Below are 115,343 nucleotides of genomic sequence, written 5' to 3'. Positions count from 1 at the left end.
CCTGGTCTTGCGCTTTTATCTGATAAAGCGTACACCTCTGATGTGAAATGGGATGTCTATGACCTGAAAGCCGATATTCATCAGGATGGCAACATGGTCGTCGATGTTACCGGTACGCTTAAAGGCGATTATGCCGATTCGGCGGTTGTTGTGTTCCAACTGATGGACGGCAAAGAGCACGCATGGGTATCGACGGCGGTACCGGTTCAGACCGGCAGCTTCGATATCTCGCAAATCTATAACGTAGAGGCTAGCAAATACAAGGTGAACGTCTACCTTGTGAATGAGTTTAACGGGAATATTTACGAATCGCCGCTGTGGCTGGCCGATCCAATCGTGCAGCAATCCGAGCCGGGATCTCTTCCTGATCCGGAAGGCCCGGTCGTTGATGATCCGCTGCCGGAGCAGATTCCATTGCCGGATCCTAAACCGGAGGAGCCGGAAGAACCGGAAGTGCCGGAGGTACCGCAAGAACCGGGTAACGAATTGACCGTTCAATTCGAAGGCCGTTCAGAGATGACATCTGAGATGCATCCGGATGGAAAAGCAGGCCTGCAGACGGAAGCGGGCAACGGCGGAACGGTTGTTGCTCATACTTTTAACGGCGCATGGCTGGCCTATGATGTAAACTTTGGTTCAAAAGGGTTTAACAACGTAACGGTTCAATATGACGCGCCTACGGATAAAGTGCCTGCTGGCTCCAAGCTGGAGTTTAGGCTGGGCAGCGAGACCGGGGAACTTGTCGGTACGGTAAATCTAGACGACAAGAATGCCGGCTGGGGCAGCTACATCACAACAAGCGCGAAGCTGACCAAAACGCTGACCGGCATTCAGAAGTTGTATGTCGTCATGGTAGCGGGAACGCCAAATCCAAACAATCTGCCGTATATCGGCAACTTCGACTGGTTCAAGTTCGATAAGATCAGATCGGACTATGCGAGCCTCGAGCTGGAGACGTACGACGATTGGACTACGGAACTGAACCCTGGCAACAGCCAGCCGCTCGGAACCGAGCCGGGCAAAGGCAATGTAGGTCTGCAAGTGAAAAATACGTTTAACGGCGCGTGGCTGGCCTACAAACGGATGGACTTTGGCAGCGAGGGCGCAGATCAGTTCTCGATCGAGTACTCGGGCAACTCTACGAACACTTTCAACAACTCTGCCGTAGAGGTTCATCTCGGAAGCCCGACAGGTACGCTTGTTGGAACGTTAGCTACACCGCCAACAGCGGCTGCATGGGGAACGTATGACACGGTAATCGGCAGCTTGACTCAGAAGTTGACGGGCATCCAGGATATCTACCTGGTTCTTACCGGATCAGCAGCTGAAGGTGAGACAGGCAAGAGGTATATCGGCAACTTTGATCGTGCAGCCTTCTCCTTGAAGGTAGAAGAGCCTGAACAGCCGGAGCAGGAGCAATTGACCGTTCAATTCGAGGACAAGACGGAATGGAATACCGCACTTAACACGTTTAACAAGCAAGCCATGAAGATCGAGAACAATAATGGCGGCAAGACGGTTGGAAATACGTTTACCGGCGCATGGCTGGGCTTCAAGGATGTGGATTTTGGCAGCACGAAAGGGAAAAACAAGCTGTCGATCGTGTACGATTCACCAGACAATAGAGCTCCTGCGGATGTAAAAGCAGAGATTAGGTTAGGTAGCGCTGATGGAACAGTAGTCGGAACCATCTCGCTTCCTAATACAGGTAGCGCATGGGGACAATACAAAACAGCGACAGCGGATCTGAATACGACGGTCAAAGGCAAGCAGGATTTGTACATTGTCATGACGGGCAGTACGACTTCAAGCCTGCTGTACGTCGGCAACTTCGACAGCATGACCTTCGGTTACGAGCCGGTACGAAGCGATTACGCGAAGCTGGAGCTGGAATCGTACGATGCGTGGACAACGGCATTAAATCCAGCGAACAGTGATCCGCTTGGTACGGAAGCAGGCAAAGGCGGAGTTGGCAAGCAAGTAAAAAATACGTTTAATGGCGCATGGCTAGCCTACAAACGTATGGACTTCGGAACGGCTGGGGTGAATAACTTCTCCGTGGAGTATTCGGGTAATTCGTCCAACTGCTTTGCTAACTCTGCAATTGAAGTTCGTCTCGGCAGCCCAACAGGCACCTTGGTCGGAACAATCGCGACACCGCCAACGGCAGGCAGCTGGGGAACCTATAAAGTCGCTAGCGGCGACTTAACGCAGAAGCTGACAGGCATTCAAGATGTGTACCTGGTGCTAACAGGCTCTGCAGCAACTGGTGAAACCGGCAAGAAATACGTCGGCAACCTCGATAACGCGGCTTTTTCGTTAAAAGCATAGTGAAATTAGCAAGAGAAGCCCGCATCCTTGGAAGGATGCGGGCTTCTCTCTTTGTTGCTTATACTAGAAAAAACCGCTGTTTAAGACGGAACTTTACGAAGCCCGGCTTGATCAGCGGTTTTTATTAATTAACCATTCATTTGCGCTTCGCGTTGGCGGAGCTCGATCCGGCGGATTTTGCCGGAGTTGGTTTTGGGCAGCTCGCCGATGAATTCGATTTTGCGAGGATATTTGTATGGCGCCGTTACGGATTTAACGTGATCCTGCAGCTCTTTGACCAGCTCGGGTGAGCCGGTAACGCCGTCCTTCAGCACAATAAACGCCTTTACGATATGCCCGCGGATCTCATCCGGACTAGCAACGGCTGCACATTCCTTGACGGACGGATGGCGGAGCAACGCTTCTTCGACCTCGAACGGTCCAATCGTATAACCCGAGCTGATAATAATATCGTCGCCGCGGCCTTCGAACCACAGATAACCGTCCTCGTCCTTGCTTGCCCGGTCGCCGGTAATGAAGTAGGAGCCCACGATGCTGGCGCCTTTGCGGTCGGGATCTTTGTAATATGCTTTGAACAAGGCCGGCATATCGGTATGAACGGCGATGTTGCCCACTTCTCCCATCGGCTGAGGTCGGCCTTCTTCATCAATAACCTCAACGATCCCGGGAACGATGGATTTGCCCATGGCACCAATCTTGATTGGAGAATCCTTCAGATTGCCGATCAGGAGCGTATTTTCCGTCTGGCCGTAGCCGTCGCGGATGATAAAGCCGAATAGTTCCTCGAACTTCTTAATGACCGCTTGGTTCAGCGGCTCTCCGGCCGATACCGCGCTGCGGATCGACGACAAATCGTATTGCGCCAGACTATCGGTCTTCGCCATAATGCGGAATTCCGTCGGCGTGCAGCAGATCACCGCAATCTGGTTCTCCTGAATGAGCTGCAAATAACGCTCTGCGCTAAACGAACCGTTATAGATAAAGCCAGTAGCGCCGTTGCCAAGAACGGATAGGAATGGCGTCCAGATCCACTTCTGCCAGCCTGGCGCGGCTGTTGCCCAGACCAGATCAGAGCTTTCGATGCCAAGCCAAGCTGCCGTCATTCGCAGATGCGCGTATCCCCAGCCATGGCTATGAACGACGCCTTTTGGATTGCCGGTTGTCCCCGACGTATAGGAGAGCATCGCCATATCATCCCGGTGTGTTGGCTCGGCTTCGCGTTCTTCCGGCTGCCCTTCCATTAAGGAACGTAGGGGGACCCAGCCTGCGGCTTGTCCATTCTTGGCATCAATCCGGAACTGAAGCGCAGGTAGTTCTTCCGTAATACGGTCAACCTCAGCAGTACCTTCCGCCCATGCGATCACGGCACGAGCTTCGGAATGCTGGAGACGGTAGGACAAATCTTTGGCGCGAAGCATTTCGGAGGAAGGAATTATAACAAGTCCAAGCTTCAAGCAGGCTACGTAAATGATATAAGCTTCTATGGCTCTAGGAACCATGACGAGAACGCGGTCGCCTTTGGTTAGACCAAGCTCGCTTAAGCCGCCGGCTAGCTGATTCACTTTTTTCAGCAGCTCGCTATATGTAATTTGTGTCGTGTTGCCTTGATCGTCCAATAGGCGCAATGCGGGTTTTTCCGAGTTGTGGCTTTCTATCTCAGAGCTAATGTTGTATTGTTCCGGTGCGATCCATGGGTTGAAATTCATCGAGGCCTGCTCCTTTGTCGATTGCGATAATATAGAGTAATTAGCGACAGTATAGCACAGGTCGTGAACATGAAAAAGATGACTTCTGACCAAGCAGAAGTCATCTTTCGCTGCTACCTTAAGCTTCTTCGTCGTCGAGTTCTTCTTCGAACTCGGCTACGCTTTCTCTGCGGCGCTCGTTTTTCGCTTCGAGCTCGTTTTGCTGCGTGCCGCCCATCTCCGTGCTGAACTCATTCAAATACTGTTCAGTCTCTTGGATATTCTGCTGCGTATTCGCAACATGCTCCTGCAGATGTTCTGCGTTATCCGACCGATTGTCCGGCTTTGCCATACGGATACTTCCCCCTTATTCGCGTTGGTAGTCGGGCACCGGCTTAGCACCCAGAAGCTATTGTGGCCCAAGGGCTTACGATTTTATACCACTAAAATTTCGCGTCATCCGACTAAATTCGGTGTAAGGATGAGTATAAAAAACTTTTTGTCAGACGAATCCGGTTGGGACGGTTTAACGTACATGAAAACTATAAATAATGTTAGATATGGGGGGATGAACAATGTCTGTTATTGTGGAATGTCCGAACTGCGGACAAAAAAACGAAGTAGAAGCGGATAAGCTAAAGCTGGCCAAATGCGGGACATGTCACGAAAGTTTGGTCGGAGAGGACGTTATTCCGGCTACCATGTCGGACAGTGAGATTGCAACCAGCATAGAGTCGGCACCACCGGATAAGGTGGAGGAAGTGGACACCGATGCTTGGGCCGCCAAAATTGGCGATCACGAGGAGCAATTGAAATACGTCAACCAAGGCTTCTGGTCCAAGGTTAGAAAATATGCGGGCAAGGTGCCATTTTCGCATGAAGCAGTGTCTATGTACTATTGCGCGATGGACCCGAATACGCCAACCAAAGTAAAAGCGACGGCGATTGGCGCGCTTGCCTATTGGATTTTGCCGATTGATCTCGTCCCGGATATTTTCCCGGTGATCGGATACGGTGATGATGCTACGGCGATCTTTGTAGCCTATAAGGCTATCAGCTCCCATATTACGGATGAGCATCGCGACAAAGCCGAAGCTTTTTTTGCACGTTGACCGGCCTTTACCTGCAGGTATATGCTGACCATAGAGGAAGTCGGCTGCAAAGGCGGGGATAACGTGAGCGCGAATAGTTTCTATGATGCGAAGTGGCGAGAGTCCGGCGAATTCCGGCCGAAGATCGTCGCGTATTACTATAAGCAGTGGGAAGATTTCCACATGGGATTCCATCAGCATGACTGGGCGGAATTCATGTACGTGATCTCAGGCAATTGCACCGTGGAGACGGATAAAGATATCGTGGCGATGCGCAAAGGCGACTTGATCATGCTGGATGCTGGCGTACCGCATAGGCTCATCGTTGAGAGCGGCAGTCCGTGCCGGATGCTGAACGTGGAGTTTGGTTTCCAGCCCTGTGATGGTATCTATCCTTCGATGAGCCAGCTGGCCAATCATAATCCGATGTTTGCGAAGCTGCTGGAGCAGCGGCTCGATACGATTGTGCTGAGGGACTATGAGGATATTCAAGTGAATTTGAGAAATCTGGTCTTCGAGCTGGATCTGAATAGAGAAAGTGCCGAGCGAGGACGCGAGATGATGACCAATCTTCTCATGTCGCAGCTGCTGGTCCGCGTTGCGAGGCTTGTTGCCGTTGAGGCGAAAAATAGCGCGGAGCGCCAAATCCACCACTATGTGCGTCAAGCTACCGAATATATCCACCAGTATTACGATACTGCTATTCTGGCCAAAGATATTGCGGCTGCTGTGAATCTGCATCCCGTCTATCTTCAGCGGATCTTCAAATCGAATATGAACAAGACGATTAATGAATATTTGGTAGAGTTGCGGATCGAAAAAGCGAAGATGCTGCTCGCCCGGACGGATGTGCCGATTATTGAAGTGGCCGATCATATTGGGCTGAACAGCCGCCAGTATTTCAGCATGTTGTTCAAGAAAATGACGGGCATAACCCCTGCGGAATACCGCAATTCCAAGAAGACCATTACAAGCTGGAACGATTATGAAGTTGAAATAGTTGACAATAACTGACGCAAGCCGTTGCGAATGTGGAAACGCCTTCTTTTTCCGCCTGCTAGAATGAGGGTAATGAACGACAAAACCCCGATAGGCGAAGAGGAGGCGTTATTTGTGAGTTTTAAAGTGGCTTTCGTAGGAGCGGGAAGTATTGGATTTACACGCGGTTTGATGAGAGACTTGCTTGCGGTGCCGGAGTTCAAGGATATCCAGGTTGCTTTTACAGACATTAATGAACATAACCTCGACATGGTGACGCAGCTTGTGCAAAGAGACATAAACGAGAATGGCTTGTCTATCGAAATCCAAGCTACAACGAATCGCAGAGAGGCGCTAAAGGATGCGCTTTATGTCTTCTGCGTGGTGCGGATCGGCGGGCTTGAAGCGTTCCAATACGATATCGACATCCCGCTGAAATACGGTATAGACCAATGTGTTGGCGATACGCTTTGCGCAGGCGGCATTATGTACGGTCAACGCGGCATTGCCGAGATGCTCAACATCTGCAAGGACATCCGCGAGGTGGCGGAATCAAACGTGCTGCTCCTTAACTATGCGAACCCAATGGCGATGCTCACTTGGGCATGCAACAAATACGGCGGCGTTCGTACAATTGGCTTGTGCCATGGCGTACAAGGCGGGCATCACCAAATCGCGCGTGCGCTGGGTCGGGAGAAGAAGGAAGTCGACATCATCTGCGCGGGTATCAACCATCAGACTTGGTATATCTCCGTGAAGACGGATGGCGTAGATCGTACAGGTGATCTGTTGGAGGCGTTCGAATCGGTGCCGGAATTTGCTCAGACCGAAAAAGTCCGCATCGACATGTTGCGCCGCTTCGGCTACTATTCAACAGAGTCGAACGGACACCTTAGCGAATACGTGCCTTGGTACCGCAAACGCGCCGATGAGATCAAGGATTGGATCGATCTTGGCTCCTGGATCAACGGCGAGACCGGCGGCTACCTGCGCGTCTGTACTGAAGGCCGCAACTGGTTCGAGACGGACTTCCCGAACTGGATGAAGGCAGAGCCGTTCCAATATACGGCTGACAAGCGCGGCGAAGAGCATGGCTCTTACATTATTGAAGGCCTAGAGACAGGCCGTGTCTACCGCGGTCACTTCAATGTCGTGAACAACGGCATTATTACTAACCTGCCGGATGATGCGATCATCGAAGCGCCAGGTTATGTCGACCGCAACGGCATCAACATGCCGGTTGTTGGCGATCTGCCGCTTGGCCCTGCAGCCGTCTGCAACGTCAGCATCTCTGTCCAACGCATGGCCGTAGAAGCCGCCGTCCACGGCGACGACAAGCTGCTCCGCCAAGCGATGATGATGGATCCGCTCACCGGTGCGGTGTGCAACCCGAAAGAAATCTGGCAGATGGCTGACGAGATGCTTGTCGCGCAAGCGAAGTGGCTGCCGCAGTATACGGAAGCTATCGCTGCAGCGGAGGGGCGGTTGGCAAAAGGCGACTTGTTGCCAACGCGCGAGAACTATCAAGGCGCTGCGCGCCTGAAGACGAAGTCGGTCGAGGAGCTGAGCCAGGATCGCGAGGCGGCGACTCGCAACGCGATCGAGTCGGATAAGGCGAAGGAGCGGCCGGCTGCGGAGGTTTAACAATAATTTAGGGCTCGAGTAGAACAAATACTCGAGTCCTTTTTTGCTTGAAGTCAGACGTTTGACGCTCCCGCAAGCTCTACGTTAAGATAATCAAGCAATGCTGGAATTATAGTTCAATAGGAGTAGGAGGCACATGATGACTCAGGACCAACAAGAATTAGATCCGTATTCCAAACAATATGCCCGGAAGCTTGATGAACAAGATGAGTTGGCAGGCTACCGTGACGAATTTTACATTAATCCAAACGCCATTTATATGGACGGTAACTCGCTAGGCCTGCTCTCGAAACGTGCCGAACAATCCTTGCTCGACGTGCTTGGAGCATGGCGAACATTGGGCATCGATGGCTGGATGCAAGGTCAACATCCGTGGTACTACCTCGCGGAAAAGCTTGCAGCCATGAGCGCGCCGCTTGTTGGAGCTTCTGCCGATGAAGTAATTGTTACCGGTTCCACAACCGTGAACCTGCATCAGCTGGTGACGACATTCTACAAGCCTCAAGGTACTCGTACCAAGATTCTCGCCGACGAGTTGAATTTCCCTTCAGATATCTATGCGTTGCAAAGTCAGTTGAAGCTGCATGGCTACGATCCGGATGAGCATCTCATTCGAGTGGCCAGCCGAGATGGACGATTCCTGCAAGAAGAAGACATTATCGCCGCGATGACGGACGAGGTTGCGCTGATCGTGCTTCCGTCTGTGCTGTACCGGAGCGGTCAGCTACTGGATATGAAACGTCTGACGGCGGAGGCGCATGCGCGCGGCATTCTGATTGGCTTTGATGGATGCCATTCGGTTGGGTCCATTCCGCATTCGTTCAGCGAGTGGGATGTCGACTTTGCCTTCTGGTGCAATTATAAATATTTGAATAACGGACCGGGAGGGACAGCTAGCCTGTACGTCAATCGCAAGCATCACGGCACAACGCCTGGCTTAGCGGGATGGTTCGGTTCGCGTAAAGATAAACAGTTCGATATGGAGCATCAATTCCACCAAGCGGATACGGCTGGAGCGTTCCAGATCGGAACGCCGAATATTCTCAGCATGGCGCCGCTTATTGGATCGCTTGAATTGTTTGCCGAAGCAACGCTCGAGAAGCTTCGCCAGAAGTCGCTGCATATCACGCGTTATATGATGGAATTAATAGAGCATGAGCTGAGTGATATGGGCTTCACACTGGGCAATCCTACCGAGGATGAGCGTAGAGGCGGGCATGTGAGCCTTGAACATCAGGATGCGGCAAGAATCTGCAAAGCGCTCAAGGAGCTGCAACATATTGTGCCTGATTTCCGCGCACCGAATATTATTCGACTCGCGCCAGTTCCACTGTATTCGACTTACGGCGATGTATGGGAAACCGTGCAAAGGCTAAAGATCACTATGGTGGACAAACAATACGAGAAATTCGCCAATATGCGGGATGTCGTTGCATAAGATGGAGAAAGGAGCACCTCAATGACCTTGATCGATATTTCTCGCCCTCTAGATCAGAGGACGCCGACTTGGCCGGGAGACACGCCTTTTTCCTACGAAGTAAGCTGGTCCAAGGAGCAGAGCGGATCGGTGAACGTTGGCAAGCTGACGATGAGCATTCACACGGGGACGCATATCGATTCTCCGTTTCACTTCGACAATGATGGCCGCAAGGTGATGGATTTGGATCTGGAGTTATATGTCGGGCCGGCACGGTTGATCGATGTATCCGGCCTCTCGAGTATCGGTGCGGAAGATCTTGCCGCGTATGAGCTCGAAGGTGTGACTCGTCTGCTGCTTCGCACAAGCTCTTGGACGAATCCAGATGAGTTCCCTTCGGAGATACCTTTTTTAAGAGCGGATCTGGCTCCTTACCTGCATGCTCGAGGCATTCGGCTGATCGGAGTGGATGTTCCTTCCGTAGATCCGCTGGACAGCAAAGAACTTGCAGCACATCACGGCCTGCATGCCCACGACATTCATATTCTCGAAGGGCTCGCCCTTGATCACGTCGCTCCGGGAGATTACGAATTAATCGCGTTGCCGCTCCCGCTTGCAGAAGCGGATGGCAGCCCTGTACGAGCGGTGCTTCGACCATTTACATCATAGATAAGGAGCTTGTGAACACATGGCCGACACGCCGCAAAACAAAGAAGATCTCGTTTCTGATTTCTCGAAATCGATGTCCTACGGGGACTATCTTCATTTAGATCAGATTTTGACCAGTCAGCACAGACTATCCGACCACCACGATGAAATGTTGTTCATCATCATTCATCAAGCCAGCGAGTTATGGATGAAGCTGATCCTCCATGAGCTGAGAGCTGCTCGTGCTTCGATTCAGCAGAACAATTTGGAGCCTGCATTCAAAATGCTCGCGCGCGTCTCGGGCATTCAGAAACAGCTCATTCAATCTTGGGACGTCTTGTCTACGCTGACGCCAGCGGAATATATGCAATTCCGGCATAAGCTCGGCAATTCCTCCGGCTTCCAGTCGTATCAGAACCGGCAGATCGAATTCATGCTGGGCTTGAAAAATCCTAGAGTGCTTGCCGTTTACGAGCATCAGCCTGAATTACTCAAGCTCATGAGTGAAGCAATGAGTGAGCCGAGCATCTACGATGCGGCGATTGGCGCGCTTGCCGCTCGCGGTCTGACCATTGATCCAGAGTGCTTGCAGCGCGACTGGTCGCAGCCTTATGTAGAGAACGAAAGTGTCACGGAAGCTTGGCTAACGGTGTATCGCGACGTCGACCAATATTGGGATCTGTACGAGCTCGCCGAGAAACTCGTCGATATCGACAGCCGCCAGCAACAGTGGCGCTTCAACCATATGGGAACCGTGGAGCGGGTTATAGGCTTCAAGCGCGGTACCGGCGGTTCTTCAGGCGTGGATTATTTGAAGCATGTCGTCAGCCAGCGGTATTTTCCGGAGCTGTGGAGTTTGAGGACTGTGTTGTAGGGATTGAATAAGATAAGAAACCCGCCTTTGTGCAAAGGCGGGTTTTCGCGCGGGTATTGTAAAATTGCACAATAAAAAAAGGGCTGCCACATGGCGAGCCCTTTAAAATTTTTCAGACATTTTTTTCGCAAATTGCAGTGTTTTGTTATAAACAAATCTTTCCCATCTTGCTAGAACACTATTTCCATTCTCGCCGTTCGCAATTTGAGCGGCGTGACGTTTATGAAACTCTGCAACTCGCTCATTATGCTTGTTATGAGCTGTGTTGAGACGTTGATGGTGAAGGTGTGGTTTGGCGTTCATTGCTTATCCCTTCTTCCATTTTTGGTTATTGTAGCATGGACAGGTTACTGCAACAAGATAGTTTATCAAGCTAAAGTCAACTTCCACCTTCGTCATACTTTCACCCTGTTTGATTGTATGCAGCTAAGCGATAATAAGACTAACAAGCACATGAATGAGATAGGAGCTGAAAAGAATATGGCTTTTCAAACGATCGAAGGTGTTCGAGTCTGGGGTAATCCAGTTAGCGGGGCGCTGGCTCAAGCCAAAACTTGCGCAGAATATGGCAATGTCGTGCAAACGCTTCTGATGGCTGATCATCATAAAGGCTACAGTCAGCCTATTGGAGGAGTTGTTGTCTATGACGGTCAAATCTCTCCTTCAGGCGTTGGTTACGATATTGCGTGCGGGAATAAAGCCGTGCGAACTAACTTATTAGCTGCAGACATAAAGCCTAGGCTAACGAAAATTATGGATGAAATCGCACGTAAAATTTCGTTCGGAGTAGGCCGAGTCAATAACGTAAAGGTAGATCATGATCTCTTTGACGATCCGGACTGGGCTGCATTCCAAGCGGTTGGTAAACAGGAACATGATAAGCTCAAAGCATTGGCGCAAAGTCAGCTAGGTACAGTAGGAAGTGGCAACCACTATGTCGACTTATTTGAAGAGGAAAGAACGGGGCAATTGTGGATCGCTAATCATTTTGGTAGCCGTGGTTTTGGCCATAAGACGGCAAGCGGATTTATTAATCTGGCTGCAGGAAGAGACTTCTTCGGGAAAGCGCCTGGCGAGAAAATGGATCAGCCACCCGTGCTGCTTGACCTTAGCAGTGAACTTGGCGATATGTATTACAGAGCGATGAAGCTGGCTGGCCGTTATGCTTATGCAGGTAGGGATTATGTCATCGAACAAGTGCTTGCCATTCTTGGGGCTGAAGCCGACCTCGAAGTGCATAACCATCATAACTATGCTTGGAAAGAGACGCATGACGGGAAGGAAGTGGTTGTTGTCCGCAAAGGAGCAACCCCGTCCGCACCTGGGCAAGTTGGTTTCATCGGCGGTAGTATGGGAGATATATCGGTTATCGTCAAAGGGAAGGACAGCGGAGAGAACAAGGACTCCTATTACAGCACCGTTCATGGAGCGGGACGAACTATGAGCCGTACGCAAGCGGCCGGGAAAATGAACTGGAAAACCCGTACTCGCAGCGGCGGTCAAATTACCTCTGAACAAATGATGGCTGCGGTTAGGGAGTTTGGCGTTGAACTGCGCGGCGCCGGTACCGATGAAAGTCCGTTTGTTTACCGGAAGCTTCAAGAAGTGTTGGATGCGCATGCGGATACGATTGAGATTATGAATGTGTTGAAACCGATTGGCGTCTGCATGGCGGGAGCGGATGAGTATGATCCTTATAAGGATTGATGTAAGAAAGCCAGTGATGTTCTAGACGGAGGCTGGATAACTGTTGTCAATAAGGTGTTTGTATAAAAATAAGGAGTTTTTGTATTTACCGTCCAAAAAGCAGGGATTAGTTAATTAGACCTAGAAATTGTTTGAGACAAAATTAGACGAGGTGCTGACATACATGACAGAAAGATTGATTTGATTGAGCGTATGGATTATCCGGAGGATATAGGCTTAATGTAAAAGGTTTCAGTTTTAATAAACAAATATAGCTTCAGAATGCTTCTGTGATATTAACTTTAATATTGTTCGAGGTGCCTCGTTATGAGAGTAGAGGAATTACTAGAAAAGTTAACATGGTTTCAAGATGCATATCCAAAGAAACATCGAATAAAACTTTCCTTTGCCCAACGAACAATTGAGAAGTCTTTAGGGCAGTCACTTCCTTCTGAGTTAATATTAGATTTTCTAAAAGCTCTGAGGTATAAGCATGTAGATGTTGATGTTGAGCGATTTGTGTCGCCAGTCGCTACAATGTCCAAAGAAAAAGAATCTGATGAATTTACAAAACGAAACTCGACTCAATCAGATGATTGGGATGACATTGATGCTTTACTAAATAGAGAATTGGTTCCTAATATTGGAGGAGCTGTTGAACAAGCAAATAGCAATGATTATCATGATAACCGTCGATTGTTAGAAGAGTATAAGCGGACGAATCATCCAGCATTACTTCAACAGTTAGTAGAATCTAACATGAGGCTTGTTTATAATGTAGCTCTTAAATGTAAGAAATATATGGTTCATGATTTAACAGAAGAGGATTTATGTCATGAAGGTGTTTTTGGACTGATTGAAGCAATTGACAGATATGATCCTACTTTTAATGGATCCTTATCTACATATGCAGTTCTATGGATTAGGCAGAAAATTTTAAGAGCAATATGTAATACTGGCACAACGGTCCGAATACCTGTTCATATGTTGGAACGGATTAAATTAATTAAAAAGACAAGGATAAAGCTGATAATTAAACAGAACTATGAAAATGTAACCATGCAAGACATTTGTGATGAACTAGGGATTTCAGAAGACCAATATTGCGATGCAATGAAAGCTGAGCATCGTTTTCTAGGGTTTATTTCAATCAATCAGCCAATAAATGAGGTGGATGGTGATTTAGAGCTTGGAGATTTTGTTCCAAATGATAGATTAGAAGTTTTCTGTACCCATCCTGAAGAGTTTGAAGATCCGGCAATTCTTGCTGAAAAAAAAGAAATTCAGAGAGCTGTTCACTCACTAATGATGAATCTTACAGAACGCGAAAGTGAAGTTCTTTCCTATAGATATGGGTTTAAGGATGGGACTCCACGCACACTAGAAGAAGTTGGACGTGTGTTTGGACTAACAAGGGAGCGTATACGCCAAATAGAATCAAAAGCGCTTGGAAGACTTCAGTATATTAATCGGAAACAAAAAATACTATGAAAAAGGATGGTCCTCATGGATTTCATCAATATATTGACTGACCATATTACAAATCTCAATAAAACAACTCGCAATCCATTACTGGTTGTTTTTGAAGGTTTTAAATTGTCAGAATTAGCGGATATTATAGAAAATAAATTATTTAAAGAGTCTTTGGAGATTAGTGTTGAGTCTTTAATTAACAAAAAAGCAGAATTGATACCTCAACTTTTTCAGCAAGCTAACTCTCATAAATGGGTTTGGTGTACAAGAGAAGAGGAACTTGCAGTGGGGTCGGAGCTTCTCCCGCTGTATTATGAGGTAAAGTATTTTCATAACAATCTCTATCATCTTACATATCCAGCGTTATATCCATTTCAAACTGATGAATCGAATATCGAATTAGAATTTAATGAAGAGAGCGAACATGAACTTGCTTTACTTAGCAAAGTTTATGGGAATATCCGGAGAATTGAAAATAATTGGTTTGTAACATATGCTGAGCAAAACGAAGAGTCGATTCCCTTTTATACATTTAAATTGCTTAAGGAGATTCCGATTGTTGAATTAGAAAATAATGCGGATGTAACACTAGAGCTAAACGATTCAGAAGATGAGTTTTTAAAGCTAGAAAATAGACTGCTGCTCGGAAAGCATCCCGATCATACGGTCAGAATTGTTTTTAGTAGTGAGCCAGCAGAAGCCCCTTATAAATATTATAATCGTTTAAAATTGATACAAAAGTTAGCACCAAGCTATCGAATTGAGATTGTTCAAAAAGAAATGGACCGTACTCCTGAACGGGATATATCACCTTATCAAAAAATTCTCAGCAGATATTGGGGGCATAAAAGTTTTAGAAATCTAAAAATGTATCGGAATATTCAAAGTCGTGGACGTGAGAAAACTACTGTAGAAATCCCTCAAAGTCAAATCATCGACGACATAGTACAGGAAGCGAAAAAGGCTAGTGCGGGGGTACCGTATAAAGATATTTTTGTAACTTCACCAACGGGTGCCGGTAAATCCGTGATGTTTCAAATCCCAGCAATATATTTAGCTGAACAATACAATTTACTTACTATCGTCATCTCTCCACTTATTGGTCTTATGACAGACCAGGTGCAAGGACTGGTATCACGTAATGTTGAAATAAGTGCAACAATAAATTCCAATATTACACCAGTTGAGCGTATTGAGATTCAAGAGAAAATTCGAAACGGCCAGGTATCTATTCTGTATATTTCACCAGAAACTTTACTTAGTAGATCCGATATCGCTCAACTTATTGGTGAACGGAAGGTCGGTTTGTTCGTCATTGACGAAGCACATATTGTAACAACCTGGGGCAAAGCTTTTCGTTCAGACTACTGGTACTTAGGAACCTACTTATCAAAACTAAGACAAAAAATGAACTTCCCAATTGCAACCTTTACAGCTACAGCTATTTATGGTGGCTTAGAGGATATGTACGAAGAGACACGTAACAGTCTTAATATGATAACGCCAATAAGTTACTTTGGTTATGTAAAAAGAGATAATCTAGAGATAAGAATCAAGAAGAAAGTTGATGAGACTAAGAAATTTAATGAATATCTTACGGATAAAAATAAAATCTTATTAGGGAGATTAGAGGGGTATGCATCGAGAGGTCAAAAAACACTAGTGTATTTCCCAACAGTTAAATCAATCCATGATTTTAAGCAATTCTGCAGTATATATGGGAGTTTGGTGCTTCGCCAATCACTTTCTGTTTATTTTGGATCATTAGAAAAAGAAGCGAAGCAGGAAAATTATTTGCGTTATAAAAATGGCGATTCAAAAGTGATGTTAGCGACCAAAGCATTTGGAATGGGGATTGATATTCCAGATATTCTAAATGTTTATCATTACGCACCAACTGGTAACGTATGTGATTTCGTTCAAGAAATCGGTCGTGCAGCACGTGACCTGCCGACCGGTTATGCCTATTTTGACTACCTTGCTAAAGATTTTGTTCATGTGCAAAGGCTCCATGGCATATCTACAATCAGAAAAGGGCAATTAATTGAGGTTATTAGAAAAATACTGATGATTATAGAACAGAATCGCGGAGAAAATGTCCGTAATTTATTAGTGAGTGCAGATGAGTTTCGTCATATCTTTGAGGATGGAAGCGGACGAGATCAACAAGATGATATAGATAATAAAATTAAAACAGCACTCTTAATTATTGAGAAGGATTTTCTAGCTAAACTGAGCTACTCCCCGATTGTTGCACGACCAAGAAGTATGTTTGCCCAAGAATACGTAATGGCTTCAAATTCAGATATGAAGTTGATCTATCCGCATTACTCGGAATATTTTAGAGTCATTAGTAAATTCGGAAGCGGACTGTCAGAACGAGTTATATTGACATGTGATTTAAAAGCGATTTGGCAAGATAAATATTCGAACCTTTCATTTCCTGAATTTAAGTACTTTTACTACATTGAGGATAGCAAAGTGAAGTTACCGTTTAAAGGTAAGTTAACTCCTGTGTTAAAACTAGAGCTGACGCTTAAACAAAATAATCATAAAGCATTTATTATGGAAACTAACCAATGGGTAGAACACATTGGCTCTGTATTCTCGGAATTTGCAAGAAGCCGCAAATATTTTTCAGTTTCAGAGGTTGCTTTGAATATTAAGCAGAAAACGGGCCTGACCTCGAAATACCAAGTCGATATGCTGGCAGAGGTCATTCTCAACTCGATGTATGCATACGACCGGTTAATAAAAAAAACTAGTAATTTCTATAATAGGTTTATGAAGTTCGATGAATCCAGACAGGCGTATCATTTTCTTAATACAGGATATGCTGGTTTCCTTGACTGGATAAATAATGAGACAAAGAATCTGTTAGACAGTGATTTAGCTAATTCAATAGCTTCTAATAAGTATGAAATTTTTGAACCAAAAGTGTTCGGATCCGCTCAAGAAAAAAGGTATTTGTATTTAGGCTTGATGGAAGCAATGGGTCTGCTTATCTATCGAATTAATGGGGGTGAAAGCCCGGAAATTTATATTCGTGTGAACTCTCGATCTCAGTTGGAACGAACTGTTAATCAAGCTTCAGTATATCAAAATGTAATACTAGCTAATGTTCGACTTCGTCATCAAATGTCTGTTGAAATGCTAAGGTATTTATTCGACAATGAAGTTCGAACTGATGAATTCTGGGAGCTAATTGAAGATTATTTCTTAGGAAGAATACCTGAGGAAGTTGAACGAAGATTAGCGTTACAAAATAACTCTAGTAGGTAAAATTAACACGTACGTCCCAGAAGGCGAGGAAAAGTTACCTGGATGACTCGGGGCACCTAAGGGTGCTCTTTTGTTTAGTTACGTAAATGTCCATACTGGTTGAAGGAACTTGTGGTCATTATAGCGAAATATGAATAGTACTTAAGACATACTTCGCTCTGGTTCTATGCGGAGAGGGCTAAGTGTAACTTATCAGTACATAAGGAGGAGAAGAGTGGAGTCTAACTTTATATTCTTAGAGAGCAACTTTCCTGTACTTGCTCAAATAGGCGCAACCGCTGAAGAATATCTTTATTCGGACCCTAATTCATGCTTAATTAAGTTAGGATTACTGGGCGAAACGATCGTCAATCTCATGATGCAGTTTGATGGCATTCAACCTCCAAGTTACGACAACACGCATGCCAATCGCATAAAGCTATTGAAGGGTCAAGGACTGCTGCCACGAGAGATTGACGATATCTTATACAGCTTACGTATGGCTCGGAATAAAGCTGTGCATGCGAACTACGATTCACTTGATCAATGCAAAATCTTGATAGGCATGACCCATGAGTTGAGCATTTGGTTCATGCAAACGTACGGAGACTGGCAGTATAGTCCTGAACGATTTGTGTTACCTCTTGAAAAGTCACAAGATAAGGTCGATTACGAAGCTATCCTTCGAGAGAAAGAATCTAGGATTGAAGAGCTAACGAAGCTTGCTGAAAAAGCTAAGGTAGCCCAATCGATGACGATTGAGGAACGTACCTCAAGAGGAAGTCGCGCAGCCCAGCAGCTTCAGCTTTCCGAAGCGCAGACGAGGTATATTATCGACGAGCAGTTACGTAAGGTCGGATGGGAGGCAGATTCGGTTCACTTGCGATATTCGAAGGGCACTAGACCTCAAAAAGGTCGTAATCTTGCGATTGCTGAATGGCCGACTCGTAATTCCAGTGGAAAATCTGGATATGCCGATTACGCTTTATTCGTTGGGCTTCAAATAATTGGCATTATTGAAGCAAAGCGTCAATATACCGATATTCCATCCGTAATCGATAACCAGTGTAAGGAATATGCACAATCCGTAAGTGAAGAACATGCTGCTTATCAAGTGGGTAATTGGAGTAAGTATAAAGTACCTTTTGTATTTGCAACGAATGGCCGGAAGTACTTGAAGCAACTTGAGACAAAATCGGGGATCTGGTTCCTCGATGTGCGTAAACAATCGAATATCTCCAAAGCCCTCCAAGGCTGGATGAGTCCAGATGGCATTATGGAGTTGCTCAGCAAAGATACGGATACAGCCGATCAAGCCCTAGGTGCAACACCTTATGATTTGCTGCGTGACCCAGATGGCCTCAACCTTCGCGAATACCAGATTGAAGCGATTATAGCCGCTGAACAAGCCATTATTAATGGACAGGACAAAGTACTTCTATCGATGGCTACGGGAACAGGTAAGACGCGAACGATATTGGGCATGTTGTATCGTTTCTTGAAATCTAGCCGTTTTCAGCGCATCTTGTTCCTTGTTGACCGTACTTCGCTTGGTGAACAGGCGCAGGATGTGTTTAAGGAAGTCAAAATTGAAGATCTATGGACACTAGATAACATCTACAACATCAAGGAGCTTAGCGACAAAGACATTGATAGAGAGACCAAGGTTCATGTCGCCACGGTACAAAGCTTGGTCAAGCGTGTACTCTACAATGAGGGAGAAACCATCCCTGCTGTTTCCGACTATGACCTTATTATTGTAGATGAAGCGCACCGTGGTTATATTTTAGACAAGGACATGAGCGACGACGAGCTGTTATATCGTAATCAGGAAGATTACATGAGCAAATATAGCGCTGTCATCGAATACTTTAATGCGGTCAAAATTGGCTTAACGGCTACTCCTGCTATTCAAACGACACAGATTTTTGGTCAGCCCGTATTCAATTACACCTATCGTCGCGCTGTAGTTGAAGGCTACCTTGTCGATCATGATGCGCCGCATACGATTGTTACCAAGCTAAGCAAAGAAGGAATCGCCTATCAGAAAGGTGAAGTAGTCCCGATTTACGATCCTGTAACGGGAGAAATTACAAATAGTGGCGAGCTGGATGATGAGTTAAAATTCGATGTGGAGAAGTTTAACCGTCAGGTCATCACGGAGAACTTCAATCGAACCGTATTGTCCGAGATTGCCCAGGACATCAATCCAGAGGGCGACGCGAAGACGCTGATCTTTGCCGTTGATGATAGCCATGCCGATGTCATTGTGAAGTTGCTCAAAGAAATTTACGAGCCATTCGGTGTAGACAACGATGCGGTCATGAAGATCACAGGCAGCATCGGCGGTGGGAATCCAAAGAAAGTCATGGAAGCGATCAAACGCTTCAAGAATGAACGCTATCCCAATATCGTCGTTACGGTTGATCTATTAACGACTGGCATTGATGTACCTAAGATTACTACTCTTGCTTTCATGCGTAGGGTCAAGTCACGTATCCTCTTTGAACAGATGATGGGACGAGCTACCCGTCTCTGTCCTGAGATCGGCAAGACGCATTTTGAGATCTACGATCCAGTTGGCGTATATGAGTCGCTTGATGACGTTAATACAATGAAACAGGTCGTGATTCAGCCTTCTACATCTTTTGATGATTTGCTGGATGGACTTTATGCTCTACCGGCCGAGAAGCAGCTGCAAAATCAAATTGATCTTATTGTTGCCAAGCTACAGCGCAAGAAACGGAACATGACGAAAGATGTTATGGCCCATTTCCGTGACATTGCACAAGGTGATACGCCTGACCAGTTCATCGAGAAAGTCAAAAATATGCCAGTTGAGCAAGCTAAAGCCTATGTACTTGAACATCGGAAAGTCTTTGATATCATGAATGAAAGCGGCAAAGGTAAGCCAAGAGCTGTAGTGATTTCAGATAAAGAGGATGAGCTTGTCTCTCATGACCGTGGTTATGGCAAAGGCTTAAAGCCGAAAGATTACTTGGATGAGTTCAAAGCATTCATTACAAACAACATGAACAAGATCGCTGCTCTCCAAGTGGTTTGTACTAGGCCAAGCGATCTTACGCGTGAAAGTTTAAAGAGTCTACGATTGGAACTGGATCGCGAAGGGTTTTCAGAACAGCAGTTGAACTCTGCCTGGAAGCAGCTGTCTAATGATGACATTACAGCAGACATCATCAGCTTTATTCGCAAGGAAGCGCTTGGATCTGCACTCGTCAGCCGAGCAGAACGCACAAAACTTGCAATTACCAAACTGAAGCGGAATCACTCCTTCAGTAAGATGGAGTTGGATTGGCTAGGACGAATTGAAACAGTATTGTTGCACGAGCCGTTATTAGATCGTGATCTATTAAACACTGGTGCATTCAAGAATCAAGGCGGTTATAGTCGTATGAATAAGATTTTCCGCGATCAACTTGATACCATTATTACAGAATTGAATCAGTACTTATTTGAAGATGGGGGACAAACAGCGTGAACAACCAAGAGATCGTATCTAAACTATGGAACTTATGTAACGTTCTCCGAGATGACGGCATCACGTATCATCAGTATGTAACGGAGCTTACCTATATCTTGTTCTTGAAAATGGCAAAAGAAACCGAGACGGAAAAGGAAATCCCTGAGCAGTATCGTTGGGATCAACTGCTTAAGCCCAAGGGAATTGAGCTAAAGAAATTCTATAAGGAACTACTCAACCACTTAGGCGAGGATATCAAAGGTCGAGTACGTGAGATTTATGCAGGTGCTTCCTCGAATATCGATGAGCCCAAGAATCTGGAAAAGCTCATTATATCGATAGACGCACTTGATTGGTATTCGGCTAAGGAAGAAGGGCTAGGCAACCTGTACGAGGGCTTGCTTGAGAAAAATGCAAATGAGAAGAAGTCAGGTGCTGGCCAGTACTTCACCCCTCGTGTCTTGATCGACGTGATGACGAAGCTTGTTGATCCGCGCCCAGGCGAACGATGCAATGACCCTGCCTGCGGTACATTCGGTTTTATGATCGCTGCGGATCGCTATGTGAAGGATCAGACAGATGATTTGTTTGCTCTATCCCCCGAGTTACAGGAATTCCAGCGAAAACATGCATTCTCAGGATCTGAGCTTGTACATGAAACCCATCGTTTGGCCTTGATGAATGCAATGTTGCATGATCTAGAAGGACCAATCAAGCTAGGTGATACATTGTCTAATCAAGGAAAGATAATGAAGGACTTTGATGTAGTGCTCACGAATCCACCGTTCGGAACGAAGAAAGGCGGCGAGCGTGCAACTCGCGATGACTTCACTTATCCTACTTCGAATAAGCAGTTGAACTTTTTGCAGCATATTTACCGCAGCTTGAAAGCAAACAACGAAGCACGTGCGGCTGTCGTCCTTCCAGATAACGTACTCTTTGCTGAAGGTGATGGTGCGTCTATCCGAAATGACTTGATGGACAAGTGTAATTTACATACGATCTTAAGACTGCCGACAGGGATTTTCTATGCTCAAGGCGTTAAGACGAATGTCCTCTTCTTTACGCGTGGTAATTCCGATAAGAACAATACGAAAGAAGTATGGTTCTATGATTTGCGCACCAACATGACTTCATTTGGTAAAACGAAACCTCTTAAGGCTGAGCATTTTGATGCGTTTGTTTCGTCCTACACTGCGGAGGATCGTCAAAAGGTGCAGGATGAGCGATGGAATGTATTCACTCGTGAACAAATCCGAGAAAAGAGCAATAGCCTCGATCTAGGTCTTATTCGTGATGATAGCGTGCTTAACTATGACGACCTTCCAGATCCGATTGAAAGTGGAGAAGAAGTCGTAGCGCAGCTTGAAGAAGCCGTTGATTTGATTATGAGCGTTGTAAAGGAATTGAAGTCATTGGAGGTTAGTCGCTAATGGCTAAAGGGAAGAAGCAGAATTTATCAGCTGAAGAATTATTAGAACAGGCGATATTGGCAGATGATGAGCAACCGTATGAAGTTCCTACGAATTGGATTTGGACGAAATTAGATAATTTTATCGATACATTAAGCGGGTTTCCATTTGACTCAAGCTTGTTCTCCAACAAACCCGCGGATGGATTTCCATTAATTCGTATTCGAGATATTGTTCGAGGATTTACTGAGACGTATACATCGCAGGAATGCTCTGAGTTATATCACGTTAATACTGGTGATTTATTAATTGGTATGGATGGTGACTTTAATATTGCTTCATGGAAGAGTGAAGTAAGTTTACTAAACCAACGTGTTTGTAAGATTAAATCGGTAAATGACAAAGCATTACTAGATAAGTATATGTTTTACTATTTGCCACGGCAGTTGAAAGAAATACAAGATGCTACATCGAGTGTTACAGTAAAGCATCTATCTGTTAAGAAGATCGAAGCTATTGCATTACCTCTACCACCAATCACTGAACAACAACGAATTATTGACCGTATTGAAAGCCTGTTTGCTAAGCTTGATCAGGCGAAAGAACTGGCACAAGATGCATTAGATAGCTTTGACACACGTAAAGCCGCTATCCTACACAAAGCTTTTACAGGGGAGCTCACTGCGAAGTGGCGTGAAACGCATGGCGTGGGTATGGATAGTTGGGAAGTCAATGAATTAGGTGATGTATGTTCATCGTTACAGTACGGTACATCAAAGAAGTCTTCCGATGAAGGTAAAGTGGTAGTTATTCGTATGGGGAATTTACAGGATGGAGAGATTGATTGGAATAATCTCGCCTATTCAGACGATGAAGAAGATATAGGTAAGTATATACTTCAGCCTGGAGATGTGCTTTTTAACAGAACGAACAGTCCAGAGCTAGTTGGGAAAACATCGATCTATAGAGGGGAGTACCCTGCAATATTTGCTGGTTACCTAATACGGTTAAAATACGATAACCAGATGAATGGAGATTATCTGAACTATGTTATGAACTCAGTTCGAGCAAAAGAATATTGTAATGCTGTGAAAAGCGATGGTGTAAACCAGTCCAATATTAATGCAAAAAAAATAGCTGCTTTTACTTTGCCTGTCCCATCACTTGAAGAGCAACAAGAAATAGTACGAATATTGAACAGGCTATTTGACAGTGAAAAGAACGCTAATGGAATAACAGATGTTATCGATAAAATTGAACAAATGAAGAAAGCAATCCTAGCTCGTGCATTCCGTGGTGAGCTAGGTACAAACGATCCAAGCGAAGAAAGTGCTTTAGAATTGCTAAATGAAGTAGTATTAACTCAATAATGAGACGAATGTTTCAGCGCCAAGACGGTGATTTGTGATCACATCAATGATCATGAACCCTGGATTATCATCGGAAATCCAAGGATATAGCAAAGCAGACCGAAGTCCGAAAATCCGCACTACAGCATGTTTTCGGACACATCGATTCATTGTAGGACACCGCGAATACCACACTGGCAGCGTGGAGGTCAAAAATAATAACAAACTAATGAAATGAATAAGTAAATTACAAATTGCAAACAAAGGAGTCACTATAGAAGTGGCTTCTTTGTTTGCGTATCTATATTAAAAACTATTGTTAGTGTGTAAGTGATTCAGATCACAGTAATTATTATGTCTATATCCTACCCCTAACAACAACCAAAGCCTTACTCTTCAACTCCCCAATCTCTCCACTCAACAACCGTACCTTATCTTCATACTGCTGCTTCATCTCTTGGTCCTTAAGCGAACCCAGATTAATCTCAATCGTCAACAGAGCAGACTGCGCTGCGGCTTCGAATAAAATGGCTCCTATACCTAAATCGGAAATCACATTCTTGTTGGACGTTTCCGCAATGCTATACGTGCTGGACATCCCTGTTCGGCATATTTCCATAAGACGAAGGGGCACTTCAATTGCTCGAATTGCAGCCTTTTGGATAGCCTCGCTGCGCAGAAGCTTTTCTTCATCGGTTCTCTTCGGAAGTTTCAACGCATCCATATACTGATTAAACGACCGGATATCGGCATGGAGCAACTCCTCGCATTGCTCGGTCAAATGGTTCATCGTCCTTATAACTCCAGCAACCTGTTGCTGGATAGAGGCAAACTTCTCACCTTTGGTCAGATTGCCGACCATGGAAGTCATTGACGCACCGAGTGCAGCAATAAGGGCGGCGACACTTCCGCCTCCAGGCGTAGGATTCGAGCTGCCAGCCTGCTGCAGGAACAGGTGGATCGAGCTATCCCATGAAACGGGACCGGAATCCTTCTCACTGTCCAATTCTTTGCACTGGAGATCTATAGCTTTCAATAGATTCTCATACAGAATCGCAGTGGTTAAGGTGCCGACGCCACCCGGAACAGGAGATATCCCTGCAACATGGGAACTGACTTCCGCCGATACGTCCCCAACTATCTTCCCGCCCTCAACCTCATTAATACCCGCATCAATGATGACCAGACCTTCATGCACCATGTCGGGAGTAACCACATTAGGACGTCCAACCGCTACAAAAGCAATCTCCGCATGCTGGAGATGTTTGGCGATATCGGGAGTGCGTGAATGACATACGGTAACGGTAGCATTTTCGCGCTGCAACAGATGAAATAAGGGCAGACCAACGGTTTGGCCTCTTCCTACTAGGGTGACATTTTTACCTGCCAGTGTATGCCCGAAATGTTTGGCAAGTCGAATACAGGCTTGAGGCGTTGCGGGATAAAGACCTTCAGCTCCGGTAACGGTAGCTAGTTTGTTGTCCGGCGTCACGCCGTCTACGTCTTTGAGCGGGGAGATCGCCTTCTCAATCGTGCTTGCTGACAGGTGCTTGGGTAAAGGCAGCTCGAGCATAATGCCGTGGACGGACGAATCTTTATTCAAGCGCGAGATCAGCTCAAGAATCTCTTTCTCCTCGACGTTGGGTTCAAAGGAATGGAGGCTAAAAGCTACTCCGAGCTTATCGGCAATTCGTTGCTTTGCTTGTGCATAATACGCAGATGCAGGATCTCCTTCGACTAGAATAGTCGCCATACTCGGCGCAAGACCATTCATCCTCAGTTCTTCTACTCTCGCTCTAATGGAAGCGTAGACCTGATCGGCTGCTTCTTTGGCTTTCATAATGGTTGTCATCCCGTTGTCCTCCGTTTCATTCTTTCAAGATAAACGAAAAAAAGTATCCGCGGATGCTCGTAGCAATACGAGTCAATCGCAGATACTTTTCCCAGGCGAACGGAACGATCCAGCTGTATGCTTCCTCGTGGTTAATTCCACTTTTTCTCGCCAGTCACATACAGGTTTATTGGTTTCATTCTAGCAAAGTATCCATGGGATGAAAAGCTTTCTACCGGCATCCTAAATCCAAGGGGGATAACCCTTTAATTTATTCCTTATTTTGAAAGCGTTTTCTCTCTATAATCTTGTTCAGAAGGAGGTGGAAGCCGGAGCGTAGCAGAGAAGGCCAGTCACAATAACGATCGACTTCAACCAGAATCAGCTCGCATAATTGATTCGCTTAAGTTGCAGGTGAAAGTTGTTGACAAGCTATAACAATTCCAGGAGGTAGATTATGTTCAAGTTGAAAAAGAAGGTTATGACAGCAGTACTGGCAGCTTCCATGAGTATCGGTTTATTCGCGGCAACGGCTAATGCGGCAACAGACTACTGGCAGAACTGGACGGATGGCGGCGGAACGGTGAACGCGGTTAACGGTTCTGGCGGCAATTATAGCGTGACTTGGTCGAATACCGGCAACTTCGTCGTAGGTAAAGGCTGGAATACAGGCTCAGCTTCCCGTGTTATCAACTACAACGCAGGCGTATGGGCGCCAAACGGTAACGGTTATCTGACTCTCTACGGCTGGACAAGAAATTCCTTAATCGAATATTACGTAGTCGACAGCTGGGGCACTTACAGACCTACGGGTACGTACAAAGGCACTGTAAGCAGCGACGGCGGAACCTACGATATTTATACAGCGCAACGCGTTAACGCCCCTTCCATCGACGGAACGGCTACTTTCACGCAATATTGGAGCGTTCGCCAATCGAAGCGTGCAACCGGCAGCAACGTCGCCATTACTTTCGCCAACCACGTTAACGCTTGGAAAAGCAAAGGCATGAACCTCGGCAGCAGCTGGTCCTACCAAGTCCTCGCGACTGAGGGTTACCAAAGCAGCGGCAGCTCGAACGTAACGGTGTGGTAATCTGATTTTAAAAAAAGAGATTGGCCGGCCGGTCTTCCTGACGTCGGCCTTCTCTATTTCCATCGCTCAAAGGAGATACACCGATGAGAAAGCTCATAACTTGTTCTTTATTAGCCGCAATGGTCTTGCTCAGCGCTTGCTCGGAGGAGCAGCAGCCGCCCAAGAAAGCGCAGACTGACCCTGCCAATGCAGCCGCCGTACAATCTCCCAAGTCTGTTAGCCCTGTTGATGGCTTTGTGCTGGTCAAAGGCGGAGCTTTTGCCAATACGAAATCCAGTTACTACGGCAAAGAGATCACGTTTCCGGATTTCTATATCGGGAAATACGAGGTGACCCAGGACGAGTGGGTTAACGTGATGGGAAGCAATCCTTCCCAGTTCAAGGGCGGCAGACTTCCCGTCGAGATGGTAAGCTGGTATGACGTCATTCAGTATTGCAATGCGAGAAGCGTGAAGGAAGGTCTCAAGCCTTATTACAACCTGGACAAGAACACGAAGGACCCGAATAACAAAAGCGAAAACGATCAGCTCAAATGGACGGTAACGATTAGCGAAGGCGCGAATGGCTACCGGCTTCCAACAGACGCGGAATGGGAATATGCCGCAGGCGGCGGGCAGCAGAGCAAGAGCTTCAAATACAGCGGAAGCGATAAAATCAACGAAGTAGCATGGTATTGGAGAAATGCCGGGGATAAGTATCTAATGGGAGACTGGACCTGGCCTGCGATAGAGAACAATCATGATTCAACAAAAACCATTGGGATGAAGAAGCCTAACGAATTAGGCTTGTACGATATGACGGGCAATGTTCGCGAGTGGTGCTTTGACTGGTACGTAGGGCAAGATGTGCCAAACGGCGCCATGCGGGTAGTGAAAGGCGGCGGTTGGATTGGCGATATCGGCAGCGCCGAGTCGGCTTTCCGGGGCAAGTTCGAGCCAAACGGCTTTGGCCCAGATCAGGGCTTTCGATTGGTGCGTGGTGCGTGAACCGTGGACGCAAATATCTTTTTACCAAAAAGCACATCGCATCAGGAGCGCTGTTCGTGTAGAACACGCGGCTGATGTGGTGTGCTTTGTTATTTGTTACACTATAAGGAGTGATAAAAGGAGATGGATCTTCGATGCCGGTCTATAATAAGCTTGTTCGGGATTTGATTCCCCAGGTGATAGAATCTAATGGAAAAGAGTATCGTACTCGTATTCTGGAGGACGATGAGTACACTTATGAGTTAAGAAATAAATTCAAGGAAGAGGCAGAGGAATATTTTTCCGCACAGAGTTCGGAGGAATCGCTTGAAGAGCTGGCTGATCTGCTTGAGGTTATTCGGGCACTGGCAGCAACGCATGGATTCTCATGGGAACAACTTGAAGAGATCAGACAGAAGAAGGCGGCGACGCGCGGCGGCTTCCAAGAAAAAATCTTTCTTATTGACGTCAGCGAAGTCTAAGAGGAGGTTAACTAATGACGGAGACTACGTTTGTGTATACCATTTACATAGCCACGACACCGGAAAAGTTATGGGAAGCTTTAACGAGCAGCGCATACACCGCGAAATATTTTTTCGGCAGCAGCATTCAATCCGATTGGAAGGAAGGATCGAGCATTTCGTATTCGAGGAATGAAGAGGTAACGGATTACGGGGTTATCCTCAAATCTGAGCCGTATCGAACGCTTTCTTTTACCTGGACTTATGCAGCTGACAAAACGGTTCGAGATGAGCCGCAGAAGGTTACTTTTGAATTAACGCCTCTGGATTCTACGATGAAGCTGAAGCTTAAACATGAAGGTCTTGCCCCGGCAGACCTCGTAGAGAAGGAAGATACCTTTGAAGGAATCAACAATGGCTGGCCGGCCATTCTGAGTAATTTAAAAAGCTTGCTAGAGACAGGAACAACGCTGCGTGCCATTACGATATAATCTAAACAAATAATTATTTCGCAGGAACGATGGTGACTATGAAACTCCAGTTAGACAATCATACGATAGACATTAATGTCCTCTATAGCGTGAGGAAGAAGCTGTATCTCCAGATGGATGCCATGGGTCGCATCACGGTGAAAGCTCCAAACGGTACCAGCGATGAAGTGATTCAGCAGGCTGTGAAGCAGCATGAGCAAGAAATCGTAAAGCGGCTGCAGGCGATTGCCAAAGCACAGCAGGCTGCGCCAAAGGTTAGGGAATATGAAGATGAAGGGAAGTTCCTTCATCTTGGCAAGTATTATCCGCTCCAAGAATTAATAGAGACGGAAGGTTTGTCTGAAGAGGAGCTCAGGCTCAATCTCCGAAAGTTCTATTTTGCAAGCTGTAAGAAGGTTGTTGCGGAGCGGATCAAGCCGTATCAGGAGAAGCTGAAGGTGAAGCCCAAGCAGATTGATATTGTCGAGTCGGCGACCAAATGGGGGAGCTGCAGCTCTAGCAAAAAGCTCACCTTCAACTACCGCCTCGCCATGGCGCCGGTTGAAGTGATCGATTATGTCATCATCCATGAGCTTTGCCATCTTACGCATATGAATCATGACCGTTCCTTCTGGCGGCTTATTGGAAGCATCATGCCCGACTACAAGGAGAAGGAAGCGTATTTGGCCCGGTACGGGCAGGCGATGACGCTGTAGATGCCAACTTTTACTAATAGACATGAATGTGAAGATATAACAGTATAATAATGGAGCGATCTGTTTAAAAAAGAGAGAGGAACCAAACGGCTCCCACAGCCTAACAACTGTAGGGTCCAGGTTGAATCTCTCTTTTTTCTTATGTCGAATTTAGCAGAAATCTTGATTCTTAAGTGCTATAGTAAATCTATTGACATCATATGAGAGTAATGGAGCAAGGAGGTTTGAGACCCTTGAATAACACGCGCATTTCCTGCGACTGGTCTTATAGCGAGATTGTTAATTATGGCACGCAGCAGAATCATGTACCGGTCGTTAGAAATATGGAGATACATAATGGTGCGGAAGAAGATCTTCTTAACTTTACGGTCCGGATAACGTCCGAGCCGGAATTTGCTTATGATTGGAGCAAAAGCTTCAGCTTGCTGCCTGCCGGCCAATCGCTTAATCTCGGCACGGTTAACTTGCAGCTGTCGGCTTCTTATTTGGCTAATTTGTCCGAACGGATGACGGGTATTCTTACTCTGCAGGTGCTGCAAGGGGATGCGGAAATTTACCTTGAGCGCGGGACGATATCCGTATTGGCGTTTGACGAATGGAGCGGGCTCGCCGTATTGCCGGAGCTGACGGCAGCATTTGTGATGCCGAACCATCACCATATTGCGCAGGTCGTCCGGGAAGCTGCGGATATATTGGCCAAATGGACCGGAAGCTCTTCGTTCACCGCTTATCAGAGCAAGGATCCGAACAAGGTGCGGACGCAAGCGGCTGCGATCTATGCGGCGATGCAGAACCGGAAGATTGCTTATAACGTGGCGCCTCCAAGCTTTGAGGTGATCGGCCAGCGCGTCCGGCTGCCGGAGACGATTTTTACGCACAGAATGGGCAATTGTTTGGATCTTTCTCTACTATATACCGCTTGTTTGGAGGCGATTGGGCTGCATCCGCTGCTTGTCTTCACGAAAGGGCATGCGTTCTCCGGCTTATGGCTGGAGGAGGAGACCTTCGCGGAGAGCGTGCAGGATGACATCTCCGTCTTAACGAAGCGGATCGCCACCGGAATGAACCAAATCTGCGTGGTGGAAGCAACGGCTTTTGTGGAAGGAGAGACGGTTAGCTTTGATCAAGCGGTTGCCTTGGCGGAAAAGCATCTTCATGATCCCGATCAATTCGACTGCGTGCTGGATATTCGGAGAGCCCGGGCTGCCGCGGTACGACCGCTTCCGGTCCGGACGGCTACGCCGGAAGGCTGGATTGTGGAGCCGCAAGCGGTGACGTCTGGCGAGTCAGATGCGGCGGCGCCTCTGCTTGTTGATGTGTTTGATAAACCGCTTGAAGTCGACGCATTGCCGCAGTCTCCGCGCCAGAAGTTATGGGAACGCAGGCTGCTCGATCTGACGCTACGGAATTCGCTGCTGAACTTCCGTTTGTCCAAATCGAGCATTCCGATCATTACGGCTCAATTAGGCGACCTGGAGGATGCGCTGGCCGACGGCGAGGAATTCCAACTGCTCGCGAAGCCTAGCGATTGGCAGAACAATGGACGGAATGCCGACTTGTACCAGAGCATTAATAATGATCATCCGCTTGCACAGCTTCTGAGAGAAGAGTTCAACCGGAAACGTCTGCGCGTTGATCTGGATGCCGTGGAGCTGGAGAAGCGGATGGTGAATCTGTACCGTTCCGCCCGAGTCTCTCTGGAGGAAAACGGGGCCAATACCCTTTACTTGGCGTTTGGCTTGCTCAAATGGTACGAGACGCCGGTCAGCGAACTGCCTCGTTATGCGCCAATTGCCTTAATCCCGGTCGATATTATCCGGAAGTCTTCGCGGCAAGGTTATGTCATCCGGGCCAGAGACGAAGAGCCGCAGATGAACATTACGTTGCTGGAAATGCTGAAGCAGGATTACGGCATCGGCATTGATGGGCTCGACCCTCTGCCTAGAGACGAGAAGGGGATTGCCTTGAAGCAGATCTTCCATGTGTTCCGCCATGCGCTTATTCAGGTGCCAAGGTGGGATGTGGAGGAGACGGCGCATCTTGGCTTGTTTTCTTTTGGCCAATTTGTGATGTGGAATGATCTTCGCACGCATGCCGATAAGCTTGCCCGCAACAAAATCGTAGCCAGCCTGATGGAAAGCCGGTTGACATGGGAGGAGCAGCCGGAGGAGAATACGCCGCTTGATCAGGATCATCCGACAAGGTTATCCGTTCCGATCAGCGCGGACTCCTCGCAATTGACGGCAGTTCGCGCGGCGGCGGGCGGCCAGAGCTTTGTGCTTCACGGTCCGCCGGGAACCGGCAAATCCCAGACGATTACGAACATGATTGCAGGTGCGCTAGCCCAAGGGAAGCGGGTCTTGTTCGTCGCGGAAAAGATGGCGGCCTTATCCGTCGTGCAACGTCGGCTCGAGCAGATTGGACTAGGTCCGTTTTGCCTCGAATTGCATTCGAATAAAAGCACGAAAAAATCCGTGCTCGATCAATTAGCCGCTGCGATCGAGGCGAAAAAGATTCAACCGCCTGAAGCCTGGAGCAGTGAAGCGGACCGGCTGTTCCGGCTCAGGAACGAGCTGAACGGGTATGTATCCGCTCTTCATCATAAGCATGCTTTCGGCATGACTTTATTTGAAGCGATAGCCGGGTACGAGCAGGCGGGGGCTGCTCCTTCCGTTGTGCATTTTGATGATGCATCCATAGACGCCTTAACGCCTGCCAAGTTGACCCTCTGGAAAGATCTTGTGGCAAGGCTGCAAATCGCGGGCGCGGATTGCGGAGAGCCGCATCTTCATCCGCTTGTCGAAGCAGAGCTAACCACCTATTCGCAAGCAATCAAATCCGAGGCGGATCAGGTGCTGAAAAGGTATATTCCGCTGCTGGCTCAGATTCGCGAAGGTATAAGCCAGGCTGCAGATCGTCTCCAATTGGAGAAGGGAGGTCTCAGCTATGAGCGTTTGCAGGTGCTGATCCAACTCTGCGAACTGGCGAGCCGAACTCCCGAGATGAAGCCGGCTTTCCTGCAGGCTGCCGATTTGGAAGAAGCGCTAGCTGGAGTAAGGGCAACGGCCGAGCAAGGCAAGCGCAGAGATCAACTGCGTGCGAAGGTGTTAGCGAGATTTACAACGGAAGTAACGCGGATCGATGCGAGATCGATTGCGGCGGAATGGGATCGGGCTGACATGCAATGGTTCCTGCCGAAGTGGTCGGGACAAAAGCGTATTTATAAGAAGCTGAAGGGTCTGGCTGTTCATGCCTCTTCCTTCACTAAAGATCAGGTCAAACCGGCCCTCGTGGAATTAACCGGCTGGCAGGAGGAAGAGCAGAAGCTGAAGGCGATGAAGACGGCTGCTGCGCCGTATCTCGGCCAGGCTTGGGCGGATTCGGAGGATGGCAAGTGGGAAGAGCTGCTTGTTTCCTGCGATTGGATAGATCAGCTTCAAGGGTTGCTCCTTACATGGACCGGCAGCCGGACTGCTGCCCATACGTTGAGACAGCAAATAACGGATGTGCTGCTCGATGGCCGTCATGATCAAGCTCAGATAACACTCCTGCAAAGAGTAGGAAGTCTAGTTGAGCGGATCAAGGGAGAAGAGCAGGAACTCGGTAGGCTTCTGAGTATTCCGTTCGATAAGCTGCAACAGTCACAAGCAGAAGGCGAGTGGCTTCCATTTATCAAGGGTAAAGCGAAGTTATGGTCAGCACATATCGAGCGGCTACGCGAATGGAGCACATGGCGTAGAGTCCGCGGGGAAGCGGTGGAAGCTGGATTGTTGCCTCTTCTTGCTCCATACGAGGCTGGCCGGATTTCTAATTCTCAGCTGATTGCCGCGTTTGAGAGAGGGCTGTACAAGTCGCTTGCCAACTACATGATCGCAAGGGATGCTAGCCTCCAATCATTCTCGGGCAAATTGTTCGAAGACACGATCGAGCGCTTCAGAGCTGCGGATCAGCGGTATTTGAGCTTAACGCAACAGGAGATTGCGGCGCGGTTATCAACCAAAATCCCGCAAATGACGGTGGAAGCGGCGCAAAGCTCCGAGGCAGGGATTTTGCAGCGGGCAATCCGAAGCGGGGGACGTAATCTGTCCATTCGCAAGTTGTTTGAGACGATTCCGAATTTGTTGCCTAGGCTGACGCCTTGCATGCTGATGAGCCCGATTTCCGTTGCGCAATATTTGGATCCGAATGGCGCCAAGTTTGATTTGGTTATTTTTGACGAAGCGTCTCAGGTTCCGACCGCACAGGCGGTTGGCGCGCTTGCGAGAGGACATCAAGCCGTTATCGTAGGCGATCCGAAGCAGCTGCCGCCAACAAGCTTTTTCTCGAAGAACGCAAACGATGCGGATGAGGAAGAAGCGCTGCAGGATATGGAGAGCATTCTGGACGACTGTCTGGCGCTAGGCATGCCGGAGCGGCATCTCACCTGGCACTACCGGAGCCGTCACGAGAGTCTGATCGCGTTCAGCAATGCCCATTATTACGAGAACAAGCTGATGACCTTCCCGTCTCCGGATGAGCCGGTCTCCAGCGTAACTCTCATTCCGATCGAAGGTTATTATGACCGCGGACGTTCGAAGCAGAACCGGGCGGAAGGCGAGGCTGTTGTTGCCGAGATCATACGCAGGGCGAAAGATCCGGTCTTGCGCCAGCGCAGCATCGGGGTAGTGACGTTCAGCTCCGTTCAGCAGACCTTAATTGAGGATTTGCTGGAAGAAGCGATGAAGCAGGATCAGGAGCTGGATCTGTTAATGGCGAAGTTGCCGGAGCCGATCTTTGTGAAAAACCTCGAGAATGTGCAGGGTGATGAGCGGGATGTCATCCTGTTCTCCGTTGGTTACGGTCCGGATGCGTCCGGCAAGGTCAACCTGAACTTTGGACCGCTGAACCGTCAAGGCGGCTGGCGCCGTCTGAACGTTGCCGTATCCCGCGCTAGATACGAGATGTTGGTCTACTCGACTTTGATGTCCCATCATCTGAACGCAAGCCGAATTAGCGCCCAAGGCGTTCTTGGTCTCAAAGCTTTCCTGGATTACGCGGAAAAAGGCCAGCGTGCGCTGCCGGCAAGCGCGGGCACCGAACAGCAGATCTCGTTGGTGTCCAATCTTCACCACAGCTTGGCCGATGAGCTGAAAGCACTTGGTTATGAAACGGGTTTGCATGTCGGCACTTCAGGCTACCGCATTGATATCGGAGTGCTGGATCCGAAGAATAACGGGAAATATTTGCTTGGCATCGTGCTGGACGGACCGATGTACCGGGATGCGGAGGCCGCTCGCGACCGGGATTTATTGCGCGAGCAGGTGCTGGAGCAACTTGGCTGGAAGCTCGTTCGCGTATGGAGTCCGGAATGGTGGGAGAACAAAGGGAACGTCATTCGGCAGATTGTTGAAGCGATTGAGCAAGCGAAGAAGAGAACATTGGAAGCACAGCGGCATGCTCCTTCCGAACCTCTGGTGATGATTCATTCGGAGACGCCGGCTCCTGCGGACAGCGCAGAAGAGAAGGATGAACCTGTTGCAGCAGTAATTGACTCGCCAGTGAAAGTGACGGATCCGTTAGCGTATGCCGCTTGCCAGCTTGAACCGGTATCTCTCGGGACTGACCTATTCTATTCTCCGTCTTCCACGGAGCTAATCCTGGGACAGATCCGGCGGGTCATTGCCGAAGAAGGGCCCATCAGCCGCAGTCTGCTTGCGAAGCGAGTACTGCAGGCTTGGGGGATCACCCGTCTTGGCGCAAAGCTGGATCAGCGCCTTGCTGATCTGATTATCCGGCTTAAGCCGGTGGAGACGGTCTCGGACGGAGCCGTATTCTATTGGCCGGAAGGTGCCGAACCGTCTAGCTACGACCGTTATCGCGTTGCAACCGAGGAAGCAAGACGGTCGGCAGAGGAGCTGCCGATTGAAGAAGTTGCCGCGGCGGTGAAGGCGGTTCTAGCTTCGCAGATCAGTCTGCCGGAAGAGGATCTGATCAAGCAGGTCGTTAGGCTGCTCGGTTATGCAAGATCCGGCAATGCGCTGGACCGGGTTATCCGGATGGGCATTCAAAAGGCCATTGAGCTGGAATATGTGCAAGCTGATGAGCAGGAACGGGTTGTCTTGAAATAAGCTTGTTATGAAATGACCGCATACATCGCGTATGCGGTTTTTTCTTTTTTTCCAAAGGTTATGTTAAGCCTAAATGTTGATATTTGACGCTTAATCAAAATCCCGCCGCCGACCGCTTACCGTTACGTTGCACGAAATGCAACAAGCCTTTCCAAAAAATACTTGAACCTTTATATTCATTATGTCATATTGATATTATCAAAACGATAATATGGGATGCAGGGAGGTCCAGCACTCTTGAATCTGAACGAGAATGAACAAAACTATTCGGCCAGCAACTATCGTACGCCGGACGGCGCGCCTACGGATATTGTTATATTCACTATCGCCTCGCGGGAGAAAGAGACCGGAAAGAAGGCGCTGCCGAACCGGGAGCTGCAGGTATTGCTGATCCGCCGAAAAGCATGGCCTTTCCAAGGTCAGTGGGCGCTGCCGGGCGGTTTTACCCGCGAGACGGAGACGGTGGAGGAATGCGCGATTCGGGAACTCGAAGAAGAAGCGGGCGTGAAGCAGGTGCATATGGAGTTTCTTAACGTATACAGCAAGCCGGGGCGGGATCCGCGGGGCTGGATGATTAGCCATGCGTTTTGCGCTTTGGTGAATGAGCGCTTCCTACTCTACAGGCGGGCGTCTGACGATGCGGAAGAGGTGCAGCTGTTCCCGCTAAGCGAAGCGCTTGGGATGGAACTGGCTTTTGACCATCGTGACATTATCCGTGATGCGTACGGATGTATTCAGCGATTGATGATCACGCAGCCGATTGCAAAAGAGTTTCTAGCGGAGGAGTTTACGATCGGGGAGCTATATCAGATCATTCAGACGGTTGTTCCAACGTTTGAGGAGAGGAATTTTATCCGCAAAATAACCGCGACGCAAAGCCGCAAAGGCCTGATTGAAGAAGTCCGCCATGCGGACGGAAGCTTGAAGCAATCCAATCAGTATTCGCAACGTGCAGCGCAATTGTACCGTTTTACCGGCTTTGTGCCGGAGCTTTCGATTTATAGCTAGGGAATACCGATGAGCACCATGAACGGCTGAGGCTTTGCCTTTTTAGGTGGTCATTCATATAGGAGGAATCATTAATATGAAACAAAATTTATCGATGCTGGGTCTGTTCGTTGCTATCCTGGCGGTCGCTTATTATACGTCGTCGAGTGCGATCGAGATCGCGGCAACAACAACGGGGCTTGCGGCCGTATGGCTGACGGCGAAGGAGAAGTTGTGGACTTGGCCGATTAGTCTGGTCAATGTGGCCTGCTTCTTCTATATGTTCCTGGACGTGAAGCTGTATGCGGATATGACGCTGCAGGTGTTTTTCTTCGTGCTTAGCATTTACGGCTGGGTGGTCTGGATGACGAGGCGCGAAGGGGCGGCCGTACGTCCAACAAGATCGTGGACGCCGCGGATGGCGGTGTTGCTTCTTGGTTTTCTGGTTGTGTTTACTGCGGCGTGGGGGTATCTGCTTGAGCGCCATACGGACGCGTCCATTCCGTATTTGGATGCTTTTATCGCGACGTTAAGTCTTGTGGCCCAATTCCTGCTCTCGTATAAAATTCTGCAAAGCTGGTATTTCTGGATCGTGGTTGACGTCTTGTCGATCGGCATGTATTTCTACAAGGAGCTGTACGCGACATCGTTCTTGTATGTGATTTTCCTCGGTATCGCAATTTTGGGACTTGTCGAATGGAAGCGGGAGTATATGCGTCGGGCGTCGGCTTTGCGAGAGCAGCAGGATGAGGTGAATACGTATGCCGGATAAAAAAGTAGGGTTAACGCTTGGCAAATTCGCCCCGTTCCACCGCGGGCACCAGCATGTGGTAGAGACGGCGCTTCTTGAAGTGGACCATCTCATTGTGGTCATCTATGACAGTCCCGAGGTGACGAGAGTGCCGTTATCCGTGCGGGCGCGCTGGATCCGTAATCTATATCCGGCTGTTGAAGTGTTGGAAGCTTGGGATGGTCCAGCTGACAGCGGGGATACGCCGGAGATCAAATGGATTCAGGAGAATTACATTCTGGGGCTGCTTGGCGGCCGGAAGGTTACGCATTTCTATTCCAGCGAGTTTTACGGCGAGCATATGAGCGAAGCTCTTGGTGCGCTTAATCGGCAGGTCGATCCGCTCCGGGAGACGTTTCCGGTATCCGGTACAAAGGTTCGAGAGGCAACGTACGACAATAGAGGGTTGGTAGATCCGCTGGTCTATCGGGACCTCATGACGAATGTTGTATTTCTCGGTGCGCCTTCAACGGGAAAAACAACCCTTGCCGCTCGTATGGCGGAAGAGCTGCAATCCGTCTGGATGCCCGAATATGGCCGGGAATATTGGGAGGAGCATCAGATCGAACGTCGCTTAACGCTTGAACAATTGGTAGAGATCGCGGAAGGTCATCTCGAGCGCGAGGAACGAATGTTGCTAGAGGCGAGGAATGTACTCTTTGTAGATACAAACGCGATTACGACGTATATGTTCTCTCTTTATTATCATGGGGAGGCGCATCCTAAGCTACAGGAGTTAGCTAACCGATGCGCTTCGCGCTATGACCTCGTCTTCTTATGCGAGGACGATATTCCGTATGACGATACGCCGGATCGGTCGGGAGAAGTGAACCGGGCCATATTCCAAAAGCAGATTGTAGCCGATCTCATCGAACGCAAAATTCCGTATATTCCGCTCCGTGGCAGCCTTGAGGATCGGGTGCGGCAGGTCAAAGCGATTCTCGGACGCCATGAGAAATACAGCAATCCATATGAATGGATGGGAGAGCCGAGATCGTGAGAAACTCGAGAACTTAGTTCTGAAAAGATAGCAGGCGGGAAAAGGCCTTAACGATGCATGGCATCGTTAAGGCCTTTCAGTTTGGTCAGTAACTAGACTAATCTGATGCGAAGCTGGCACAATGGGCAGGTTTCCGCGAGCTTAACGATGCACCGCATCGATAAGGCTTCAGCAAAGTAACATTCTACCTTCTTTAACATTGCCGCACATCGTTAAGGAGTTAAGCTAGTCGGGGAAACGAGCAAAATTGAGTGGTTTCCCCGATCTTAACGATGCGCGGCATCGTTAAGGCCCCAACAAAGTAACACTCTACCCTCCTTAACGATGTGCCACATCGTTAAGGAGCAAGCTTAGTCGGCTTAAGTCGGCTATTGAAGGCGGTGCGTCAGCTATGAAAGCCCGACTTCCCTCGGCCGCACAACTTACTTCGTCTTCTTCCAATACACGCCGGTAATATCGATAACAACAAGCGGGTCAGTGATGTTATGAATGGCGCGGAAGTCGTGCACGGCAGCGGCGCAATAGCCGATGGAGTAGTCGTCGATGATGACGTAGCCGCCGACGGACACTTTTGGATACAGGTTAGTCAGCGCATCCATCGTTGAGGAATACATGTCGCCGTCGAGGCGAGCAATGGCGATTTTGTCCGTTGGCGCCGTAGGCAACGTATCTTTGAACCAGCCTTTCAGGAAGACGACGTTATCGTCCAATAGATCATATTTCTTGAAGTTGCCCTGAACCTCAGGCAAGGAAACGCGCAAAAAGTCCTGCTCGTGGAATTTGGAGGTAGCATCGATCGGATATTGCGGATCCGGCTTAGGCAGGCCTTCAAAGGAATCGGCGACCAGCACCTTCCGGTTCCTTACGTTATGGGCTTTCAGGAAGCCGGCCATGAAGATGCACGCTCCGCCGCGCCATACGCCCGTTTCGATGAAATCGCCTTTGACGTTGTTGTTAATGACATCGTTCATCAGCATATGAAGATTATTCATGCGGATTCGCCCGATCATGCTATGTGCAATAAGGGGCCAATCGAGGCCTTGAAGGCGGTTTTCCTTCGTAGCGCCCGGTTCATGCTCCAGCCAGATTTCAAATAGAATCGTTTTCTTCAACAATTCCAAATACAGCTCTATTGCCGATAGATTGCGCATAATCACAGTCCTTTGCATTCTTAGTGTTAAGCTAAGCATATGAACCTACCAGGAGGTTCGCTTGTGTATCAGACCACTAGAGCAAAAAGTAGAATGTGATTTACCCCAAATAATTAAATATGCTCATTGACATAAAATTTAATATAGCATTATAATATATCCATTATAACAAATGCCTATATATGATAAAGGAGTTGTTTTTGATGAGCGCAATTCGTCCTCCTGCAGTCCCTCTCGTAACGATAGATCCTTATTTCAGTGTATGGTCCCAAGCGGACCGTCTTACAGATGACTATACCCGCCACTGGACGGGACAACGCCATGCAATGACTGGCCTTATTCGTATCGATGGCATGATTCTACGATTCGCAGGTAAGGTTGAGGCTAATGCCGAGCGTTATTACACGGAGCCGCAGGCGATGGAGCAGAAGAGCGTATCCGTATCTCCGCTTAGCACGGTGTATACGTTCCAATCCGCAGGAGTGGAGTTGACGGTTCGCTTTACGTCCCCGCTGCTTCTGAATGATCTGGATGTATTATCGCGCCCGGCTTCTTACGTAGCGTTCGAAGTTCGTTCGATCGACGGCGAAGAGCATGACGTACAAATCTACTTCGACGTGACCGGCGAGTGGTGCGTGGATTCGTCGAAGCAAGCGGTCATCAGCAAGAAGCAGGAAGACGGCGAACTGATCACGATGCAAATCGCTCATGAGAAGCAAGAGCCGGTTAACCGTTCCGGTGACGATCACCGCATTGACTGGGGTTATTTCTACCTGAACGCGAAGAAATCCGATGAAGTGACTGGTTATATCGCGCCTGCTCATATCCGTCATCGATTCGTTCGCAATGAGAAGCTGGCGGAATCGCCGGCAGAGACCGAAGCGCAAGTGGTTGCGGACGTTCAGCCGGTTATGGCCCTTGTCTATAACATCGGCGGCGTTGGCGCTGTAACCGAGAAACGTCTTGCTGTACTGGCATATGACGATGTGATTGCGGTTGAATATTTCGGAGACAAGCTTGAAGCTTATTGGAAAAGAAACGGACAAAGCACGCAAGAGATGATTGCGGCTGCGTTCTCAGAATACGAAAGCCTGCTTGAGCGTTGTGCGGCGTTTGATAAACAAATCATTGCCGAAGGCCAGCAAGCCGGCGGCAGCCGTTATGCCGATCTGCTAGCCTTGTCTTACCGCCAAGCTATTGCTGCGCATAAGCTTGTCTTGGATACGGATGGCGAGATTTTGTTCCTGTCCAAAGAATGTTACAGCAACGGCTGCATGGCTACGGTGGACGTCAGCTATCCGTCCGTTCCGTTGTTCCTGCTGTATGCGCCTGAGCTGGTTGAAGGCATGATTCGCCCAATTGTGAAGTATGCGAAGACGGATAAATGGACTTTCGAGTTTGCTCCGCATGATATCGGCCAATATCCAATCGGCAACGGCCAAGTGTACGGCGAGAACGATCGCGACGGACAAATGCCGGTAGAGGAATGCGGCAATATGCTCGCCATGGCGGCGTCCTGCGCGCTTGCCGGCGGCAACCGGAATTACTTGTTCAGCCATATGGACATTTTCGGCGAATGGGCCGATTATTTGACGGAGTTTGGTCTTGATCCGGAGAATCAGCTTTGCACGGACGACTTTGCGGGACATCTGGCGCGCAACGCCAACTTGTCCGTGAAGGCGGTTATGGGCGTAGCGAGCTACTCGATTCTGAAGCAGCTGCAAGGCGATAACGAAACGGCAGCCCGTTACATGGCCAAAGCCCAAGAAATGGCTGAACAGTGGGAAGTGCTTGCGGCGGACGGCGACCATACGAAGCTGGCCTTTGGTTCGGAAGGTACTTGGAGCCTCAAATATAACCTGATCTGGGATGTGCTGTTTGGCACGGACCTGTTCTCCAAAGAGATGATCAACAAAGAGATCAGCTGGTACAAAAAGATGAAAAACGATTACGGCACGCCGCTCGATAACCGTGCTACCTATACGAAAAACGACTGGCTCGTTTGGTCGGCCGCCTTGTCGGATAACCAAAACGATTTCGAAGAGCTGGTAAGCCCGATCTGGGATATGCTGAACGATTCGGTTGACCGCGTTCCATTCTCGGACTGGACGGATACGTTGACAACGCGTCAACTGAACTTCCAGCACCGGTCAGTCGTGGGCGGCATCTTCATGAAGGTGCTGAAGGACAAGGGCATCATGAACGCTTTCCAAACGGTTTCTTCCGTCAACGGAGGAAAGTAAATTCGATTTGCCTGTAATGGACAGGGGCGCATATGAGGTGCGCCCTTGTTTTTCTCTCTAAATAAGGAAAATAAACAGCTGTTTAAATAACTGTTTTGTTAACAAACTCAAATATGGTATATTTGTTATAATCATTGAATTGCGGTCCGGATAGGAGGATTACGCGTGAGTCAAGACAGAGAACCTCTGTATATTAAGATACAGAATCATTTCAAAGATCTGATCATCTCGCGGGAGCTCGTCGAAGACGATAAAATCCCGACAGAGAAAGATCTGATGGACGAATTCGACGTCAGTCGGATTACGGTAGTTAACGCGCTGGCTGAGCTGGCGAAGGACGGATGGATTTACCGCATCCCGGGCAGAGGAAGTTTCGTCAAAGGCATCCCAGAGAAACAGATGGCCGTTAGCCCGGTGAACGAACCCCGCGGGGAACAGAAAGGGCCTAAAGTGAAGATTGGCCTTGTCTTCCCGGTGCTAGGAGACTACTTCGCGATCCGTTTGATAGCGGGAATTACGGATCATCTCAAGGAGAAAGGTTATTCGCTAGTGATCATGCTGACGAACAACTCCAAGGAGAAAGAGAAGGAAGTTATCCGGGAGATGAAGAACACCGTTGACGGGCTTATTATTTTCCCGGTCGACGCCGAGGTGTACAACGAAGAGATTATCGCGCTCAAAATGCAAAATTACCCGTTTGTCCTGATCGACCGGTACTTGCCGGGCGTAGAGACGAACGTTGTCGCTTCTGATAGCGCGTTTGCTACGATGCTGGCCGTTGATCACCTGTGGGAGCTGGGGCACCGCAACATTGCGATCTGTTCCGACTCGCCGCTTATGACCGTATCGGTGGACGAGCGGATCCAGGGCTACCAGGAAGCGCTGAAACAGAAGGAAGCGTTGATCAACCCGTCGCTCATCTTGAACGACATTCATATTAACGGCGGCGGAATGAATCCCGAGCATCCGTTTTACCGGTTTGTGAAAAACCAGATGGCCACCGCATATATTGCTCTTAACTGCTCGCTTGGCGTCCAGATTTTGTCGATTGCGAAGGAAGTTGGCTTGCGCGTGCCGGAGGACATCTCCATCGTGACGTTTGATAATCCGACGCCGCTGCTTGAAGAGTTCAGCTTGCTGACCCATATTGATCAATCGGAATATCAAATGGGTGCCGAAGCGGTGCTGCTGCTTCTTCAAGTAATCGAGAATAAAGGCAAACAGCCGGTCAAATTCGAGAAAAAGATTCTCAAACCATCCCTCGTGCTACGGAAAACTACGGCTAAAGCGCAGGCTTAGCAGCGATCATATGGCAGATCTCTAAAAAACCGGATCCTTTTTTACAAAAGGATCCGGTTTTTCTTTTTTTTCCAATTGACTAATTTGATATAACAAATATAATATATTTTATAGGGAATATATAGCATTTGCATTTGAGTACGTCTATAACTAGCAAGGAGGAATTATGAACATGAATGACAGGAAAGTAGAAGCAGCATCACCCTTACAAATGCCAGTCACTAACGTATCAACACAATCCTCTCTCAAGAAGTTTGCGGTCAGACACAAAGATGCGTTAATCGCCACGGCTATTTTAAGTCCAATGATCCTATGGTGGCTAGTCCTTTCGGGCTTCCCGACCTTATTTGGATTTTTCCTTGGTTTCTTCGATTGGGTAGGCATTGCCGCTCATCCGAAATTTATCTGGTTCGACAACTATGTGCGGTTCTTTAAAGATCCTTTGTATTACGAAGCATTATGGAGATCCATCTGGATGGGCGGACTTGTAACCGGAATCACCCTGATTGCCGGCTTTGGCGCAGCTATCCTAATGAATATGCCCTTGTTCGGCAAAGGGATCTACCGGTCGATCTGGTACATTCCCGCGGTAACGTCTACCGTTGCCACAACGCAGATTTTTAATCTCCTTCTCGATACGAATAACGGCGTTATTAATAACTTTCTGAAGTCGATTGGCAAGGAGCCGATCGTATGGCAATATTCCGTTTTCTGGGGCGTCTTCTGGATTGTTGTCTACTCCGTATGGAAAGGCGTAGGGGGAGCGGCGCTCATCTGGCTCGCGGGCTTGCAGTCGGTTGACGTTTCCTTGTACGAGGCGGCGGAGATCGACGGAGCAGGGCGCTGGGGTAAACTTTGGAACGTAACGCTTCCAGGCTTGAAACCGATTGCAACTTACATTGTTATCACAAGCTTGATCGGCGCCATTCAAATTTACGAACAGGTATTGTTTATGACAGGCGGCGGTCCTTACGGCAAAACGGAAGTACTCGTATTCCGCATCTATCGCGATGCGTTCTGGGATTTCAACTTGGGCATGGCGGGCGCTTCCTCGCTCATTATGGCCGTTGTGGTCTTCGTCGGTACCGTGTTCTATTACCGCTGGTCCACGAATTCCGACAGAAGCTCAACCATCAAGATTAAAGGCGTAAAAGGAGGTCCAAAAGCATGAAAGAATCTTTTGCCAAAAAACTAGCTTTTCAACTGAAGCCCGGCAATTTCATTGCCCATCTGATTCTGCTAAGCGTTGGACTTGTCCTGTTATATCCGCTAGTCTTCATGGTTCTGGCCGGCTTCTTCACGAGAGATGAGTTTACAAGCTCCATTATCGGATTGCTGCCAATCGCCAAAGCGCCTACGCTTCATAACTTTTTTGTCCTGTTCTACGGCTCAGCCGATGCGGGCATTCAGAAATATTTCATTAATTCCGGTTACCGCACCATCTATAACACGTTCTGGGCGCTCCTGACTTCTTTGCTGGCCGGTTATGTATTCGCAAGGCTTCGTTTTAAAGGGAAAGATCAGCTATTCCTTATCTTGCTGGGAACACAGATGATTCCGGGTACGATTGCTCTCATTCCTACTTATCTGGAATTCGCCAGATTCCCGTTTGCCGGGGGGAACAACATCTTTACCGGTGGTTCCGGTATTCTCGATACGTGGTGGGTCTACTTCATTGGCGGACCAAGCCTGAACATTATGGGGGCCTTCCTCGTCAAGCAGTCCATTGAGAAGATCCCGTACGAGCTGGATGAGGCGGCTAAGGTAGATGGCGCGGGAACGTTCCGGATCATCTTCCAGATCCTTCTCCCGCTGCAATTGCCGATTATGGCGTTTATCGCCATTACGACAGCACTTGCTACATGGAATGACTTTGCTACGCCGTTCTTCTATACGTCATCGGATAAGCTGCAGACGTTGCCTGCCGCAATAACCAGGCTGTCTTCGGCAGCCGCGAGCCCGGGGGCGATCCCGAACTGGCCGCTTATTATTACATTAGGACTTGGCATGACGGTTCCGGCGCTTCTTATTTTCTTCTTCTTCCAGAAGTACATTGTGCAAGGTCTTGCTAATACGGGCATTAAGGGCTAAGCTTAAAATATTTGTTATAACATATTGAATATAACAAATAATCATGATATATTAAATTTCGAAAAGGTCAGTTATCCTAATCTGGAGGGGTTTAATGTGAACAAAACAAAAATCACATCCTTGCTTGTAACTGCACTATTAACGGTTTCTTTATCGGCGTGCGGTAGCAACAATAACGGAAACAATACCAACTCGCCGCAAAATTCGGCTTCGCCTGAGGAGTCCGCGGCAGCATCCGCAACACCGGCAGAAAGCACGGATACGGCAGCGGGGAAACCGGTAACGATTACGGTTCTGAACGAAGGCGCTGTTGCGATCGGCGTTGGCAAGCTGGAAGATTTGTTCGCTCCAAAGGAAAAAGAGTTAAAAGGAAAAGGCATTGATACAACTTATACGCCGGGCAACCCGGTAGCGGCTTTCCCGCTTTACTACCAAAAAATTATTAACGATCAGTTGAAAGCTAAGAACATCAGCATCAAAACGGAAGACTGGGGTTGGGGCGAGCCGCTGATCCAGAAGGAAACGGCAGGCTTCCTGGCTAAAAACCTTCCGGACATTATCGTAGGCGAAACGCAAATGCCTGGTTTTGCCCAACAAGGTCTGCTTGAGCCGTTCCCGGACGATATGGCTGCGGATATCCGCGCTAACGTATCGCCTGCGGCATGGAAGCCAATGGAATATGACGGTAAAATCTACGGTCTTGCTTCGCAGCCTGGCGTAAGCAGCTTGTACTGGAATAAAAAGCTGGTTAAAGAAGCCGGTATTGATCCGGAGAAACCGATCACTTCCTGGCAAGAGCTGGCTGACAATGCTAAGAAAGTAACGGAAGCTGGCAAAGGCAAGTTCTATGGCGGCGGCGTGTACGCCGGTCCTAACTTCGGCGGTTACCTGCGCTACGGCGCTTTGATCGGCATTAACGGCGGTTCTTTTGCCGATGAGAATGGTCAGCCTACCTTTAACTCGGATGCAAACATCGAGACGGTTAACCTGCTTCGCGAACTGAACGCGGATCATCCTGCCGGCCTCATGGTCAACAATACGGAAGGTACTTATTTCGATGCTTGGACAAAAGGACAAATCGCTTATCTGGTCGATGGTCCATGGCAAGTACAGCAATGTAAAGACAACAATCTGGAATGCGGCATGTCTCCAATTCCTCTGTCCCCAAGCGGTCAAGCGGCTAACGTAACAATCGGCGCTGCTTTCCACTCGGTACCAAAAGACGCGAAGAACAAAGAGGCAGCATTCGAATATATCAAAGCGATGTACAGCAAAGACATTCAGCAGCTGATTGCGGACTCCAACGTTCGTTCTCCGATCCTGAAAGAAATCGCTGAAACTCCTGAATACCAACAAAAACATCCTGAGATGTACCTGCATTACCAAGCAATGAACGGCAACGTTAAAGGTCTTCCTACCTTCGCGAAAGACAACTCCAAGGTATGGCAAGTATGGGGCGACGCAGTCGTGAAATCCCTGATGACCAAAGGCGATGTAAAAGCCATCTTGGACGACGCCCAAAAGAAAGCAGAACAAATCACGAAACAATAAAAATCAAAAAAGAGGACTTTCTTAACATGTCCTGTGCGGTCTGAAGAATAATTATCGTTGAGCAGATAAGGAGTTGTGGTATCTCTTTTAAGAGCGTAGCGTCCGCCTTTGCCATCTGGAAATTTTCCACTTATTAATCTAATCAGAATTTCCAGAAGGCAACAGCGGCTTAAAGAGATACCACTCTCCCTAAAATGCTCAATAACGTAATTACTCTTCCGACCACAGGACTGTTAATCAGTCCTCTTTTTTTCCCAGGAGTGACAGATATGCCATACGAAACGAAACTAATCAAGCTGCAAAAAGCAAAAGGGGTACTTCCTCGCCTGCGTGATGCCATCTATGAACCAGTCGCAGCAATGAAAGTGACAGCCTGGGTTACAAATGAGCCAGTTCCTTATTCGGAGCGTACCTCCGGTGAACGCGTTGATCTTACTCCGGGCGCGAAATGGGGCAAACTGTGGGATTGCGCTTGGTTCCGATTCGAAGGAAACGTCCCTGCGTCAGCAGCGGGGAAAAAAGCCGTTATGCTCATCGACGTTAATGGAGAGCTGTGCCTCGTTGATCAAGAAGGTTCGCCAATGCAAGGTTTGACGAATATCAACTCCGAATTTGATTTCAGTCTTGGCCTGCCGGGCAAACGCGTGGTTGATCTTGGTTATGACGCTGCTGGAGACCAAATTGATCTGTGGGCGGATGCGGGCTGTAACGACCTGTTCGGCATGTACCGCAGCGGCACGTTGAAAGAAGCCGACATTGCGATCTGCTACGAAGAGATCCGTCAGCTGTATTACGATTACGAAGTGCTTCTGGAGCTGGCGGAGCATCTGCCGGAAGGAGCAAGACGGGAGCGTGTGGTTCAAAGTCTTTACGATGCAGCGCTTAAGTTGGAGGTTATTGATGAAGAGACCGCGCAACAAGCTAGAGAGATTCTAGGCAAGGAACTCGGCAAAAAAGGCGGCGATCCAACGCTGACGGTCAGCGCCATCGGACATGCGCATATCGACCTTGCGTGGCTGTGGCCGATCCGCGAAACGATCCGCAAAGGCGCAAGAACGTTCTCGACGGTTCTGAAGAATATGGAGAAGTACCCGGATTATGTGTTTGGCGCAAGCCAGCCGCAATTGTATCAATGGATGAAAGAATATTATCCGAAGCTGTACGACCGGATCAAAGAGCGGATTCAAGAGGGACGTTGGGAAGTGCAAGGCGCGATGTGGGTAGAGCCGGATACGAATATTTCCGGCGGCGAAGCGCTTGTTCGCCAGATTCTGTTAGGCAAACGCTACTTCCAGCAGGAATTCGGCCAAGAGATGAAAGTGCTCTGGCTGCCTGACGTATTTGGCTACTCGGCAAGCTTGCCGCAGCTTCTTCGCAAGTCCGGCGTTGATTATATGATGACGCAGAAGTTGTCCTGGAACGTATACAATACGCATCCGCATCACAGCTTCGAATGGGAAGGCATTGACGGCAGCAAGGTGCTGGCACATCTTCCGCCGGAAGATACGTATAACAGCCCCGGCGCGCCAAGATCGCTTGCGAAGATCGAGAAAAGCTATCTGGACAGCAACATATCCGAGCACGCCCTGATGTTGTACGGGATCGGCGACGGCGGCGGCGGCCCCGGCGAGGAACATTTGGAACGTTTGTCCCGCGAGCATAATCTGCTTGGACTTCCTCCGGTTGTTCAAGAGAGCTCTTTATCCTTCTTCCATAAGCTTGATCAGGAGAAAGAACGGTTCCAGACGTACCGCGGCGAGCTCTATTTGGAGAAACACCAAGGCACGTTAACGACGCAAGCCCGGAACAAATGGTATAACCGCAAGATGGAGAAATCGCTCCGCGAGTTGGAGTTCGCAGCTTCCCTATTGCTTGCAATGGGTGAGAATGCTTATCCTTCCGAGGAGCTCGACAAGATATGGAAAGAAACGCTGCTCTATCAGTTCCATGATATATTGCCTGGTTCGTCGATTACGCGCGTATTCGAAGAATCGCTTGAACGTTATGCCGCGATGCATGGACGCACGCAGGAGCTGATCGCGCAAACCTATGCCAGAGTGGCGGAACTTGCGGGAGCAAGGGAAGGTCAGGCGGTTGTCTTTAACTCGTTGCCGTGGGAACGTGAGGAAGTTGTGGTGCATAAGGGCAGCCGATACGCCGTGAAAGTACCGGCGATGGGCTTTACTAATCTTGCAAATGCACAGCCTTGCTCCGAGACGGCTACAGACTCGGCACTTCGCGCAGAAGAGCAACTGCTGGAAAACCAATATTTGCGCGTCACCTTTGCACAGGATGGCAGCATCGAGTCGCTTTACGATAAAGCAGCTGGCAGAGAGGCGATTATGCCAGGCCAGAAAGCGAATGTGCTGACCGTTTACCATGACCGGGGCGATGCTTGGGACTTCCCAAGAGATTACCGGAATACCGTGGCTGGCCGCATGACGCTTGAAGAAAGCACGGCTGCGATCGAGAATGGCCAAGCGGTGCTGGAACAGCATTACCGGTTCGGCGAGTCGACGCTGGTACAACGTATTGTGCTGGAGCAATCGGCAACGACGGTTCGTTTCGAATCGAATGCCGACTGGAAAGAAACGGAGAAGATGCTTCGCGTCTCGTTCCCGGTACAAGTTATGTCCGATCACGTGAATTGCGAGATTCAGTTCGGTTACCTGAAACGTCCAACGACTCGCAACAATATGATCGAATTCGTACGCGACGAAATTTGCGCGCACCAATATATCGACCTGTCGCAGCCAGATTACGGCGTAGCTTTGCTGAGCGACAGCAAATACGGCTATAGCGCGGAACGCAACGTGATGGATATCAATTTGCTCCGCAGCCCGAATTATCCGGACCCTGTAGCTGATCGCGCGGTTCACCAGTTCGTGTACGCGATCTATCCGCATAGCGGCGATTTCATTCAAGCTGACGTATACCGCAAAGGATACGAGCTGAATACGCCGTTAACGGTTGCCGAGCCGTCCCAGGCGCCTATGGCGAATGGGCCAACGGCTGCGTTTGACTCGCTTATTCAAGTGACTCATCCGCATGTCATGGTTGAAGCGGTGAAAAAAGCGGAAGATTCGGATGACCTCATCATTCGTCTGTATGAAACTTCCGGAACGTTTGCCGAAACGGCTGTTGCATTTGGCGTACCGGTCTCGGCAGTTGAGGAAGTGGATCTGATGGAGAATGCCATCGGAGCAGCCGGCGACAAGCTTGCATTCCAACCTTTTGAGATCAAGTCGCTCCGAGTGAAGCTCTAATTAAAATTGAAGATAGGTGAACAGGGGGGAAGGCGTAACGGCTCCCCCCTGTTTGTTGTCAACCTCAAAAATTGTTCTAGGGGGATTCTCAACTATGATCAGAAGGAACCGTCAGGAAGAATTAACAGGCTTTCAGGAGGGCGGACCTTATCATCCGTCTTATGATTTGCAGACTGACTTTGTCATGGTATACGGGATTCGAGGCGATGTCGAGGAACGGATCCGCACATGGAAGGAAAAAGGATACGTTGTCCATTTGATGACGGGCGTATCATGGGGTGGCTACCAAGACTATCTGAACGGCAAGGTTGACGGCCGCTCGCATTGGGACGAAGCGCAGAAGAACCGCAAATATGACAATATTATTCACGGCACTTCCGAAGACATCCCTTATATGGTTCCTACCATCGCTTATGCCGATTTTCTGACCGAACAGATCCGTGTGGCGGTTGACGCGGGGGTTGAGGCGATTCATTTGGAAGAGCCGGAGTTTTGGGTGGAAGGCGGCTACTCGGACGCGTTCAAGCGCGAGTGGGAACTGTATTACCGCGAGGCTTGGCAAGCACCGCATTCTTCGGTGGACGCGCAATACCGGGCTTCCAAGCTGAAGGCTTATTTGTACACCCGTACGCTGGACCGGATTTGCAGCACGCTGAAGGAATACGCGCTGCAGAAGTACGGCCGCAGAATCCGATTCTATGTGCCGACGCATAGCCTTATTAACTATACGCAATGGCGGATCGTCAGCCCGGAATCGAAGCTGCTCGAGTTGCCTGGCGTAGACGGTTATATCGCGCAGGTATGGACGGGAACGGCGCAAACGCCAAACGTGTATAACGGCGTCCGCAAGGAGCGGACGTTCGAGACGGCTTATCTGGAATACGGCATCATGCAGGAGCTCGTACGCGGCACCGACCGCAGAATGTGGTTCCTGCATGATCCGATTGCCGATGATCCGAAGCATACCTGGAAGGATTACCGCCAGAATTATATCCGTACGTTAGTGGCGTCCCTGTTGCATCCGCATGTCAGCCGTTATGAAGTATGTCCTTGGCCAAGACGGATTTACCAAGGCGAATATCCTAGAGAAGGCGCTAACGGCAAAGAAAGAATTCCGGCTGATTATGCAACCGAGCTGCAAACGGTATTAAACGTGCTTGGCACGATGGAAGGGCAAGACGCGGAATGGCTGACGGACAGTTTGCAAGTAGGCCTGCTCCTTGCCGATTCGGCTATGTACCAGCGCAATCACCCGGATTGGAGCGAGGAAGCAACCTCGTTCAAATACGACGGAACGGAAGTTGCGTCGGCGCTTGGCAGCGAATTTATGGAACTGCTGGACTGGTCGCCGTTCTACGGTCTAGCCCTTCCGCTCCTTAAGCATGGCGCGGCCGTTCGTCCGGTTCAGCTGGATAACGCGGGAAGATTCCCGGGGTATTTGGACGATTACCGCGTCCTGGTACTTAGTTACGAATACATGAAGCCGGAATCATCCGGTCTGCATAACGTTCTGGCGGAGTGGGTGAAAGAAGGCGGTACGCTCATCTATGTCGGCGATGGCAGCGATGACTTCCATACGGTTCGCGAGTGGTGGAATCAAGGGACGAAGAAATATGCTACTCCGGCTGAACATCTATTCGCAAGTCTCGGACTTGAAACGGCGCTAACGCCGGGCGAATACGAAGTGGGCAAAGGTTGTTTGGCCTACCTGCCGCTCCATCCTGCGCAATGCGCGACTCTGCCGGAAGCGGGCGAACAGCTGCGCCTGGTAGTGGCGTCAGCCATTCGGAAAGCGGACAATGGCGGACTAAGCTGGGAGAAAAAGAACGGCATGGCGCTGCGCAGAGGCCCTTACATTATTGGCGCCGTTCTTGATGAATCGATCAGCGACGAGCCTTACCGTATTTACGGCAAGCTGGTAGATTTGCTGGATGCGAATCTTCCTGTCCTCGATCAGGTGACCGTAAATGCCGGCGAGCAAGTATTGTTGTACGACTTGAGCAAAGCGGGAGACGGCGTGCAGCTTATTGCTGCAGCATCCCGAATCGATGAGATCACGGAGTCATCCGACGGCTTTGCCTTTACGGCATACGGACCCGAAGGGATTCAAGCTGTGGCGAGATTCCAATGCCCACGCAAGCCTAAGACCGTAGCTTTCAGCACGGCCGGTGCCTCCATCCGTATGGCGATGGATTTCAAATGGGATGAAGCAAGCTCGACGGTACTGTTCCGCTATGAGAACGTTCCGGCAGGGGTAACGGTGAAAGCTGTTTGGTAAACGGTTAATTATGTAGGGGGGGAAGTACAATTGAAGGGCAAAGGTAAAGTGATAAGCATCTCTCTGGCCGTCATCCTTGTTGCAGCCGTATCCGCCTATTTCGCATGGCCCGAGAAGAAGGAAGGGATCAGCTGGCCGAGCAAGCAGGCTTTGCCTTCGTTTAACACCCCGGCTGAAACGCTCGATATGATCTACACGACAGACAGTTATTACTACCAAGCAGAGAACGAGACGTTTGGGCATGAAACGGGCAAGGCGGATGGAGACGGCTGGGTAGCGGCTGCGGGAACCGACGCTGCTAACAAAGCGATGTTGGACGTAACCGGCCGCAAGGAAATACCGGCGGGAGACATTAAAGCCGCGTTTAACTTGCAAGTCGATAATTTTGCGGATGAGGATGGCGTTGTAGCGACTTTGGAAGTGCGGGACCAGACGGCGAATGCCGTTCTTGCTTCGCAGGAAGTGAAAAACTGGGATTTCCGGCTGCCTAACGCTTCCCAAAGCTTTGAGCTTTCGTTCACCGCACCGGGTGAAGGGCATGAATTGGAGTTCAAGGTACTGTGGACCGGCAAATCGACCGTGAAGCTGTTTGATGTCGGCGTATTCTGGCCGCTGCGCAAGGAAGAGAATTTATTGTTCACCTCTCTAAAGGGCATCGTCAACGAGAAACAGCCGCGTATTTACTCTTATACGGACAATGTCCGTGGTTCCACGGGAACTTCCATGCTCGATCATCTGGGGCTGAAATATACCGAAGTGAAAGATAATTGGGAACTGGTGGACAAATACCGTTCGGAGATTAAAGGGCTAATTATTTACGATGATCAGCAACCGGATACGATTAATCTCGCAACGACGATGGCAGGATTGAAACATGGCATCGTTACCCCGCCATCCCTTGCGGATAAGCTTGCGGGCGAACCTTATAATCTACCAATCATTGAGGATTTGCGAGGCAAATTCAGCTCCAAGCTGGATGTCTATCAATATCTCTATGACCACTATTGGAAGCAAACGACGCATAAAGCAATCATCGGTCTTGATCCCGGCATTCAGTCTTACCTTCGGGACTATGCGATTGGAATGGATGCGGCCGTTGTTTGGTTGAATCCGGGTGACGATAGCGAGTCTAAGCTTCTGGATAAATTTTTCCAGGATATGCCTTACGGAGAAGGCTTGTATCTTGGCTGGTGGCCGGATGAAGGGATGGGCGTGAAGAAAACGGCCGATTACGGACTTGCGACCGTCGCAAGCGACTTCTCTTCCAACCTTAGCGTACTTAGCGGAACTTCACGCGAGATTACCATGCCGAAAGCTCCGGAGAAACCAAAGCTGGAAAATAAGCTATATGTCTCGTTTATTCTGAGCGATGGCGACAATCTGCAGTATATGGAGCATTCCTTCTGGAATTTGTGGAATAATCCAAGCCGCGGAGAGGTGCCGATTGGCTGGACGATCTCGCCTCTAATGGTAGATACGATGCCGGGGATGTTGAATTACTTGTACAGCCAAGCTACGCCAAACGACGCGTTTGTATCCGGTCCATCCGGCGTTGGTTATACGTACCCGAACTTCATGGAGAAAGAAGACGGACTCCAGAAATTCATCGAGCGTACGAATTCTTACATGGAGCAGTCGGGTCTGAAAGTATTGACGGTATGGAATTACGTGAAGGGCGAGATCAAGCCGGAAGTAGGCGACAAGCTTGCTAAGTATGCTCCGTCGCTGCTCGGATTCACTTCCCAGTTCGGTACCGGGACAATCGGGGTTTACAACAATTCGATGCCAGGCCAGGAGTTAAACGTGGCTTACGGCAGCGCGGAGAGCGACGTGACGGGCGGCATTGCCGACGGTCTCAAGAACTGGGACGGCAAATCGCCAGGTTTTGTCTCCATTCAAGCGAACCCTTGGCAGGTGAACTATCAGAACTTCGTGAATGCCGTAAATATGTACAAAGACAACAAGGACGTTGTGTTTGTTCGGCCGGATGTGTACTTCCAGCTGATGCGGGAGAGCAAAGGCCTGCCGGTAGATCCTAAATAGCAATGAAAAACAGGGCCGTGACGGTTTGAAACGTCACGGCCCTATTATTGCGGTGCCGCGGAGCTCTTGCATATCGAGCGTAGGCGGCTTGCCGTACATCCGGGCATATTCACGGCTGAACTGGGACGGGCTCTCATACCCGACGCGGAAAGCCGCTTCCGAAGCTTGCATCGATTCCGTCAGCATGAAACGTCTTGCTTCTTGCAGGCGCAACGTTTTCTGATATTGAAGCGGGCTCATCCCCGTTACGCGTTTGAAATGCTTGTGGAAAGCCGAAGTGCTTAGCTTAGCCGACTTCGCCAGATCCTCGATAACAAGCGTCTTGGCGTATTGCCGGTTAATGATCCGGATCGCTTGCGCGATGTTATGCGAATGGCTCCCGATCATGGCAAACGAGCGAATAAGCGCGCCGTGTTCGCTTTGAAGCACGCGGTACAGAATCTCGCGGACGATAAGCGGGGCCAGAACCGGAATATCCTCCGGCGTGTCCAGTAATTGAACCAGCCGCACGGCGGCGTCAAGCAGTCCGGGGGACGTATGGTTCATCGTTATGCCGGGCGATGCTTCCGTGGATCCTTCATCGGAAGGGCTGCTGTCTTTGATAAGATCAAGAATAACATCCGGTTCAAAGCTAAGCTTCAAGCTAAGATAGGGGACTTCGGGCGAAGCCTCGACAATCTTGCTTATTATCGGCAATTCAGCGGCAATAACGACAAATGTCATTGGATCGTACCGGTAGGTCTCATCGGCCAAGGAAGCCGTCTTTGCGCCTTGCGCGACCAAACAAAGGGAGGGCTTATAGACGGATTCCAGCGGCTCCGATTCATGCGTGGCATGCATCAAAGACAAATGAGGGACAGGCGTCGGATAAGTACCGCTTGATGGAGCGTGGCGCAGGATCAAGTCCGCTAGCTGCCGCAAAGTCTGCTCCAAACGCAAAGTTTCGTCCATGGCTCATGCATTCCTTTCCGAGAAGTGGTTATGATTATTGTAAAATAGCAAAAGAGAAATAGGCAAGGAATGAACGCTTCTGTTCTAACGGCCTTGCCCTCAAACTCTCTATAATGATGATGTAGCCGTAGAGAATAAAGAAACAAAATAACTTCCTATTAAGGAGAGACAGAACCATGAGCATACAAGGAAAAGTTGCTATCGTTACGGGAGCCTCGAGAGGAATCGGACGGCAAATTGCCATTCAACTGGGCGAAGCCGGCGCTAAAGTTGTCGTTAATTATTCTTCCAATGAAGAGAAAGCTAATGAAGTTGTTCGTTTAATCGAGCAGGCTGGCGGGGAAGCCGTTGCGGTCCGCGGCGATGTCGGCAAGGTTGGCGATGTTGAGGGAATGTTTGCCGAGACGCTGGAGCGGTTCGGACGCGTAGATATTCTCGTGAATAATGCGGGCGTGATGACCTGTACGCCAATCGGGGACGTAACGGAAGAGATGTTCGACCGGCAGTTCACGATTAATGTAAAAGGAACCTACTTCGCCTGCCAGCAAGCGATGAAGCATATGGCAAGCGGCGGGACGATCCTCAACTTCTCGACTTCCGTGTCGGGGGCTATGCTGCCGACTTATAGCGTATACGCCGCAACCAAAGGAGCCGTCGAGCAATTAACTCGTCAGCTTGCCAAAGAGTTTGGCCCGAAAGATATTATCATCAACTGTATAGCTCCGGGCCAGGTGTCGACCGAGCTCTTCCTGAACGGCAAATCCGAGGAGCTTGTGGAATCGTTCCGCCGGATGAACGCGTTTGGACGTCTTGGCGAACCGAATGACATCGCTAATGCCGTAGAACTGCTCGTCAGCGATAAAGCCCGTTGGATTACCGGACAGACGATCCGCGTGAACGGCGGATTTAACTAATGTAGTAAACGCCAGTACCTGCAAGGGAGGTACTGGCGTTTTTGTGCTTGGCAGATGGGCTATAGCGCTATAGTACTCCGCACGCAGACTGGCTTTTTGCGCTGTGGACTGGCCTGTTGTACGCTGCATAGCGCTACGTTTAATACTCCACGCGAACGCCTGCCGCTCGGAAGGCGGAGGCTGTTTCTTCAGGGAGGCCTTGATCCGTAAGGAGCGCCGTCAGCTCGGATAACTGCGCAAATGTGCGAAGGGCGCTGTGACCGAATTTATGATGGTCGGCAACGCCGTAACACTCGCGGGCGGTTGCCATAAGCGCTTGCTTGAAGTCGATCAAATCGCCGGTATAAACGGACAACCCGTATTCAAGATGAACGCCGGTTGCGGAAATAAACGCCTTATTGATATTCAAGTTGCGCACGTAAGCCACCGCTTCCGGGCCAGCAAGTACATTGCGGACACGATAGCCGCCGGGAACTACGAGACGGACGTTTTCTTTTGCCGCCAATTCGCTAATGATATATACGTCGTTTGTAATAACGGTAACCGGGAGATCACCAAGCCGTTTGGCGATTTCAAGCGTAGTGCTGCCGCCGTCGAGCGCTATTATATCATTGTCGGAGATCAGTCGAATGGCTATTCCGGCTATATCGGATTTCTCATCCGCGTGTTTAACAAGCGGCTCCTTCACCGGAAGGATGCCGAATTGATCGCTGTTCGCCAGGACGGCTCCGCCATGGACGCGTTTCACCAGTCCTTGCTCCTCCAGCTTCGTCAGATCCTCCCGAATCGTCTTGCCGGTAACGTTAAGCCGCTCGCTTAGCTCCGCAACGGTAACTTCCTTCTGCGTCAGCAGAACCTCCATAATATTCTCGTATCTCCGCAAATGGTTCATATTCGTTCATCCGTTCTCCATGTTATAGCCCTTATTGTAACACAATAGAATTTGCGAGTTTGGGTGTACATCCAAACATACAACGAAAATTTATTACCACAAACCTCTCAGAATGAACTAAAATAAACTTAAATGAACTTATACATACTTGTTTGGGGGGGAGTGAGTTGTTGAACGGACAAGAGCAACGCCAGCGAGAGATCATTCGCGCGGTAGCGTTAAAAGCGCAGAACCAGCCCATGCTTGCAAGCGGATTATGGTTCCATCACGATATTCGGGATAATTTCTACTATGCTTCGTATCTGTTTGCTGCTGCAGTGGACAATGAAATGCAATCACTATTGGTTAATCCAGCCGATGAGAAAAAGAAAGCGGAAAACGTGCTCCGAATTGTGCTGGAGCTTCAGCAGCAGAATCCGGAGCAGCCGTTATACGGCCATTTTCCGCTAAACCTTAACCCAGCGCCCGAGCTGGCGAATCCTCACGAGCTGCCGGTCGAACTGATGGGCAGCTTGATGGTTTATTTTTACCAGCGTTATAAGGAACAAATGGTGGCGGATTTAAGTAAAAAGTTTGAGCGAACGCTTGTGCATATTTATCGCGGGGGATTTTTCCGGAAGCCTGTACAGATGTTTAACCATCATGAAGCGAAATATACGGCGGCGAAAATCATATTCGGACAACGCTTTGAAGATCAAGAGCTGCTAGATGACGGAATCGCTTCCTTGAAACGTACGATGGAGCGGGTAACTTCGCAAGGTATGCCCGAGTACGGAGCTTTGCCGTGGTTCTGGCATTGGGTTCAGGCGTTTACGTCTGCATGGGAGCTAACGGGCGAGCCCGTGTTACAACGGCAGCTTGCCGACATGCTGGACTACTTGTGGCGGGAGAGGGCATTGTTTTATTTAAAAGGGGCTTGGGTCGGCGCCCACTCCAGAGGTTGGCCGCATGATGCGCCGGCGGACCGCAACGTTCTGCATGATTATGCGCAATTTGGAGATTTTCCGCTGGGGGATTATATGCCTCGAACGGAATATGCCGGCTTCCTCTGTTATCCTGCTCCGCAGGATGCCAGGGAAACGGCGCTGGAACGCGAACAACCGGCCGAGGTTCGGAAGCAGATCATTAAGATTGATACCGGCGAAGAGATACCACTTCACTCCTATACGTATGTGAGGAAGGATTATGCGGCGGGAGGTATTCTGGAGCGCGTTCAAGAGTTTGATAATGAGCAAATCCGGTGGATGGTCTCGTTCCCGGTTACCGCTGACAACAGCGTGAACCAGCTGTACTTCTTCCATCCCGGCGAAGGCTGGAGAGAAGGCGATCCGCGGCATCAAAGCGAATATGCGGAGGTGCTGTACGAGAAGAACCGCATATTGGCGGTATTCCCGATTCCGGCTGATGCCAGCCAACAAGAAGTGATCGGCATCCTGCCGAAAGGCTTATGGTTTATGGAGGAAGCGGGATTGGTGGGGCAAGTGCAAAATTGCTTTGTCTCCATTGTTATTAAAGGACGTTATGAAATTGTGGAGCATGAGCATTGCGATGAGGTTCGTCTGCAAGGTGATCCGGCTGCTTTAGCGGTCGAGGTATGGGGATTGGATGAAGCTACCGCGCTTGGCATAGAGAGTCTCTCGGCTTTTACAGAACGCTTCCGTAAGGCAAGCTTGACAGTTGAACCTTCAATCAGCGGGCGAAGCGGGTTCATTTATAAAGGGATTGGCAATTAGGGATTTTCCGTTTGATCTGCAGATCCAGTGTCTACGTTGTGCTGATTCAAAAAATCCAAATGCTGATATCCCCACGTACACATCTCGCCTAGCACGGTTTGCAACGTAAGTCCGTGTTCGGATAATTGATATTCGACTTTGGGCGGGATTTCCTGATAGACCGTCCGTACAATCAGTCCATCCCGTTCAAGCTCTCTCAGCTGGTTGGTCAACATGCCTTGCGTAATATGAGGCAACTGGCGTCGGAGTTCCCCGAACCGTTTGGTTCCTTCTTGCAGCAATATGAACAATATAAGCGGCTTCCACTTTCCGCCGATCGCTTGCAGCATCGTTAATACGCCTTGCGTTGAACCATGCTCGCGTATTTCGTTAGGCATTGTTTACACTCCCGATCTTAACTTTCTTACCGTTACTGTATCAGAGTATCCGGGAATTAAACAGTACGACGTTCTATCATACTTAGTACGGTATTTCGTACCGTATCCTTGTGTCATATGGCGCCAATCGTATGATTTAGCAGACTTAGTACGGAGAAACTGCGTACTTTGCAACGACCGGGATCTCGCCAATAATGGGGATGTAACTCGCGAGGTTAACATCAAACCGAAAAGGAGCATCATCCTATGCGAATCTTGGTCATTGCAGCGCATCCCCGGCCGGAACAATCCCGCGCCAATCAGGCGCTTTCTCTTGAAATAACGAAACAGCCGGACATGGATTACCGCAATCTGTACGAGGAATACTCCGACTGGAACATAGATGCGGATAAGGAACGCGAACTTCTCCTTCGTTATGACCGCATCGTATTTCAGTTCCCGCTTTATTGGTACAGCTGTCCGCCTTTGATGAAGAAATGGTTCGATGACGTCTTGACGTTCGGATGGGCGTTTGGCCCTTCGGGAGACCGTTTGCTGGGCAAAGAGTTCATGCTTGCCACAACCGCAGGCGGTACGGAAAACTCTTATCGCTCGGGAGGAAGCAATCGGTTCACGGTTAGCGAATTGTTGCGGCCGATCGAGCAAACCATCTTTACCTGTAAAGGCACGTTTCTTCCCGGATTTATTTCCTATAATGCGAACGCTGGCTCCGGAGAGTATTTGGCGGATGAAGCTAAGCGGTTCGCAAAGCATATCCGGCTTCCTGCGGAAGAGCTTGTTCATTAAGGCAATCGCACAAACAACCTTAGCCCGGCGGACGCCGGACTAAGGTTGTTTGGTTTAGAGAAAGGTTTGCTAAGAGCTATGTACGCAAAGCGTAGATGCCGATTGCGATCAAGAGGATACCCACTCCGAAATGAATCGTTTTTGCTAGCCGCCAAGGAAGTGCCCGGAAGAACAGCCCGGCAAATATTGCAAAAAGCATAGTAATTATTGCTCCGAAAATCCATCCCAAGATAGAGTCGGATGTAAGATTGAATAAATCAGGTTGGATAGAATAGTCTCTGCTCTTATGAACTTCCTTGGTAAGAGCAAAGCCATAACCGATTGCAACTGCCGCAATAACCCAGCATAGTATTGCCAAAAACAACGCCAAAATGCTTGACTCCCTTCAGATCATTCAATAGCTAAGCATACAGCTATCAGTTCCGTGGTTTCACCAGGATATGTCTGGAAGAATATTGAGAGCAACATTCCATCGGGCTAAAACGTTTAATTGGACAACAATGCTACAGGGGGCTTTTATGCGAAATAGCTATTTTTCTATGCTAGTCAGTACCGCGCTTGCGCTGGTCCTACTCACAACCGGTTGTGGCTCTAGGTCGGCCTCCAAGTCAATGGCTCCCGACAGTGAACCGTTTCAAGCGTTGGATCAACGCGAATTGGACGGCTGGCAAGGTGCGCTGGACGGAGACATTCTGGTAGCAAGAAACAAGTCTGGCTTGACCGTAACTGATCTTGCTGCCAATAAACCATTAGCATCGATTCCTGTTAAACAAGACGTAGGCTTTGATATTTCGGGCAACTATTTAGTCTGGTCCGATCTAAGGAATGAAGAGACTCCAATTGGAGAGCTGGGAAGTTATGATGTCGCAAATGCGGATGTTTTTCTCTATGATTTGTCCACGGGAGAGGAGCGTCAACTAACGACAGACCCTTCTGCGCAAATCAATCCCAAGATTTCGGGCAACTATGTCGTTTGGATGGATAACGCTAGCGATGCTGCAAAAGACTATCCCTCCGATTGGCAGCTTGTCTTATTCAATGTGAAGACAGGAGAACAAAAGACCATTACGACGGGCAAAGGCGGTCATACGAATCCGGATATCGATGCGGGTAAGGTGGTCTGGGAAAACGGTAGTCGCGTGACGGACCGGGGACTTCGAGCAGGCGAGAATGTGCCGGAGAACAATACGGACATCTCCTTGTACAGTATCGATACAGGCGTGACCGTTTCGATTGCAGCGGAAGATTATAAGGAGGCTCGCCCGCAAATTTCAGGCAACATCGTCACGTGGGAGGTTTTTAACGGCTCGTATTCAGGGGATATATTCGTCCATGATCTGGCTACCGGAGAAACGGATCAGCTTACCCATCTGAAGGAAAATCAGAGGACACCGGTTGTTAGCGGTCATATCGTTGCTTGGATGGATGAACGAAACGGGTCATCAACGCATGATGTCGGACCGGGTCCGCATAATTCTGATATCTACATGGCCGATCTGGAAAAGGGAACCGAAAGGTTAGTGACGGGAGAGGGGCCGCAGATTGATCCGCTCATTTCCGACCATTGGATCGTATATGGAAAGTCATCGGACGTGGAGGCAAAACTTACGGCTGTTCGTTATCAATAACAAAAAAAAGTCCGTGGGTAAATCACGGGCTTCTTTTTGTCGGATAGATTATTGTGCAAGTTCGGCCAAACGTTCCATGACTCGCTTATTGTATATTCCGCCATGATAGCAGACGACGGTTTGGATGTCGAAATCAAGCAATTTGGAAATGGAAGCTTGCGCGGTATTCGGGTCTAGCGTTGTGGTAGGATCTGCTCCATAAAGCTCGCCGTCTCTCACCGTCAAGGCATCTCCGGCAATAAAGGTACGCGAAGGTTTATGATAAAAGCTAATATGGCCCGGCGTATGGCCAGGAGTGTCGATAACCGTAATGCCTCCGCAATAGGGGAGATCATCTCCGCCTATTAGTTCATGATGAACAGTAGCTTTAGGCGGGTTCAGCATCATCCGTTTCAAACCGCTCCTGAACGACTCCGGTACGGAGTCCGGCATCCGGTCTATGCTTGCGATTGCTTCGTCGGTGAAACGGATAAGTCTTTTGTCGCCTTGAATGTATGGTTTCTCGAGTGGATGGGCCAACACTTTGATCCCGGCATTTGACGTTAATTCCGGTAAATTGCCGATATGGTCAATGTCCTGATGCGTCATTAGAATATGAGTTAAATTGGCAAGACTGCCGCCAGCTCTTTCGATCTCAGCCTGAAGCTGAGGAAGCTGGGCCGGATAACCGGTATCCAGCAGCAATTGATGTTGATCATTCCCGATCCATACAGGATGAACGGTATCTATTCTTCCCATAACAGGGGCACTTATGGATAATACGGCAAGTTGAGCTTGCATAAAGGTCACACTCCTCGCGCAAAATGAAGGGACCCGGCCGAGGTCATGTGACTATATTACAGATCTAAAGATCAGTTGTAAATAATAAAATTTAATATTATATCACATAAAAATATTTTTGTCAATGATTCAATTCTGGATTTCATGGTGGATAAAAAGTTCCCGAAAACAAATCAGATCCGCTTCTATCCGTTCGCTACCGTTCGCTCCGTTGCACGCAATGCAGCATATTTGAAGGAATTGTCCCTAGTACGGGACCTGCATTGTAGAGAATGCAGGATAATCGGCTGGTTGAGAACATATAGTCTCGATTATAAGGAATATACTGCATTACGTGCATTATATTTTCTTTTTGGTGTAAATCGAGGCTAATATGCTGTATTTCGTACAACATAGACCAACTACAGCTCTGCTGTAGCATTTTCGAGGGAACTTTTATTGATCTTGACTTTCATGCTAGTTGTAACTACAATGGTTACAACGACCTGTTCTAATCAAGGGGAGCCGAGATTTTTCATTGTGATGTAGTTACCCGCCAGCGGAGTTTGTTTCGAGTTGAGTTTTTCCTTAACTTTTACTCGTGTTGTAACCTTCGTTATTACAACAAGTGGTTTGAAGTGGTTTAAACCGGTAAGCGGAGCGTTGTTTCGAGTTGAGTGCGACTTTGTACGTTTGTTCCAACCTATAGAAAATTGAATCAAGGAACAAACTACTACGGAGCAATCAACCGAAACAACAAAGTTTCCCTTGTCTTTTGTGAATGTTGTAACAGCTTCAATGTTGTAACAGCTTTTGAAGTGGTTTAAACCGGTAAGCGGAGCGTTGTTTCGAGTTGAGTGCGACTTTGTACGTTTGTTCCAACCTATAGAAAATTGAATCAAAGAACAAACTACTACGGAGCAATCAACCGAAACAACCGTAGACCAATCAACCGAAACAACCGTAGCGTCGTTGACTTCTACCCCAGTTGTAACTACAATAGTTACAACATATTACAGCGGAGGTTAACGCAAACCATGAAAATCAGCAGCCGTTTCTCCATAGCGGTCCATATTTTATCCTTGCTAGAAATATCGAAGGATGCCCATAACACCTCGGAGTGGATCGCGGGCAGCGTCAATACAAACCCGGTCATCATACGCAGGCTACTGGGCCAATTGAAAAAAGCGGGACTTGTTCAAGTTCGGGCAGGTACCGGAGGCGCTTATTTGACAAGGGAAATGAGCGAGATTACGCTGCTGGATATTTTTCGAGCGGTGGATGTCGTTGAGGAGGGGCAGCTTTTTCACATTCATGAGGAGCCTAATCCCCAGTGTCCGGTTGGAGCAAGCATACAAGTTGTTCTGGAGCTGGTGTTGAAGAAAGCGCAGCATGCGATGGAAAACGTCCTCTCGGAAATTACGCTGGAAGAACTGGTCGCGGATCTTATTCGTACGAATCAACAAACGTAACGTTAATCAGGCTTATGCTATCGAAGCATGCATCATCACGTTGGATAACCATTCATTTGAGGAGGAATTTAATATGAAAATTGCAGTTGTAGGTGCTACCGGCAAAGCCGGTCAACAAGTTGTCAAAGAGGCGCTGAGCCGCGGACATGAAGTAACGGTGGTTGTACGGAACCGTTCCAAACTAACTACGGAAGGCGTTCAAGTTATCGAAAAAGAAGTGTTTGACCTGACAACGGCCGACCTGCAAGGGTTCGACGTAGTCGTGAACGCTTTTGGCGCGCCGCTTGGCCAAGAAGAGCTGCATGTTAAGGCTGGCAAAGCCTTGATCGAAGCGTTGTCCGGATCGGACACCCGCCTTATCGTCATTGGCGGAGCGGGCAGCTTGTACGTGGATGAAGCGAAGACGGTCCAGCTCTTCAACACGCCGGAGTTCCCGGAGATGTTCCTTGCCACGGCGAAAAATCAAGGACAAAACCTGGAAGACCTTAAACAAACAACAGCTCTGAAATGGACGTTCATCAGCCCGTCCGCTTTCTTTGACCCGGAAGGAGCGCGCACCGGTTCTTATACGAAAGGGAAAGACCATCTGCTCGTGAATTCGAAAGGCAACAGCTATGTAAGTTATGCGGACTTTGCCATTGCGCTTGTGGATGAGATCGAGAATGCAGCGCATCTGAACGAGCGTTTCACGGTATCTTCCGAAAACTAAGTTCCGAATAGGAATAGAAAAGGCTGCTCCAGTCCACCCGAATCGGTGACCGGAGCAGCCTTTATCATTTACAGCAAGGCGCCGCGTTGTTTCAAATGGCGGTACAGCCAAACCGACATAACGGAACATAACAAAGCGCATGCCCCGATGAAGACGTAACCAGCTTGCAGACCGGCAATTAACCCCGCCTTTGGATGCGCGGCTTCCGCAAAGCCGTTCTTGAATAACTCGATAATAAGTCCGATCAAATAGTTCCCCGCTACCGTCGCAATCCCCATCAGCGTCACCGTAAACGTAATCGCCGTGTCGCTTTCCTTCGGATAACGCTTGGCGATCAGCGCCATGACCGTCGGATAGATCGGCGCGATCCCTATGCCGGCTACCGCGAACAGGAATGCACCGGGCTCGCCGGCAATAACGGCTGCTATTGAGCAGAGTCCCGAGAAAGCGGACAGCAGGATTAGCGATAACGTATAGCCGATTCGATCCGTAACCGGACCTAATACAAGCCTCGCAAACGTAAAACAAAGGAAAAAGGCCGATAACATGCCAGCAGACTCGCCGCTACTCCAGTCGTAAGCTTTTTCGAGAAAGTTTACGAGCCAGCTTCCGATCGCAAGCTCCGACACGACGCCAAGAGAGAGAACGCCAACAAGCAGCCAAGCCGCTTTATCTTTCATGTATTCCTTGAGCGACAACCGCTCTCCGTGTTTTTCTTCCTTCTTAGGAGATTTGGCTAGAATCGTCGGAATCATCGGCAGTATAGCCAGCGACAACATCAGGCAATACATTCCCCGCCAGCCCAGCTCGGCGCTTGCGCCAAACAGATGGACGCCCATCAGATTAGCGGCAAGAAGCGGAGCGACAATCGAACTTAGTCCATAAAAGAAGTGAGCCAGATTCATCATCGTTCCCGTGTTGCGAGTGAAGATTTGCGCTGCCAGAATCGCCAGCGCGATCTCGAGCAGGCCATTGCCGATGTACATGAAGAAGTAGGATAGTACCATCGTTGAATAATTGACGGAGTAGTAAAGGCAGAAGCCCGAGATAACCATCGAACCAAACGAGAGAAGAGTCGTCAGCTTGATGCCGATTGTTTTGACCAGCCAGGCTGTAAAGCTGCAGGCGATCAGGTAGCCGAGCGAATTCAGGGCAAGTAACATCCCGATCTGCGCTTCGCTAAGCGAGAAGTCGGCCTGCATGCGAGGGATGGCGGGTCCTTTAATATTTTCCGAGAAACCAAAGATGAGAAAACCGCCAAATACGACGGCCAGCAGCAACGAATAGTTGCTGAACAAGGAACGTTTGGTCCTTGTTTCTGATTCTGTGTGCATGTGATCCTCCTGTTTCTTCCTCTAACGAAATCTATAAAGTCTGTCTACTACTGTACCATTGATAGGGCTTTGGGGAAATATTTTCAGGAAGGAAATTGAGAGGAAAACGCGAATATATGTACGGTTAAGGAGTATCAGAAGGGAATGTTCATAAAGTGAAATTTTTTCATACTGCCGACTGGCATTTAGGCAAGCTTGTGCAGGGTGTATATATGACGGAAGACCAGCGTTACGTGCTGGAGCAATTTGTAAGCGCGGTTGAGCAGGAGCGGCCGGATGCGGTCATTATTGCAGGCGATTTGTACGACCGGGCGATTCCGCCGACGGAAGCGGTCGATTTGCTTGACGAGCTGCTTGAGAGAATCGTAGTTGGGCTCGATACGCCGGTGCTTGCGATTTCCGGTAACCATGACAGTCCGGACCGCATTGACTTCGGCACGGCGATGATGGAAAGCCGCGGGCTTCATATTGCCGGAAGGCTAAGAACGGAACATAAGCCGGTTGTGCTGAAGGATGCGTGTGGCGAGGTGCATGTGCATCTGATTCCTTATGCGGATCCTGCGCAGGTACGCGTTGCGTTTGAAGACGAGAGCATCCGGACGCATGATGAAGCGATGAGGGCGATTACGGAGCGTATTGCTAGTCAGATGGATCCGGAAGCCAGACATATCGTTGTTGGACATGCTTTCGTAACCGCGACGGGCGAAGCTGAACCCAATACGAGCGATTCCGAGCGTCCGCTCTCGATCGGCGGGGCCGAACATGTTCGGGCTGCTTATTTCGAGCCTTTTCATTATACGGCTCTGGGGCATTTGCATCAGGCGCATTTTGTTGGCAGCGATAAAATTCGTTACGCGGGTTCTCCCCTGAAATATTCGATCTCCGAGGAGAATCACAAGAAAGGTTATCTGGTCGTCGAGTTGGATGCGAACGGGCAGGTGTCGATTGAGAAAAGAGAGCTCCAGCCCCTTCGCGATATGCGCCGGATTGCCGGTCCAATCGAAGAGATCGAGACGCATCCGGTGAACGAAGATTATGTGTTCGTCACGTTGCTCAACGATAACCCCGTTTTGTTCCCGATGGAAAAGGTTCGTGCGGTGTATCCGAACGCGCTCCACGTGGAGCGCCGGGTAACGGCTGTTCGCGGTTTGGGCGAAGACGGCGATGCCCCGGAGGAGACTATGCGAAGAAGCGAAGCCGATCCGGTCAGCTTGTTTGAATCTTTTTACATGGAAGTTAAAGGCATTCCGCTCGATGAACCGAAGAAAAAGCTGTTTGCGGACGCCTTTGGCGGATTGCTGCGAGAGGAGGGGGAAGCCAAATGAGACCTCTCAAAATAACGATGACCGCATTTGGTCCTTACCGCGACGCGGAGATTGTGGATTTCAACGAGCTTGGCGAGCACCGCCTGTTTGTTATTTCCGGCAGTACCGGAGCGGGCAAAACAACGATTTTTGACGCGATTTGTTTTGCGCTATACGGAACGGCAAGCGGCGAAGACCGCTCGGAGCCCCGCATGCTGCGCAGCCATTTCGCCGATGACGAGAAACATACGGCCGTTGAGCTGGATTTTGCAGTGGGGCGCCGGATTTACCGCGTATTCCGTCAGCTTCCTCACCGGAAGGGAACGAATAAAAGCGAGACTGGCGGCAAAGCCGAGTTGTACGAGCTGACCGGCGGTGAAGCGGTACCGATTGTGGACCGGTTTATGGTCAATGACGTTAACGCGAAGCTGGAGACGATTATTGGCCTGACGAAGGAGCAGTTCAATCAGATCGTCATGCTGCCGCAAGGCGAATTCCGCAAGTTGCTTACTTCGGATACGGATAACAAGGAAGAGATTCTTCGCCGGATTTTCCGGACGGAGTTGTATCAACGCCTGGAGACGCGTTTCCAGCAGCAGAACCGGGAGCTAGGCGACCAGTTGAAGGAAGCGAAGATTAGCGTTGATCATTATATGAAGCAAGCGGCGGGTAATTTGCCGCGAAGAGATAACAGTCTGCTTGCGCAGACGCTGGAGCAGGAGCTGTACAATGCGGCCCAGCTGTCGGAGGCGCTGGAGCAGGAGATTGCGTATTACCGCGAGCTGGCAGCGGAAGGGGAAGCAGGCAAGCGCGAGCTGCAGCGGCAGCTTGGCGAGCAGGAGCTGGCGCTGCAAAGCGAGCTGGCGCTTCATGCGCGCTTTATTGAGCTGGCCGGCGAGCGGGCCAAAGCGGAGCGGCTCGCGGCGCAAAGCGGCGAGCATGCGGAGCGAGAGCGCCGGCTCTTGCTCGCGGAGCGCGCGGCGCTGCTGGCGCCGTACGCGGAGCAGGCGGTCCGCGCGGAGCGGGACGCCGCGGCGAAGCAGCAGGCCGCAAGTACGCGACGCGCGGCTGCGGAAGCCGCGAAGGCGGCGCTTGCGGCAGCCGAGGAGCGGCATCGTCGCGAGGAGGAACGCGGCGCGGAGCGGCAAGCGGCGGAGCGCGAGCTGCACCGCCTAGCGGAGCTGGCGCCGGCGGTTGAGACGCTGGAGGCGCAACGCGTCGCGGTTGAGCGGCTTCGCGTTGCCGAGAGCAGCGGCGCGGCGAAGCTCTCGTCGGCGGAAGCGTTGATCGCAGAAGCGAAGGAAGCGAAGGCAGGATTCGCCGCACAGCTCAAGGCGATTGAAGGTGCGGTCGAGCAGCTGCCCGGCATGATTGAGCAGAGAAATCAGGTTGTCCAAACCGGCAAATATATTTCCAGGCTAATTGACCTCGAGAAGGAACTTGCTGCTCATGCTAACGTGATCGAGGAGCGGGCAGCACTTCTTGCTCGAATTCGAGAGGAGCATGACCGGCTGGAACGCGGCTGGATTGAAGGACAAGCGAGTCTGCTGGCCGCCCATCTTCATAACGGACAGCCATGTCCGGTCTGCGGCAGCGAAGAGCATCCGGATAAGGCGGTTGCGGCGGAAGCCGTGCCATCCAGAGAACAGCTCCAGCAGGCGAAGGAGCAGTTGTCCCGGTATGAACGCGAGCTGAATGAAGCGCAGCTGCAAGCGGCAGCGGCGCGTTCGAGCTGGGAAGGAAGCGCTGCGGAGCTAGCGGAGTACGGAGCGGAAGCATCCGGCCTTGCCGAGCAGCAGGCAAGCTTGCGGAAACGCTGGAAGCAGCTGAACGATGAAGCGGAACGGCTTGGGCAGCAGGTTGAGTTAGGCAAGCAGCTGAAAGAGCGCTCTGAAGAGATCGAGCAGAAGCTGGACCAGCTGCAGCAGGCGAAGGATAAGCTGCAAGCGGAGCAGCAGCAGATTGCGGTAGAGCGCGGCGCCAAGCAGTCGGCGCTGGAGAAGGAGCTCGAGCGTATTCCGGAGGAGCTCCGTTCGCCGAAGCAGATGGAAGAGCAACTGAAGAAGCAACGCAGTTTGGCAGAGTCGCTAGCCGTTGCCTGGAAGCAAGCGCAAGACGAGCTGCTTCGGATGCGCGCGAAGTTTGCCGAGGAGCAAGCTCATGCGGAGCAAACCGAGCAGCAGCTCGCTGAAGCACGGAACAATGCGGCGCTTGCAGCCAAACGTTTCGAGGATGAGCTGGCCAAGGCGGAGTTCGAACATTTGGAGGCCTTCCGCGCAGCCCATCTGCCGGATCAGGAAAGACGTGCATTGAAGGATCACATAGAAGCGTATAAGACGGCTGTCGCTGCCGTTCATAAGCGAGCGGAAGAGCTTGAACAAGAGCTTGCGGGCAAAGTGCAGGCGGATACCGAGGCGATGAAAGCTGCCATTGCGGAGCTTAAGCAACGGATTGAAGCTGCCGCCAATGCGCTCCAGATTGCCTCCAGATTCGCCGAGGATGCGGGTAAGCTGAAGGCATCCATTGATCAAGCGGCCCACCGGGTGAAAGAGCTTGAGGCGAAGCTTGCGCAGGTGCTTGATTTGTATCAAATGCTTAAGGGAGACAACGCACTCAAAATTTCATTTGAACGTTATATACTGATTGAATACCTGGAACAGATCTTGCACGCTGCCAATGTTAGACTCCGTCATTTGTCCGGAGGGCAATTTATTCTGCAGCGCAGCGACCGTCTGGAGACGCGCGGCAAGCAGAGCGGGCTTGGGCTTGACGTTTATGACGCATACACCGGGCAAAACCGCGACGTGAAGACGATGTCGGGGGGCGAGAAGTTTAACGCTTCGCTCTGCCTCGCGCTAGGCATGACGGATGTTATTCAATCTTACCAGGGCGGCGTCTCGATCGAAATGATGTTTATCGACGAGGGCTTTGGCTCTTTGGATGAGGATTCGCTTAACAAAGCGATTGAGGCGTTAGTTGATTTGCAGCGTTCGGGACGCATGATTGGCGTCATCTCGCACGTGCAGGAGCTGAAGCAGGCATTCCCTGCTACTCTTGAGGTGTACAAGACGAAGGAAGGCTACAGCCGAACCTCCATTTCTGTAAAATAATAGGTTGACACCTCGTTCGGACAAGCCGTATAGTGAAAGAACATATGCGGCAACATGATGATCGGACGGGAAGCACCCTTCGAACCAGCCTTTTACGGCTTGGTTTGGAGGGTGCTTTTTTGCGTTTGCGTGCATAGTTGCCGCTATGAATTGCTTGAAACAAGGAGGAGTTATTAGTATGAAAACTCGATTGCCGGCGGTAGCTTTGCTACTGACCCTGATTCTGTCCGCTCTGCTCCCTACAGCAATTGCGGATGCGGCAGTAAACGTGTTGTCCGCGACGGCACAGAAGCAGTTCGACAAGACCAAAGCGGGTATGGCATCAGCAGATGCATCTAAGCTTCAGGCGTTGTACCAGAGTTTTGTCCAGCAGCAGAATACGATCGGGTACCAGGATACGAGAATGAAGGCGGCTGCCGCAACGAACGATAGCAAGGAATCTGAACTTCGGCAGAAAATCAGGCTGATCGACAAAGCCAAGCTCGATGCGCTGGACAAGAAAATCACTCAGCTGAAATCTTATTACCAGCCCTTGTTCAACCGGTATGAGGCTGCGCAAGCGGAGCTCAGGACGGCTAGAAAGTTCGGGATAAAAGAGCTGACGGCAGCCGTTCAGCTGAAAGTGGATTTGCTGGAAATATCCGTGAGGAGCGCCAAAGAAGAAATTCGAAGCGCGCAGTCTGGGTTAAGCACGGCCAAAACAGCCGCGAACGACAAAATGAAACGTCTGCGCGCCCAACTTGATGCCATTACGGATGAAGAACGGAAAGTCTCAATAGCCAAGACTGCCATTAGCCAGCTGAACAAGCAAAAATCGTCCGAGTGGAGCGACTTGTTATACGCCTTGCGAAGTTATGATGGAAATACCTCTCTTCGTTCGCTCACTACGCTCAGTAGCGTGGCGAAACAAATAATCGATCAGCAGACGAAGATAGACGGTTATGAACGTAAAATTGCAGACATCAATAAGTCGGTAGCTATCCAGCTTGGCTAATATACAAAGAAGAGGCAATCCCGTATAGGGCTGCCTCTTCTTTGTATTTGTTGCTAAATTGTCGATTGCGCGGCAGCGGAGACAAGACCTATAATGACAAGGCCGGCTGTTCCAAGCACTATGAGCCCGTTCAGCACAATGCCGATAATGGCAAATACTTTGCGGCGATTTTTCTGTGCGGCGCCAATAATGCCGAGAATCAAGCCGACAATAGCGACACCGATGGAAGCGAGGATACATAGCCCTGCTATCAGAATCGGCACGAAGTCTGATGGGAGAGAATCCCCCTCCATAGTTTCCATCTCGTTCAGAAAGCCTTGCGCATCGTCCGCGACCGAGCTGACGAATACGGTGACGCCGATAATGGAGCCAACGACAAGGAGAACGGTAACGAGTGCCAGGATGAAAGAAGCGATGCCAAGGCCCGATTGTTTCATGGGTTCATTGTCTCTGACCGGAGCAAACGGCTGTTCAGGTCTTGATGCGTATGGGTTATCATAAGGCTGCTCGGGATTTGCGGGCGAGCTATTATGCGGATCCGATGGATGGCGTGGTTCTTCCAAAGAAAGATCGACTCCTTTGCAATAGGTGGATTTACTTGTAAGATTATACACAAACATGAAAGGGATGAAAACAGGATGTCTTATAAATATTTTGCGTACGGAGCAATTGGCGCTGCGCTTGCCGTAGCTCTTGGCGCCTTTGGCGCCCACGGTTTAAAGGATACTTTGTCCGAGGATATGCTGGAGGTTTATGAAACCGGTGTCCGGTACCATATGTATCATGCTCTAGGATTAATGCTCGTGTCTTTGCTTGCTGGCCGAATCGGAGACTCCAAGCTGATCAGAGTGGGATCCCGTTTGCTGATCGCCGGAATTGTTTTGTTTAGCGGAAGCTTATACGTACTTGCTTTAACGGATGTTGGCATTCTTGGGGCCATTACTCCGCTTGGCGGCGTAGCTTTCCTGGCGGGCTGGGGTTGTATTGCAACAGCGGCATGGCGTGCCGGAAAAAAAGAATAAGAAGTATATCAAGGCTTGCTCATCGCTATCGTTGGAGCGGCCTTTTTATATTGTGGAAAATGGGAATAATGCATCTTCAAATAGGACTGAAATGCTAGGAAAAAATCAGAAAACGGGCGAATTACCTTGTTATTCGACATAACTCGCCTTATTTCTACAAGAAGTTTTTATAGATTTAGTAAATATTTCTATACCATCATCCTCATTTCGTTTATAATGAATCTAACTTTGCATGAACTGACAAGAGGAAGGAAGTTGGTGCGTGACGAAACGGATGGACGGTTCGCCTAACAGACGGCTCCAAATTTCGCGGTTTTATCCTATTCTGCGAACAGCCGCTCTTACGATTGCCATTGTCGCGACGCTGTTTACCGCAGCTGCCTTGTATAGGAACGCCGACCCCGTGTTGGAATGGATTTCGTCAATAATTGCCGTTGCGGCGATTATCATATCGATAGTTTTGTTTGCCAAGGATCGTCAACTGATCGGTTTCCGGAACTTCCATACGCCAATTGTTGAGACATTGCTCCAATCGGAAGCTGTTCCGCTCGCTATTTTGGATCGGGATGGCGTTATTATGGAGATGAATGTGGCATCCAGCAATACGTTAGGCTATATGCGGGCTGATCTTCTGGGCGCGCCTCTTGCTCCGTTGGTAGAACCGGGAAGCCGCAGCAGTCTGCAGGAAATGCTGGATCATGCGCTTCAAGGTAAATCGGAGCAGCGCAATATTAACATTACGCACCGGTCTGGATTTCCGCTGGAGCTTCAAATTATCAGTTCTCCAATGCTGAAGGAAGACGAAGTGATAGGAACCGTTATTGTCAGTCAAGATTTAAGCGATCGGAAGCGCAACATAGAGCGGATCCGTTACATGGCTTATTACGACGATATGACCGGACTCCCGAACAGGACGTTATTCCATATCCGCATGAACGAGACGCTTGCATTTGCAAGAGAACATAACCGTATGATTGGCCTTTGTTATTTGGACCTTGACCGTTTCAAGCTAGTTAACGCATCGTTTGGAAGAGAGTTTGGAGATATGCTTCTTCTTCAAGTTGCGGAACGGCTGACAAGCGCGGTTGGCGAACAGGGTATCGTAGCCCGTCTGGAAGGCGACGAATTTGTTATATTACTGCAGGATATCGAGTCGGAAGAGCAGCTTGCTGACTGGTCCCGGAAGCTTTTGCACGCGATTGACGAGCCTTTCGAGCTGAAAGGGTTCCCGTTGCATATTACGGCAAGTCTCGGGGCTGTGACGAGCCTATTGAGTGAAGATGACGGCTATTCCCTTCTCAAGAAAGCGGACATTGCGCTTGTAAAGGTGAAGGAGAGCGGAAAAAACGACAGCATGCTATATTCCGAGAGCTGGAGCAATTCTTCATTCGAACGCTTGACGCTTCAACACGAGATGTACCGCGCCATTCAACGCAAGGAATTTATTCTGCATTATCAACCGCAATACGATATGATATCCGGCATGATGGTGGGGGTCGAAGCGCTTGTTCGCTGGAAACATCCGGTGAGAGGGATGATTCCTCCAGGCGATTTCATTCCAATAGCCGAAGAGAGCGGAATGATCGTCCAGATCGGGGATTGGGTGCTGGAGGAGGCATGCCGCCAGAGTAAAGCCTGGCAAGATGCCGGTCTACCGCCTATGCCGGTATCGGTCAACCTCTCGATCAGGCAATTCGTGCAGCAGGACCTTGCGAGCAAGGTTGCTTCCGTGTTGCAGAAGACGGGCCTCAAACCGGAATATTTAGACTTGGAAATTACCGAGTCCATGACGATGGATACGGGCCATGTCTCCCGTTGCCTGCTGGAACTTACCCATATGGGCATTGGGATAAGCGTGGACGATTTCGGAACCGGCTATAGCTCCTTCCATTACTTGAAGAACTTCCCGATCGACCGTCTCAAGATCGACCGTTCCTTCGTTAGGGATATCCAGCAGGATCCTAGCGATGCGGAGATTGTTGCCGCTATTATCGCGATGGCCCATAACTTGAACATTCAAGTTATTGCCGAAGGCGTCGAGAACGAGGAGCAAATGGAGTTTTTGCGCAAGCATAATTGCGATGAAATGCAAGGTTACTTCTGGAGTCCACCTGTGTCTAGCACGGCCATTGAACAAATGCTTGGAGCGGCCTATATCTGATTATTCATAACAAGGGGCCGTCTCAAAGGTGATCGCTCACTTTAAAGACGGCTCGCATTAGTAAATAAAGAGTGATTCTTATGAAAATAGTGCTGCATAGGGTTACCCTTGCAGCACTATTTTTGTTCTTGCTGCTTTCTTCAGTTCATATCTAAGCGATTGACCGTATCGTTGATGACGCGTGCGAGATGATTTTCGGGGATATCTTCTTGCAAGTCCATTGGCAAGGACAGTTAATCCATGTTATATTCTTTGTACATAAAGAAGCCTCTCTTTACTTAGAATGGTTGGGTGGTACCTCCATTTTAACAAGGGTTGGCTTCTTTTTGTTTGAGCATTTCATGAACAGGTTAAAGGCAGACGGAGGATTAAATGATTCTGGAGAAGCGAAGTTTATGCTTACGAAGTAGCTTTCTTTCAGAAAGCTTTGAAGCGGTCGCTTTTGCTCAGGGATTCCTACCTTACCTCGTTGATTAAAGGGAATCCCTGAGCAATGGCGATTGGAAGAACATTTAATGCGCAGGCAGCTGGTTTACCTAAACAAAAAACAGGGTGTCCCATCGTCATTTTCATGACTTATGGGACACCCCCTTTATTTGGTTGTTTATACTTGAAAATCCTCGATTTCGTTCAATCTGAACGTATACACTTGCTTCTCGTCCACATGATAAACCGTGACCAGATGACCTTGTTCATCGATATTCAGAATGCGGCAAGGGATGCTGAGCTTGATGCCAAGCCCTTTGTTTACGATCAGCCGTATTAATTTATTGTTTTTCATGCATGCCCGGAAGGATTCGAGGCCGTTGTTTATTGAGGGAACCGCGGATGCTGCGGTTGCGGGAGCCGGAGCTGCCGGTTTGACGAACGGCGGTACGGGAATTTGCTGTATTCCCGGCAATTCTGACTTGCGTTGATCAATGATTCGTCCGAGCTGAATGCCGTTTAGGATGCGGTAATCCGTATAACCGCCTTGGTTAAGCGACTTGATCAGCTTCTCCAAAGCAGCGCCGTTGCTGTCTCCTTCAATAAGTAATTCAACCTGGAATACATATGAGTTTGTGCGGGCCGATTGTGTTGGGTTCATAGTTCCTCCGGACTAAGTTATGCAAACATAACATTAACTATATCATCAAATAAGATGTCCACATAGTCCCAAAAATGAGCAGGTGACCAACACTGCTTCGCAGGTTCTGCATATAATGTTCTTGCGGTTCGAACTGACCTGTCATGGCCTGTTGTAAAGGAGGTGTCCAGAATGATGAGAATGGTTCCTGTGCCGCTTGGAGAAGGTGTAACCGCTCTTGGCGTTGAGGTGAAGTTGCCCAAAACAACTTTGCTTGCGATCTCAACGGATAGAGGTTATATCATGTGCGGTGCTTTGGATGTGGGGCTGCTTAATGACCGACTGAAAGATAGAGAGATTATAGCGGGTAGAGCAGTTGGAGTGAAAACGCTGGAGGAATTGCTTGCGGCGCCTCTTGAATCCGTTACAACTACTGCGGAAGCACTTGGCATCACGGTTGGAATGAACGGAACAGATGCCCTCCGTTTGATGATATAGCACACGAGTGCACATGAAAAAGGCAGCCTCCTTGTCATAACGGAGACTGCCTTATCTTCATGGAATTAGGATTCAAACAGCTTTTTCAAATTCACGTCAAAAGGCGCTTCGATAATGCCTTTCTCCGTAATAATCGCTGTCACGTATTCGTTAGGCGTAATATCAAATGCAGGGTTGTATACCTTAACGCCTTGCGGAGCCGTACGTTTGCCGAAGCCTTCCGTGATCTCCTCCGCATTACGCTCTTCGATCGGAATCTCCGCGCCGGTTGGCGTATTGAGGTCGATCGTCGAGAGCGGGCAAGCTACATAAAACGGGATGCCATGCGCTTTGGCTAGTACGGCAACACTGTAAGTGCCGATTTTGTTCGCTACGTCACCGTTAGCGGCAACACGGTCTGTTCCCACGATTACGGCATTTACCCAGCCTTTGGACATGACATGTCCGGCCATGTTATCGCAAATGAGCGTAACGTCTACGCCTGCTTGCTGCAGCTCGAACGCAGTCAAACGCGCGCCTTGCAGGACAGGACGAGTCTCGTCGGCAAAGACGCGGATGTTCATGCCGCGTTCCTTCGCCAGATAAAACGGCGCAAGCGCCGTACCGTATTTGGCTGTAGCCAGTCCGCCGGCGTTGCAATGCGTCAGTACGCCGATATCGTCTTGGAACAGCGACAATGCATGTTCGCCGATCATGCGGTTTGTTTCTTCGTCTTCGCTCTGAATGGCGATGGCTTCGTCTAATAACGCCTGCTTGAGCGCTTCAAGCGAATGGCCTTCGGAAGCTAGAGCTTCGGCACGGGCTTTCATCCGGTCAAGAGCCCAGAACAGATTGACCGCCGTAGGGCGGGAAGTTGCGAGGTATTCCGCTGCTTGGCGGACATCGGCGAGCCAAGCTTCCGCGGATTCAGCCGAGCGGCTTCCGAGTGCAACGCCATACGCAGCAGCGATTCCGATTGCAGGAGCTCCTCTTACCTTCAAATGGCGGATCGCTTCCCATACATCTTCTTTTGTCACAAGCGGCAAATATACGATTTCTTCCGGCAGAAGCCGTTGATCGAGCAGGTCCAGCTTGTCGTCATGCCAAATGACGGATTGAAGGCCTTCATAATTGGTTGTAGTCATCTTGCAATTCCTCTCTTGTATCAGTATTGCGGCTTACTATTTTGCTACAGCGGTCAAGACAACGTCAATCGCTTGCTCAATGGATACCGCACGGCGGTTCATATGAATAAGGGATGTACCAATCTCCAGAGCGAGGCGCTCAGCCCGCTCGCGTGCCGCCGCATCCGGAATCGTATCAATATCGGCAACATGCGCGAGACCAACTACGCGGCGCACAACTTTGCAGCCGGCATAACCAATGGCGTCCTGAAGCAGACGGCTCATGTACAGATCCTGATAGCCAGCCGTTTCGTTAGCCATGCGGTCTACGCCATGCGCATTCCATAAAGCGCGGAATTTCTGGTCGAACTTGGTCCATGTATCGCGGATCGTCTCAAGCAGGTAATTGCGGAAATCGGCAAGCTCTTTCTCGTCCTTGATCCAGTGGCCTTGGCCGGCATAATTAAGAAGCAGGTTGGCAATAACCGCGCCGATATCAAAGCCGATCGGGCCGTAGTAAGCAAATTCAGGGTCGATCACTTTGGTGGATTCCGGCGTGGCGAACACGCTTCCCGTATGAAGATCGCCATGCAGCAAAGCTTGCGCGCTGGTCAGGAACTTCTCGCGGAGAAGGGCAACTTCAAGATGGAGTGCTTGATCTTCGCGAAGGGCAGCCGCAGCATCTTCGATAGCAGAATCGATATTATTGTTAGCGGAGACCGTGTAAGGATCGTCGAAGATCAGGTCTTCCGTTATTTTGCACAAATCCGGATTAATGAACGCTTTGACGTTTTGCTTTTTCTCTTGTTGATTCATGCCGAGATCCGAAGTGAAGAACAACGTATTGGCCATAAAGGTAGAGATATCATCCGCAAATTTCGGATAACGAATCCCTTTGATCAGACCATGTCGCATAATGAGGTGGTCACTCAGGTCTTCCATAACGGTGAGAGCAAGCTCAGCGTCATATTTGTAAACCGCCGGCACCAGTCCCGGAGCGAGCTTGTTCTGAAGAATAAGCGATTCGCTTTCGATACGGGCGCGGTCAAGCGACAACGGCCAGGATTCGCCAACGACCTTCGCGTATGGAAGGGCTTGTTTCATGATAAGGCTCTTTCCGCTTGCGGGATCGGTAATGTGGAAGACGAGATTCAAGTTTCCATCGCCGATTTCTCGGCAGTTCAACGCAGCTCCAGCAGGGAAAAACCCTTCGAGTCGTCCTGCGAGTTCAATCGCTTCTTGTTCGGTTAATGCATGATAAGCAGACACGGTTCGTCCACCTCCGGGTTCATATTTATAAAAGGCAACATAATGCCGAGTAAAGTCCTCAACATAGTATAGCGGATATTATTTCGCCTTGGAATACCTTCAAATGATATAATGTTACGTGATTAAGGACAAGCGACGTTGATTAATCTCATTTTTAGGAGGGGAACGACAAATGGAGGCAGCTCAATCACGCGAACCGGTTGCATTAAAAGAATGGGCCGTAACGGTAAAAGCGCTGCAAGAAGGGCAACTTATGCTTGTTATGCGCAAAGGCGGGATCATTGAGGAAACCCGCGACTTTCAATTGGTGAGCAAAGGCTTCTATCTCATGCCGGCTTTTGAACATCAGAAGGAACATTTGCTGAAAGAGGAATACCAAGGCCAAATTCAAGGGACCATGCAGGGCTGGACGCCTGACATGCCTACGATTAAGCTAGGCTCTTATGCGGAAGCGGTGGAGGATATCGAGATCACGGACCAAGAGACGTTGGACCGGATTCGGAATTATCACATTTGGACGGACGCTTTCGCGGAAGAACGGCTCAAATGGAAGCGCGCCAAGCCGCTGCATTTGCTGCTGCTTCGAGTATACCGACTGGAAGAGCCGGTCGAATTGCCGATGCAGCCTGCTTATAACGGATGCAAATCTTGGGTAAAACTGGATGAAGGAATGCCTCAGTCCGTAATGACCCCGGTTTTGTCCGATGATGAGTTTGCAAAGAAAATCAAGGAAATCAAACAGTCATTAATAGGAAGCGATATTTCGGGTGGCGCGTAATTCCAGTCTCAGGACGTTCTCGCATTGATTAATAATCAAACTTATAATAAAATAATTATTGAGAATCAATGAGAATCACTCTATAATATTCCCATTTGGGATTTGTTTATAGGGTTGAACCTAAAATCCGATTACCAACCTTGGAGGGATAACAATATTATGGCAACACATTTTGTCATCGATGGCCTGAAAGCAGAGATCGAAGGAAAAGAGATTTTGAAAGGCATTAACCTTGAAATCAAAGGCGGAGAAATCCATGCAATCATGGGTCCAAACGGTACTGGTAAAAGTACGCTTGCTTCCGCGCTGATGGGTCACCCGAAATATGAAGTAACAGAAGGCTCGGCTACAATCGACGGCGAAGACCTGCTCGAGATGAGCGTAGACGAAAGAGCACGCGCCGGTCTGTTCCTTGCGATGCAATATCCAAGCGAGATTCCGGGCGTTACAAACTCCGACTTCCTGCGCAGCGCGATCAACGCGCGCCGTGAAGAAGGCGAAGAAATTTCTCTGATCAAGTTCATCCGCCAAATGGAAAAGAAAATGAAAGAACTCGAAATGAACCCTGAGTTCGCTCACCGTTATTTGAACGAAGGTTTCTCCGGCGGCGAGAAGAAACGTAACGAGATTCTTCAAATGGCTATGCTTGATCCTAAGATCGTTGTACTTGACGAGATCGACTCCGGTCTTGACATCGACGCTCTGAAAATCGTATCCAACGGCGTTAACGCTATGCGTTCCGAAGACCGCGGATTCCTGATCATCACTCACTACCAGCGTTTGCTGAACTACATTACTCCAGACTTCGTACACGTTATGATGCAAGGCCGCATCGTGAAATCCGGCGGTCCTGAGCTTGCTCAGCGTCTTGAGAACGAAGGTTACGATTGGGTTAAAGAAGAACTCGGCATTGTTGACGAAACAGTAGGCCAAGCTTAATCGGCGGAGAAGGGAGCATAACGGGATGAGTACACAATTAACGACTCCGACGGACCGTCAATCGGCCGAAGCGCTTGCAAGCAGCAAAGGCGAACCGCAATGGCTCGTCGATCTTCGCGGTGAAGCGGCTGAGCTGGCTGGTACATTGGAATGGCCTAAGCCGGAGAAAATGCGTATCGACCGCTGGAATCTGACGGCAGTTGGAGCTTATGCGGAAGAGAAAGCGGTAGGTTCGGTTGCTGAACTGCCGGAAGTAGTTCGCGAGCTGGTCGCTGAAGGAACGGAAAATATTATCGTTCAGCACAACTCGAGCGCGGTTCTGAAGCAATTGTCTGCGGAACTTGCGGCAAAAGGCGTTATTTTCACAGATTTGGAGACAGCATGCAAAGAGCATGCCGATCTCGTTAAACCATATTTGTTCCAAGCCGTATCGGTAGGCGAGAACAAGCTGACTGCAATGCATGCGGCATTGTGGAACGGCGGCGTATTCGTATACGTGCCTAAGAACGTTGAAGTTGAGCTTCCGCTCCAAGCGGTTCTGTTCAACAATAAGGCAGACGCGGCGTTTGCTCCGCATATTGTAATCGTAGCAGAGAGCAACAGCTCGGTTACTTATGTAGACTATGTCGTTTCTGAACCGGGAACAATTGATGCGCCATTCGTTCATCACTCGGTTGTTGAAGTGTTCGTGAAGCCGGGCGCACATGTTCGTTTCGGTTCCATTCACCACATGGCTGACAATGGCGTAGACATGACTCTCCGTCGTGCGGTTATCGAGAATGACGGCCAAATGGAATGGGTAGTTGGCGACCTGAACGATGGCTTTACGGTATCCGATACGGTATCCGTGCTTAAAGGCAACGGTTCGAACTCGGATGCGAAAGTGATCAGCATTGGCGGCAATGAGCAGAAGATGAGCCTCACGACGCAAGCGACGCATTTCGGCCGCAGCTCGGAGTCGAACATGGTAACTCGCGCTGTTATGAGAGATAAAGCAACGGCTATCATCAACGGCATCACGAAGATCGAAAAAGGCGCTACAAAAGCAAACGGCGTGCAAACAGAAAAAGTTCTGATGCTCAGCCCTAAAGCACGCGGCGACGCTAACCCGATTCTTCTTATTGACGAGGACGATGTAAAAGCGGGTCACGCAGCAAGCGTAGGCCAGGTTAACCCGGAGCAGGTTTATTATCTGATGTCCCGCGGTATTTCCAAGCAAGACGCTGAACGTTTGATTATTTACGGATTCTTGGCTCCAGTCGTATCGGAGATTCCGATTGACGCGGTACGCGAGCAGCTTCAGCGTTTGCTCGAAAGGAAGCTAGAAGGATGAATATAGAAGCGGTACGGGAACAGTTCCCGATACTGCATCAGCAGGTAAACGGGCATAAGCTCGTTTATCTCGACAGCGCGGCATCTTCCCAGAAGCCGCGTTCCGTCATTGATGCGGTTAGTCGTTATTATGAACTGGATCACTCCAATGTGCACCGCGGCGTTCATACGCTGGGCTCACGGGCGACAGATGCCTATGAAGGTGCACGCGAGAAGGTAGCCAAGTTTCTGAATGCGAAGTCGGCGGAAGAGATCGTGTTTACACGCGGTACTACTACGGCGCTTAACCTAGTCGCATCGAGTTATGCCCGCAGCGTATGCAAGGAAGGCGACGAGATTGTCATCACTCCGATGGAGCATCATGCCAACCTGATTCCATGGCAGCAGGTAGCCAAAGCGACGGGCGCAACGCTGAAGTATATTCCTCTACAACCGGACGGCACGATTTCGCTTGCGGACGTGGAAACAACGGTTACGCCAAATACAAAAGTCGTATCGATGACTTATGTATCCAACGTACTCGGTGTCGTGAATCCGATTAAGGAAGTTGCGGCAATTGCTCACCGTAACGGTGCGGTTATGGTCGTTGACGGTGCGCAAAGTACGCCGCACATGAAAATCGACGTGCAGGATCTTGATTGCGATTTCTACGGTTTATCCGGTCACAAGATGTGCGGTCCTACCGGCATCGGTGCTTTGTACGGCAAGAAATCGTTGCTGCAGAACATGGAGCCGATCGAATTCGGCGGCGAAATGATTGATTTCGTCGACTTGTATGAGTCTACATGGAAGGATGCGCCGTATCGCTTCGAGGGCGGTACGCCGATTATCGCGGGAGCCGTAGGACTTGGCGCGGCGATTGACTTCCTGGAGCAAATCGGACTTGATGAGATTGATAAGCACGAGAAAAGAATGGCAGCCTACGCGTATGATAAACTGTCCACGATCGATGACGTTACGATCTATGGGCCGAAAGCGAACCGCGTTGGACTCGTTACCTTTAATCTTGGCGATATTCACCCTCATGACGTGTCGACAGTACTTGATTCATACGGCATTGCGATTCGCGCGGGCCATCATTGCTGCCAGCCGCTTATGCGTTGGCTTAATGTATCGGCTACGGCGAGAGCAAGCTTTTATCTATACAATAACGAGGAAGAGATCGACCGCTTAGTGGAAGGCCTCATCCGGACAAAGGAGTTCTTCGGTCATGCAATTGGATGATTTATATCGTCGAGTCATCATGGATCATTATAAAAATCCACGCAACCGCGGAACATTGGATACCGAATCCGTTACCATCAACTTGAACAATCCGACTTGCGGCGACCGCATTTCGCTTCAGCTTCAAGTCGAGGACGGCAAAGTAATCAATGCAAAATTCAGCGGGGAAGGCTGCTCGATCAGCTTGAGCTCCGCATCAATGATGACTGAAGCCGTAAAAGGCAAAACTTATGAGGAAGCTCTTGATCTTGCCCAACGTTTCTCGGGATTGATGAAGGGTGAAGATGTCGAGTTCGAGGAGAACGAAGATATCGAAGCTTTGTCGGGCGTTAACAAGTTCCCTGCAAGGATCAAATGCGCAACGCTGGCGTGGAACGCTTTGCGTAAAGGAATTGAACAACAGCAGGTTTAATAGGGGTATAATTAAATAAAGGAGTGTGAATAACCATGCCAGGAACAATGCCTGAAATGGAAGATTATAAGTATGGTTTCCGTGACGAGCATAAAGCGGTCTTCCAATCCGGTAAAGGATTAACGGAAGAGATCGTTCGCACGATTTCCGAGATGAAGGGCGAACCCGAGTGGATGCTCGAGTTCCGTCTGAAATCGCTGGAGCAATTCAACAAAATGCCGATGCCTAACTGGGGCGGCGACATGGCTGATCTGGATTTCAGCGACATTCAATACTATGTTAAGCCGTCCGAGAAACAAGGCAAGACATGGGAAGAAGTACCGCAAGAAATCAAAGAAACATTCGATAAGCTGGGTATCCCTGAAGCGGAGCAAAAGTTCCTTGCGGGCGTATCGGCTCAATACGAGTCCGAGGTTGTCTACCACAGCATGCAAGAAGACCTGGAGAAGCAAGGCGTTATCTTTACAGACATGGATACGGCTCTTCGCGAATATCCGGATCTCGTTAAAGAATATTTCAGCACAATCATCCCGCGTACGGACAACAAATTTGCTGCTCTGAACAGTGCGGTATGGTCCGGCGGCAGCTTTATCTACGTACCAAAAGGCGTAAAATGCGAAGTGCCTCTGCAAGCTTACTTCCGCATTAACTCCGAGAACATGGGTCAATTCGAGCGTACGCTGATCATTGCTGACGAAGACAGCTTCGTACACTACGTAGAAGGCTGTACGGCTCCAATCTACAGCACAAACTCGCTGCATAGCGCGGTTGTAGAGATTCTCGTTAAGAAGAACGCTCGCTGCCGTTATACGACAATCCAGAACTGGGCGCCTAACATCTACAACCTCGTTACAAAACGTGCGGTTGCAGAAGAAAACGCGACGATGGAATGGGTTGACGGCAACATCGGCTCCAAGCTGACTATGAAATACCCTGCTGTTATTCTGAAGGGCCGCGGCGCAAAAGGCATGGTACTTTCCATCGCTGTTGCAGGCAAAGGCCAGCACCAGGATGCAGGCGCGAAAATGCTTCACCTGGCTCCAGACACAACTTCGACGATCGTATCGAAATCGATCTCGAAACATGGCGGTAAAGTAACGTACCGCGGTCTTGCTTCCTTCGGACGCAACTCCGAAGGTTCGAAGTCGAACATTAAGTGTGATACGCTTATTCTCGATAACGAGTCGACATCCGATACGATTCCTTACAACGAGATCATGAACGACAACATTACGCTTGAGCACGAAGCAACCGTATCGAAGGTATCCGAGGACCAGCTGTTCTACCTGATGAGCCGCGGATTGTCCGAAGCGGAAGCAACGCAAATGATCGTAATGGGCTTCATCGAGCCGTTCACGAAAGAACTTCCGATGGAATATGCGGTTGAGATGAACCGTCTCATCAAGTTCGAAATGGAAGGTTCGATCGGTTAATAAAGATAGGGATGCGTGTCCGAGAACTTCATCTCGGACACGTATTTTTTTGGCATAATAAAAAGCCCGTCCACTAAGGACGGGCTTTCTTCATGCTGGCTGCCATACAAAGCTAGAAAATAATGGCTTTAATCTCATAATCGCGGTCTACGGTCAGATCGATAAACTGTTCGCCAATCTGAATAAGCGGCCTGAAAAATTCGGTTGGATGAGTCATAATGATCGTGCCAACCTCGCCGCTCTCGAGAACGGCTTTTTTACCGATAAAGTTAGGAATCATATGTTTGATAAACGTATGGGTCGTGCGGGCATCGAGCTCGTTAAAACTCATCTTGTAGAGTTCCTTGAGGACATAGAACAAATCGCGTTTCTTCTTGTAGACGCGCTCGGAGATCATCGCGCTGTAAATGTCTACAACGGCAATGATTTTCGCTACGGGATGTATCTCATCGCCATGCAGGCCGTATGGATATCCGCTGCCGTCGATTCGTTCATGATGCTGCAGGGCGCTAACGGACAAAAATTCCGATTGATCATGGAAAGATTGTTGAATAATTTCATGCCCGTAAAGCGTATGCTTCTTTACTTCTTCAAATTCCTGTTCGGTAAGCTTGGCAGGCTTGTCCAGAATGCTGGACGAAATTCTGCTCTTGCCAATGTCATGAAGATAACCGGCTTTGGAGATCTCAAGCGCTTCCAATTCCGTGTAGCCAAGCCAGGAAGCAAGGTAATAAGACAACATCCCAACTTGAACGGAATGCTGGTAAGTATAATCGTCTGCCGTATTCAAGAGCAGCAGCATGGAGACGACATCGCGCTCCATTTGGAAATTTTTCAGAAGAGGCGAGAAGGCAGCTGCAACTTCATCCTGGTTCACGACTCCGCCGGCGGTTGCTTTCAAGAACAAATCCTGGAAGCCTTTGACGGCGTTCTCGTAATCGGGCCGTACGTTTGGCAGCCATTTGGGGTGAACGGAATTTTCCAGTGTTCGATGATCAGGTTGCTCAGTAGTTCTCCGGTCCTCAATGTCAACATAGTCAACTTGATGCTGAAACAGCTTCGCAATATCCTTGTGCGTTAGAACGGTACTCTTGGACAAAACATGCAGGCCGTAACCGTTAAAGGTGTCCTTGAGTAAAATATCTCCCTCTTTTAAATCAGAAATATGCAGCCTCATCGTTGCACCTCAATAGTAAATTATGAACGGTATGTATGATGTAATAGTAACAATGAATGAATGTTATGGCAATAAGAGGGGCGAGAAATTATGACTATTGTCCTATACTTTCGGTCCCACTTGTAAAATAATTATTCCACTAATTGGATAATGTTTCTATTGGGTTCCAAGGACTCCCTAACTGATGGCCTTTCCACTCAGAACCGTCTTCCCATATTTCTTTTTTCCAGACCGGAACAATTTGCTTCAGTCTTTCGATCGCATAACGGCTGGCGTCGTAACAAGCATCGCGGTGCGGCGAGGAAACGGCAATGACTACACTGGTCTCCGCAAGATCCACAACGCCAATACGGTGCGAGATCGCACAATGGGTACCGGGCCAACGTTCGTTAAGCTCGGCGCCGATCTGCTCCATCGTCCGAACAGCCATAGGCGCATAGGCTTCATATTCAAGCCGCACGGTACGTTGGCCGTTCGTCCACTCGCGGGTTGTTCCAACAAACGCAATCGCCGCACCATGCTCGGGTACGATTACTTTGGCAAGAACTTCATCGGAAGTTATCGGATGTTTGGTTATCACATAATGGCCGTTTGCGGATACGCATTCTTGCGAATCCGGTTCTTGATCCTCCGGTTCTCCGCCCGATACGGGAGGAAGGACGGCAAGCTCGTCCGTTGCCTGAATGACGGTCTCATCCGAGGCGTAAGTCTGATTGCATGCGACGAACGAAATCCGAATCAGATCAGCCTCCTGCGGATATTGGTCAGCTAGTTCTTGCTTCAGAGCGGCTACCGTCATGGAAGGCGCATCCTTCTCGATATGAATAACGGGGCTGCCGAAACGGCCAGCCAGCCCTGCAAACAGTTGTATTTTCCAAGTGTATGTCATGTCATATAACCTCTCATTAATTAGGTTGAACTCCGTATTAGCATACCATAATCAGTTGAAAAATGTTATTCTAGTAGCAGAGAAAAGGAGTGAGAGGCATGCCCCCATTGGTGGACCGTTTCGGGAGAGAACACGATTACTTGCGTATTTCGGTTACAGATCGATGCAATCTGCGTTGTTTATATTGCATGCCCGAGGAAGGAATGGAGTTCGAGGACGCCAGCAATCTTCTAAGTTACGATCATATCGTTCAGGTTGTGGAAACGGCAGCGGAACTTGGTATTTCGAAGCTTCGAATCACGGGCGGCGAACCGCTAGTACGCCCTGGTCTGGACGGCTTGATTCGCAGGTTGAAGGCGATTCCGGGCATTGAGGACATAGCGTTGACGACCAATGGCATGCTGCTCGGCAAACATGCCGAAGCGCTAAAGGCTGCTGGCTTAAACCGGGTCAACATTAGCCTCGATACGCTGGATCCAACGAGATTTAAATTCATTGCCCGCAGAGGCGATTTGAAACGCGTTATAGAAGGTATTGAAGCAGCCGGACGTGTCGGGCTTGCTCCGATTAAGCTGAACTGCGTGCTGCTTAAAGGCATAAACGAGGATGAGATTGCGGCTTTCCTGAAGCTGGCTTACGAACAGCCGATGCATGTCAGGTTTATTGAATATATGCCGATTGGTCACGCGGACGAGAATTGGCGCAACCATTATTTGCCGTTGTCGCATGTACTCGATGCGGCGGAGCGTGAAGGTTATACGATTACAAGAAGATTAAACGTAAAGGGAAATGGTCCGTCGGATGATTGGCAGATGGAAGGCGGCCAAGGCTCTTTTGGACTTATTCATCCGGTCAGCGACCATTTCTGCAAGAGCTGCAACCGGCTCCGTCTGACGGCGGACGGTTCGATGAAGCCATGCCTGTATTGGGTGGATGAACTCAATGTGAAGGAAGCGTTAGGCGATCCGGAAGCCATGCGAAATATTTTTTACAGAGCAATGGACCTGAAGCCGGAAAATCATGAAATGGCGGCAAAACTCGCAAATGAGGCGTTAACCCATACACCGACCGACCGCCGCATGTCACAAATCGGCGGGTGATCTGAGGAGGCAGGCATGACATTCTCTAATAGACCCATCATCATTCTGCATAGCAACGATATTCACAGCCGTCTCGAGAATGCGGCGAGAATCGCTTCTTATATCGAAGAGCAGCGGACGATCCAAGGCGGAGACCATCTTCTCTGCCTGGATATCGGCGATCATATGGACCGGATTCGGCTGGAGACCGAAGGCAGCGACGGCATGGTTAACATCGCGTTATTAAACGCCGCGGGCTACGATGCGATTACGCTTGGCAACAACGAAGGGCTTACGTATTCGAAGGAGACACTTGAGCGGGTATACCGCGATGCGAACTTTACGATTCTTGGCGCCAACATGCGCGAGACGGATTCGGGCAAGCTGCCGGAGTGGATGCTGCCAAGCATGATTGTGGAGAAAGGCGGCATCAAGATCGGACTAATTGCCGCGACTACCCGTTATACGGATTTCTACGAATTGCTTGGCTGGGATTTGACGGATCCGCTCGAGGCGATTGGCGAAGAAGTCAAGAAATTAAGAGAGCAAGCGGACGTTATTGCCGTGATGTCGCATCTCGGCATTAATATAGATAAACAATTAGCCGAGCAAGTACCCGGCATCGATCTGATCATGGGCGGGCATACGCATCATTTGTTAGAGGAGCCGCTGGTTATCGGCGGCACCTCGATTTGCGCCGCCGGGAAATTCGGCGAACAGATCGGGCGCGTGGAGCTCGAGCGGGACGAGAGCGCACAGCGCATGGTTATTCGCGCAGCATGCGTGCCGATGGCCGCCTATGCGGAGCATCCGGAAGCCGCCGCGATTATCGGCGGCTACCGCGAGGCGGGCAAGCTGCGGCTCAGCCGGGTAATTACCCGGCTGGATGCGCCGCTGCCCGCCCTCCCCGAGCGGGAATCGCCGCTCGGGAACTTGCTGGCCGCCGGCCTGCGCCGCCATACCGATGCCGAGATTGGCATCGTAAATACGGGGCAGCTGCTTGGCGGCCTGCAGCAGGGCGACGTGACAGAGGGGCAGCTGCATGCCCTCTGTCCGTCGCCGATCAATCCGTGCCGCATGCTGATTAGCGGCACCAATATAAGAGCAGCGCTCGAAGAGGCGTTGCTGCCAAGTTTTACAGGAATGCCGATTAAGGGATACGGCTTCCGCGGGGAAGTGCTTGGCACGCTTGCGATCGACGGCATGGAAGTGGAATATGACCCGTCGCTTCCGGAACTTAGTCGAATTGTGTCGATCACCGTGAATGGCGAACCGCTTTCGGATAGCAGGGATTATGTTGTGGGAAGCATTGATATGTTTACGTTCCATATCGGTTACTTATCGTTAGGACGGGCGAAGGACGTCTCCTACTATCTGCCTGAGTTTATCCGGGATTTGCTTGCTTCGGAATTGGCCAGTGGTCACGGTATTTCCGCCTGCCATTATGAAAGATGGAGAATAATGTCGAATTTTTAGCGTAAAATAGTTGCCAAGCGACAAATTTTCCCTTACATTAACAATACGGCTAGTTTTGTCCGAATATAAAGATATAGATCTATTTCTTCGGATGATAGTTATAGACGCCGTATTAAGGGGAATCGGGATTATGCGCTTGGTACCTATAACACAATGCCAGCCTGGCATGAGACTTGCCAAAAAAATTTTCTCGGGCGACGGTTTAGTCCTCTTAGGAGAAAACATCGAATTGACTAGCCGCCATATTGTCCGCTTGGACCAATATGGTATTCAGTATGTATTCATTAAAGATCCGAGGACGGACGATATCGTCATGCCGGAAATCATTTCCGAGAATACGATCAGTCTCGCTCTGAAAGAGATCAAATCGAATTTCCGCGCCATGATGGACCTTCCGAAGCAGAAAAAAGGCGCGCCTTATCCCTATATTGCACAACCCTTCAAACAAGTAATGAACATGATTATAGACGACCTGTCCAACCATAAGGACGCCATGATTATGCTGATGAATATGGGCATTGTTGATGACTATCTGTATCAGCATTCGCTTAATGTATGTGTCTATACCACACTGCTGGGCTCCGCATACGGATACCCTAGAGAAGAATTAATGAAGCTCGGCATGGGCGCATTGCTTCATGATATAGGGAAAACGCAAATTCCGATGGATGTGCTGAAAAAACCCGGCTCCTTAACGGACCACGAGTTCCAGATGATGAGGAATCACGCCAAGTTCGGCTTTGAGCTGCTCAAGGATGAGCCCAATATGCCGCTTGTAGTGGCCCATTGTGCCTTCCAGCATCATGAACGGATCGATGGAAGCGGTTATCCGCGCGGCATAGCGGGGGATGAGATCCATGAATACGCCAAGTGGATTGGCCTTGTAGATTCCTATGACGCCATGACAACGAATCGCGTATACCGTTCGCCCATGCTGCCTCATCAAGCTATCGAGCTGCTGTATGCCGGTACCGGTACTTTGTACGAACAGCATATGGTACAGCTGTTCCGGGATAAAGTTGCGATTTATCCGATTGGAATTACGGTACAGCTTCATACCGGGGAGACTGGAGTTGTGGTTGATTTCAACCATTCGTATCCGCATCGTCCAATCGTTCGTCTGTTATATAATGAAGCAGGAGAACAACTCGGCTCGCCTTATGAGATCGATTTGTCGAAGCAGCTCAGCACGATGATCGTCAGAGTCAACGGAGAGCAGTCCGATGTCGGCATGGCATCAGGAATATAAGAAGAGACAAGGGGGCAGCGATGCCTCCTTTTTCGTTTTTTATACCTATTTTATTTGCTTCATTTCCCTTCGAACATTACAATAGTATAAGTTATACTCATTCTATCCATGTAAGTCAGGTGCTGATATTTATGAATACGTTAGATTTTGCTTTAAACTCCAATCCTTTAACACCATTATCTCCGCAAAATGATCCTTGGGACCCCATTCGTTCCTTGCAAAAATACGGCCGTCATACCTTGACAAGCGTTGAGATGACGGTGACCAATCTTTGCAATATGCGCTGCGAGCATTGTGCCGTAGGCGATACGCTTGTGATGCTGGAACCGGCTAAGCTGCCTCTGGAGCTGATGATCAAACGTCTGGATGAAGTGAAATATCTGGAGACGATCAGTATTACGGGCGGTGAGCCATCCTTCTCGGACAAGACGGTGAAGGAATATATGGTTCCTCTTCTTCAATATGCGCGGAGCCGCGGCGTCCGTTCTCAGATTAATTCGAATGTCACGCTGCCGTACAGCAGGTACGAGCAATTGGCTCCTTATTTGGATGTCATGCACATTTCGTTTAATTACACGAATGCCGACGACTTCCATCAGATCGGGTTCGCGAAGGCAGGCCATGCGGTATCGCGCGATGCAGCCGCAAAGCTGTACGACCGGATGATCGATAACGCCAAACGGTTGAGCGACGCGGGAGTTCTTGTCTCCGCCGAGTCGATGATTAACTATCGGACTCATGATCGGATTGAAGAGATCCATCGGCTTATTATTGAAATGGGTTGCCAGCGTCATGAAGTGCATCCGATGTATCCGAGTTCGTTCGCTAAGGATCTTCCCGTTCTATCGAAGGAAGATATGCAGCGTGCGATCAGCAAGCTCCTTGATATTCGGGATAAAAACATATGGATGTTGTTCGGCACGTTGCCGTTCTACCATTGCAGCGATAACGAAGAGGAGCGGAAGCTCTTGAAGAGACTTGCGTCGGAACCAAATGTCACCGTACGCAATGACCCGGACGGCCGGAACCGTCTTAATGTGAACTTGTTCACCGGCGACGTATACGTGACGGACTTCTCCGACGTACCGGCGTTTGGCAACATCCAGGATGAGCAGCTTGACCAGTTGTTCGACCGTTGGCTAGGCCATGATCTGGCAAGCGGCGTGAATTGCCATTGTCCTGCAGCGTCATGTTGCGGTCCTAATCTGCTGGTGAAAGACATGTATTACAAAGAAGTAGACTTCCTTCAGAAAAAGGCTATTTTATAGGAAATTATTGATGGTAAGGGGGACATTACTTTCGAAAATGGGCGTATGCTGATAGTGGACGAAGCTCATACGAAAGTCATGGCCCCTCATACATAGGTCAGGTCCATTTTTCAGAGGAAAGGAGGAAACCGTTAACGTGTCGATCAAAACTATAGTCATGGTAGGTTTATCATTATTCCTGTTGTACCTCTTGTTTACGGTAGGGGCGCCGTTTCTGCTTGCGCTTGTGGTAGCTATATTTATGGAGCCGCTGACGCAATTTTTCATCCGTCGATTTAAGACAAACCGGTTGCTGGCTTCAACCATTTCTAGCAGTTTGTTTACGTTTGTACTGATCGGACTGATGGCGTTGCTTGGCGTAAAAGTAGTGGCCGAGCTCATTGCATTCGCGCAAAAAGTTCCAAACTATTTCGGAGACGCCAGTACATATGTCACAGATCTCGTCGAGAACGCAAGATCGCTTTACGCTAACTTCTCTCCGGACACGGTGAGCCAGATTGAGGATTGGCTGACGGATGTCAGCAAATCATTGACGGGTATGGTAGGCAGCTTGTCTTCTTCCGTTATTTCGTTTGCCTCGGGCATTCCAGGAATGTTTATCTTCTTTATCGTTTTCCTAGTAGCCGTCTACATGTTCGGATTTAGCTTAAATACGATGAAAACGACTTTCCTGACGTTATTCGAAGAAAAGTCGCGTCCGCAAGTTAATGAAGTTCTGGAAAATTTGAAAAAGTCGATTTTTGGTTTTCTCCGCTCGCAAATTATTCTCAGTGCTCTAACGTACATCATTTCTTTGATTGGCCTGATCATTCTAGATATCAAATACCCGCTCGCGATTGCCTTGTTAATCGTCATTGTCGATATTCTGCCTATTCTGGGTACAGGTACCGTGCTAGTGCCTTGGGGCACCTATCTGATCATTACCGGTGATTTATACGCAGGGATCGGGTTGTACATCTTATTCGTATTTATGACGATCTTCCGCCGTATAGTTGAACCAAAAATTTTGGGTGACGCGGTGGGCATCGGGTCCTTATCCGCTTTAATCAGTTTGTATGTCGGCTTTAAGCTGGTTGGCGTAATCGGGGTATTCCTCGGGCCGCTGGTCGTTATTATCTATATGGCGATACGCAAAGCTGGTTTGTTCAGAATTAATATTAAGTTATAAAATCGCACTTTTGAAGCCGTCCTTTGGACGGCTTTTTTTGATGAATAAATTGTTGTTACCCAATAAGCCCTAAACCCGCGTTAGAACCTGAACCAGCTGTTACAAGATGCTGCATTGAGCAGAAAATACCAGGTTTTTGTAATTGTGTTAATGGGGAAAAGCCCTGCCGGCATAAAGTGATTAGGAGATGTCTAAATGTCAGGGAGGGGTAACCGGATGATCACCGAGAGAAATGACCGAGCCGAGAACAATGCCAATCTGGCGGCTCAGGCTACGAATAGCGCTCCTAATGCGGCGAACGCAGCTAACGCGGCAAATACGGCAGCCAATGCAGCAAACACAGAAGTAAATGCAGCTGCTGCAGAAAATACGGAGAAGGGCAAAGAGAAAAAAGAATACAAGACTGCTAATAATCAAAATCCTTTAAATCAGATACATGTCTATGAGCCGTTTATTGGTCCATGCGATCCATGTCCGCCAATGAAACTAAAAACCTATGTAGTACCGCCTAATCAGTTTATTGCATATCAACCGCAAGGGCTGCCTCAATATTCGATTCATGAGGCGCTGAAGCGGGGGACGCTCTGGCCGGCTTTGTACAGCAACTATCAATCCAGATATTATTTGTAAGCTTATTTTGTATGACAATTCTTTAAGCTGTTCCATACGAAGCAAGAATTGCTTCGCAATTAATGCTTACGAAGTAAGAATTATCACAAATAGGCGTTAATGCTCCTATTTGTGTGACAATTCTTTAAGCTGGTCCTTACGAAGCAAGAATTGCTTCGCAATTCTTTTGAGGAGGTCGAATTCCTTGAGCATCGTTCTCGACGAACAATATTACAGCAAGCTGGAGGAACTTCAGGCAATTGGATTTGCTTTAGTGGAATTAACGTTATATTTGGATACCCATCCGCACGACGCGCAGGCAATCCAGCAGTTTAATCAACTAGCGATGCAGCAGCATCAATGCAGGCAAATGTTTGAAAGCTTATATGGACCTACGCTTCAATACGGCAATAGCTTTTCGAAATACCCGTGGCAGTGGTCAGAAAGTCCATGGCCGTGGCAGGTGTAATGCCAGTTCCGCTCTGAAAATCCGCCTGAGAAAGGGGACGTGTCAAACGGATGTGGTTATACGAGAAAAAGCTGCAATACCCGGTAAAAGTTGGAAAGTGTGACCCCATGATGGCCCGATACTTAATTGAGCAATACGGAGGGGCGGATGGCGAGTTGTCCGCGGCTCTTCGTTATTTGAATCAGCGTTATTCCATACCCGACAAAGTGATAGGTCTTTTGACAGACATAGGGACTGAAGAATTTGGGCACTTGGAAATGATTGCCACAATGGTATATAAATTGACAAAAGACGCCACGCCCAGACAACTGATGGAAGCTGGCCTTGGAGAAAATTTTGTAAACCATGATAATGGGATGATGTACGTGAATGCATCAGGGGTACCGTGGACGGCAGCCTATATCGGTACCAAGGGTGATCCGATCGCAGACCTATATGAGGATATTGCAGCCGAAGAGAAGGCCCGTGCTACGTACCAGTGGCTAATTGATATGACAGATGATGTGGATTTGCAAGATGGTCTTAAGTTTTTACGTGAGCGTGAGATTGTCCATTCTCTAAGGTTTAGGGAAGCGGTTGAGATGATAAAGTCTGACTGGGGGACCAAGAAAGTATTTAAGGTGTAGGCTAGGCATTAATATTGAGGAATAGTCAGATAGCAGCCGATATCGGCTGCTTTTTTGTGTGCGCCCAGCATGGGCGCTATCTCTAGGGTTCAAGTCCCGAATGGTGAAGGCAGTAGTAACCATAGCTTAAGACAAGGGTGTCCATCGTGAGATGGAATCTGAAGGAAGTCGGCGGCAAATCTCCGGTCTGAGGAACACGAACTTCATATAAGGCTAACGTACGTTGGGTGAGGTTGCACAACAAACCAAAGCCCATACTGCCGAAGGCGTACGAGAGTAAATGGAGCAGATAGATGGAGAGGAAGATAGCGTTCTTACCTGGGGAGATCTGTATGGCAGGCAGCAATCAAGCTGTAAACATGCCTGAGAAGGCGTGCTGAACCTACAGAAGTCAGCAGAGGCCATAGTATGCAGACTGTTGCAACAGTTGCAGAAGGGCTGAACATGGAATAGGAATGGGACAACTTGGCGTTCGAAGATGGGCGAAGAAAGCAGACAATCCCTATTTTTTTTAAGGGACTTATCTGAGAGAAGTAGCGGTGAGTACGCGAGGGAACTCAGAAGGGCATAGTCCATCAGCGGCACAAAAAGGAAGAACTATTCACGCAAGGAGTGTATCAAAAGATGATCGAAGAAGTGCTGTCACGAGCAAACATGCTAACGGCTCTAGCACGAGTCGAAGCGAATAAAGGGAGTCACGGCGTAGATGGTATGTCGGTAAAAACCTTACGCGAACACATCGTACAAAACTGGCCGACCATTCGAGAAAGCATAAGGAACGGAACCTACGAACCGAGTCCAGTCCGTCGGGTCGAAATCCCGAAACCGAACGGTGGAACGAGGTCTTTAGGGATACCTACCGTGACAGACCGTCTTATTCAACAAGCGATCACGCAAGTATTGACGCCCGTATTTGACCCCGCTTACTCCGAACATAGTTATGGATTCCGCCCACAAAGGCGAGGCCATGATGCAGTAAGGAAAGCAAAAGGGTATATGCAAGAAGGATACCGAATCGTAGTCGAGATCGACCTTGAGAAGTTCTTCGACCGCGTTCATCACGATCGGCTGATGGCAAGACTCGCAGAACGAGTACCGGATAAAAGAGTACTGAAGCTTATTCGTTCCTACTTGCAAGCAGGAGTGATGGAAAATGGTCTTATAAGAGGAACAGCAGAAGGTGCTCCACAAGGAGGTCCACTAAGTCCACTACTATCTAATATTGTCTTAGACGAATTAGATAAAGAATTGGAGAAACGAAACCTTCGGCTCGTAAGCTATGCGGACGACTGTAACATCTATGTGAAAACGTGGAAAGCAGGTCAACGTGTGATGGACTCCGTCTCCTCTTTTATTGAACGAAAACTAAAAATTGAAGGTCAACCAAACGAAAAGCAGGAAAGAAAATTCCTTGGATTCACGTTCGGGAGAGAGAAGGAAAATCCGCGAATAAGGATTTTCTTTGCAACGAGTAAAGGTAAAGATTAAATGGATCACATCGCGGAGTTCGTCAACTCCCATGGAGGTCCGTATAAAGGAACTCAACCAATATCTGATGGGATGGTGTGGCTACTACGCATTAGCGGAAACGGAAAGTACGTTTCGAGAATTGGACAAGTGGATAAGAAGAAGACTTCGGATGTGTACGTGGAAGCAGTAGAAGCTACCGAGGACAAAGGTAAGAGAACTGATTTCACTAGGTATCTCAAAGCAGAAAGCCTATGAATGGGGCAATTCGAGGAAGAAATATTGGCGAATAGCTAGTAGTCCAATCCTTAGCCGTGCATTGAATAACCAGTATTGGTCAACCATCGGGCTACAGGGTTTAATGGACAAATACAAACAATTGCGGAATATGCATGAACCGCCGTATACCGAATGGTACGTACGGTGGTGTGAGAGGACGGGGGCTAGCCGCCCCCTCCTACTCGATTACGCTCTAACGTATCTAAACGGTACGTTCGTTATTTAAGGGGATGAAACTTGACTAGACTTTATTAATATAAACAAGCTATTCAGTCTAAGAATTAATTACTGGAAAAAGGAATAAGTACATTGTCGGTTACAGTTCTGTTTAAAAAGTAGGTGGTTATCGGAAAAATCCCAAAAATTTTACCATAAATCAAAAAAAACTACATATTAAAATATGTATATTATTAATATTATATTTATATTTGATTTGATATTACAAAAGATGTATATTAAATTGCTTAATAGGAAGAAGGTGATATATAAAATATATTATTATTGAGTAAAAAATGTCTTGATGTTATTTTTGGTGATGAATTATGCTAAATCAACTAAATTATGGATTGTAGGGGGAAATGTATGAAGATAATTATGTCAAAAACTTTATTCAATAAATTTCTTAAAATTATTTTGTGTTTGTTATTATTAACATCACTAATTGGTCAGAAAACATTCGCAAGTCAAAATACCGCAAGTCAAAATACTAGTATTACTAGTTCAGATGAAAAAAAATCGAAAAAAATAGTAAAGGAATTATCCGATCGGAGAAAAATAGCCTCCAAAGAATTCCTACTTGAAGATGGATCGATTCAGGCTAATTTTTATTCAAACGCTATCCATTATGAAGATGAGAAAGGTAGATTACAAGACATTGATACTCAATTTGTAGATGAAGCATTAATAGTGGACGATCATGATATTTACTCTAAAGAAGTTGCTAAAGAAGTAAAAGAAATTGCCAGAAAAAACAATCAAAAGAAATCTATTAGTAAAGAGGAAGCCTCACTGCTAGATTCGGATTATCGTGCATTAAAGGTACCATTTAATATTAGGATTCCAAAGGATTACCGTAAAGGCTACACCATGTCTAAAGGCACAGATAGGATATCTCTCGTACCTATTAATGCAAACAGAAGCAAAGGATCTTTAAGTAGTTCGGAAACGAATGTAATGTATTATCCGAATGTTTGGAAAGACACAGACGTCAGACTTTCACTTGAGTCTTATGGAATTAAGGAAACAATCTATTTAAAAAGTAAAAATGCCCCAACGCAATTTTCGTATCGTATTAATAAGAAGCTGGATAGCAATTTGTCATCAGGGCAGCTTCAAATTGATCCAATGTGGTTTGAAGATGCAAGTGGAACGCATAGAGAGATTCAACCTGTAATTGAACAAGAAGCTAATCATACGTTGTTAAAGTTTGAGATTGATACCACGAATCTTTCCTATCCAATTATTATTGACCCTACAATAACAGATAAAACTAGTAAAGCTGGCCTGACAGATTCCTATGTAGCTAATAACACAGGTTCAGGTATTAATTTTGGAACGTCTACTCAACTCCAAGTAATGAAAAATGCTAATGGTGATGAATCCAGAACATATATTGACTTTGAGCATTACTCTACTTTCTATGGATTAAGAGGAAAGATAATCAACAGTGCAAAACTTTCATTGTTTTTAAAAGATAATCGAGAAGGCACTCCAGGAACAGCGAATATGACAATTTCTCGTGTTACTTCATCATGGCTAACGTCGACATTAGTATGGGGCAATAAACCATCTGATACATCAGTTAATTCTGTTAATTTTATAGCACCTTTAAATGGATATGGTTGGGTAGATGTGGATGTTACTCAAATGGTCACAGATATGTATGCAAAAAATGAATTTTATGGTTTTGTTATAAAACCACAATCGGGTTATTTCTTTAATTTGTGGTTTCATTCTAGTAAAAATACAATAGGCGAACCTGTTCTAACAATAAACTATTTTGAAACGGCAAATGATACTGCTCAAAATTCATTGAAAATATATGAAAAGATTAATTATAGGGGGTATCTTAGTAATTCCACAGATGTAGAATATTTCACATTTACAGCCCTTAGAAACGGCGATTATTGTATTGGGATGAAACCTCCATCAAATCAAAATATTGATATGAAGGTATATGATAGTAGTTCAAACGAACTTATGTCAGGATCTAATCCTACATCGGACGCCGAGTTGTTAAATTTAAAAATGACAGCAGGACAAACAATAACTATAAAATTGTTCAATAATGGGAGTACATCTTTCTCAATGAGTTCTTTATATAGAATACGTATTTCAAATTTAAATTACTATTACTATGTCTATGATTCATCTAATCGATTAGTAGAACTATATAATGAACAAGGGATTTACCGTAATAGTACATTATACACGTATGATTTTAACGGTAATCTAAAAAGTAAGATCACTAATGTGAAAACAGATATACTATAAATCAATTTAGATAGGGAGGAATTACATTTGAAAACGACAAATCCTATAAAAATACGTAAATATCTTGTAGTTGTTCTTGTTTGTTCAATACTATTATTCTCTTTAAATCAGTTTTCAGCTTATGCGGAGTCAGTACAATTCAATGAAACTAATGAAGTTAACTCATTTGGCAGTGATACGATAACGGATTCTGTGATTGGAGAAAAGAAGAATGAGTATCCAAATGGAGTCTTAGTGAAATTTATTGATGTTGATAGAGCAGAAGAAGATTATAAGAAGAAAGGTATTCAATTAAGAGTTTTAAAACACTTTTCGATTGCAGTTATAGATAGTGTTTCAGATAAGGAAATCGAGCTGATTAAAGCTGACCCAAATGTTATTTACTATGAAGGTAATACATCAACAGCAATTGCTGAAGATACTTATACTAGCAATATTAAACAAATCAATACACATCAGGTACATGATTTAGGTATTTATGGTGAGAATGTGAAAGTTGCGGTGTTTGATACAGGAATTGATTCTGATTCAAAGGATCTTAAAATCATTGATGGAGTTTCATTTATACCTGAGGAACAAAATTACGATGATTTGAATGGGCATGGTACATTTGTATCTAGCATAATTGCTGCACTCCGTAATTCACAAGGGTTAATAGGAATAGCCCCAAATGTTGATTTGTATGCTGTTAAAGTCCTAAATGAAAACGGAAAAGGAACATATAGCCAAGTAATTGAAGGTATTGAATGGGCAATTAATAACAAAGTTGATATTATTTCAATGAGTTTAGTTGGAAAGGAATATTCAAAAGCTCTTGAAGAAGCCATGGAATTAGCCTATGAAAATGATATCTTACTTGTAGCACCTACAGGAAATGATGGATCACAAAATGTTCTTTATCCTGCAAAGTTCAATACAGTTATTGCTGTCGGAGCAGTGGACGCAGAAAATAATTTGGCTTTCTTCTCAAATACGGGACCAGAGGTAGAATTAGTTGCACCTGGTGTTAATATTCAAGGATTAGATAAGGATGGGCAAACTGTCATTAACAAAAGTGGCACTTCATTTGCAGTTCCACATGTTGCTGCTTCATTAGCTTTAATAAAGAACAAATATCCAGAAATGAATAATAAAGAACTTCGTAATTTACTTGACACTCAAGCTAAACATTTAACAAGTACGAGAAGTGACTTATTCGGCTATGGTTTGGTTGATGCTTCAGCCGTTATCGTTAGTCCTAAAGAAAGCATTTCAGCAGAAGGAGTATTCTCACTAATCAAAAGCAAAGAATCGTTTAGTAAGTTTACTGAGTCAGAACAAGAAGAAATAAGTGACTTTTTTCAAGTTTCTAAAGAATTGTTACTTCAGGGGGAGAAGAGTGGCGTAACTCTCATTCAGTCTATACAAATTGCAACTCGAGTAGAAGAATATAAGTTACCTTATGAAGAAGTAAAACAATTAATTCTAGAACATGAAGATCTAAAGGAACTTGACGTACAGGTTCAATCTTATAATCAATTTCTCCAAAGATATAATGTTGATTTTCAGTATATCAATGAGATTAAGTCATTGTTTTTAACTGGATATCAATTTCATAATGTTTATGCTGCTTACGTCATGGGAATTTCTTCAGGTCTCCCAATCTCATCCTTAGTTTTAAAAAATCATAACGAAGCAGAAACTGACTTACAATTAATAAAACTCGAGTTACCTGAAGACGAATATAGTATTGTAGAGAGAATAGTTAAACAGTACCCAACTAAATTACAAATTATTCAATCAGAATTAGAAAACTCAAAAAGTACTTGGGCTGATATAGAAAATAAAATTCAGAATACTGTGAAATTATTAACTACCAAAATTACTGAAGAGCAACCGGCTAAAACATCTACAACAACATCTACACTTCAAACTGAAACACCAGAGGAAGTAGTAGATTATAACAAGTATCTACAGGCTCCTTTTAATTTAGCACAAAATAGGAATGAAACTGTTCAAGCAGGAACGGGATCTTTAGAATATGATCAAACCAATTATCAATTGTCAGGAAGAAATGGATTAGATCTAACTCTTCAGGTGCGTTATAATTCATCAGAATCAAACATATATGAGGCTGATTATTGGTCATCTAGTTACACTGATTATGATTATAAAGTTATAGGTGGCGCACTAGCTTACTGGGAAAACTGGATCGGTACTGACAGATATCCCTCCGGTGATATTCCATCATCAACACTAGGAGTTTATGAAACTTTAGAAGACGCAGTAACTGTAGCGGCAATCTATGCAGATCAAGATTACACAATTAATGATTACTGGGAGGACGGGACAGATTTAAAGATTAATTACTATTCAGTGATAGTGGAGCAGTATGATCCAACAGATAGTTACAGTTCGACAGGAAATACTAAAATCAATGACACATATACTGAACTTCAAAGTAACATTGGTTCAGGTTGGACATTTGGTTTTTCTTCAATTGAAATTGATAAAAATGATAATAAATATTTACACTTAGCAAGTGGGGGCATCTTTAAGATAAAAATTACATCAGCAGAGGGGGATTCAAATCTTGAAAACTACAAATTAAAAGATATCCGGTTGGAACCTGACAATGGAACCTACACGAACGCTCAAAACGTAAAATCTTCCTATGTTTTAATAAATAAAAGTGGATATAGAGAATACTTTGGCTCAAATGGTCAACTATTAGTCATGATAGATAGATATGGCAATAATATCTCTTTTGAGCACCAGTACATAAATGGTGTTCCAGTTATATCTAAGATAACGGATTCATTGGGTCGAGTACTAACTTTCACATATGCTACAACATCGACCCAGAAAACGTTGACAATTACTCTGCCTGACAACAACACGATAAAATACATTTCATTACCAATTGAAGGATATAATAACGAGTTTGTTCTTAGTAAAATAGTTGACCAGAAGAACAGAGAAACTGTTTTCAATTATGATACATCAAATTGCAAGTCAAATTTTAATTTTTTCAGTAAAACCAATAGGAATACGGAGAATGTATACGCTTGTTTAGCTACAGTTACACATCCTACAAAAGCCAAAACTACCTATATCTACGAAAAGGCTGTAGCAAATCTAGGTAGTCAAGGTTCTTATGAGTATTTCCGTGTGAAATCAAGAGAAGACTTTTCTGAAGGGGTGTCAAATGCAAAGTTAATTTATGATTACGTTAACAATTTTTCAGGATATCCTACGTATACTGACCCATCAAATTTACCAACAAGCTTTTCTTATTCAATGAATATTACTGATGTTTACAATAAAATAGGAACTGATCCTAAAACAACAACTATTAAATTGAATAGTAATCATTTAATTGAGAAGCGGGATATCCAAGCAGGTTCAAAAAATATTGAATCAACTACCTACAGTTATAATTTAAACAAACAGCCAGTTACGATTACGACAACACAATATAATATCGGAACAACTGAAAATGCTTCAAAGACCATTGAATATACTTATGATGATTGGGGAGATATTTTAACCTACAAGGACCCGTTTCAAAATGTATCAACTTATACTTACGATAATAAGTTCCATATTAGAAACTCTGAAATACGAAATTTGAATTCAACTAATCAACAAAAAACCAGCTATGAGATCAATCAAAATAATGGAAATGTTGATAAACTAATAGTTTCTCATGTAGAGAATGGGATGGATCAAAGTATAGTTGTCAATTTAACTTATGATATCTATGGTAATATGTTAACCCAGAGTATTAAGAAAAAAGACGGGACAAGTGCGGTAGTATCATTCACTTACGATCCACTTCTAAATTATGGATACTTAACAAAAGAATCTCAGACGATAAAAGATGTAAATGGAAATAATCAAACAATCGATAATATCTATGAATATTACTTTAATTCAGGGAAGTTAAAGACATACACTGATGGTGAAAAAAACATATATAAATACCTATATGATAATTTAGGTAGATTAACTTTAATTGCTTTTCCTGGCTCTACGGAAGAGCTAACAATTAATAAAGAAATAATTTATGACGATACCAATAATATCATTACTTACATTGATGAAGTAGGGGTTAGTCATAAAAATATCTATGATAATCTTGGTAGACTTGTTCGAAAACAAATGTACAAAGATTCTTCTTGGATTACTACTGAAGAGAATCATTATAATCAATTAGGATTAATAGATTGGACTAAAAACATATCAAATAACCAAACATTTTATACTTACGATGTATTAGGTCGCATAATTAAACAAACAAATCCAGACTCGACTTTTAAACAAGTTAAGTATCAAGATGCTTGGATTTATGAGTATAATACAAACCGAGTACAAGTAATTGATGAGTCTGGCAAGTCAACGTATACGTTCAATGATAAAGCAGGACGAAAGAAAGCATTCTTTGTTAGTGATATAGCTCAAGTATTAAATTTAGATTCAGGAACACCAGTAAATTATACAGCTCTTTATAATTATGATTATGCTGGTAATTTAATTTCGGTAAAGGACGCAAAGGGGAATGTCACGACATATTCTTATGATGATCTAAGTCGGTTGATAAAGGTAACAAATCCTTTATTAGAAACTACTAGATATGAATATGATAATTTCGGCAATCTAACAAAAACCATATTCAATGATGATAGCACTAAAGAAAATTATTATGATGATGCTGGAAGATTGATTAAGAAAATGAATCAAAGTAAGCTTGAAGATACTTTCACTTATGATAAAAATGGACAAGTAGACATTCATATTGATCGTAATAAAACCAAATTTGATTATGGTTATAATAACCGGGGGTGGTTAACACAAATTATTGCTAACTCAGGAACAACGACTGAAACCAAGAGTTTTGAGTATAATGCTGCAGGTCAAAGAATTAGCGCCACTGTAGGTTCTTTGGAATTCTCGTATGAGTACAGGAATGATAACGGTTCTCTTAGGAAAATGGAATACCCTGATGGGCATTATGTAGAAACTTCAGAAGATTTTACTGCATCGGTTCCTTACAGTAAGATTAAGGATCCATTTGGTAAAATATCATACTATGCGTATGATAAGTTAAATAGACTTGATTACGTAACACTAGACTCATTAACGGGTACAAAAGAAGCGGATTATTCATACACACCAAGTGGCTATATTAATCAAATTAAATTTCCCAATAATTATGAGATTGATTACCAATATAGTGATACTGATTCAGCCCAACTTAAAAATATAAAGCATAAAGATTCTTCCGGGACAATAATTAATCAATATGATTATATCTATGATAAGAATTTTAATACTACAAGTGTTACCTCTAAGATTGGAAGTTCTACCGAGATTATAAGCGCTAATTATGATCCAGTGAATCGACTATCGACTGTTAATGGAGATGAAGAAAGTTATTCTTATGATACGAATGGAAATAGGATTCAGTTAACAAGCAATAAGGTGATTGACATATCGCCGGCGTCTTATCGTTATAATATTTGGAATGAATTAGTACAAGTTACAATGGAAAATGGGGAAGAAGTTACACTGAAATATGACCCAGACGGATTTCTATATGAAAGAAATTATAATAATGATAAAACAAGGTACTATTATTATTTAGGCAATATTATTGCTGAGGGAACTGTCAAATCAGACAATACAGTGTCATTAAAAGGAAGATATCTTTATGGTATGGGACTAATTAGTAAGATGGATAAGGAAGATAATAAATTTTACTATCTGACGAATGGTCATGGTGATGTAGTAGAAATAATAAATAGCTTAGGAGGGATAGAGAATCAATATAAGTATGATGTTTGGGGCAATCCAACTACAATAAAAGAATCAGTATCAAATCCTTTTAAGTACTCAGGGGAGTACTGGGATGAAGATATCGCACTACAATATCTGGGAGCAAGATGGTATGATCCCGGGATAGGTCGGTTTATTTCAGAAGACACATACGAAGGTACACTAAGTAATTCTTTAAGTTTAAATCTCTACACATATGTAGAGAATAATCCATTAGGATATGTTGATCCTACTGGTCACTTAAAAGTCAGCGGCCTTCAAAAATTGTCCGACCAATATAACAAAGGGTATATAGCGGATGCTAATCTTGGTCCAAAAGTTCTTATTGCAAATGGACTTGAGAAGGCTGGAGGTATAAAGGAAGGTAATAATACCGTATTCCATGATATAGCTCAATTAATTGCAGCTAAACAGGTATATAAAGCTTACGGAAAAGGTAGAAATATTATGCCAGTTTTGGAGTGGAAGTTACCTAGTGGAAGAGAAATAGACATTGCGTACTTTGGTCAGATTTGGGAAGTAAAACCTTGGGGTCAAAGTGCTGAGGAGCAACTTTCTGCTTACGTAGAAGAAGGAAATGGAGATTTTACAAGAGGGAATGAACTGAATGATGTAACGCGTTTTCATATTTACGGTATTTTATACATGGGTGTTTATTTTGTAGCACCAGGAGAGGTGAAATATGAACTCTATTGGTATGATGATGGTGTATATACACCATTAACTGTTGCACAAGCCAGAACCTATGTAAATTCGGAATATGAAAGAAGAAGTAAAAACGCTGGACTGGGGCAAGCTGTTGTAGTAGGAGTTACAACAGTAGGTGTGGCTGCAATTACTGCAGCAGCTGAGATTGGAGGAGCTATTGCAGGATCCGTGAAAGCAATCTTCGGTTAAATACCTCAATCACCCTATGAAAAAATTTCATAGGGTGATTCTAACGGAAAGGGGAGAATCCTTTGATAATACGTAAATTATTGATCCTAACTTCATTGCTAATTTATTTTATATTGGCAGTTAGTTGTGGTAATAAGGAGATGCTAAAAAGAATGAATCAAGATGGAAAAAAATTACCAGTAATTGTAGACAGTATATATCCTTATGGAGATGCATACACCTTGATACCCTTCAAAAAAGGGGGGGGATGGGGCTTTATTGATACAGAAGGTGATTTGAAGATTAAACCTGTTTTTGATGAGGTAGAATATTTTAGTAATAGTTTATCGGCTGTAATGGTGTCAGGAAAATGGGGCTATATCGGGACTGATGGTGATATGAAAATTGCCCCGAAATATTTGTTCGCTGGCCCATTTTATGATGATGAAGCAATAGTAGCAACAAGTAATAATTCTTATGAGTTAATTGATATCAACGGGGCAGTACAGAAGAGGATTACAGCAAAGTATGAAATAGATGAACCTATTAGAAATGGAATTAGTAGAATTAGAGTCGTTGAGAATGGTAGGACTGGATATATTAACCTTAAAGGAGACGTAGTAATTGAATGTAATTTTCTTGAATCAGGACCTTTTGTAAATGGATTAGCATGGGTAAGAGATGAAGATAATAAATACTATTATATTAATACTGATGGTCAAAAAGTAGTTAGTATTCCAGATGGTTATATACCCGGTACATTCTCAGAAGGCATGGCTTCATTGCTTAATTCTTATACTTTAAAGTCAAGTTATATCAATACAAATGGTCAAGTTGTAATTAACGAGAAATTTTCAAATCCTGATTTCTTCTCAGAAGGGCTTGCTCTTGTGATGTTAGAGGAAGATAAATATTGCTATATTACTACTTCTGGAGAGTTAGCTTTTAGTGATTACTTTGATGAGGCTCTTCCTTTTATTAATGGTGGAGCACTTGTATCAAACAATGGTGTTTGGGGCCTTATAGACAAACAAGGAAAATATATATTTACTAATAAACATTATGATTATATTGATACTCAATCGTATCTGATGAATAGTAGTGTCTTTTTAGTGCAAATTGCAGGAAAGAGTTACAGTATTACTAGAAATACTGGAGATGCAATAGAATTGTGATTCTTTAGTAAAATTAAAATCTGGTACTCACGAAGAAACTTTAAACTGACTTAAGCGTCAAATAGCCCTCATCTTATTATATTAAGATGAGGGCTACAAAAAAAAGTGTTCAAGGTGTAAAGAGCATAGTGTTTTAACCAAATAAGATCACTTAGATAGCAGCCAGTTAATGAACTTCACTATATATTGGTTAACTATTAGCGGAATTCAATCGCTGGCTGCTTATAAAGACTCCACTCAATATCAAGCATGAAAATAGAATTGGTACTGATTACGAATTAGATAATCATCCCCAAGAACATACCGCGTGAGCTCGAACATAATTAATCCTTCTAAAGTAACAACTATCTGCCAAACAAATCCTCCATAAAGGCCAAAATTTCTTTCTATATTGTTACTTGTAGGTACGATTTGTATTATCTCCAAATCCGCTTAAGCTTCAGTAATTCCTGTGTATATCCAAAGATTGAAATTGGACTCATAATAATTTGATAAATAAGAATAAATAAAATGAAACCTATATTATTTTTTCGAACTTTTAAATCTAGTTTTCTGAAAATTGATTTTTGATATCGGTACAAGATCAAGTAGCTTAATATCGTAACAGGAAGCACCAGAATAGTCATCGGCCCGGCGATCCAATATACTCCGAATAAAGCAAGAATCAAACCTGGTAGCCAGCAAAAAGTATAGATTGCGTCTACATATGGTAATACAAAATTCACACCAGTTAAATATTTTCCATAAATACGAGGCTGTTGCCATGGTTTTACCGTTTTTAGTCCTTCAATCATCCCTCTTGCCCATCGACTACGTTGTATGCAAAAACCTCGAAATGAGGTTGGTACCGATGTAAAAGCCACTGATAAAGGTTCAAAAAATACACGGTATCCTTTCTTCATAAATTTCCATGTCAATACTATATCTTCGCCAATTACATCATCCCAACCACCTATTTCTTGAATGACTTTGGTTTTGTAAAGGCTGAAAGCTCCTTGTGCAACAAGTGTTTGCTGAAACATTCCTTGAAGTCGTTTCACGGAGGCTATAGCTAGGAAATAATCCCACTCTTGTATCTTAGTCCAAATATTTTGGCGGCTATTACGGACAAGTATCGCACCTGCAACTGCACAGACATCCTCCGGTGCACTAAGTATACGGCTAATGATGTATCGGATAGCAGAAGGATGGAGCAAAGTGTCAGCGTCTAATGTAATCATAAATTCGGTGTCTACAAAAGTAAGGCCAGTATTTAATGCATAGTTTTTCCCCGCGCGCTGTTCTTCAATAATTTGCATAGAAAGTCCCAGTTCATCTGCTGTTTGAAGAGCGGTTTGAACTGTATTATCCGAACTATTGTTATTAATGAGAATTATTTTTATATCACCATCATAATCTTGTTTTGCTAGTTGGTGAAGCGTAGCACCAATGTTCTTTTCTTCATTCCAAGCTGCTATTAGTATTGTTACAGGTGACTGAGGTAATTCAACAGCAAACTTTGGTTGTTTATCTAGAAGAAGGCTCCCAACCATAAAACTGATTAAATACCCAGGGATATAGGCAATTCCCATAATGATGACAATAGCTGCCGGCATGCTTATAATTTGGCCTAATGATGTAACCCAAGCTTTAGAAATAAATATTGAAAAAGTAAGCCAGAATATTGCGATGAAATGACCTATTAAGAATTTAATTTTTATCGGAATATAAAATTTAAATCGAGAATTATTTATAGTACGGTTTTCATGATTGGGGAGATATTTCAACAGTATCACATCCAGTGTGATAACTTTAACAAAATGAAACGATTAAATATAGCTATTGTTAGATAGTAATTAATAGAAAAATAAATAAAATATGCCTGAATCCCCCCATGTCTTACGATATGGAGTCTCTATCTTTCCTTTAATTACTACACTTTTTTATATTAATTCGATGCTAAAATAGTGAAAGCAGACGCGAAAAACAGTCATAATTATTGTGTACATTGATTGAAATTTCGAACTTCCGATCTGTGATATTTTGTTTAGATACAAAACTGTTTTTTGAAATGATAATTTGGTTGTTTGTGTTTTATGCTAGGGTTAATGGAATCTCTAATAAATTTTGATTGCAATCACTAGCCACGTATAAGACGAATAGATGTTAGACGTTGATAATAAAATACCTGAGGGGAGTCAGAAGTGGTTGTATGTAGTTCCTGTAAAAGATATCTATTATAATAAGAACTCAGTTTTCACAGCACACAAAATATATAAAGTTAAACAACAAACAGAATCAGGATATATGTTGATCAATGACGATGGTATTTTGGATTACATAGATGAATCGTTGGTCCGTAATCGTTACGATAATTATCAACTAGCCTTAATACACAATAGGCTTTTCGATATTGGTATTATTATTTTGATATTGTCAATTGTTGGGGTTTTTGTGTTATTTAATTAGAAAAAGTACACTCATATATTGCTTCAATACTTGAGGGATAATGCTGCTTTCTGGTGAAAATTGAAAATCAAGAAGAACGTTAGATCTTTAATATACAACCTTGAATATGTAGTTTTCGTAATAGAAAGCAAGGTTTTATCACCTACATCTATAGTGTACGGAAGAATTTGGGCACTTGGAAATGATTGCCACAATGGTATATAAATTGACAAAAGACGCCACGCCTAGACAGCTGATGGAAGCCGGCCTTGGAGAAAATTTTGTGAACCATGATAATGGAATGATGTATGTGAATGCATCCGGTGTTCCATGGACGGCAGCATACATTGGAACTAAAGGCGACCCACTAGCAGATTTGTACGAGGATATTGCGGCAGAAGAGAAGGCACGTGCGACGTACCAATGGTTGATCGATATGACAGATGATGTGGATTTGCAGGATGGCTTAAAGTTCCTTCGTGAGCGGGAGATCGTACATTCGTTGAGGTTTAGGGAAGCGGTTGAGATGATCAAGTCTGACTGGGGAACTAAGAAAGTATTTAAAGTTTAAGGATAGGACTTAATATTGAAGAATAGTCAGATAGCAGCCGATATCGGCTGCTTTTTTGTTACGCTAACGGGCAGGATAACGTGGAAACTATCTTGAATAAATGATTAATAAATACTAGATGCGTAACTACTTGTTACCGGAGGTGATTTTTGATGGGATTAGGTGATTACCAGTTTATTTTGTATCCTATAGGAAATTCATCTATGCTTACGGAAGAAGGTATGGAGTTTATTGGGCCGTATTATTTTAACTTTGTCCAAGCAGTAAATGAGCTCAAAAAAATAGATAAAATAAAGAATGACCCAACATTGAAAAGTTGGAATTCATTCGATGATGCGTGTTATTTTCTATATAACGATGAGCAGTACAAAGTAGAAATTGAACTAAACGCTGGCACTGTATCTGAACAGGCTGAAATGATTTCTGTCAGAACTAATTATTATAAAGAAGAAGGAAGTATAACTGAAGCTTTACATATTTGCAGGGAACTATGTAACTCCTTGAACTTAAGTTGCTGGAGTATGAAACTTCGTAGGATTATTGATTTGAATGAAGTTCAAGATGTAGAAACAATAATTAGTAACTTCAACAAGCTAAGAAATAAATCTTAATTCAGATATCATTGCACGAAGAGAAATGATAGTTCAATACGACACGATGGCAGCGCTTATCAAATGATGCGCTGCCGTTTTTTCAACTAAAGGGCAGGATAATGGAATTAACTCGTTGTATTTCAATTAGGATACTAATACCATAAAAAATATGGAGATAAGGTATGAAAGAGGCTCTGATAGCCTTAATACAAGGGGGATGTAATGAAGCCGCTATTAGCTGTTATCTCGATAGTTGTTGTTCTTTTGTTTTTTGCTATTGCAGGTCCTTGGCTATTAGTTTATTGGGGTCTTTCATTTCAAGAAGATCCTCCTCTGCCTAAATATACTTATGGAGAATTTCCTTTTTATGCAAAATATCAGGTTGACGGTAAGACAATGACTATTGAGGATACTGTAATTGTTAAATATGATGGAGTCGGGTTAAGCGAAGGTACTGAAAAATTTATTAAATGGAAGCAAACCTTAGCGTCTGGGAATGAAGAAGTTGTCTTATTAAAGGATGGTGATTCAATAAGAATTATACTATCGGTCAGAGAGATTAATTACCATCTTGAAGATAATGTGCTTTCAGAAGACTACGGAATACCAGTTATACAAAAAGAAGAGAAATCAGGAAAATCAATAATTTCTAGGCTTGCATCAATAGAAGATTTAGATAAATATAAATTACGAATGATTGAATTTAAGTATGGAGAACCAATTAGGAATTAGCATTGACCATTACGCTCCCTCGATATGATTCAATTTCCTCACTCAGACTCATGAATTCGCAGGATTTCATCCCTGTAGTTAAGTGAAAGAAGAGGATGATGGGGGAGCCGGTGGTTGGGAGATATAGAGTTGGGCATGCGGAAATAAAGGTGAATAGAGAATCACCCATATTGTTCCATAATGTGCACGTCTCCACTTCGCCCTAGCGATTCACGCTCCCACGTCTCAACGGGTCATAGCCCTTTCATTCCTTCGTCACATCTTAACTAAGGGGTGGAGGTCGGTCTTTCTAACGGAACGGGTCCGAGCCCTTTTGCGTAACATCTCCCGATACTCCGTGCTTCTTGTTATCCTGCGAATGCATGAGCTGATGAGGAAAAAGCGAATTTATGCTGCTTGCGAGAATACCTTATTGGGTTCGTAAGCTGTACTGCTTTTAGCCAAAGCGATTAGTATTCGCGCTACTTTACCAATTAATTTCATGATGGATTTCATCCTCTTCATTTTCTTTTCTTCTACATTGTAACGATGTGACGCTCGAATATCCGTATTGGTCATGACCATACTCATCGTCATGAGATAAAGAAAATGACGTAAGCGAGGCCGGCCTCGCTTGCTAAGTACCATCTTTCCTCGCCATTTCCCTGAGCTAGCCTCAGCTAGATTTAATCCAGCATGACGAAGCAGAGCATTTCCATGCGCATAGCCACTTAGATCACCAGCCTCGCCAAGAATACCAGCAAGATTTGTTACATAGATTCCCTTTATTTCAAGGAGTTTTTGTACATAGGGAATGCGTTCAAGAATGATTCGGAGCTCACGCTCTATTTGTTCAAGCTGGCGCTGAGCCAGGTCATATTCTTCGATTAATTGCCCAAGATGGAGCTTGTAAGCATGAAGTGCTTGAGTGGTACCCACACTGGTTTTTGCAAGTGAAATGAGTAGTTCAGCACGTTTAACACCAGCATGACGCTTAACATATTGCTTCCAACCGGCAAGGACTTGTTCCGTATCTAGCCGACTAATTTCTTTCGGTAGAGGGAAGAGCCTAAGTGTTGCGATTGCACTGGTGCAAGTAAGGATTTTAAAGACTTGGCGAAGTTCAGGGAAAACAATATCTACCCAGCGATGAATCTGATTCACCGCAGCGTTCAGCCGTTTGGTAATGGTCTCTCGATTTGCCATTAGAATACGCAATTCCTCGTAGTCTTCAGGATGAAAACGAACAGGGGAGTAGTACCCGTTTTTAACCATGTCTGCAATGACTAGTGCATCCTTATGATCGCTCTTAGACGGTGTATTATCTCGGTTTTCTTTGTTCTTTTTGACGAGATGAGGATTCACCAGAACAGGCTCTATGCCTTGATCTAGGAGACAACGTGCAAGGCTAAACCAGTAGTGGCCGGTAGGTTCCATGCCAACGATGACGCTGCTAAGTTTGTTGGATTTGAGCAGATCATGAATCCAGCGTTTGAACTGATCGAACCCTTCGCGATGGTTACCGAACTCGAGTGGAGTTCCCAGAGCAATCCCGCGAAAGCTGACAGCACGAGCTACGTGAGTTTCTTGAGCGATGTCTACGCCAATGACCAAGTGATGAACGGTAATATTTTCAATGAGTTGATTTTGCTTATCTTGTGCCTTAAACTTCATGATAGAGCGACCTCCTGATGGGCTTTTTGAGGCAATTGACCTCGTGCGTAACCCCATCGTACAGAGGCGCTCGTTTTTGTGCAAACTCCAAATTATTCGTTTTACAGGAATTCTAACGGGTAACATTAGTTCAAAACCAACACGACAGCAGCCGGCGCGTAAATGGCTGCTGTTTTGCTTAATACGCCTCATATATAATTTGCATTAAGGGAGGGACTGTTATTGACCGTTATTATGAACAAATATGGCTACGAATTTATCGAGTGTATTCCAATAAAAGAACCTAAACTATTAAATCAACCACTGTCAGGTTCCTATGCAGTGGTGAGATTCGAAGGCAAATATCTCCTTTGTTTTAATACGTGGAGGAAACAATGGGAAGTCCCTGCCGGAGGAAGAGAAATAAATGAATCGGCTGAGGAATGTGCTAAAAGAGAGCTTTTCGAGGAAACAGGGCAGGTTGTTCATGAAATGGATCTAATGGGACTCCTGAAGGTTAGGAAGGCAGATGGATTAGTAAAGTGTAATCCGATTTATTTTGCGGAACTGGATTGTATAGTCCCTTTTAAAGAAAATGATGAAACAGATAAAATCATCTTCTGGGATTTAACCGAAGACATTGGTTACATTGATGAAGTTGATAAAGAAGTTCTTAAATGGTGCAAGTTATTAAACTAAAGGGAGACGATAGTTAAGCAACACGACAGCAGTCGGCGCATTACGTCCGGTTGCTTTTTTTGTTGAGCGAAAGGGCAGGATAGTTCCAATATGTGGTATTATTATTTGGGTGATTAATCCACGTAAGGGGGGATTGAGATTCGTATTATTATTTTTATACTAATATGTTGTTTTATGAGTGGATGCAGTAGTAATAACCAATCTGAAATCATAAATAAGCCGATTCAGTATGATTTTTCAGAACCATTACAGTTTCCGTTTGAAGTTAATGAAGCCCATTCTGAGATTGGGATTAAAGATGGCTTGCACCAATTTGTATATCATTATCTAAATAAGGAAACTACACAAGAAATAAAGTACATTTTGAGCAAAGTGATTGATGATGAACCCTATGTATTTTCTGAAAAGGAAAAAATGCAGCCCATAGACCTTAAAAATGGAACCCATGCCTATTACAAGGAAGATGAGTATAGTCAGTCAATATGGTGGGAAAGTGAAAACGGATTTATTGCTCGTTTTGTTTATTACATTAACGGCAAATCAGAAGCCCTTAGGCAAATTCAAATTAACTCAATCTGATTTAATAAATTTGGTTGAGCAAGTTCAATAACGTTGCACTAACGGGGAACATTAGTTCAGGGACATTCAGAAGCAGTTTGCCGGCGGCAACTGCTTCTTTTTTAGGACAGGATAACCTAATTAGGATAACGAATAATTTTCATATCAGCCTGCTTTAATAAAACAAGGAGTGAAAGATGAAGATGTCGCCTTATAAACCAGATTACGATAAGTTATTCAAATGTTCTGATATTGATTCGACAAGACCATTTAAAGCAGGTATAGAAGCCGATTTTGATTATTCCTGTGCCTTGTTAAGGGGGGATATTACGCCTTCTGAAACAATTGAAGTTAGACATTTGAGAGGAACTCACACACCGGCACTTGCTATTCATACCGGTTTTTCTTTATTGCTACATGATTCGATTATCGAAACGTTCATTCAAAACCAAATCACAGGCTGGAAACCTTTCCGAATAACCCTCTATGGAAAAAACGATGAAATCATTCCCAATTATTCTGGCATCTCCATTTTAGGTAGATGCAATCCACTCGATTACCACCGCAGTGGAATTGTACATAAGGAATATCCAGGAGGGATATTTCCTCGATTTAAGGGTAGCTATTTTAAGGATGATGCTTGGGATGGAACTGATATTTTTATGGATAACCCTGATGAACGAGGGTATACCTTGAATCAGTATGTCTCAGTACGGGTGAAGGACATATTTACTAGTTTTAAGATAAAAAATCTTCAGTTAACCAAACTTACTGAAACAGAAATAGATGTTATGATAATTAAGTCAGGTTCACCTGAAAGGGTGCCCGAGAATTTAAGATGATAAATTAATAGTGGTATTCAACTATCGGGAAACGATAGTTCAAGACAGAACGACGGCAGCTTATCTTGATATGCTGCCGTTTTCTCAACTAAAGGGAGTTGGGGCAACATATGGAATAATTACAACCTTGGAGGGACGGACAAGAAATGGAAATTCTTATTTTTATTGCGGTTATAATCGGTTTGGTCGGTACTTTGGGGTACCAAAATTTTATGATAAGAAAGATGGATAAAATTGAAACTATTCTTCGTGAAATAAGAGATAAAACATAAACGATCTTAAGCTATCGGAGAACGCTAGTTCAACGAGCTACGCAGATTATTAAAACCTCTCCTTAGAAGCAAACTAGATTTAATAGCTTCTAAAGGGAGGTTTTGTTATGAAACTAAGTGAGTTGTGGAGGTTGTATGAAGCTGATAAACGAATTCAAGGATTCAGTCCAAAAACATTAAAGGCATATGCCCTTCAGCACAAAATGTTGATGTTGGAGCTAGGCGATCTAGGAATAACGGAAGTGACGCTAGCAATGCTGAAGGAATACTTAGCAAAACAAGCAGACCGGCTGAAGCCGAGCAGCCTAGGCCATCGAATTCGGTTTGTTCGTTCTCTTTTCCGTTACGCTTATGAAGAGACGTATCTTACTTCGAATCCCTCTCTAAAATTAAGAGAACCAAAATTAGATAAGCGTATTCCTAAGTTCTTAATTGAGGAAGATGTTATACATTTGAAGATCTCATGCCAATCACTCCGGGAAAGAGCGCTTCTTGAGTTCCTCTACTGTACCGGCTGCCGAGTTGGGGAGGTGGAGAAGATCAACATCGAGGATCTAAACTGGGAGAACTGCTCAGCGATCGTTAATGGCAAGGGATCGAAGCAGCGAGAAGTTTACTTTACAACAGAGTGCAAAGTATGGTTAAAGAAGTACCTAGCCAGCCGTGAGGACTCCTGCAAAGCCTTATTTGTTACCGATACGCATCCAACAAAACGGATGGCCATACCTACGATTAGATGGGCTTTAAAACGGCTTGCTGTTCGGGGAGAAATTGAAGCGAACGTATACCCCCATCGCTTTCGACATACTTATGCATGCCAACTCCTTGATAACGGTGCCCCACTAGATTTTATCCAAGGTATGCTCGGTCATGAGAAAGCATCGACAACTCAAATCTACGCACAGCTCCGCGGTGAGCGTCGAAGAGAACTTTATAAGCGATTTTTTTAGTGCGTATTAGCGGCGGTCCCCCGTTCAGGCTGCCGCTAATTCAACTATACCAGCTAATAGCTTGTCAACTTTACCAGC

84 protein-coding genes, 4 pseudogenes and 1 riboswitch (1 of these 89 running past the window's edge) are annotated in these 115,343 nt (G+C 46.8%); of the genes and pseudogenes, 68 read left to right on the top strand and 20 right to left on the bottom strand.

Annotated elements, in window-relative coordinates:
* Positions 1 to 2,331, top strand: partial view of a glycoside hydrolase domain-containing protein gene (locus QQK89_RS00440; RefSeq protein WP_284236419.1) — the final stretch only. Its footprint begins 3,474 nt before the window's first position; only the last 2,331 of its 5,805 coding nucleotides appear in the window; the start codon falls outside the window, past its left edge; its stop codon occupies positions 2,329 to 2,331.
* Positions 2,332 to 2,459: 128 nt separating this feature from the next.
* On the opposite strand, the gene QQK89_RS00435 is transcribed toward QQK89_RS00440, so the two are convergent.
* Together QQK89_RS00435 and tlp are read right to left on the bottom strand one after the other, a co-directional pair.
* Complete coding sequence (locus tag QQK89_RS00435) at positions 2,460 to 4,037, bottom strand: acyl-CoA synthetase (protein WP_284236418.1); 1,578 nt, start codon at positions 4,035 to 4,037, stop codon at positions 2,460 to 2,462.
* Positions 4,038 to 4,155: 118 nt separating this feature from the next.
* Positions 4,156 to 4,368, bottom strand: a complete 213-nt coding sequence (gene tlp, locus QQK89_RS00430) for a small acid-soluble spore protein Tlp (RefSeq protein ID WP_284236417.1) — start codon at positions 4,366 to 4,368, stop codon at positions 4,156 to 4,158.
* Between the two features lie 223 nt (positions 4,369 to 4,591).
* On the opposite strand from tlp, the gene QQK89_RS00425 reads away from it, so the two are divergent.
* The 6 genes from QQK89_RS00425 (at position 4,592) to kynA (ending at position 10,668) form a co-directional block, all read left to right on the top strand.
* Entirely contained in the window at positions 4,592 to 5,128 is a 537-nt protein-coding gene (locus tag QQK89_RS00425; RefSeq protein ID WP_284236416.1) for a DUF1232 domain-containing protein, read from the top strand.
* Between the two features lie 63 nt (positions 5,129 to 5,191).
* Positions 5,192 to 6,121, top strand: a complete 930-nt coding sequence (locus tag QQK89_RS00420) for an AraC family transcriptional regulator (protein WP_284236415.1) — start codon at positions 5,192 to 5,194, stop codon at positions 6,119 to 6,121.
* Between the two features lie 99 nt (positions 6,122 to 6,220).
* Positions 6,221 to 7,729 (top strand): alpha-glucosidase/alpha-galactosidase, encoded by a 1,509-nt coding sequence (locus QQK89_RS00415; RefSeq protein WP_284236414.1) that lies wholly within the window; start codon positions 6,221 to 6,223, stop codon positions 7,727 to 7,729.
* A 136-nt stretch (positions 7,730 to 7,865) separates the two neighbouring features.
* Positions 7,866 to 9,167 (top strand): kynureninase, encoded by a 1,302-nt coding sequence (gene kynU / locus QQK89_RS00410; protein ID WP_284236413.1) that lies wholly within the window; start codon positions 7,866 to 7,868, stop codon positions 9,165 to 9,167.
* Positions 9,168 to 9,188: 21 nt separating this feature from the next.
* The gene (gene kynB, locus QQK89_RS00405) at positions 9,189 to 9,815 is read left to right on the top strand and encodes an arylformamidase (protein ID WP_284236411.1); all 627 of its coding nucleotides are present in this window, start codon (positions 9,189 to 9,191) and stop codon (positions 9,813 to 9,815) included.
* A gap of 19 nt (positions 9,816 to 9,834) precedes the next feature.
* Positions 9,835 to 10,668 carry a tryptophan 2,3-dioxygenase gene (gene kynA, locus QQK89_RS00400; protein ID WP_284236410.1) on the top strand — a complete coding sequence of 278 codons (834 nt, stop codon included), beginning with the start codon at positions 9,835 to 9,837 and terminating at the stop codon, positions 10,666 to 10,668.
* 102 nt (positions 10,669 to 10,770) lie between these two features.
* Here kynA and QQK89_RS00395 read toward each other — a convergent pair whose 3' ends face one another.
* Positions 10,771 to 10,971 (bottom strand): hypothetical protein, encoded by a 201-nt coding sequence (locus QQK89_RS00395; RefSeq protein ID WP_284236409.1) that lies wholly within the window; start codon positions 10,969 to 10,971, stop codon positions 10,771 to 10,773.
* A 177-nt stretch (positions 10,972 to 11,148) separates the two neighbouring features.
* Here QQK89_RS00395 and QQK89_RS00390 point away from each other — a divergent pair, with 177 nt between their 5' ends.
* The 6 genes from QQK89_RS00390 (at position 11,149) to QQK89_RS00365 (ending at position 23,351) form a co-directional block, all read left to right on the top strand.
* Entirely contained in the window at positions 11,149 to 12,375 is a 1,227-nt protein-coding gene (locus QQK89_RS00390; RefSeq protein ID WP_284236408.1) for an RtcB family protein, read from the top strand.
* A 306-nt stretch (positions 12,376 to 12,681) separates the two neighbouring features.
* On the top strand, positions 12,682 to 13,845 hold the full coding sequence (locus tag QQK89_RS00385; protein ID WP_284236407.1) for a sigma-70 family RNA polymerase sigma factor: 1,164 nt from the start codon (positions 12,682 to 12,684) through the stop codon (positions 13,843 to 13,845).
* A gap of 15 nt (positions 13,846 to 13,860) precedes the next feature.
* Entirely contained in the window at positions 13,861 to 17,109 is a 3,249-nt protein-coding gene (locus tag QQK89_RS00380; RefSeq protein ID WP_284236406.1) for a DEAD/DEAH box helicase, read from the top strand.
* A gap of 214 nt (positions 17,110 to 17,323) precedes the next feature.
* Positions 17,324 to 20,587, top strand: a complete 3,264-nt coding sequence (gene hsdR / locus QQK89_RS00375) for a type I restriction-modification system endonuclease (RefSeq protein WP_284236405.1) — start codon at positions 17,324 to 17,326, stop codon at positions 20,585 to 20,587.
* The gene (locus tag QQK89_RS00370) at positions 20,584 to 22,002 is read left to right on the top strand and encodes an N-6 DNA methylase (protein ID WP_284236403.1); all 1,419 of its coding nucleotides are present in this window, start codon (positions 20,584 to 20,586) and stop codon (positions 22,000 to 22,002) included. Before hsdR ends, QQK89_RS00370 begins: the two co-directional genes overlap by 4 nt.
* Positions 22,002 to 23,351, top strand: a complete 1,350-nt coding sequence (locus tag QQK89_RS00365; RefSeq protein ID WP_284236402.1) for a restriction endonuclease subunit S — start codon at positions 22,002 to 22,004, stop codon at positions 23,349 to 23,351. Before QQK89_RS00370 ends, QQK89_RS00365 begins: the two co-directional genes overlap by 1 nt.
* Positions 23,352 to 23,688: 337 nt before the next feature.
* On the opposite strand, the pseudogene QQK89_RS00360 reads toward QQK89_RS00365, so the two are convergent.
* Together QQK89_RS00360 and QQK89_RS00355 are read right to left on the bottom strand one after the other, a co-directional pair.
* Positions 23,689 to 24,279: pseudogene (locus QQK89_RS00360) on the bottom strand (cyclodeaminase/cyclohydrolase family protein); the annotation flags it as partial.
* A gap of 66 nt (positions 24,280 to 24,345) precedes the next feature.
* Positions 24,346 to 25,182 (bottom strand): annotated as a pseudogene (locus tag QQK89_RS00355) (bifunctional 5,10-methylenetetrahydrofolate dehydrogenase/5,10-methenyltetrahydrofolate cyclohydrolase); the annotation flags it as partial.
* Between the two features lie 82 nt (positions 25,183 to 25,264).
* Positions 25,265 to 25,350: riboswitch (ZMP/ZTP riboswitch) on the bottom strand.
* A gap of 268 nt (positions 25,351 to 25,618) precedes the next feature.
* Here QQK89_RS00355 and QQK89_RS00350 point away from each other — a divergent pair.
* From QQK89_RS00350 to QQK89_RS00310, 9 genes are all read left to right on the top strand, one after another.
* Complete coding sequence (locus tag QQK89_RS00350) at positions 25,619 to 26,254, top strand: glycoside hydrolase family 11 protein (RefSeq protein ID WP_284236400.1); 636 nt, start codon at positions 25,619 to 25,621, stop codon at positions 26,252 to 26,254.
* An 83-nt stretch (positions 26,255 to 26,337) separates the two neighbouring features.
* Entirely contained in the window at positions 26,338 to 27,240 is a 903-nt protein-coding gene (locus QQK89_RS00345; RefSeq protein ID WP_284236399.1) for an SUMF1/EgtB/PvdO family nonheme iron enzyme, read from the top strand.
* Positions 27,241 to 27,374: 134 nt separating this feature from the next.
* Positions 27,375 to 27,701, top strand: coding sequence for a nucleoside triphosphate pyrophosphohydrolase (locus QQK89_RS00340; RefSeq protein WP_284236398.1), 327 nt, complete (start codon positions 27,375 to 27,377; stop codon positions 27,699 to 27,701).
* A 14-nt stretch (positions 27,702 to 27,715) separates the two neighbouring features.
* Positions 27,716 to 28,171: an SRPBCC family protein gene (locus tag QQK89_RS00335; RefSeq protein ID WP_284236396.1), complete on the top strand. Its 456-nt coding sequence runs from the start codon at positions 27,716 to 27,718 to the stop codon at positions 28,169 to 28,171.
* A 38-nt stretch (positions 28,172 to 28,209) separates the two neighbouring features.
* Positions 28,210 to 28,866, top strand: a complete 657-nt coding sequence (locus QQK89_RS00330) for a M48 family metallopeptidase (RefSeq protein ID WP_284236395.1) — start codon at positions 28,210 to 28,212, stop codon at positions 28,864 to 28,866.
* 233 nt (positions 28,867 to 29,099) lie between these two features.
* Complete coding sequence (locus QQK89_RS00325; protein WP_284236394.1) at positions 29,100 to 34,973, top strand: DUF3320 domain-containing protein; 5,874 nt, start codon at positions 29,100 to 29,102, stop codon at positions 34,971 to 34,973.
* Between the two features lie 216 nt (positions 34,974 to 35,189).
* Positions 35,190 to 35,981, top strand: coding sequence for an NUDIX domain-containing protein (locus QQK89_RS00320; RefSeq protein ID WP_434481614.1), 792 nt, complete (start codon positions 35,190 to 35,192; stop codon positions 35,979 to 35,981).
* Between the two features lie 76 nt (positions 35,982 to 36,057).
* Positions 36,058 to 36,732 carry a nicotinamide riboside transporter PnuC gene (gene pnuC, locus QQK89_RS00315; protein ID WP_284236392.1) on the top strand — a complete coding sequence of 225 codons (675 nt, stop codon included), beginning with the start codon at positions 36,058 to 36,060 and terminating at the stop codon, positions 36,730 to 36,732.
* A complete protein-coding gene (locus QQK89_RS00310) occupies positions 36,722 to 37,750 on the top strand; it encodes an AAA family ATPase (RefSeq protein ID WP_284236391.1) in 1,029 nt (342 codons plus the stop codon). The genes pnuC and QQK89_RS00310 overlap by 11 nt, the downstream gene beginning before the upstream one ends.
* A 422-nt stretch (positions 37,751 to 38,172) precedes the next feature.
* Here QQK89_RS00310 and QQK89_RS00305 read toward each other — a convergent pair whose 3' ends face one another.
* Positions 38,173 to 38,901 carry a TylF/MycF family methyltransferase gene (locus tag QQK89_RS00305; RefSeq protein ID WP_284236390.1) on the bottom strand — a complete coding sequence of 243 codons (729 nt, stop codon included), beginning with the start codon at positions 38,899 to 38,901 and terminating at the stop codon, positions 38,173 to 38,175.
* Between the two features lie 203 nt (positions 38,902 to 39,104).
* Here QQK89_RS00305 and QQK89_RS00300 point away from each other — a divergent pair, with 203 nt between their 5' ends.
* From QQK89_RS00300 to QQK89_RS00265, 8 genes are all read left to right on the top strand, one after another.
* Complete coding sequence (locus QQK89_RS00300) at positions 39,105 to 41,144, top strand: glutaminase family protein (protein WP_284236389.1); 2,040 nt, start codon at positions 39,105 to 39,107, stop codon at positions 41,142 to 41,144.
* 165 nt (positions 41,145 to 41,309) lie between these two features.
* The gene (locus QQK89_RS00295) at positions 41,310 to 42,443 is read left to right on the top strand and encodes a GntR family transcriptional regulator (RefSeq protein ID WP_284236388.1); all 1,134 of its coding nucleotides are present in this window, start codon (positions 41,310 to 41,312) and stop codon (positions 42,441 to 42,443) included.
* 172 nt (positions 42,444 to 42,615) lie between these two features.
* Positions 42,616 to 43,614, top strand: coding sequence for a carbohydrate ABC transporter permease (locus QQK89_RS00290; protein WP_284236387.1), 999 nt, complete (start codon positions 42,616 to 42,618; stop codon positions 43,612 to 43,614).
* A complete protein-coding gene (locus tag QQK89_RS00285) occupies positions 43,611 to 44,534 on the top strand; it encodes a carbohydrate ABC transporter permease (RefSeq protein ID WP_284236386.1) in 924 nt (307 codons plus the stop codon). The genes QQK89_RS00290 and QQK89_RS00285 overlap by 4 nt, the downstream gene beginning before the upstream one ends.
* A 96-nt stretch (positions 44,535 to 44,630) precedes the next feature.
* Positions 44,631 to 46,085 (top strand): extracellular solute-binding protein, encoded by a 1,455-nt coding sequence (locus QQK89_RS00280; RefSeq protein ID WP_284236385.1) that lies wholly within the window; start codon positions 44,631 to 44,633, stop codon positions 46,083 to 46,085.
* Positions 46,086 to 46,354: 269 nt separating this feature from the next.
* Positions 46,355 to 49,351 carry an alpha-mannosidase gene (locus QQK89_RS00275; RefSeq protein ID WP_284236384.1) on the top strand — a complete coding sequence of 999 codons (2,997 nt, stop codon included), beginning with the start codon at positions 46,355 to 46,357 and terminating at the stop codon, positions 49,349 to 49,351.
* A gap of 94 nt (positions 49,352 to 49,445) precedes the next feature.
* Positions 49,446 to 51,629 (top strand): hypothetical protein, encoded by a 2,184-nt coding sequence (locus QQK89_RS00270; RefSeq protein WP_284236383.1) that lies wholly within the window; start codon positions 49,446 to 49,448, stop codon positions 51,627 to 51,629.
* A 30-nt stretch (positions 51,630 to 51,659) separates the two neighbouring features.
* Complete coding sequence (locus QQK89_RS00265) at positions 51,660 to 53,672, top strand: GxGYxYP domain-containing protein (RefSeq protein ID WP_284236382.1); 2,013 nt, start codon at positions 51,660 to 51,662, stop codon at positions 53,670 to 53,672.
* A 33-nt stretch (positions 53,673 to 53,705) separates the two neighbouring features.
* Here the strand turns inward: QQK89_RS00265 and QQK89_RS00260 are convergent, their stop codons facing one another.
* A complete protein-coding gene (locus QQK89_RS00260; RefSeq protein ID WP_284236381.1) occupies positions 53,706 to 54,623 on the bottom strand; it encodes an AraC family transcriptional regulator in 918 nt (305 codons plus the stop codon).
* A gap of 176 nt (positions 54,624 to 54,799) precedes the next feature.
* On the opposite strand from QQK89_RS00260, the gene QQK89_RS00255 reads away from it, so the two are divergent.
* Positions 54,800 to 55,537 carry an SDR family oxidoreductase gene (locus QQK89_RS00255; protein ID WP_284236380.1) on the top strand — a complete coding sequence of 246 codons (738 nt, stop codon included), beginning with the start codon at positions 54,800 to 54,802 and terminating at the stop codon, positions 55,535 to 55,537.
* A gap of 139 nt (positions 55,538 to 55,676) precedes the next feature.
* On the opposite strand, the gene QQK89_RS00250 is transcribed toward QQK89_RS00255, so the two are convergent.
* Positions 55,677 to 56,429: a DeoR/GlpR family DNA-binding transcription regulator gene (locus tag QQK89_RS00250; protein WP_284236379.1), complete on the bottom strand. Its 753-nt coding sequence runs from the start codon at positions 56,427 to 56,429 to the stop codon at positions 55,677 to 55,679.
* Positions 56,430 to 56,596: 167 nt separating this feature from the next.
* On the opposite strand from QQK89_RS00250, the gene QQK89_RS00245 reads away from it, so the two are divergent.
* Positions 56,597 to 58,162 carry a hypothetical protein gene (locus tag QQK89_RS00245; RefSeq protein WP_284236378.1) on the top strand — a complete coding sequence of 522 codons (1,566 nt, stop codon included), beginning with the start codon at positions 56,597 to 56,599 and terminating at the stop codon, positions 58,160 to 58,162.
* On the opposite strand, the gene QQK89_RS00240 is transcribed toward QQK89_RS00245, so the two are convergent.
* Positions 58,159 to 58,539 carry a winged helix-turn-helix transcriptional regulator gene (locus tag QQK89_RS00240; RefSeq protein WP_284236377.1) on the bottom strand — a complete coding sequence of 127 codons (381 nt, stop codon included), beginning with the start codon at positions 58,537 to 58,539 and terminating at the stop codon, positions 58,159 to 58,161. The genes QQK89_RS00245 and QQK89_RS00240 overlap by 4 nt on opposite strands.
* Positions 58,540 to 58,785: 246 nt before the next feature.
* Between QQK89_RS00240 and QQK89_RS00235 the strand changes: the two genes are divergently transcribed.
* On the top strand, positions 58,786 to 59,325 hold the full coding sequence (locus QQK89_RS00235; RefSeq protein ID WP_284236376.1) for an NAD(P)H-dependent oxidoreductase: 540 nt from the start codon (positions 58,786 to 58,788) through the stop codon (positions 59,323 to 59,325).
* 76 nt (positions 59,326 to 59,401) lie between these two features.
* Here the strand turns inward: QQK89_RS00235 and QQK89_RS00230 are convergent, their stop codons facing one another.
* Positions 59,402 to 59,695: a hypothetical protein gene (locus QQK89_RS00230; RefSeq protein ID WP_284236375.1), complete on the bottom strand. Its 294-nt coding sequence runs from the start codon at positions 59,693 to 59,695 to the stop codon at positions 59,402 to 59,404.
* Between the two features lie 148 nt (positions 59,696 to 59,843).
* On the opposite strand from QQK89_RS00230, the gene QQK89_RS00225 reads away from it, so the two are divergent.
* On the top strand, positions 59,844 to 60,953 hold the full coding sequence (locus tag QQK89_RS00225; RefSeq protein ID WP_284236374.1) for a hypothetical protein: 1,110 nt from the start codon (positions 59,844 to 59,846) through the stop codon (positions 60,951 to 60,953).
* Between the two features lie 48 nt (positions 60,954 to 61,001).
* Here the strand turns inward: QQK89_RS00225 and QQK89_RS00220 are convergent, their stop codons facing one another.
* Entirely contained in the window at positions 61,002 to 61,733 is a 732-nt protein-coding gene (locus tag QQK89_RS00220) for an MBL fold metallo-hydrolase (protein ID WP_284236373.1), read from the bottom strand.
* Positions 61,734 to 62,749: 1,016 nt separating this feature from the next.
* Between QQK89_RS00220 and QQK89_RS00215 the strand changes: the two genes are divergently transcribed.
* Together QQK89_RS00215 and QQK89_RS00210 are read left to right on the top strand one after the other, a co-directional pair.
* On the top strand, positions 62,750 to 63,184 hold the full coding sequence (locus QQK89_RS00215; protein ID WP_284236372.1) for an Rrf2 family transcriptional regulator: 435 nt from the start codon (positions 62,750 to 62,752) through the stop codon (positions 63,182 to 63,184).
* Between the two features lie 73 nt (positions 63,185 to 63,257).
* Positions 63,258 to 63,893, top strand: a complete 636-nt coding sequence (locus tag QQK89_RS00210; RefSeq protein WP_284236371.1) for an NAD(P)-dependent oxidoreductase — start codon at positions 63,258 to 63,260, stop codon at positions 63,891 to 63,893.
* A gap of 68 nt (positions 63,894 to 63,961) precedes the next feature.
* Here the strand turns inward: QQK89_RS00210 and QQK89_RS00205 are convergent, their stop codons facing one another.
* Positions 63,962 to 65,227, bottom strand: a complete 1,266-nt coding sequence (locus QQK89_RS00205; protein WP_284236370.1) for an MFS transporter — start codon at positions 65,225 to 65,227, stop codon at positions 63,962 to 63,964.
* A gap of 155 nt (positions 65,228 to 65,382) precedes the next feature.
* Here QQK89_RS00205 and QQK89_RS00200 point away from each other — a divergent pair, with 155 nt between their 5' ends.
* The 3 genes from QQK89_RS00200 (at position 65,383) to QQK89_RS00190 (ending at position 70,635) form a co-directional block, all read left to right on the top strand.
* Complete coding sequence (locus QQK89_RS00200; RefSeq protein ID WP_284236369.1) at positions 65,383 to 66,552, top strand: exonuclease SbcCD subunit D; 1,170 nt, start codon at positions 65,383 to 65,385, stop codon at positions 66,550 to 66,552.
* On the top strand, positions 66,549 to 69,641 hold the full coding sequence (locus tag QQK89_RS00195; RefSeq protein WP_284236368.1) for an AAA family ATPase: 3,093 nt from the start codon (positions 66,549 to 66,551) through the stop codon (positions 69,639 to 69,641). The genes QQK89_RS00200 and QQK89_RS00195 overlap by 4 nt, the downstream gene beginning before the upstream one ends.
* A gap of 178 nt (positions 69,642 to 69,819) precedes the next feature.
* The gene (locus QQK89_RS00190; RefSeq protein WP_284236367.1) at positions 69,820 to 70,635 is read left to right on the top strand and encodes a hypothetical protein; all 816 of its coding nucleotides are present in this window, start codon (positions 69,820 to 69,822) and stop codon (positions 70,633 to 70,635) included.
* A gap of 53 nt (positions 70,636 to 70,688) precedes the next feature.
* Here QQK89_RS00190 and QQK89_RS00185 read toward each other — a convergent pair whose 3' ends face one another.
* Positions 70,689 to 71,198 carry a hypothetical protein gene (locus tag QQK89_RS00185; RefSeq protein WP_284236366.1) on the bottom strand — a complete coding sequence of 170 codons (510 nt, stop codon included), beginning with the start codon at positions 71,196 to 71,198 and terminating at the stop codon, positions 70,689 to 70,691.
* Between the two features lie 75 nt (positions 71,199 to 71,273).
* Between QQK89_RS00185 and QQK89_RS00180 the strand changes: the two genes are divergently transcribed.
* Entirely contained in the window at positions 71,274 to 71,657 is a 384-nt protein-coding gene (locus QQK89_RS00180; protein ID WP_284236365.1) for a DUF423 domain-containing protein, read from the top strand.
* A 262-nt stretch (positions 71,658 to 71,919) separates the two neighbouring features.
* Positions 71,920 to 73,818, top strand: coding sequence for a putative bifunctional diguanylate cyclase/phosphodiesterase (locus QQK89_RS00175; RefSeq protein WP_284236364.1), 1,899 nt, complete (start codon positions 71,920 to 71,922; stop codon positions 73,816 to 73,818).
* Between the two features lie 604 nt (positions 73,819 to 74,422).
* On the opposite strand, the gene QQK89_RS00170 is transcribed toward QQK89_RS00175, so the two are convergent.
* Entirely contained in the window at positions 74,423 to 74,905 is a 483-nt protein-coding gene (locus QQK89_RS00170; protein WP_284236363.1) for a hypothetical protein, read from the bottom strand.
* A 171-nt stretch (positions 74,906 to 75,076) separates the two neighbouring features.
* Between QQK89_RS00170 and QQK89_RS00165 the strand changes: the two genes are divergently transcribed.
* The gene (locus tag QQK89_RS00165) at positions 75,077 to 75,382 is read left to right on the top strand and encodes a YunC family protein (protein ID WP_284236362.1); all 306 of its coding nucleotides are present in this window, start codon (positions 75,077 to 75,079) and stop codon (positions 75,380 to 75,382) included.
* 65 nt (positions 75,383 to 75,447) lie between these two features.
* Here QQK89_RS00165 and mtnA read toward each other — a convergent pair whose 3' ends face one another.
* Entirely contained in the window at positions 75,448 to 76,506 is a 1,059-nt protein-coding gene (gene mtnA, locus QQK89_RS00160; protein WP_284236361.1) for an S-methyl-5-thioribose-1-phosphate isomerase, read from the bottom strand.
* Positions 76,507 to 76,542: 36 nt separating this feature from the next.
* Positions 76,543 to 77,754: an S-methyl-5-thioribose kinase gene (mtnK, locus tag QQK89_RS00155; RefSeq protein WP_284236360.1), complete on the bottom strand. Its 1,212-nt coding sequence runs from the start codon at positions 77,752 to 77,754 to the stop codon at positions 76,543 to 76,545.
* Positions 77,755 to 77,926: 172 nt separating this feature from the next.
* Here mtnK and QQK89_RS00150 point away from each other — a divergent pair, with 172 nt between their 5' ends.
* The 6 genes from QQK89_RS00150 (at position 77,927) to sufB (ending at position 83,872) form a co-directional block, all read left to right on the top strand.
* On the top strand, positions 77,927 to 78,532 hold the full coding sequence (locus tag QQK89_RS00150; protein ID WP_284236359.1) for a DUF1802 family protein: 606 nt from the start codon (positions 77,927 to 77,929) through the stop codon (positions 78,530 to 78,532).
* A 159-nt stretch (positions 78,533 to 78,691) separates the two neighbouring features.
* Positions 78,692 to 79,471, top strand: coding sequence for a Fe-S cluster assembly ATPase SufC (gene sufC / locus QQK89_RS00145; RefSeq protein ID WP_284236358.1), 780 nt, complete (start codon positions 78,692 to 78,694; stop codon positions 79,469 to 79,471).
* Positions 79,472 to 79,496: 25 nt separating this feature from the next.
* The gene (gene sufD, locus QQK89_RS00140) at positions 79,497 to 80,804 is read left to right on the top strand and encodes a Fe-S cluster assembly protein SufD (protein ID WP_284236357.1); all 1,308 of its coding nucleotides are present in this window, start codon (positions 79,497 to 79,499) and stop codon (positions 80,802 to 80,804) included.
* Positions 80,801 to 82,027, top strand: a complete 1,227-nt coding sequence (locus QQK89_RS00135; RefSeq protein WP_284236356.1) for a cysteine desulfurase — start codon at positions 80,801 to 80,803, stop codon at positions 82,025 to 82,027. The genes sufD and QQK89_RS00135 overlap by 4 nt, the downstream gene beginning before the upstream one ends.
* Positions 82,014 to 82,439, top strand: coding sequence for a Fe-S cluster assembly sulfur transfer protein SufU (sufU, locus tag QQK89_RS00130; protein WP_284236355.1), 426 nt, complete (start codon positions 82,014 to 82,016; stop codon positions 82,437 to 82,439). Before QQK89_RS00135 ends, sufU begins: the two co-directional genes overlap by 14 nt.
* Before the next feature lie 35 nt (positions 82,440 to 82,474).
* Positions 82,475 to 83,872: a Fe-S cluster assembly protein SufB gene (sufB, locus tag QQK89_RS00125; protein WP_284236354.1), complete on the top strand. Its 1,398-nt coding sequence runs from the start codon at positions 82,475 to 82,477 to the stop codon at positions 83,870 to 83,872.
* 112 nt (positions 83,873 to 83,984) lie between these two features.
* Here sufB and QQK89_RS00120 read toward each other — a convergent pair whose 3' ends face one another.
* Both QQK89_RS00120 and QQK89_RS00115 read right to left on the bottom strand, forming a co-directional pair.
* Positions 83,985 to 85,049, bottom strand: a complete 1,065-nt coding sequence (locus QQK89_RS00120) for an HD-GYP domain-containing protein (protein ID WP_284236353.1) — start codon at positions 85,047 to 85,049, stop codon at positions 83,985 to 83,987.
* A gap of 139 nt (positions 85,050 to 85,188) precedes the next feature.
* The gene (locus QQK89_RS00115) at positions 85,189 to 85,938 is read right to left on the bottom strand and encodes a molybdenum cofactor biosynthesis protein (RefSeq protein ID WP_284236352.1); all 750 of its coding nucleotides are present in this window, start codon (positions 85,936 to 85,938) and stop codon (positions 85,189 to 85,191) included.
* A gap of 98 nt (positions 85,939 to 86,036) precedes the next feature.
* Here QQK89_RS00115 and moaA point away from each other — a divergent pair, with 98 nt between their 5' ends.
* The 12 genes and pseudogenes from moaA to QQK89_RS00055 all read left to right on the top strand — a co-directional run bounded on the left by moaA (position 86,037) and on the right by QQK89_RS00055 (position 105,989).
* Positions 86,037 to 87,038 (top strand): GTP 3',8-cyclase MoaA, encoded by a 1,002-nt coding sequence (gene moaA / locus QQK89_RS00110; protein WP_284236351.1) that lies wholly within the window; start codon positions 86,037 to 86,039, stop codon positions 87,036 to 87,038.
* 15 nt (positions 87,039 to 87,053) lie between these two features.
* On the top strand, positions 87,054 to 88,493 hold the full coding sequence (locus QQK89_RS00105) for a bifunctional metallophosphatase/5'-nucleotidase (protein WP_284236350.1): 1,440 nt from the start codon (positions 87,054 to 87,056) through the stop codon (positions 88,491 to 88,493).
* Between the two features lie 130 nt (positions 88,494 to 88,623).
* Positions 88,624 to 89,742, top strand: coding sequence for an HD-GYP domain-containing protein (locus tag QQK89_RS00100; protein ID WP_284236349.1), 1,119 nt, complete (start codon positions 88,624 to 88,626; stop codon positions 89,740 to 89,742).
* A 131-nt stretch (positions 89,743 to 89,873) separates the two neighbouring features.
* Positions 89,874 to 91,010 (top strand): radical SAM/CxCxxxxC motif protein YfkAB, encoded by a 1,137-nt coding sequence (gene yfkAB, locus QQK89_RS00095; protein ID WP_284236348.1) that lies wholly within the window; start codon positions 89,874 to 89,876, stop codon positions 91,008 to 91,010.
* 136 nt (positions 91,011 to 91,146) lie between these two features.
* Positions 91,147 to 92,178, top strand: coding sequence for a sporulation integral membrane protein YtvI (ytvI, locus tag QQK89_RS00090; RefSeq protein ID WP_284236347.1), 1,032 nt, complete (start codon positions 91,147 to 91,149; stop codon positions 92,176 to 92,178).
* A 480-nt stretch (positions 92,179 to 92,658) separates the two neighbouring features.
* Positions 92,659 to 92,808 (top strand): spore coat associated protein CotJA, encoded by a 150-nt coding sequence (locus QQK89_RS00085; RefSeq protein ID WP_284236929.1) that lies wholly within the window; start codon positions 92,659 to 92,661, stop codon positions 92,806 to 92,808.
* Between the two features lie 184 nt (positions 92,809 to 92,992).
* Positions 92,993 to 93,256 (top strand): spore coat protein CotJB, encoded by a 264-nt coding sequence (locus QQK89_RS00080; RefSeq protein ID WP_284236346.1) that lies wholly within the window; start codon positions 92,993 to 92,995, stop codon positions 93,254 to 93,256.
* A 50-nt stretch (positions 93,257 to 93,306) separates the two neighbouring features.
* A complete protein-coding gene (locus QQK89_RS00075) occupies positions 93,307 to 93,882 on the top strand; it encodes a manganese catalase family protein (RefSeq protein WP_284236345.1) in 576 nt (191 codons plus the stop codon).
* Between the two features lie 624 nt (positions 93,883 to 94,506).
* A pseudogene (gene ltrA / locus QQK89_RS00070) lies at positions 94,507 to 95,740 on the top strand (group II intron reverse transcriptase/maturase); the annotation flags it as partial.
* Between the two features lie 470 nt (positions 95,741 to 96,210).
* The gene (locus tag QQK89_RS00065; protein WP_284236344.1) at positions 96,211 to 98,121 is read left to right on the top strand and encodes a DNRLRE domain-containing protein; all 1,911 of its coding nucleotides are present in this window, start codon (positions 96,211 to 96,213) and stop codon (positions 98,119 to 98,121) included.
* Positions 98,122 to 98,148: 27 nt separating this feature from the next.
* Entirely contained in the window at positions 98,149 to 104,835 is a 6,687-nt protein-coding gene (locus tag QQK89_RS00060; RefSeq protein ID WP_284236343.1) for a S8 family serine peptidase, read from the top strand.
* Between the two features lie 152 nt (positions 104,836 to 104,987).
* Positions 104,988 to 105,989 (top strand): WG repeat-containing protein, encoded by a 1,002-nt coding sequence (locus QQK89_RS00055; RefSeq protein WP_284236342.1) that lies wholly within the window; start codon positions 104,988 to 104,990, stop codon positions 105,987 to 105,989.
* A 416-nt stretch (positions 105,990 to 106,405) separates the two neighbouring features.
* Here QQK89_RS00055 and QQK89_RS00050 read toward each other — a convergent pair whose 3' ends face one another.
* On the bottom strand, positions 106,406 to 107,755 hold the full coding sequence (locus tag QQK89_RS00050) for a glycosyltransferase family 2 protein (protein WP_284236341.1): 1,350 nt from the start codon (positions 107,753 to 107,755) through the stop codon (positions 106,406 to 106,408).
* 376 nt (positions 107,756 to 108,131) lie between these two features.
* Here QQK89_RS00050 and QQK89_RS00045 point away from each other — a divergent pair, with 376 nt between their 5' ends.
* From QQK89_RS00045 to QQK89_RS00030, 4 genes and pseudogenes are all read left to right on the top strand, one after another.
* Positions 108,132 to 108,437 (top strand): hypothetical protein, encoded by a 306-nt coding sequence (locus QQK89_RS00045; protein ID WP_284236340.1) that lies wholly within the window; start codon positions 108,132 to 108,134, stop codon positions 108,435 to 108,437.
* Between the two features lie 157 nt (positions 108,438 to 108,594).
* Positions 108,595 to 108,987 (top strand): annotated as a pseudogene (locus QQK89_RS00040) (manganese catalase family protein); the annotation flags it as partial.
* A gap of 152 nt (positions 108,988 to 109,139) precedes the next feature.
* The gene (locus tag QQK89_RS00035) at positions 109,140 to 109,598 is read left to right on the top strand and encodes a hypothetical protein (protein WP_015846488.1); all 459 of its coding nucleotides are present in this window, start codon (positions 109,140 to 109,142) and stop codon (positions 109,596 to 109,598) included.
* A gap of 204 nt (positions 109,599 to 109,802) precedes the next feature.
* Positions 109,803 to 110,312, top strand: coding sequence for a hypothetical protein (locus tag QQK89_RS00030; RefSeq protein ID WP_284236339.1), 510 nt, complete (start codon positions 109,803 to 109,805; stop codon positions 110,310 to 110,312).
* 387 nt (positions 110,313 to 110,699) lie between these two features.
* Here QQK89_RS00030 and QQK89_RS00025 read toward each other — a convergent pair whose 3' ends face one another.
* Positions 110,700 to 111,965, bottom strand: a complete 1,266-nt coding sequence (locus tag QQK89_RS00025; protein ID WP_284236338.1) for an IS110 family transposase — start codon at positions 111,963 to 111,965, stop codon at positions 110,700 to 110,702.
* 222 nt (positions 111,966 to 112,187) lie between these two features.
* On the opposite strand from QQK89_RS00025, the gene QQK89_RS00020 reads away from it, so the two are divergent.
* The 4 genes from QQK89_RS00020 to QQK89_RS00005 all read left to right on the top strand — a co-directional run bounded on the left by QQK89_RS00020 (position 112,188) and on the right by QQK89_RS00005 (position 115,265).
* Positions 112,188 to 112,643 (top strand): NUDIX domain-containing protein, encoded by a 456-nt coding sequence (locus tag QQK89_RS00020; RefSeq protein ID WP_284236337.1) that lies wholly within the window; start codon positions 112,188 to 112,190, stop codon positions 112,641 to 112,643.
* A gap of 174 nt (positions 112,644 to 112,817) precedes the next feature.
* Entirely contained in the window at positions 112,818 to 113,222 is a 405-nt protein-coding gene (locus QQK89_RS00015; RefSeq protein WP_284236336.1) for a hypothetical protein, read from the top strand.
* A 176-nt stretch (positions 113,223 to 113,398) separates the two neighbouring features.
* Positions 113,399 to 114,043: a hypothetical protein gene (locus QQK89_RS00010; protein WP_284236335.1), complete on the top strand. Its 645-nt coding sequence runs from the start codon at positions 113,399 to 113,401 to the stop codon at positions 114,041 to 114,043.
* Positions 114,044 to 114,422: 379 nt separating this feature from the next.
* Positions 114,423 to 115,265 carry a tyrosine-type recombinase/integrase gene (locus QQK89_RS00005; RefSeq protein WP_284236334.1) on the top strand — a complete coding sequence of 281 codons (843 nt, stop codon included), beginning with the start codon at positions 114,423 to 114,425 and terminating at the stop codon, positions 115,263 to 115,265.
* Positions 115,266 to 115,343: the final 78 nt, after the last annotated feature.

It is taken from the genome of Paenibacillus glycanilyticus, from assembly GCF_030161375.1.
Taxonomy (GTDB): Bacteria; Bacillota; Bacilli; order Paenibacillales; family Paenibacillaceae; genus Pristimantibacillus; species Pristimantibacillus glycanilyticus_B.
Note: the sequence above shows the minus strand (reverse complement) of the source record. Positions and strands in the feature narration are given on the sequence as shown.

What these genes read in the sequence shown, in the direction of transcription:
- QQK89_RS00220 (WP_284236373.1), bottom strand. Translation starts at nt 61,733, where the DNA reads ATGCAAGCTCAACTTGCCGTATTATCCATAAGTGCCCCTGTTATGGGA.
- QQK89_RS00330 (WP_284236395.1), top strand. Translation starts at nt 28,210, where the DNA reads ATGAAACTCCAGTTAGACAATCATACGATAGACATTAATGTCCTCTAT.
- QQK89_RS00005 (WP_284236334.1), top strand. Translation starts at nt 114,423, where the DNA reads ATGAAACTAAGTGAGTTGTGGAGGTTGTATGAAGCTGATAAACGAATT.
- QQK89_RS00425 (WP_284236416.1), top strand. Translation starts at nt 4,592, where the DNA reads ATGTCTGTTATTGTGGAATGTCCGAACTGCGGACAAAAAAACGAAGTA.
- QQK89_RS00010 (WP_284236335.1), top strand. Translation starts at nt 113,399, where the DNA reads ATGAAGATGTCGCCTTATAAACCAGATTACGATAAGTTATTCAAATGT.
- QQK89_RS00340 (WP_284236398.1), top strand. Translation starts at nt 27,375, where the DNA reads ATGCCGGTCTATAATAAGCTTGTTCGGGATTTGATTCCCCAGGTGATA.
- QQK89_RS00135 (WP_284236356.1), top strand. Translation starts at nt 80,801, where the DNA reads ATGAATATAGAAGCGGTACGGGAACAGTTCCCGATACTGCATCAGCAG.
- QQK89_RS00030 (WP_284236339.1), top strand. Translation starts at nt 109,803, where the DNA reads ATGAAGCCGCTATTAGCTGTTATCTCGATAGTTGTTGTTCTTTTGTTT.
- QQK89_RS00250 (WP_284236379.1), bottom strand. Translation starts at nt 56,429, where the DNA reads ATGAACCATTTGCGGAGATACGAGAATATTATGGAGGTTCTGCTGACG.
- QQK89_RS00180 (WP_284236365.1), top strand. Translation starts at nt 71,274, where the DNA reads ATGTCTTATAAATATTTTGCGTACGGAGCAATTGGCGCTGCGCTTGCC.
- sufU (WP_284236355.1), top strand. Translation starts at nt 82,014, where the DNA reads ATGCAATTGGATGATTTATATCGTCGAGTCATCATGGATCATTATAAA.
- QQK89_RS00150 (WP_284236359.1), top strand. Translation starts at nt 77,927, where the DNA reads ATGGAGGCAGCTCAATCACGCGAACCGGTTGCATTAAAAGAATGGGCC.
- tlp (WP_284236417.1), bottom strand. Translation starts at nt 4,368, where the DNA reads ATGGCAAAGCCGGACAATCGGTCGGATAACGCAGAACATCTGCAGGAG.
- QQK89_RS00165 (WP_284236362.1), top strand. Translation starts at nt 75,077, where the DNA reads ATGATGAGAATGGTTCCTGTGCCGCTTGGAGAAGGTGTAACCGCTCTT.
- QQK89_RS00260 (WP_284236381.1), bottom strand. Translation starts at nt 54,623, where the DNA reads ATGGACGAAACTTTGCGTTTGGAGCAGACTTTGCGGCAGCTAGCGGAC.
- QQK89_RS00085 (WP_284236929.1), top strand. Translation starts at nt 92,659, where the DNA reads ATGAAACTAAAAACCTATGTAGTACCGCCTAATCAGTTTATTGCATAT.
- kynB (WP_284236411.1), top strand. Translation starts at nt 9,189, where the DNA reads ATGACCTTGATCGATATTTCTCGCCCTCTAGATCAGAGGACGCCGACT.
- QQK89_RS00365 (WP_284236402.1), top strand. Translation starts at nt 22,002, where the DNA reads ATGGCTAAAGGGAAGAAGCAGAATTTATCAGCTGAAGAATTATTAGAA.
- QQK89_RS00035 (WP_015846488.1), top strand. Translation starts at nt 109,140, where the DNA reads ATGGGATTAGGTGATTACCAGTTTATTTTGTATCCTATAGGAAATTCA.
- yfkAB (WP_284236348.1), top strand. Translation starts at nt 89,874, where the DNA reads ATGAATACGTTAGATTTTGCTTTAAACTCCAATCCTTTAACACCATTA.
- QQK89_RS00240 (WP_284236377.1), bottom strand. Translation starts at nt 58,539, where the DNA reads ATGCCTAACGAAATACGCGAGCATGGTTCAACGCAAGGCGTATTAACG.
- sufC (WP_284236358.1), top strand. Translation starts at nt 78,692, where the DNA reads ATGGCAACACATTTTGTCATCGATGGCCTGAAAGCAGAGATCGAAGGA.
- QQK89_RS00225 (WP_284236374.1), top strand. Translation starts at nt 59,844, where the DNA reads ATGCGAAATAGCTATTTTTCTATGCTAGTCAGTACCGCGCTTGCGCTG.
- QQK89_RS00210 (WP_284236371.1), top strand. Translation starts at nt 63,258, where the DNA reads ATGAAAATTGCAGTTGTAGGTGCTACCGGCAAAGCCGGTCAACAAGTT.
- kynU (WP_284236413.1), top strand. Translation starts at nt 7,866, where the DNA reads ATGATGACTCAGGACCAACAAGAATTAGATCCGTATTCCAAACAATAT.
- QQK89_RS00435 (WP_284236418.1), bottom strand. Translation starts at nt 4,037, where the DNA reads ATGAATTTCAACCCATGGATCGCACCGGAACAATACAACATTAGCTCT.
- mtnA (WP_284236361.1), bottom strand. Translation starts at nt 76,506, where the DNA reads ATGACTACAACCAATTATGAAGGCCTTCAATCCGTCATTTGGCATGAC.
- QQK89_RS00235 (WP_284236376.1), top strand. Translation starts at nt 58,786, where the DNA reads ATGCGAATCTTGGTCATTGCAGCGCATCCCCGGCCGGAACAATCCCGC.
- QQK89_RS00065 (WP_284236344.1), top strand. Translation starts at nt 96,211, where the DNA reads ATGAAGATAATTATGTCAAAAACTTTATTCAATAAATTTCTTAAAATT.
- pnuC (WP_284236392.1), top strand. Translation starts at nt 36,058, where the DNA reads ATGAAACAAAATTTATCGATGCTGGGTCTGTTCGTTGCTATCCTGGCG.
- QQK89_RS00205 (WP_284236370.1), bottom strand. Translation starts at nt 65,227, where the DNA reads ATGCACACAGAATCAGAAACAAGGACCAAACGTTCCTTGTTCAGCAAC.
- QQK89_RS00170 (WP_284236363.1), bottom strand. Translation starts at nt 74,905, where the DNA reads ATGAACCCAACACAATCGGCCCGCACAAACTCATATGTATTCCAGGTT.
- QQK89_RS00390 (WP_284236408.1), top strand. Translation starts at nt 11,149, where the DNA reads ATGGCTTTTCAAACGATCGAAGGTGTTCGAGTCTGGGGTAATCCAGTT.
- QQK89_RS00015 (WP_284236336.1), top strand. Translation starts at nt 112,818, where the DNA reads ATGAGTGGATGCAGTAGTAATAACCAATCTGAAATCATAAATAAGCCG.
- QQK89_RS00335 (WP_284236396.1), top strand. Translation starts at nt 27,716, where the DNA reads ATGACGGAGACTACGTTTGTGTATACCATTTACATAGCCACGACACCG.
- QQK89_RS00395 (WP_284236409.1), bottom strand. Translation starts at nt 10,971, where the DNA reads ATGAACGCCAAACCACACCTTCACCATCAACGTCTCAACACAGCTCAT.
- QQK89_RS00285 (WP_284236386.1), top strand. Translation starts at nt 43,611, where the DNA reads ATGAAAGAATCTTTTGCCAAAAAACTAGCTTTTCAACTGAAGCCCGGC.
- QQK89_RS00320 (WP_434481614.1), top strand. Translation starts at nt 35,190, where the DNA reads ATGCAGGGAGGTCCAGCACTCTTGAATCTGAACGAGAATGAACAAAAC.
- QQK89_RS00025 (WP_284236338.1), bottom strand. Translation starts at nt 111,965, where the DNA reads ATGAAGTTTAAGGCACAAGATAAGCAAAATCAACTCATTGAAAATATT.
- QQK89_RS00275 (WP_284236384.1), top strand. Translation starts at nt 46,355, where the DNA reads ATGCCATACGAAACGAAACTAATCAAGCTGCAAAAAGCAAAAGGGGTA.
- QQK89_RS00310 (WP_284236391.1), top strand. Translation starts at nt 36,722, where the DNA reads ATGCCGGATAAAAAAGTAGGGTTAACGCTTGGCAAATTCGCCCCGTTC.
- QQK89_RS00380 (WP_284236406.1), top strand. Translation starts at nt 13,861, where the DNA reads ATGGATTTCATCAATATATTGACTGACCATATTACAAATCTCAATAAA.
- QQK89_RS00290 (WP_284236387.1), top strand. Translation starts at nt 42,616, where the DNA reads ATGAATGACAGGAAAGTAGAAGCAGCATCACCCTTACAAATGCCAGTC.
- QQK89_RS00345 (WP_284236399.1), top strand. Translation starts at nt 26,338, where the DNA reads ATGAGAAAGCTCATAACTTGTTCTTTATTAGCCGCAATGGTCTTGCTC.
- QQK89_RS00120 (WP_284236353.1), bottom strand. Translation starts at nt 85,049, where the DNA reads ATGAGGCTGCATATTTCTGATTTAAAAGAGGGAGATATTTTACTCAAG.
- QQK89_RS00350 (WP_284236400.1), top strand. Translation starts at nt 25,619, where the DNA reads ATGTTCAAGTTGAAAAAGAAGGTTATGACAGCAGTACTGGCAGCTTCC.
- moaA (WP_284236351.1), top strand. Translation starts at nt 86,037, where the DNA reads ATGCCCCCATTGGTGGACCGTTTCGGGAGAGAACACGATTACTTGCGT.
- sufB (WP_284236354.1), top strand. Translation starts at nt 82,475, where the DNA reads ATGCCAGGAACAATGCCTGAAATGGAAGATTATAAGTATGGTTTCCGT.
- QQK89_RS00215 (WP_284236372.1), top strand. Translation starts at nt 62,750, where the DNA reads ATGAAAATCAGCAGCCGTTTCTCCATAGCGGTCCATATTTTATCCTTG.
- QQK89_RS00255 (WP_284236380.1), top strand. Translation starts at nt 54,800, where the DNA reads ATGAGCATACAAGGAAAAGTTGCTATCGTTACGGGAGCCTCGAGAGGA.
- QQK89_RS00195 (WP_284236368.1), top strand. Translation starts at nt 66,549, where the DNA reads ATGAGACCTCTCAAAATAACGATGACCGCATTTGGTCCTTACCGCGAC.
- QQK89_RS00305 (WP_284236390.1), bottom strand. Translation starts at nt 38,901, where the DNA reads ATGCGCAATCTATCGGCAATAGAGCTGTATTTGGAATTGTTGAAGAAA.
- kynA (WP_284236410.1), top strand. Translation starts at nt 9,835, where the DNA reads ATGGCCGACACGCCGCAAAACAAAGAAGATCTCGTTTCTGATTTCTCG.
- sufD (WP_284236357.1), top strand. Translation starts at nt 79,497, where the DNA reads ATGAGTACACAATTAACGACTCCGACGGACCGTCAATCGGCCGAAGCG.
- QQK89_RS00075 (WP_284236345.1), top strand. Translation starts at nt 93,307, where the DNA reads ATGTGGTTATACGAGAAAAAGCTGCAATACCCGGTAAAAGTTGGAAAG.
- QQK89_RS00100 (WP_284236349.1), top strand. Translation starts at nt 88,624, where the DNA reads ATGCGCTTGGTACCTATAACACAATGCCAGCCTGGCATGAGACTTGCC.
- QQK89_RS00105 (WP_284236350.1), top strand. Translation starts at nt 87,054, where the DNA reads ATGACATTCTCTAATAGACCCATCATCATTCTGCATAGCAACGATATT.
- QQK89_RS00300 (WP_284236389.1), top strand. Translation starts at nt 39,105, where the DNA reads ATGAGCGCAATTCGTCCTCCTGCAGTCCCTCTCGTAACGATAGATCCT.
- QQK89_RS00190 (WP_284236367.1), top strand. Translation starts at nt 69,820, where the DNA reads ATGAAAACTCGATTGCCGGCGGTAGCTTTGCTACTGACCCTGATTCTG.
- QQK89_RS00055 (WP_284236342.1), top strand. Translation starts at nt 104,988, where the DNA reads ATGAATCAAGATGGAAAAAAATTACCAGTAATTGTAGACAGTATATAT.
- QQK89_RS00385 (WP_284236407.1), top strand. Translation starts at nt 12,682, where the DNA reads ATGAGAGTAGAGGAATTACTAGAAAAGTTAACATGGTTTCAAGATGCA.
- QQK89_RS00270 (WP_284236383.1), top strand. Translation starts at nt 49,446, where the DNA reads ATGATCAGAAGGAACCGTCAGGAAGAATTAACAGGCTTTCAGGAGGGC.
- QQK89_RS00115 (WP_284236352.1), bottom strand. Translation starts at nt 85,938, where the DNA reads ATGACATACACTTGGAAAATACAACTGTTTGCAGGGCTGGCTGGCCGT.
- QQK89_RS00045 (WP_284236340.1), top strand. Translation starts at nt 108,132, where the DNA reads ATGTTAGACGTTGATAATAAAATACCTGAGGGGAGTCAGAAGTGGTTG.